Genomic DNA, 115343 nt, shown 5'->3' on the forward strand with positions numbered 1-115343 from the left:
TGGGTCTTGAAATTGTCGAAGGTCCTTCGGCCCTTGTCGCAGCCTCGTGCCTCGACAGCGGCTACAGGTCAGCGTTCGCGCAATGATGCTCCAATAAAATAAAACACCCCGCCACCCACAATAAACGCCGCCAGCATGTAGAACATGTAGTGGGCCGGCAGGCTGGCCAGTACCAGACCGCATAATACCGGCCCCAGGGCGGCACCGAGGTTGGACAGGTTTTGCGCCCCGTAATACATACCCCGCAGATGGTCCGGGGCAATCCGGTCGATAAACATATACTCGGCAGGAAACACGATAATTTCACCCACGGTGAAAATCGCCATCGCCAGCACCCACCACCACAGGTTGGTGGCCAGCGCGAACCCGATCACGCCCAGCATGAACATGCTCAAACCCAGGATCAGCCAGCGGCTCAGATGCCGATGGGAGATACGCCGGCCAATCACATACTGCAGGCCGATCACCAGCAACGCATTAGTGGTGAGCACCGCGCTGATGACGCGGTAGGTATATTGCGCTGTGCTGGTAGTCACCAGGTACTGGGACAGGTACGCCGTGAACTGGCCAAACACCACTGCACTGAGCACCCCCCCAACAGTGAAGCACACCAGCCGGTGATCCCGCAGCAGCACGCGGATGACGGCGAGGAACGACACTGGTTTTTGCGTGGCATCGACGGTGGTCAGGGCCTTGTCGCCCCAGCGCCAATACAGCAGGAAAAACCCCACCCCCAAGAATGCCGAGAATATAAACGGCAGGCTGATATCGAGCTTGGCCACCATTGCACCCAAAAACGGCCCCACCGCGTAGCCCATATTGGTCAGGGTGTACTTGATGGAAAACACTTCGCTGCGCGCTTCCTCGGGCAGCAGGCTGGCAAACCCGGCCTTGACCGCAATATCGATCACCGCATACGCCAGGTTGATCAGGATCAGGCAGGCGTAGAACGACCCGATCTGCCGAGCCAGGACCGTCCCGAGGAACCCCAGGGCGAACACCAGGCTCAAGCCGAGCAACAGCCGATAACTGCTGATCCGGTCCACCAGGAAGCCACCGTACACACTGAGCAGGGAACCGAAGATCAACGAACTGCCGATCACCAGGCCCACCTGGCTGATGCTCAAGGCAAATTGCTCGGTCAGGTAAATCACCAGGTACGGAAAGGTAATCGCCTTGGCCAAAGTGAGCAGCAGTGTGGCGCACAGCAACAAGTTCACGCTGCGGGGGTAGTTTTTTATGGTCTTCAGCATCCTGCTCTCATTCTTTCAAGGGCGCCGCTCAAGGAACCATTGCGGCCAGCGGGCTGGCCTACATTAACCCAAGGCGAACGACAAAAAAGGCTTATTTATGCATTTATGCAAAAATAAAATGCATGGCCTCGTGGTGATAATCCTTCATCACCAGGGCTCTCACAGGGACAGGATTACTTGGCGGGGGTAATGTCGAGGATGGTGCCGTTGGTGATTTTCACCTGCACATATTTGTCGTTGACGCGCACCCATTGGCTGTCGTCATCCGGGGTTTTCAGGCCACGCTTTTTCCAATCAACCAGGGCCGACTCCTTGCGTTGCAGGATATCCGGCGCACGGTCGCCAACCACCAGTTCACGGGTATTGATGCTTGAAGGCTGCACGGTTTTTTGCGGCGAGTCGGCGGCCTGAACACTGAGGCTTGCAGTGGACAAGCTGGTGGCAACCAGCAGGCAGGCAACTAGAGCTTTGGATTTCATGGGCACTCCTTCAATTGATGACGCGTACTCAGATTCGGACCGCAGAGGTGAGGAATCATTCACCGGCTGGCAATGAGCGTGCCCTGATGAACACCATCCGCCACTGCCCCCTCCGCCCTCCACACCGAACTGCGGTACCGCCCTTCCCTTGGGCATTGCACCAATGAAATTTATCCTGTAGTTTTTCATGAAATTTATTGATTAAAATTTCACGACTCGCCCCCATGGACAAACAAGAAGAACTGGCCGCCCTGGCAATCTTGATCCACGACCTGCGTAAGCACAAGAAACTCACCCTGACGCAACTGGCGCAAAAGATCGACCGGTCGGTGGGTTTCCTGTCCCAGGTCGAACGCGGCCTGTCCCGGCCGACGGTGGCCGACTTGACCGCCATCAGCCATGCCCTGGATGTGCCCACCACGTATTTCTACAGCCTGTCCAAACCCAGGGCAGTGGATTGGGTCACTCGGCCCAACGAACGGCGCACGGTGTACTACGCCAATGGCATCACCGACATTCTAGTCTCGCCAAGCATGCACGGCGCATTCTCGATCCTCGACAGTTTGCTGGCACCCGGTGCCAACAGTGGCGAACACACCATGAGCGACCGCGCCGAACAGGCCGGCTACGTACTGGAGGGCGAGTTGACGCTGTGGGTCGAAGGCACGGCCGAATCGGTCACCCTCGGCCCCGGCGACAGCTTTCACCTGGCCAGCTTTGCCCACTGTCGCTATGGCAACCTGACCGACCTGCCCGCCCGTGTACTGTGGGTTTACAACTGAGCGCCGATCCCGGCAAATAAAGGAGCGTCACCCGTGCAAAGCAAGCCTTCCACGCTGTTGGCCGAAGTCCGGGCCTTTCGCCAGAACTATCCTGAGGTACGCTACGTCGACCTGATTTCCCTGGATATTCCCGGGCACTTCTACGGCAAGCGCTACCCAGTGCAGATGCTGGAAAAAGTCGCCGCCGGCAGCCCGTTGAAGCTGCCACAAAATGCCGTGCTGCTGGGGACTCAGGGCGGCTTGTTCCAGATCGGCGATTATTGCTTCAACGATGGCGACCCGGACGCCAATCGCCGCCTGGTACCGGGAACCCTCAAGCCAGTGAGCTGGGAGGCGCAGCCCTTGGGGCAGATGTTGATCACCTCGGACGGCACCGAAGCGCCCATTGAGTTTGAACCTCGCGAAGTGCTGGCCAAGGTCCTGGAGCGCCTGCGACACAAGGGCATTCACCCGGTGGTGGCGTTCGAGTTGGAATTCTATCTGTTCGATAAAAAGCTCGCGGACGGTCTGCCGCAGTTTGCCCGCGACCCTTTGAGTGATGACTACGACGATCAGCCCAACTTGCACATCGAGCGCCTGTCGCGCTTTGCTCCCGTGCTCGATGACGTGGCGCAAACCGCCAAGGCACAGGGCATCGACGTAACCGTGATCACCGCCGAACTGGGCCCTGGCCAATTCGAAATCAACTTCGGTCATCAGGACGATGGCCTGCACGCCGCCGACTGGGCCGCTTTATTCTGCCGCTGTACCCGTGGCGTCGCCCTCAAGCATGGCTACCGCGCCAGCTTCATGGCCAAGCCGTACTTGCAGTATCCGGGCAGCGGTATGCACGTGCATGTCAGCCTGTACGACGCGGCGGGCAACAACCTGCTGGCGACCCATCAGCAACTGCCGATGCGCCACGCGGTAGCCGGTTGCCTGGAGTTGCTGCCCCATTGCATGCCGATTTTTTCGCCCAACCACAACGCCTTTCGCCGTCTTGGCGGCACGGTAAATGCCGCGACCCGCGCCAGTTGGGGTTTTGAAGACCGCGATGCCTGTGTGCGCATCCCCGAGTCCGACCCACGTAACCTGCGGATCGAACATCGGCTGGCCAGTGCCGATGCCAATCCGTATCTGGTCCTCGCCGCTATCCTGGTGGGGTTGGAGCATGGCCTGGACGCCGCTCGCGAACCCATTGCGCCACTGAACGAAGACCGCAACAGCGGCGCAGACTTCCCTTTGGAAATGTTGGAGGCCGTGCGCGCCATGCAGTATCAGCCGGCATTGCGCAAAGGGTTGGGCGCGGAGTTTGTCGATGTCTATTGCGAAAACAAACGCCAGGACCACCTGGCCTTCCAGCAGGAAATCAATGCGCGGGAATATCGCTGGTTTCTCTAAATCCGTACCCGCTGCCGAGGTACTTACAAGGACTTACCCATGAACGACCAAAGCGCCCCGGCCCTCAAGGAAATCTTCAACGTCGAGCGCCTGCAACACATCGCTGCCGAAATGACGGCGGTGTACCCGGCATTCGACGCCAAGGGCTTCCTCAAGCACGCCACAGCGGGGCTGGCCGAGTTGTCGGTGATGCAGCGCATGGCCCGGGTCAGCGAAAGTCTGCACGCGGTGATCCCGTTGGATTATCCGCAGACACTCAAACTGTTGTATGCCTTGGCGCCACGGCTGAACAGCGGTTTTGTCAGCCTGTTTCTGCCCCACTTCGTGGCGAGCTACGGTGCCGATGACTTCAAGCGCTCCATGGCAGCCCTCAAGTATTTCACCACCTTCGGCTCCGCCGAGTTTGCCGTGCGCCACTTTCTGCTGCGGGACTTCGAGCGCACCCTGGCGGTGATGCAACAGTGGGCGCTGGATGCCAATGAACATGTGCGACGCCTTTCCAGTGAAGGTTCCAGGCCACGCTTACCTTGGTCGTTTCGCCTGGCCCAGGTGCAGGCAGACCCAACGCTCTGCGCCCCGATACTCGACAACCTCAAGGCCGACAGCAGCCTCTACGTACGCAAGTCGGTGGCCAATCACCTCAACGACATCACCAAAGACCACCCTGATTGGGTGCTGAGCTTGATTGAAGGCTGGTCCCTGGACAACCCCCACACCGCCTGGATCGCCCGCCACGCCTTGCGCAGCCTGATCAAGCAAGGCAACACCCGGGCATTGACGATCATGGGTGCGGGGGCCAAGGCCGAAGTGAAGATCCAGCACCTGAAGGTGACGCCTGCTGTGGTCAGGCTGGGCGAGCGAATCAACCTGTCCTTCACTCTTGAGTCCATCGCCAACGCGCCTCAGAAACTGGTGGTGGATTACGCCATCGATTATGTGAAAAGTGCCGGCCATAGCGCCGCTAAAGTATTCAAGCTCAAGACATTCACCTTAGGTGTCGGTGAGCACCACGCCATTGCCCGAGCCCAACACATACGCGAACTGACCACGCGCAAGCACTATCCCGGCCAACACACAGTGCATGTGCTGGTTAATGGCGAAAAGCTGGCCAGCACCGAGTTCGAGCTGCAAGACTAAACTCGCCTTACGAAAGAAAAGGCTCTATTCCGGTACTTTCAGCGAATAAACCTGTCGAACAACACTGGCCCCGGCAGTTGCGACACATTATCATCTGGCGCCTTCCTGGTACCTCCACGGTACTCGTGTCATCGTTCCACCTGAGGCGCCCATGCATCGTTTTCCGTTGTTCCGCCCCCTGATTTGCGTAAGCCTGGGGCTTGTTACCCATTGCGCTTGCGCCGCATTGCAACCCTTGGCCGAAGCTCCACTGGCCAGTGACACCGAACTGCACTGCCACTTCAATCGCGACGCCAGCACCGACTGCACCACCACCTATCACTACACCATCCTCAAACCCAGCGGCCGGGAAATGCTCTCGCGGATCGACTTCAGCTACCAGCAAGCCGATGGGTTTGAACTGATCAACGCCGAGTCCACGGCGCCAGGCGACAAGCCACGCGCCCTGGACAAGACGCAGATCGATACTCGTACCGCCCCCAACCCTGACCAGGGGTTTTCCAGGGAAACACAAACCTCCCTGGCCTTCCCCAACCTGCGGGTCGGCACGCAAATCCGCTACACCGTGCGCGAGCATTACGCCGCCAAGCCGTTGATGACCGAGTTCCACTACGCCATGCAGTTCGGCCCCAGTGCTGCACGCCGTGACCGCTTCAAGGCACGCTTCACCGCAGAACGGCCGATCCACTGGCGCGGCGAGTTGATGGACGGCTTCACTGTCACGCCGTCGGCCAACCGCATGGCCCTGGATGTGGTGCAAAAGGCCCCTACCTACCTCAACTACATCAATGAATCAGCCAACGCCTACATCCGCCTGATCCCGCGTATCGAAGTAGGCAGCTCCCTGGACCGCCAGCAGTACTTCGGTCACTTCGCCCAACGCTACAACGACATTCTCGGCGCACACTTGCCGCCCCAGAGCGCCGCCGCAGTAGCCAGCGCCCGCCATTTGCCGCCCGCGCAAAAAGTGGCGGCGCTGATGCAGCACATCAATGACCACTACCGTTACCTGGGTGACTGGCGCGCGTCAGACCGCGGTTATGTGCCGTTCAGCCTGGCGCAGATCGAGCAACACGGCTACGGCGACTGCAAAGACCTGTCGACACTGCTGGCGGCGATGCTCAAGGCCAGCGCCATCAAGGCCGAGACTGCCTGGGTCAGCCGGGGCGATGCAGTCGAGTCACTGCTGATTCCCGGCACCAACGCGCCGAACCACGCCATCGTCCGCGCAGAAGTCAACGGCCAGGTCTGGTGGCTGGACCCGACCAACCCGGTCTTCGCCCCCGGCCACACCCTGCCCGACATCCAGGACCGCTGGGTGTTGGTGAGCGATGCCCAGGGCCTGGTGCGTGAAGAACACATCCCGCTGCAACCGGCCGACACCACGCTGATCCTCGACAAGCGGGAGCGCTTTGACGCCAACGGCAACGCCTCGGTCTCGGCCACCGTCGACTTTCGCGGCCTGCCGCTGATGCAGCTAAGCATCGCCGACCGCGAGCAAGGCGCCACCGCCACCGACCAGAATATCTGCGACAACTTTGGCAAGCAGATCACCGACTGCCAGGTCCATCGCCCCGCGACAGCATTCGTGGTACCGGGCACCTACAAGGCCAGCGTCAACCTCACCGACCTGCGGCCCATGGAGCCACTGGGGGACGACCACATATATACCGACGCTCTGTTGCAAGACAAATGGGACGAATTTCTCAACTACCGGCGCAATGGCCAGTTGGGGGATTTGTACCTGGGTAACCCCGAAACGCTGGACTACACCATCACCCTTTCAGGTGCCCGGATCGATAAGGATATCCAGGGCTGCCAGGTACGCTCGCCCTGGTACGACTTCGACCTGAAAGGTGAGCGAGTCGACGGTGACTGGCGCTACCACTACACGCTGACCCAGAAAAAACGCTGGCTGAGCCATGAAGAAATCGTCAGTACACCGTTTGAAACGATGATCAATGAAACCCGTGCCTGTGGGGAGCAGGTGCATCAGGTGGTGAAGCTCTGACTTGAAATGGCTGAAGGTCCTTCGGCCATTATCGCAGCCTCGTGCCTCGACAGCGGCTACAGGGGCCGGCGATCAACGGATTACCTGTAGCATTCATCCCTTAAGGCCGATTGAACTGCTGGCGACAGTGTTCAATCTGCTGCCGGCAGATGCAGCCTTCAAGATGGTCATTGACCATGCCCATTGCTTGCATCAAGGCATACATCGTTGTCGGCCCGACAAAGGTCCACCCCCGTTTTTTCAAGGCCCTGGACAAACGCACCGAAGCCTTTGAGGTTGGATTTTTCGTCCAGTAAGCCAGATCGACCACCGCCGGCCGTTCATCCGCACTTGGCTCGAACGACCACATCCACGCCGCCAGCGACCCGGTTTCCTCCACCAGTTCACACGCCCGCCGCGCATTATTGATGACCGACATGATCTTGGCCCGATTGCGCACGATGCCCGGATCGGCCATCAATCGCTCGATGTCCTGCTCGGTGTACTGCGCCACCTTCCGATAATCAAACCCCTCGAACGCCCGTCGAAAGTGCTCCCGCTTGCGCAAGATGGTGATCCACGCCATGCCCGCTTGAAAACCTTCCAGGCAGATCTTCTCGAACAACTGAATGTCGTCGGCGACCGGCAGGCCCCATTCGTGATCGTGGTAATGCCGGTATTCAGGCGCAGACGTGCGCCATGCGCAGTGGGTGATGCCTTCGTGGGTTATCAGTCCTGGGATTTGCATAGCTCACCTTTCTGGCCAAGCACTGGATGATAAGCGAAAAAAGTTTATGCGCCGCCAACGGCTCAAGCATCACGCTTAGCGAGCAACTGGTCAGACCGGAATCTGGAAGCATCGATTATTTACTTGTGGTTTGAAAAAAACCCGGCGTAGACTGGCCTTGCACTGGACTTACCGGTAAGACCACAACAATTAAGCCCTGGACCCACCAGGGCACCGAATAGAGATCCCTCCCATGCTCAGATGGTGCTCGCGTTCGATTTTCCTGCAAGTCGTGATAGGCCTGATCCTTGGGGTTATTTGCGGCATGGCCCTTCCCGAATTTTCCTCGCAACTCAAACCCTTGGGTGACGGCTTTATCAAGCTGATCAAAATGCTGATTGGCCTGATTGTATTCTGCGTGGTGGTCAGCGGTATTTCGGGCGCCGGCGACTTGAAAAAAGTCGGGCGCATCGGCCTCAAGTCGGTGATCTACTTTGAAGTGCTGACCACCATTGCCTTGGTGATCGGCCTGATCATGGCCTTCAGTACCGGGATTGGCACCGGCGCCAATATCCATCTGGAACAGCTGTCTTCGGCCGGCCTTAATGAACTGGCCGACCGCGGCCAGCATATCAAGGGCACCAGCCAATTCCTGATGGAGCTGATCCCCAACTCGGTGATAGGCGCGTTCGCCGACAATAACGTACTGCAAGTCCTGTTGTTCTCCGTACTGTTCGGCAGCGCCTTGAACCTGGTGGGCGAAGCGGCCAGCGGTATCTCGCGGCTGATCAATGAACTGAGCCACGTAATCTTCCGCATCATGGGCATGATCGTACGCCTGGCGCCGATTGGCGTGTTCGGTGCCATCGCCTTCACCACCAGCACCTACGGCCTGGACTCCCTGCAACACCTGGGCAGCCTGGTGGGTTTGTTCTACCTGACCTGCTTCGTTTTTGTCGGGGTAATCCTGGGACTGGTGATGCGCCTGTCGGGCCTGCGGATGCTGCCGCTGCTCAAGTACCTGCGTGAAGAGTTGTTGATCGTGCTGGGCACCGCATCCTCCGATGCGGTGCTGCCACAAATCATGCGTAAACTGGAGCACTTGGGTATTGGCAGTTCCACGGTGGGTTTGGTGATCCCTACAGGTTATTCGTTCAACCTCGATGGATTTTCGATCTACCTGACCCTGGCCATCGTATTTATCGCCAACGCTACCGGCACACCGCTGTCGATGACCGACTTGCTGACCATCTTGCTGGTATCGCTGATCACCTCCAAGGGTGCCCACGGAATTCCAGGCTCGGCGCTGGTGATTCTAGCGGCAACGCTGACCGCGATTCCGGCGATTCCGGTGGTGGGCCTGGTGCTGGTGTTGGCAGTGGACTGGTTCATGGGTATTGGCCGGGCGCTGACCAACCTGATCGGTAATTGCGTGGCCACGGTGGCCATTGCACGCTGGGAAAAGGACATTGATATCCAGCGGGCCAACAAGGTGCTGGATGGGCACCAAGGGTATACGTTCCAAGCGAAGAAGCCGGTGCTGCCAGCCCATCAGGAGTTCTAAAAACACTGCCTCCTGTAGGAGCGAGCTTGCTCGCGAAAAACTTCAAGACAGCGCGTGTGCCCTGGCTGCCCGCGTTATCGTTGACGATCTTCGCGAGCAAGCTAGCTCCTACAGGGGTTACTTATATTCAAGGAGCCTGACGTGATCACCTCGTCAACCGTCGTCAATTCAGTGGTAGAAAAGCTGCGCGCCGCCCTGGCTAAAGGGCAATGGCGGCGCGGTGAAATGCTGCCCGGGCAACGCGAGTTGGCCGAGCAATTGGGTATCAGCCGTCCGAGCCTGCGAGAAGCCGTCATCGTGCTCGAAACCCTGGGCCTCGTACGTTCCATGCCGGGCAAAGGCGTGGTCGTACTGGAAGCGACACTGAGCGAACCCCAGCCCCAAGACAGCGCCGTGGCCGCGGCCAGCCTCGAAGACATCCTGCAACTGCGCTACACCCTGGAGCCGTTTATCGTCGGCCTGGTAGCCCAATCCATCAACAGCAAGGAAGTCGGTCAATTACGCCTGACCCTGATGGACATGCGCGAGGCGCTGGAAGCCAACGACAGCGAAGCCGGGATGAACGCCTACATCGCCTTCCACGAAGAGCTCTTCGCCCTGACCTCCAACCCGATCTTCCAGAACGTGGTGCAACAGACCAGCAATGCCCTCAAGCAGAGCGCCCAGGTGCTGCGCAACTCTCCCGAGCACCTGGCGGAACGCCTGCAGGAAAACGAAGCCGTGGTGCGCGCCATCCGCAACAAGAACAGCGCCCTGGCCAGTGCCGAAATGCGCCGACATATCCTCCAGGAAGGCCTGCGCATGGGCATCGCCTTGAACATCCCGGACGATCACCTGGGCAGCTGACTTTTTTGGAGACCTGCCATGACCGCTTACGCTCTGCAACGCAATGCCGTCGTCACCACCCTGGCGCCGATGCGCCTGGTGGCCGGCAAAAAACTGTCAGCGAACGATATCTACCCACGACTGTTCGATGCCATTCTCGAACAACGCATCGCCCCGGCCAGCCGCTTTACCGAAGAGAGCCTGGGGCAGAGCTTTGGCGCCAGCCGCAGCGTGATTCGCCGGGTATTGGCGCGCTTGTCCCATCAACAGGTGATTATCTTGCGGCCCAACCATCGGGCCCAGGTGGCAGCACCGGATGCCCGGCAGGTACGCGATATCCTGGAAGCCCGGCGACTGACGGAAACCACCGTGGTGCAACTGGCTTGCGCTCAGGCAAAGCCTGCCCAGGTGTGCCAACTGCGGGAACTGATTGCCCGGGAACGGGAATGCATCGAGCGTGACCAGCGTGGCGCGGCGATTCGCCTTGCCGGTGAGTTTCACCTGCAACTGGCAGCCATCGCGGGTAATGCGCCGCTGGCGCAGTTTCTCAATAGCCTGGTGCCGCTGACGTCGTTGATCATTGCGCAGCAGTATGAGGTACAAGCCTGCACGTATTGCGCCTGGCAGGAGCATCTGGGGATTGTGGAGGCGGTGGAGCGTGGGGATGTGGACAGTGCGGTAGGCCTGATGACCCGGCACCTGGATCACCTGGAGGCCAAGTTGCTCAGTGCACCATGACGGGTGACGCAGAGCGTCACGGGATGCATGCCCATGCAGAGCATGGGAACGATCTTTTCGAGCCCAACAAAAAGCCCCGTATCTTGCGATACGGGGCTTTTGTTTTAACGCTCCAGCAGGCCGGTTACAGCACCGACTGACCGCTCAACGCCAGGTCCAGCAGTTCACGGTTGGCCACCGCGTACATGGCGTAGTCCGTGCCGAGCGCAGCACGAATTTCCACCATCATTGCGCGCCAGCGATCGGCCATGTCCTTGTGCTGTTCAATCCACAGGGCCACGCGGGCTTCCATGTCTTGTGGCGCGTCGGCCATTTGCAGTACGGAAATGGTGATCGCCCGTTGCTGCCAATCCACGTCGTCGCGGAAGGCTTCACGGGCCTGGGCCTGCCAGTTATTGGCCACAGGCAGATCGCTGATCTGCTGCAGGTACCACGGCAAGTCCAGGGCACTGCCAACGGCAAAGTAAGCCCTGGCCACTTCAGCCGCGTCATGCCCGGTGACATCAGCGGCTTCGATGATCGGCAGCAAGGTGTACAGGTGGGTAGTGCCTGCAACCATGCGCGCCAACAACTCCGGCACGCCCGCTTCGGTGTAGGCCTGATAACGTTTCTGCCAGCCGACCCGTGTCGGGCCTTCCAGCAGTTCGTCGAGCTTGAGGCCCAACGCTGCGAGATGCGGACCGAAGTGCGCAGTATCACGCCCGGCATCCTGCTCGTTACGACGGCTGCGCAGGAACCAGCGCGTGGCACGGCGACCCAGGCGCATCAGCTCATCCATCAGCTCCAGTTGCACCTGAGCGGAGACCTGGTGATCCAGGGCTTCGATCTGGCGGAACCAGTGCGGGAGGTGGAAAATATCCCGCACAATCACATAGGCACCGGCGACGTTCGCCGGGCTCATGCCCGTGGACTCTTTCAAGCGCTGAACAAAAGTGATGCCCATGTGGTTGACCAGATCGTTGGCGATCTGGGTGCTGACGATCTCGCGCTTGAGACGATGACGACGCATGGCCTCGGAGAACTTGGCCACCAGGCTCGGTGGGAACGCAGTCTCCATGTCACGGGTCAGGTAGTCGTCATCCGGTACCAAGGACTTGAGCAAGGCTTCCTTGAGGTCGATCTTGCTGTACGAGATCAATACCGACAGTTCCGGACGGGTCAGGCCCTTGCCAGTCGCGGCGCGCTCAGTGAGCTGCTCCTCGGTCGGCAGGTACTCGATGGCACGGTCCAGCTTGCCACGGCCTTCCAGGTCGCTCATCAGGCGCTTGTACTCGGCAGCACGCTCATAGGCACGGCGCGCAGCCAGGGACAGGGCCTGGGTCTGCTTGTAGTTGTTGCCCAACACCAGGCTGCCGACTTCGTCGGTCATGCTCGCCAACAACTGGTTGCGTTGCTTGTCGGTCATGTCACCGGCCTGCACCACTTCGTTGAGCAGGATCTTGATGTTCACTTCATGGTCGGAGCAGTCCACGCCACCGGCATTGTCGATGAAGTCGGTGTTGGAGCCGCCGCCATTGAGGCCGAACTCCACACGACCCAGCTGGGTCATGCCGAGGTTGCCGCCCTCGCCGACCACCTTGCAGCGCAGTTCGTTGCCGTTGACGCGCAGGGCGTCGTTGGCCTTGTCGCCGACATCGGCATGGCTTTCAGTGCTGGCCTTGACGTAGGTACCGATACCGCCGTTCCACAACAGGTCCACCGGTGCCTTGAGCAAGGCATTCAGCAGCTCGGTCGGGGTCAGCTTGTCAGCCTGGATGTCGAAGCATTCTTTCATCTGTGGCGAGATGGCGATGCTCTTCGCGCTGCGCGAGAAAATACCGCCGCCTTCGGACATGATGCTGGTGTCGTAGTCGGTCCAGGCCGAGCGCGGCAGATCGAACAGGCGCTGACGCTCGACGAAGCTGGTGGCCGGGTTCGGGTTCGGATCGATGAAGATATGCAGGTGGTTGAAGGCCGCGACCAGTTGCAACTGGTCGGACATCAACAAGCCATTGCCGAACACGTCACCGGCCATATCGCCGACGCCGACCACGGTGATGCTGTCTTCCTGGACGTTGATGCCGCGCTCACGGAAGTGACGCTGCACACCCACCCACGCGCCCTTGGCGGTAATACCCATTTTCTTGTGGTCGTAACCGGCGGAACCACCGGACGCAAACGCATCGCCCAGCCAAAAGCCGTAGTCGATAGCGATGCCGTTGGCGATGTCAGAGAAGGTTGCCGTGCCTTTGTCCGCCGCCACTACCAGGTACGGGTCATCATCGTCGTGGCGTACCACGTTCAATGGCGGTACCAGGGAGCCGTCCTTCAGGTTGTCGGTGATGTCCAGCAGGCCGGAAATGAAGATGCGGTAGCAGGCGATGCCCTCGGCCGCGATCTCGTCGCGGCTGCCGCCCAATGGCAGGCGACGGGGCAGGAAGCCGCCCTTGGCGCCCACGGGCACGATCACCGAGTTCTTCACTTGCTGGGCTTTTACCAGGCCCAGGACTTCGGTGCGGAAGTCTTCTTCACGGTCGGACCAGCGCAGGCCGCCACGGGCGACGGTGCCAAAGCGCAGGTGTACGCCTTCAACCCGTGGCGAATAGACGAAGATCTCAAACTTCGGTACTGGCTTTGGCAGCTCAGGGATCGCGTGCGGGTTGAACTTGAAGCTGAAGTACGACTTGTTCTGACCGTTGGCGTCAGCCTGATAGAAGTTGGTACGCAGGGTGGCCTTGATCAGGTCGAGGTAGCGACGCAGGATGCGGTCTTCGTTGAGCACCTGAACGTCGTCCAGGGCTGTCAGGATCGCCTGTTCCAGACGTTGCTGCTTGTCTTCCAGGTCGTCACTGGTGAGCTTGCGCGCCAGGTAGAAGCGGGTCTTGAACAACCGGGTCAACTCGCGAGCGATGTCGGTGTGGTTGTTCAGGGTGCTGGCGATGTACCCCAGGTCGAAGCCCAGGCGGATCTGCTTCAAGTAACGGGCGTAGGCACGCAGCAGTGCAACGTCGCGCCATGGCAGGCCGGCAGTCAGCACCAGGCGGTTAAATGCATCGTTCTCGGCGTCGCCGTTGACGATGTGCACGAACGCGTCTTGCAGCGTGTCGTTAAGCTGCTGGATGTCGAGGTTCAGGCCTTCGGCGGCGGTGAACGCGAAGTCATGGATCCAGAACTCGCGCCCATTGGCGTGACGCAGGCGGTACGGGAACTCACCCAGCACGCGCAGGCCAAGGTTCTCCAGGATCGGCAACACATCGGACAACGCCAGCGGCGTGTCAGCGTGATAGAGCTTGCAGTGCAACTCTTGCTGGCCAGTCACGTGACCCAGCGGCTGGTAGAAACTCATCACCAGCGGCTTGGCTTCGGTCAGGTTCAACAGGTGCTGCATATCGACCACGGCCGAATGCGCAGCGAAACGCTCGCGGTAGCCGGCCGGGAAACCTTTCGGGAAGTCCGCCAGCACGTTGGTGCCGTGGGCTTCGCCGAAGCTTTCGACAACCAGGTTGGCGTAGTCGTCCTGCCAGCTGCGGCAGGCCTGTACCACTTCTTTTTCCAGCAGCAGCGGGTCGATGTCCAGGCGGTTCTTCGGGTCGACCCGCAGAATCAGTTGCACACGGGCCAGCACGGATTCGGAGAAGAAGGTCCAGAACTCGCAGTCCGAGGCTTTCAGGCGATCCATCAGCACTTGCTGGATCTTCTGGCGTACTTCGGTGGAGTAGATGTCACGCGGCACGTAGGCCAGGCAGTAGCAGAAACGCCCGTAAGGGTCTTTGCGCAGGAACACACGGATCTTGTTGCGTTCCTGGATCTGCACGATGGACATCACGGTGCTGAAGAGCTCGTCCACCGGGGTCTGGAACAGGTCGTCGCGAGGCAGTACCTCAACGACTTGAGCAAGCTCCTTGCCCAGGTGCGCCTTGGCCTGGAAGCCCGAACGGCGTTCGACTTCCGCAACCTTGCGGCGGATGTAGGGGATCACTCGCACGCTCTCGCCGTACACCGAAGAGGTGTAGAGGCCCATGAAGCGGCATTCCTTGATGACCTTGCCGTCGGCATCGATCTGGCGGATCGACACGTAGTCCGGGTAGGCCGGACGGTGTACGCGGCTCGGGTGCGCAGCCTTGGCGAACGACAGCACGGTCGGTTCACGCAGGTAGGCCACGGCGTAGTCTTCGATGCGCAGGTCTTCGGCGGTGAGACCGGCCCGCAGCAATTTGGTCAGGCCGAGGAAGGAGCTGGCGTCATATTCGATATGACCGCCGTCCGGCTCGTCACGTACCACAAATTCTTCATAACCAAGGAAGGTGAAGTGATTGCCCACCAACCATTCCAGGAAGCTCTTGATCTCGGCCTGTTCTTCACCGTCGATGCTGAACTGGCTGGTGTCGATACCGGCCAGCAGGTCCTGGACCTTGGCTTTCATCGGCTCGAAATCGGCGACAGCTACGCGCACTTCGCCCAATACCTGCTCGAGTTCCTTGCTCAGGACATTCAGTTCGGCGGTGTTGGCACAGCGGTCGATTTCCAGGTACATCAGCGACTCTTGCTCAATACCCTCGCCAGGGGTGCCCTTGGGCAGAACTTCCAGCAACTCGCCCTTCTTGCCACGGCGTACGCTGAGCACGGTGGTTTGCAGGGTGTGGATGCTATAGCCACGGCGGTTCAGTTCGGTACGCACCGAGTCCACCAGGAATGGCAGATCGTGGTGCAGCACTTCGACCGCGGTATGGGTCGACTGCCAGCCATGACGTTCGTAATCGGGGTTGTAGACCCGCACCTGCGGCTGGGTGTGATCAAAGCGCTCAAGCAGGCGCCACGCAGACAGAGTGCAACCGGCCAGGTCGGACAGGCGACGCTGGGTCAGTTCATCCAGGGAAATGATGCCGAAGAATTGCTCAGCGAACAGCGCCACTTGTGGCAGTGCCTGTTCACTGATGTGCTGCGCCAGTGCTGCTTGCAGTTGATGCTGGAAGTCGGCTTTGCTGGCTGCGGTGAAGAACGCCATCTGTGGTACTCCGCTTGGGCTTGTTATTGATGGAAGCGTCGCGTGTTATCCCCTTGCGGGGAAGCCGTCAGCTCTGTTCGGGGTCTACCATAACGAATTCAGAGTGACAGGTGGGTGAAGCTGAACAAGGCAGTAAGGTCACATACAATTTCATAAGATGTGCACCATGCAGGGCGACGATACGACGGGCAGGTCAGGCTCCCGGCAGCGGCACATCCGTTGCGCAGCTTAACGAGTGTAGGAACGCCGCTGCTTGCGACGCTGCGACATATTCGGTCATCGGCACGCTGCAGGCCGGTTGCGACTTGGACAACCTGCCACTTACGAGTAGATTCACGCCCTCCAGGCACCGAAAATGACCAAGATGCCCACCCGAGTCATGCCCGACCTCTGACACAGACTGAAGCACAAAATTCGCCGTAATGGCACAATTGCCCCGCTGCGCCCTCCCCCACACAGGATTTGACATGCAACTGACCACCGCCCACCTGATCGTCAACCCATGCGATGACGAAGAAGACAACATGGCCATGCTCTGCTGCCACGGTGACAAAGGCGAGATGTTCATGCTGACCCGTTACCCCGATGAGGGCGAGGTGGAGCTCACCTGGGATTATGAACCCTCGACCTTGAACGGGCTGAAGGTCACCCTGAGTGCCACGCGCCTGCTGGTGGAGATTGCGGCAGCGGATGCGGATGCGTTGGGGGGCAGTGATCATTTGGCGATCACTCACGGCACCGCCGAGTCGGATTTGGCCGAGGTGGAAGAGACCTTGCAGAACATTCTCAAGGGCACCGGTACTTACATCAGCGAACTGTGATCTTGTAGATGAGGGCTGCAGGACCGCCGCCGGGGGCCGCTTCGCAGCCCATCGCAGCCTCGTGCCTCGACAGCGGCTACACTCCCATGCAGCCTTGTGCCTCGATAGCGGCTGTACCCCATCGCAGCCTCCTACCTTGGCAACGGCTACGGATAATTCCCACAAAATCCAAAAAATACCCCCAGCGCCGTTAGTCGCCAGCCCCCCCAATGCATTAAAGTAAGGCCCCCAGGCTGAGGTGTTTTTTGCATAGCACCCTGGCTCACCTTTCCAGGAACCGTCATCGATGGAACATCGTGAAGCGCTGCTTGCGCTGCGAACCTTTCTTTCAACGCAGATTCTCGGCCAGGAAAAACTCATCGAGCGCCTGCTCATTGCCCTGCTAGCCGACGGTCATATGTTGGTTGAGGGCGCTCCAGGCCTGGCCAAGACCAAGGCCATCAAGGAACTTGCCGAAGGAATCGAGGCACAGTTCCATCGTATTCAATTCACCCCCGACCTGCTGCCCGCTGACATCACCGGCACCGAGATCTATCGCCCGGAAACGGGCAGCTTCGTGTTCCAGCAAGGACCAATCTTCCATAACCTGGTGTTGGCGGACGAAATCAACCGGGCCCCGGCCAAGGTCCAGTCGGCGTTGCTCGAAGCCATGGCCGAGCGTCAGGTCAGCGTCGGGCGCAGCACCTATGAGCTGTCGCCGCTATTCCTGGTGATGGCCACGCAAAACCCTATCGAGCAGGAAGGCACCTATCCCCTGCCCGAAGCCCAACTCGACCGTTTCCTGATGCACGTCAAGATCGGCTTTCCCGACGCGGCCGTCGAACGCCGGATCCTGCAACAGGCCCGTGGCGAAGCCCTCAACGGTGAAACCAAGCCAGAGCGCCGGGTCAGCCAACAGGCGATCTTCGCCGCGCGCAAGGAAATCCTTGGCCTGTACATGGCCGATGCGGTGGAGGAATACCTGGTGCAACTGGTCATGGCCACCCGCACCCCGGCCAAGTTCGACCCGGAAATGGCCGAGTGGATTGCCTATGGCGCAAGCCCTCGGGGCTCGATTGCCCTCGACCGTTGCGCCCGGGCCCATGCCTGGCTGGCCGGTCGTGACTTTGTCAGCCCGGAAGATATCCAGGCAGTGCTGTTCGACGTGCTGCGCCATCGGATCATCCTATCGTTCGAGGCCGAAGCGGCCGGTATCGACCAGGACCGCGTGGTGCAACGCATTCTCGACGTCGTAGCCGTCGCTTGAGCCCCGTGAACGCCAGCGATGGAACACGCGTCACCTTGAGCGAATTGATCGAGATGCGCCATCGCGTGCGGGAAGTGCAACTGTTCTCCACTCCGAGCCAGCGCAGCCCGCTGATAGGCCTGCACCACTCGAAACTGCGAGGTCGCGGGGTCGACTTCGATCAGGTACGGGTCTATCAGTCCGGCGACGATGTACGCACCATCGACTGGCGCGTCACCGCACGCACCCAGGAACCCCACACCAAACTGTTCCACGAGGAGCGGGAACGACCGATCTTCATCATGGTGGAGCAAAGCTGCCGGCTGTTTTTCGGCTCGGGGCTGATGTTCAAGTCGGTGCTGGCGGCGCAGGCGGCAAGCCTGATCGGCTGGGCGGCGCTGGGGCATAACGACCGGGTCGGCGGGCTGGTATTCGGCGACAACGAACACTATGAAATCAAGCCGCGACGCAGCAAGCAAAGCCTGCTGCAACTGCTCAACCGGCTGGTGCGGGTCAACCAGGGCCTCAATACCGAACAACGGCCGCAAAGCGATGCCCTCGACATGGCCCTGCGCCGTGCCCGGGAAGTGCTGCGCCCGGGTAGCCTGGTGATTGTGATCTGCGATGAACGCGCATTGACCGAGGGTGCCGAGCAGCAGCTCAGCCTGTTGTCGCGCCATTGCGACCTACTGCTGTTGCCGGTATCCGATCCGTTGGACCATGCCCTGCCGGCCGCCGGCTTGCTGCGCTTCACCGAGCAGGGTGCACAGCTTGAACTGGACACTTTGAACTTCGACCTGCGCCAGGCCTACAAGGCCCAGGCCGAGGACCGAAGAGGGCGCTGGGAATTACTGGCGCAGAAGCTACGGGTCTTGTTGATGCCATTGAACACCCAGAGCGAAATGGTCGAGCAATTGCGTGAATACCTCAACCCGCAACGCCCGGCCAAAAAGCAATGAGCAGCCTTGAACAGCTACAACCGCTGATCGCCCCACCGGCCATCGGTTTCTGGCCACCTGCACCGGGTTGGTGGCTATTGCTGCTGGCCATTCCGCTGCTCGCCTGGGGGCTGTGGTCGCTGCGCCGCTTCCTGTTGGTCAAGCGCCCGCTGGCCCGTACTGAACAGCCCCTGGACCCGCTGCGAGTGACTGCCCTGGCGGAGTTGGCGCTGATGCCCAAGCCCTACGACGGCGCCCCGGCGGGGGCCTGGCTGCAGCAACTCAATGGCCTGCTCAAGCGCCTATGCCGCAACGACTATCCTTATAGCCAGAGCCATACCCTCAACGGTCGCAAATGGCTGGCCTTTCTCGACAACCGTTGCCCGGCGGCCGGGCTGACTCGTTGGATGGTATTGGTGGAAGGCGCCTACAAACCAGAATGCAAGCTCGACGACAAAGCCATCGCCGGTCTGACCCAGGCCGTTGACACCTGGATTCGCAAACATGTTTGAGTTCGCCTGGCCATGGATCTTTGCCCTGTTGCCCTTGCCTTGGGTGATGCGGGTCATCCTGCCTGCCGCCGACAGCGGCGAGCCGGCCCTCAAGGTCAGTTTCCTCGGCGACCTGGAAGGCCTGGCCCGCCGTCGCGCCCGGGCCAACCTGCCAGGCTGGCGCCAGCAGGCACCGTTCGTGGTGCTGTGGCTGTTATTGTTGACAGCCGCCGCCCGCCCGCAATGGCTGGGCGAACCCCTGCCAATTGCCGCCAGCGGCCGCGATTTGCTGGTAGCGGTAGATGTATCCGGCTCCATGGACTTCCCCGACATGCACTGGCAAGACGAAGACGTCAGCCGCCTGAGCCTGGTCAAGCTCCTGCTCGGGGATTTCCTCGAGGGCCGTGAAGGCGACCGGGTCGGCTTGATCCTGTTTGGCAGCCAAGCCTACTTGCAAGCGCCGTTGACCTTTGACCGACGCACCGTACGTACCTGGCTGGATGAAGCCCGCATTGGCATTGCCGGTAAAAATACCGCTATCGGCGATGCCATCGGCCTGGCCTTGAAGCGCCTGCGCCAACGTCCGGCGCAAAGCCGGGTGCTGATACTGGTGACCGACGGTGCCAACAACGGCGGTGAGATCGACCCGTTGACGGCCGCGCGCCTGGCCGCTGAAGAGGATGTGAAGATCTACCCGATCGGCATTGGTGCCGACCCCGAACAAGCCGGCAACCAGGGCATGCTCGGTCTCAACCCGAGCCTGGACCTCGATGAGCCGGCACTCAAGGCCATTGCCGAGGCTACGGGCGGACGCTACTTCCGTGCCCGCGACGGCGAGGAGCTACAGGAGGTCAAGCAAACTCTCGACCAGTTGGAACCGGTGGCCCAACAGCCGACCCAGGCCCGTCCCGCCCAGGCACTCTATAGCGGCCCACTGGGGCTGGCGCTGATCCTGAGCCTGTTGCTGGTGATCCAGGAGCGCTGGCCAGATAACGCACTGCAACGCCTGTTCAACAGAATCTCCAGCAAGAGCCACTTTTTGCAACAGCACCCCGAGTGGCGTCAACGCCTCAAGCGCCTGCGGAGGCGTCGATGATCGCCCTGTGGCCCCATTGGTTTCGCCCCTGGTGGCTGTTACTGCTGCCGCTGCTGGGCTGGCTGCTCTGGCAGCTGTGGCACCGGCAAAAACGCGCCGGCCGTTGGCAAATGATCCTGCCGCCGGCGTTCCACGCGGCGCTGCTCAGTGGCGGCAACGGTCGGGAAAGCAAGTCACCCTGGGTAATCCTCGGCATCGCCTGGCTGCTGGCGCTGCTGGCTCTGCTCGGCCCCAGTTGGCAAAGAGTTGAGCTGAACAGCCAGAAGCCCGCCGACCCGTTGGTAGTGCTGCTGGAACTGACCCCACAAATGCTCGCCACCGACAGCCCGCCCAACCGCTTGGAACAGGCACGGCGCAAACTGTACGACTTGCTCCAGGCTCGCAGCGATGCGCAGACCGCCATCGTCGTCTACGCTGGCAGCGCCCACACCCTGGTGCCCCTCTCGGATGACTTGGCCACCAGTCGCAACCTGCTGGAAGCCCTGCGCCCCTCGCTGATGCCCGAACCCGGCCATCGTGCGGACCTGGCGGTGGAAAAAGCCTTGGCCCTGCTCAAGCACGGCGGCCTCGGCCAGGGGCGCTTGCTGTTGATTGGCTCATCGTTATCCAGGCAAGAGCGCCAAGGCATCCGCCTGCTGCTGGAGAACCAGGCGCCCAGCCTGTCAATCCTTGGTATCGGCAGCCGCGAAGGCACACCGGTGACCCAGGAAAATGGCGAATTCCTCAAGGATGACCAGGGTGCAATCCTGGTGCCGCGCCTGGACAGCCCGACCCTCAAGGCCTTCGCCAGCGAGATGGGCGGCCGCTATCGCCAGGCACGCCTGGACGACAAGGACCTACGCAGCCTCGGCCTGCTGGATGGCCCGCAAAGCCTGCGCAACGACGGCCAACGGCTGCATCTGGACTCCTGGGCCGACCAGGGTTACTGGCTACTGTTGCCACTGCTGCTGCTCGCCGCCTGTGCCAGTCGTCGCGGCTGGCTGTTCTGCCTGCCGCTGCTGTTGTTGGGGACACCGCAATCGAGCTACGCCTTCGACTTCCAGGACCTGTGGCTGCGCCCGGATCAGCAAGGCCAATACCTGCTGAAGAAAAAGCGCCCTGCCGAAGCCGCCGAACACTTCGAAAATTCAAAATGGCAAGGCGTCGCGCTGTACGAAGCCGGTAACTATGCCGAAGCCGCCAAGCGCTTTGCCGAAGGTCACGACGCTTATTCCCACTACAATCGCGGGAATGCCCTGGCCAAGGCCGGTGAACTGGAAGCCGCGATAGATGCCTATGAGCAAGCCCTGGAAGCCCAGCCAGACCTGCAACCGGCGCTGAAGAACAAGGCTCTGGTGGAGCGCCTGTTGCAGGAAGCCCCCAAACCAGAACCAGAACCTGCCAAACCGCCCAAGAACGAGGATGACGAAACCGCCCAACCCGACCAGACTGCACAATCAGGCACCAGCGCCCAGAACGCACCGGGCGGCGAACAGGCACCCCAGGATCATGGTCAGGCAGGCACCGCCCAGACGCAAACCGACGCCGCCCCTCGCGCTGGCGACAACGAAGTACCCGGCAGCGAACTGGGGGATGAACAAACCACCACCCCGCCCCTGCACGGGGCGAATACCAGCCTTGACGGCGAACATCGCCAAGCCCTGGAGCAGTGGCTTCGGCAGATCCCGGACAACCCCGGCGAGCTGTTGCGACGTAAATTCTGGTACGAACAGCAACAACATCAGGACAAGACTCGATGAGCCGCTGCACCGCCGTTCTTCTCACCCTCGCACTGTGGGCCTGCCAGGCCCGGGCCGCGGACCTGGTTGCCAGTGTCGACCGCAGCCACCTCAACTCCGGGGAGACGGTGGAACTGACCGTGGAGTCCAATGACGTCACGCAGTTCGGCAAGCCGGACCTGGCCCCCCTCGAACCGCTGTTCGAAGTACGCGGCACCCGCCAGATCAACCAGCTCACCACCTTGGGCGGCGACAATCACGCCACCACCCGCTGGATTGTCACCCTGTTGCCCAAGGAAAACGGCAGCGTGGTGATTCCATCACTGCAACTGGGGGCACTCAAGACCCAGCCGATCACCCTGCAAGTCATCGAAACGGCCAGCCAGGACACCAACACCCAACTGGCCCCGGTGTTTATCGAAGCCAGTCTTGACCAGGACTCGGTCTACGTCCAGGCCCAGGCCCTGCTGACCGTGCGCGTCTACCACTCAGTGTCGCTGTACGACGACAGCAGCCTGACACCATTGCAAATTCCAGATGCCCGCATCGAACAACTGGGGGAATCGCGCAATTACGAGAAGGTCATCAATGGCATTCGCCATGGCGTGATCGAAATGCGCTATGGAATCTACCCGCAACATAGCGGCCAACTGGTGGTTGCGCCTCAGGTTTTCAGCGCGACCCTGGTAGAACCGCGTCCTGCCCAGGACGCTACACCTCAAGGCCCGAAGCCTGGCAAGTTGTTGCATGTCAGCTCCACGGAACTACTGCTGACGGTAAAACCCCAGCCGGCCCTGTATCCGGCGGACACCCCATGGTTGCCGGCTCGCAGCCTGAGCCTGAGTGAAAGCTGGAACCCGGAACCTGCTCACATCCAGGTCGGTGACTCCCTGACCCGCAGCCTCACCCTCAAGGCCGAAGGCCTGGCCAGCGCCCAATTGCCACCACTGCCGGGCACCGAGGTCGCTGGCTTGCGCCGCTACCCGGATCAACCGGTGCTGAGCAACCAGGACAATGATCGCGGCGTGATCGGCAGCCGCGAAGACCGCGAGGCCCTGGTGCCCAATCGCGCCGGCGCCGTCGAGTTGCCGGCGGTGGAAGTGGTGTGGTGGAACACCCACGAAGACCATCTGGAGCGCACCCACCTGCCACCTCGTACCCTTCAGGTGGCGAACAACCCCAGCTTGGTAATAGACACCCCGGCCACGCCGACGGTGATCACCGCGCCAGACTCAAGCAACCTGTGGGTCTGGCAACTCAGCAGCCTGATCCTGGCCTGCACTACTCTGCTGGGCTTCGGCCTGTGGTGGCGCGCCCGCTGGCAGCCAGCGATCCTTCGGGTGGCACAGGCCGGGCCGAGTCCACGTACGTTACTGGATGATCTCAAGCGTGCCAGCCAGGCTAACGACCCTCAGGCAACGCGGCAGGCTTTGGATGCCTGGGCCCGGCAACAGCCGGAAACCCTGGCGGATATGGCGGCGCGGTTTGTGCCGTTGTCTGACGCGCTGGATGGCTTGAACGGTGCGCTTTACAGCGAGACGGGCCAGTACTGGCAAGGTGAAGAACTGTGGCGCGCCGTGAAAGCGATCCCGATGGCGGAGCGAACGCAGGACCCTGTGACAGACAGCACGAGCCTGCCGCCGCTGTATCCGAAATAGCGGGAGCCCAAGCCCCCACTATTGCTCGCGGTACAGAAGCAATCAGCGTTGAACGGGCACTCGAATAGCGCCTGCGCGACACTGACTCTTGACACTGCGCGGGCACCCCACGAATGCCAGGTCCTTGCTCAAGCACACCCGCACTTCCGACAACACCTTACCCTTGCAGATAACTGCCAACCCATGGTTGCCCATGCCCGGATTACTCTGGCGGAACAGCGCCTCAATGTCCTTGGCACCCAGCGAGTCCGGAACATTGAATGGCTGCAACTGGTGCGCAATCTTGACCACGCCCAGGGCCGCATCTGTCTTCTCCAGATACTCAAGCGGCTCCAGCCCACTGCACGTACCATGCTTGGCCCACTCATGCTTGAGCAGTTTCTGCGAGGGGAAAAGTGTTGCGCCCTTGGCCAACGCTTGCGCCGACAACATCGATCGCGGCGCACACGACGCCGGCCATCCTCCCCGCGCGTACTGCGGCCACAAGCCATGCAGCACAAACCCATAGCCTTTGCCCGAACACTGCTGATCCTTGGGATGGGTCAGGCAGAATGTCGGCGACCAGGACAACGACAGCACATAAAAATCGAAGTCCCCCGCCCGCCCCTGCTCCCGAGGCGCTGCTGCAGCACCCGTGGTCATCCCCGCCAATATCAGCCACAGCGCAATCCAGGCTGCCTTGTAATGCATTCGTCTATTCCTTGAAAAATGTTCCGTCATTATTGATGAAGGTTTCGCTGCAGCACCTGGTCCATGATCCGATCCGTCTTCAACGCCTCGATTGCGACTGCCGGGTGCTGGCTTTCCCCGCGAATATGGGCATTCATCCCCAACACGTGATGCCACTGGATATGTGTATGGTTAGGCACCTCGAGGCTCAGGCTGACCTCCCCCGCAAGCTGCAATGGCTGCTCATCAAACACCGAAAACGTAATGCGCCCTTTACTGCCAATCAGCTCGACACGATCCTCGCGTCGATCCGCCGCAAAGTTCCAGCAGCCCATCCCCAGCGCACCCGAGGCAAAACGCCAACTGGCCGTCACGGCATCTTCCGCCGCATAACGTGCGGCCTGGCGAGCCGTAAAACCGGCGACTTCGACAATATCCCCCGCCAGGTACTGGAACAGATCAAAGCCATGACTGGCCAAATCGGCAAAATACCCACCCCCCGCCACCTCTGGATCCGTGCGCCAGTTTCCCGCCTGTACATCCATAGGTGACGGCGGTTTGCACAAGGTCCAGGTCAGATGTCGCAACTCGCCAATCTGTCCGGCCTGCAACCATTCACGTACCTGTTGGAAGCGTGGCAGGGAGCGCCGGTAATAAGACACAAATAAATGCAGCCCCGCCTGCTCGAACGTACGCTGCATCTGCTCACTTTGCCCGGCACTCAACGACATGGGTTTTTCAACGCAGCAATGCTTGCCCGCCGCAGCCACCATCAGGCTGAACGCCAGATGGCTGTCAGGCGGGGTGGCGATGTAGACCGCATCCACTTCGGGATCATCAATCAATGCCTGGGCATCGGTATAGAACCGGGCAATGCCGTGGCGCGCGGCATAATCACGAACAGCCTCCTCGCGACGCCCCATCACAGCGACCAAGGCAGAACCTGGCGCTTTATAGAAGGCGGGTCCGCTCTTCAGTTCAGTGACACTGCCACAGCCGATCATGCCCCAGCGTACGGTACTCATCGGTATCCCTCTCTCCACCTGTACTTTTCAGTCGAGTAGTATCGGCGCTTTCCCGTGCTCCCTCCAGCTTGCAAGAACAAGATCCATCATGACAACTGCATTACACTTTTATGACACACACTCGACTGCGGGGCACATTCGGTGAAAATACGCGCTACGGTCATTTGTGAACATCAGGGGCACATTCTATTCGTGCGCAAGGCCGGATCGAAATGGGCGCTGCCAGGGGGCAAGGTGGAGCGTGACGAACGACCGGTCGGTGCGGCAGCTCGTGAATTGGAAGAGGAAACCGGCTTGAATGTGGATGGTCTGTTGTATTTACAGGAGTTGAAGGCAGACAACACGATTCATCACGTGTTTGAGGCCTCGGTGGTGAATATCGACGAGGCCCGGCCGCGTAGCGAGATCAGCGAATGCCGATGGCTTGCCTACGCCACACTGGAAGAGCTCGATACCACCCAAGCCACCAAGCGTATCGTCAGGTCTTTTCTGCGTCGCCTGTAGGCGTACTCCCCCAGGCTACCCCGACCAAATCGCGGGCAAAAAAAATCCCAAGTAGCTGATGGAAACTTGGGATTTAAAAATGCATAAACCGTGGGAGGTGAACGCGGGGCCATAATACAGATGGAAAAAATTTGTAACAAGATAACTTTCAACCTTTCGTCGATTTAAGTCAGCGCTAACTCCTTCAATAACCACATGTTTTTATGGTGCGCAGGGACGTAATTATTTGCGCGTCAGTTTGTAGCGCACGCAGTCCTGATAAAAACCCTGGCGAATTACCGCGGGCTTAAGCCGCGAACGGCTGTCATAGGTCTGCTCGGTAATGCCCATAGCCATCATGCGCATCCAGGATTTGTTGAACTTATAAGATTGGATCTTCTGCCGCGCGGCATACCGCGAAACGCCGGATAATTTCAGTTCCTGAGCCCTGGCGGCGGTGCCCGCCCCCCAACTGCACATATACCGATCGTTCTCTCGCAGCTCTCTGGCCTGAACAGAAACAGCCCCACCCGCCAGAGAGCAGGCAATCAGCATGATTCCCATTTTGCGCATTTTCATACCGCCTAACCGACTGAAAATAAAAGCGATTTTGGCGAAAAATCTGTAACAAAAGGGCCAGCAAAATGCCTTATCGGTTAATTAATCGAAGTCTCTGAGGCTATCCCCAATAAAGCTAAAAGCAGTGAGCGGACTAGCCCTGCTCACTGCCGGCAAGCATTACCACTGGTAGGTTGCACTCGCCTGTACCGTGCGCTGTGAGCCATACCAGCACCAGGAGTAGGAATAGCAGGACGCCACATACTCTTTATTGGCCAGGTTGGTAGCGTTCAACGCCAGGCGCAGGTTGTCCCCCAGGCGATTGATATTGGCTATATCGTAGTGCACCGCCGCATCGAACAAGGTGTAGCCCGGCACCTTCAAGGTGTTGGCGGTATCGCCCCAGGAAGAGCCGACATAACGCGCGCCAGCGCCTACGCCGAAGCCTTTTAGGCGGCCGTCATGCAGGGTGTAATCGGCCCAGGCGGAAGCGCTATGGCGTGGTACGCCGTAGGTGGTGGTACCTTCGGCAGGTACTTGCGGGCCAACGCCGATGTCGCTGATCGGCGCGTAACGCACGGTGTTGTTGGACTTGCTGATGCGGTTATCGAGGTAGGCATAGGCTGCCGTGATATTCAGGTTGTCATTCAGGCTGGCCTTGCCCTCAAGCTCAAAACCACGGGATTGCACCTCGCCGTCCTGGATCTGGCAACGCGTGCCGTTGCACATATGTGAGGCATCTGGGTCCAGCGTCGGCACGTTGGTCTGGCGCAAGTCGAAGATGGCGGCCGTGATGAAACTCTCGCTGCCTGGCGGCTGGTACTTGATGCCGATTTCATACTGTATGCCTTCGGTGGGCTTGAACACCGAACCACCGTAGCCAGTCCCTGACTGTGGCTGGAAGGACTCCGAGTAGCTGACATAGGGTGCCAGGCCATTATCGAAGAGATAGACCAGGCCCAGACGACCGGTAAAGGCCTTGCTGTCTTGAGAAGAGGTGGTCTTGTTCTGGGTTTTCAGCGCCAGGGTACTGCTGTCGGTGCTGGCCCAGTCGTAGCGACCGCCCATCAACAACACCCATTTGTCCCACTTCATCTGTTCTTGCAGGTAGACGCCCGTCTGCTCGCTGCGCGAGGTGGCATCGGTGGTGAACGCAGGTGTGACCACCGGGGCACCGTAGACCGGATCGAAAATATCGAGCGGCGACCCGGCGGTGTACACACCGGAGCCCGCCTTTGTATCGGTGCTGGTGTTCTGGTAATCGGCCCCCATCAACAGGGTGTGTTGTACCGAGCCGGTGTCGAACCTGGCCTGTAGCTGGTTGTCGACGGTGTAGGCGTCGATGTTCACATCGCTGGCAGTGGTCGAGCGGCGGATGGTTTGGTAGTCACTCTCCAGGTAGTTGCTGTAGAGGCTGCGGTAGACACCTTCGCTACGCAGATAGCGGGCGTTCTGGCGCACGGTCCAGACATCGTTGAAGTGGTGTTCGAAGGCGTAGCCGATGGAGTAATGCTCACGATCACTTTTCTCGAAGCTCTTCTCGCCGTCGTAGAAGTCCACGTCGATCTTGCGCCCGGTGGGGCTGCGCAGCACCGAGCCCCAGGCCGGTACCGAGCCGTAGGACGCACCCTTGGGATCCTTCTGGAAATGCCCGAGCAAGGTCAGCGAGGTGGCGTCGTCCGGGCGCCAGGTGAAGGCTGTGGACAAGGACTGACGGCGGGTTTCGGTGTGTTCGATCTGGCCATCGGCATCGTCGAACAAGCCGGCAACGCGGTAGGAGTACACCCCTTGATCGTCCAGCGGGCCGCTCAAGTCAAAGGTGGTGCGTTTCTTGTTGAACGTGCCGTACTCGACGCCGACCTCATGCAAAGGCGTGTCCAGCGGGCGCTTGGTAACCATATTGATCACGCCGCTGGGTGTGCCCTGGCCATACAGCACCGAGGCCGGCCCACGCAGGACTTCCACGCGCTCCAGGTCGAAGGCATCTTTTTGTGGCAAGGCATCCCGGCTCGACGGCATGCGCAGGCCGTCGAGGTAGGTCGCCGGAGAGAAGCCGCGGATGGTCAACTGGTCGAGGCGCGAGGCGGTTGCACCTCGGGTTTCCGGGATGACCGCGGCGCTGTAGCGCAGGATCTGATTGAGGCTTTCAGCGTTTTGCGCACGCATCTGGTCTTTAGTGACCACGGAGATCGACTGCGGGGTTTCCACCAGTGCCGTGTCGGTCTTGGTGCCCGACAGGCTACGGGTTGCGACATAGCCGCTGACCGGGCCAACCGGGCTTTGCGTCTGGTACGCGCCGCTGATGGTGGTGGCCTGCAACTCCATGGCGCCATCGGTTGATGGGATGACTTGGAGACGATAGCGATCCGCGGAGATCTTCAACACCTGCAGGCCACTACCGGCCAACAGCTGCTCCAGCGCGGCGTCTGTGCCGTATTGCCCGCTCAAACCATTGCTGTGCTTGCCCCGCGTCAGGCTCGCATCAAAAGCCAGGACCAGGCCCGCTTGCTCGGCAAAGCTGTTGAGGGCCTGGCTTAAATCACCGGCAGGGATCGAGAAACTGCGTACCACGCTGCTGCTCTCATCGGCGAAGGATGCTTGAACGGTCAACAACGGCACTGCGGCAAAAGCCATCGCCACTGACAAGGCCAGTGGGTGCAACGGGCGAACAAGGCGTGGCATGAGAAGTCCTGGAAAATGAGGTTCTATTAACCATGACGGCCATGCTGGAAAATCGGGCAAGGATGAGAGCGATTTTTATTTGAGCGGTTTGATTACCACCACCAGGTCGGTGAAATACTCCACCTTGATCGGCAGGTTGTCCGCCAGCGAGGCCAGTGCGGCGCCGGTATCGTCCAGCTTGAATACACCGGAGACCCGTAGCCCTTGCAAGGCCTGGGGATCAAATCGCACCAAGCCATGGCGATAGCTCGCCAGGGTTTGCAACACCTCGCTCAAGGGGCGGTCATCGACCTTGAGCAAGCCGCGGGTCCAGGCGCCAGGGTCGTCGTTACCAGTCCGTTGCACAGGCTGGGCCTGCCCGTACTTGAGGATCGACTGCTGCCCCGCCGTCACTTTCACAGCATCGGTGGCGGCACCTTTGACCGCTACTGTGGATTCGATCACCGTCACCACAGTCGAGCCGTCCTCGGCGCGCCGCACCAGGAATCGCGTCCCCAAGGCCGTCGCCGTACCCTGGTCGGTACGCACCACAAACGGACGCCGGGCATCCTTGGCCACCTCGACCCACAGTTCGCCTTGCAACAGTTCGATCACCCGCTGGTGTCCGTCAAATTTCACATCCAGGGCCGAGTTGCTGTTGAGCTGCACCTGGCTGCCATCGGCGAGAAACACCTGGCGTCGCTCACCCACATGGGTGCGCTGGTCGGCGAGCCAGAGTGGCGCCTGCTCCAGGCCCGCCCAACCGCACAGCAGCACACCGAGCAATGCGACCGCTTGAGTACCACGGGCCGCAACCCCTCGTTTTTGCGGGGCAAAGGCGCGATTCAGCGCAACTCTCGCAGGCACTGGCGGCAACTCATCCAGGCTCCCCCACAGTGAACGCATGCGCTCAATGGCGACCAGGTGCCGTGGGTCGACCTGACACCAGGCCTCGAACGCTTTACGGTCGGCCTCGCTCACCTGATCGTCGTGCAACAACGTCAGCCACCTGGCCGCTTCGCTAATGATCTGCTCGTTACTCACGACAACGAGTCCGCCCCATGCAGCGTGTGATAGCAGTGGACCAGAGCGCTGGAAATATAGTTTTTGACGGTACTGGGAGAGACCTGCAACTGGCTGGCGATCTCGCTGTAGGTCAGGCCGTCGAGACGACTCAGTAAAAACGCTTCGCGGACCTTGGCCGGTAGGTCGCCGAGCATCTGGGCAATACGCTCCAGAGCCTGGAGCGCCACATGAATAGCTGCCGGATCCGGCATGCCCGCGTCTTCACTCTGGATCGCCAAGGCTTGCATATAAGCCTTCTCGATCCGCCGCCGCCGTGCCCCATCAATCAGCAAGCGGCCAGCAGTGGTGGCCAGAAACGCCCGAGGCTCCTTGATGTTTTGCGGCTCGGCCAGCAACAGGACGCGAATGAAGGCGTCATGGGCCAGGTCCGCTGCATGTTGTGAGCAGCCGAGTTTCTTGCGCAGCCATCCCTGCAACCAGGAATGGTGATCGCTATACAGGTCGATGAGAGTCTGCTGGCGGCGAGCCAGGTCACCCGGGGCGACGGGAAAGTCATGCATGCGCAAAAACTTCTCAAATAAGAAAGATTTACAGTTACGCAAACGATGACAGCAAAACGAGGGCGGATCAAGGGCAGTGATTAGCGGTAGCCAAATACAAGGATTGGCCTAGGTGCTTGATGAGCACTACCGGCGTAGTCGTGCGAGCCATGCACAAAGCTTGTTGTTGATGAAACTCTTGCCAATGCAATAAGCGGATGATAGAGAGAACGGACTACGTCATACGCCAACTCAGAACCTGGAATTTAAAGCACCTCAAGGCAATGGTTAGGACTGATGAAAGGAAACAAATGTTGAAACGTTCGAGACTGATCACAACCCTGGCATTTCTTGGAGTTCTCACTAGCGCCTCGGCGCAAGCGCAAGAACATCAGGAAAGCGTTGTGCTATCTGCCTCGCCCAAAATAGTACAGTGGGCCGAGGTTTATAAAGTCCTGCCGCAACGGCCAGACGATCCCTATTACCATGTGCGCGTCATCGAGCGGCATAAGGGCTCGCAGCCTTGGGCGTTCAAGGAACTGGTGTTTCATATGGCGGTCACGCCGAAAGCGTTGGAAGCCAGCCGGACCCATAAGAAAGCCAAAATCTACAGCTACAAAGACGTGGAAATTCGAAGTGCCTATCATCGCTGGCTGGATGATCCGGCGACACGCCCCGAGGTTCCCGTTTGCGATACGGACATTCTGAGCTGCATCAAACAATTGCCACGATGAAGATGCGTTTGAAAGGAAATAACGTACGCCCATCCAACTCAGGTGGATATTCCTGATGCACTCGCTTGAGGTAATGGCCCAGAAAGCGCGTTCTTTCTTGATCATTCAGTGTCAGCAGCACCGGACGCAGCGCCGACACCAATCAGTTCTGCACTTGGCCAGCGTTTGGCCAATAGCTGGGTCGCAATGCCGGTGCCGCATCCCAAGTCATGGATCAGTTGTGGATTCTCGATCGCTATATGGTCAAGCAATTCAATAACAGGGCGCTCACGTAGTTGGGCGAACTTGAGATAAGTCTACGGATCCCATTCGGTACTGGGCATCCTTGCCACGACAGGGTTAACAAGCATGGGGTTGACCTCTTGGTCATATTACAATTGTCGTCCAATGACATTCAGCGTCCGCAGTACCAAGCCGACACCGCGCCGGGTATCGGGTTCGCGCAGTAACACCAGTAACCCATACAGGCTGTCAGGCTTTTCCTGGGCCTGGGTTTGCGCCTTGGCCATGCGCAGGGCATTTCCCAGGTCCCAACTGAGTGAAGTGGCCTGTTCGAACAGGCCGGCCAGTTTCTCCACCAGTGCCACGTCGAGTAAATCAACCGCATGAGACGCAACCGAGATCAGGTCAATCATATTGTCCAGGCGACCACCGTCGAGCAGCGGCTGCAGTTTCTCCAGCAACGCTTGCAGTGCGATGTCGTGGTCGGTTGGAGGCGATGGGGTGCAGGCGTGTTGTGGGTCCGGTACGTCCATGTCAGCAAACTCCTCCTGTTATCAGGTCAAAGCATTCCGCGTGCAACGGCCCAATAAAGACCGCGATTGAAACCATGGCGCAATAGGCCGCCGAGCTTGGTGGGCGATGTGGGTAATACATCATGGGTGTAGTCATACCAGAGTGGCATGCCCGCGTTGAGGCCCATTTGTGCTACAGCCTGAACACGCCCGTCATACACGGCATCCACCGAGCCGTGGCGAATCTGGCCAGCAATGTTGTTGGCGATGACGGGTGCCTGGTTATGGCACGCCCCTCCGGCCTTGCTCACGGGCAGGTCTACGGTATCGCCGATGACGTAGACGTTCTCCAGGCCATACACCTGAAGCGTTTCATGGTTGGTTGGCAGCCAACCTTCGTTGTTTTCTGCCTGGGATACGCCAGACTCGAGAACAACATCGACCGCACGGATCGGTGGCGTGGCCATCAAGATATCGAAGGGTTGGGCGTCGCCCTCGGTGGAATAGGCAATACGTTGATCGGGATCAACTGATTTCAAGGTAAAGCCACGCTGAAACTGTATGCCGCGCTGTTCAAAAAGGCTGGGCAAAACCTCCCCTGTGGGCCGCTGCAAAAACAGACAATTACGCAACAGTTGCGCCGTGCTGGGGTAGGTGTAGATGATTTCTACCTTGTCGCGCACGCCCCGCCGACGTAAAAAGTCATCGAGCATCAGCGTGGTCTCTACCGGAGCAATACCACATTGATGAGGCACATTCGGGGTTTGCGGGAACGATACCGTAATGAAAATACGGCCCTGCTTGATGGTGCTCAGGCGTTGCGCCAATTGCCGTGCAGGTTCGTATTGATAGAAGTGATCACCCGCCTCCTTCAGCCCTTCGATTCGCTCCGGAGACGGTACGCAACCTGTGGCAATCACCAGAATGTCATAGGGGTATCGCTTCCCGCTTCGGGTACGCAGGGTTTGTCCGGCGAAGTCAAAGCCTGTGACCTCGTCAACCGTGAACTCGATTTCAGGCCGTAGCAGCGATCGTTCCGAACGTTTCAACTCCTCCTGGAAAAACAGGTTGAAAGCCACGTACATAAAGGCAGGTTTGTAGAAATGATCCGGGCTGTTGGATATCAGACTGACCTGTACTTCACCCCGAAGGATTTCTGGGTACAGCTTGGCAACCAACTGGTTCGCCAGCATCGTCCCGCCTACCCCGCCTCCGACCACAATGATGCGTGTTTTCACTTTTCCTGCCTCCGTGCAGATAAAAACGTCCTGCAAGGAACTTAGTCCAGAAGTCGAGAATAGTTAGACGCAAAGGCGATAAGAAGGCTGCTTCCTGGTTTTTTACCTGGTGCTAAAAAAACAACTTGTTACAACTAACCCGCCACCCCAGAGGCCACTACAGAACTTTGAGCCATAGGCCTTATCTTAAACCCTAGACGTGGTTCAACCCGTGAGCGTCTGATAACTATTTACCGAGGTTCACAAAATGCGAATGACATTGCCCACCCTTGCCCTGGGAATCCTGATTACTCAGGGAGCGATGGCCGCTGGAGATGGCACTGCTGCTCTAGGAGGCGGTGTAGGTGGCGCGCTCGGTAATATCGTCGGCCAGCAGATCGGCGGCAGTACCGGTGCCGCCGTTGGCGCTGGCGTTGGTGGCGCTGCTGGTAGCGCGATTGGAGCGCCAAGAGGTAACAGAACCGAAGCCGCCATTGGTGGTGGGATCGGATCAGCTGGCGGCTCGATCATCGGCAATCAGCTTGGAGGCACCACCGGCTCCACTATCGGCGCCGGTCTTGGCGGTGCCGCGGGCGGCGCGGTAGGTAATAATCTTGCCGACGACGACAAACACAGGTCGGGCGGCAAACACTACAAGGGCCAAAACAAGCACAAGCACAAGCATAAGAACAAACACCGCTGATGAGCTGACGCCCTAGTCAGAACCAGAGCCCGGCATACTGCCGGGCTTTTTATTTCTCCTCCGCCCAACAGCCAGGCAGGCGGACAACCGTACCTTCAGTAACGTGCGGGATGACACAGTAATGGGGGTGGACGCATCTCTCGAACCTGGGATAGGTTCTCCATCCGACTATGCTTTGGGCTTCCACAACCATGCAAGATCGTCAGATCATCGTTCCAGATAACATGCGACTACTTTCAGAACAGGCCGGTTATGCGCCAGCTGTGAAGGTGGGCCGAACACTCTATTGCGCAGGCCAAGTAGGCCGTACGCCTGGGCTGTCAGTTATTGAAGACCCAGAGCAGCAGTTTTTTGCGGCGTGGGAAAATCTCCGCCTCGTCCTGGCGGCTGGCGGCTGTGAATTTGAAGATGTTGTCGAAATGACGACTTATCACATCGAATTACAACGCTACATGCCACTGTTCAGAAACGTGAAGGATAAAGTCTTTCCAAGGAGCACCTGTGCATGGACATGCATTGGCGTCAGTGAGCTCGCCAAGCCGGGACTGTTAGTGGAGATCAAGTGCATCGCGGTGCATCGCGAATCGTTACTGCACCGGTAGGAAATTCATCAGCAACAAGCTTTGCGCGTAATTGAGACCAATGCGCCGATAGCGCTCATCAAGCATCTGGGTCAACAGGTCAAGGCGCGCGACTATCTTGCCGAACTCAACGGCAAAACTGAGGTTGCTGGCCTCCTCCGAGATCTCGTTGGAAAACAACAATAATACGCCGTTGGCATCCTGACGCTGGCTGAGCAGCCAAGTAGCCTTTTCGATATTACGCGCGGCATTACTAACGAACTGCGGATTGATCGAGTTCGTCATATAAAACTCGGTGCGCCCACCGTGTGCGGTAACGAGCATGCTCCCGATCGCGTAGATAAAGGCTCCAACCCGATCGCCGCGAAACTGCGGACTCAAGGAATAGCTCAGAGCCTCCAGGTCGCGACGCTCCCCAAGGGCGGGCAGTGGTTGACGTAGCTCGATGGCCTGACGGATTTCCCGAGCAGCGCTTACAGCATCTAGATATCCCGATTGACGCCACTGGTTGGGGTTACGCAGATAGAGCTTGTTCATTAGTAAATACAGGCTTTGCAGGTTGTCGTGCATGCCTAGGGTAGCCATACGATCGACGCTGGTCTGGAAGAACTCATCAGGCTTGCCGTCAGTGAACTGCTTGGCGATATCGCGTCCCTGTTGCTGGCTGCAACCGAGGATACAGAGCATGAAAACGGCAACCAGCGTCAGCGGCCGACGCATCCATCGAGTGACAAAAACAGGTAACGTGCAATTCATCGGCACCAGGTCTGGTTCTTCTGTCCACGCATGGAATTAGTGTGGCTGGGACAGACATAGATCTAGAAAATTACAAAAAGTGCGATAGGCAGGGTCAGATTAAAGATAGACCATGACCCAACGGGACAGGTCAGGGCCTGTTCCAACAGCTCTTGAGCGAACTTTTCACACGGAAAGCCTTGAACAAATAGTTAAGAAGTTCAAAGAGGCGACTATAGCGAAAACCTCCGTATTATTTGCCGATACGTTAATGATGCGGATCTCGATGGCTCTCAATAAGCGGCCCACTTCCCATTCCACCGCCGCCGTCACCGCCCGAGCCCCCGCCTTTACCTGCGCCCTTTGATTCCCCTTTGCTGCCACCCGAAGAGGACGGGCGAGCCGGCCCCTGTTTCGGAATCGAAAGCTGAGCGGGTATAGGCTCAAGATTGAGAACGACGCGGATGAAGTCACGCAGAGAAGTGACCAATTCGGCGGTATGAATGGGACGGCCTGCGACAAGTTCTGTGGCAGCGACCGCTGCCAGGCGAACCTGCTCTTCAGTACCCAGTAGGATAATGTCGGAAAGCGCCGCTTCGACGGCGTCGCGTACTCGCCTTGACCGGTCACCGTTGTTTGGTCCAGCAAAAGCCTGCGCAAACGTGGCCTCCTGGCCTGGATCCGGTTCGGTCGTATTCGTAACTGTTTCCTCGGCTCTACGTTTCAAATCCCGCAGATGGGTGGGATCAACCTCAAGGTTTCCGGTAAAGGAGCCTCCCAAAGTCTTGTAGCCAGCTATAAGTGTGCGCAAACGTTCGTTGATTTGGCGGTTTTCGCGTTCTCGCCGTTGCTGGATTGTCTGCATCACTAGCAGACGAATGCCAACCCCGACAACGGTTATCAGGACGAGCCCGAAGAGCGTTGAGAGGATGCCTTCCCAAGAGCTGAAATCCAAATTGCGCATGTTGACTCCAGTTTTTGAAAGCAGGCTGGGTGAGCCAGGCTTTTTCGGATTGGACCTTTAGCACCTAATTAAGGTGAGTGCTTGAGAGGTCTGAATCGCCCCGGGTTTTCTAGACACCTTGCAAGCCCCCAATGACCGGTATAGAAAATCTGGTCGCGCAGAAGCTTACTGCCAAAACCAATAACAGCCATTCGCAGGACCTGGCCAAGTGTCCAGTTGACTCTGCTTAATCATAGGCAAACTGGTCAATCAACCCGAGACGCGGAACATGTGTGTTTGGCCGCAGTAGCGCACCGGGAGCGATGACTGCGTTCGCCCCGATTTTGCAACCATCGCCGACCAAGGCACCGAATTTATTAACGCCTGTCTCAATCACATTATCTGCATGGCGGACTTTGATATCCGCACCCTCTAGCTCGTTGCGATAATTGGCTATGATTGCACCTGCTTCGATATTCACGCTCTCGCCAATCAATGAGTCGCCGACAAAGTTGAAGTGTGCCAGCTTGCTTGCGCCAAGTATGAAACTGCTTTTGACTTCGCAGCTTGGGCCTACAATGCAATTATTGCCGAGATAAACGCCTCCACGCAGATAGGCGCCCGCAGCCACGAAAGAACCTGCGCCGATGATAATCGCGCCCTTTAATACGGCTCCTTGCTCAACAACGGCAGTTTCGTGAATGGCACAGTTTCCATGGCGTCGATAACCTGCACCAAGCCGCTCCAGCAAAATCAGAACTTGGTTTTCGCAGTCTTGGGAGACCAGCCAAGCGGTAGGGGGAGCTAGGCCCAACAAGGGCCACCGAGCAATAAACGTACTGATCTCAGGTAGTTTCATCAAAAATTATCCAAGCAATAAGATACGAAAAGCCCCACGTTCCTGACGTTAAGGTCAATTGTGTTCTCTGAATATTCAAGTGCGCATCATGTCTTGGCTTGAGGGATAGGTAGATGACTTCGCCGGACGGCTACGCCCCAATGGCCTATATGGATGTTCCGGTCACACAACAGCGTGATGATGAAGTCACGAATCGAAAAGTCCCGCGCCTTCGTTGCCATGCTCCAGATCCCCAATTAAACGATGACAACTTGGGAGAATAGGATATCTCGGCGATTGGCGCCCATGGAGTAGCCAAGCTCTCCTCCTTTTCACATCCCTTTCACAGTCGAGCGCCTATGGTTACCCCAGCTCCTAGTGAACACCTTTTAAGCCCGCTCTCCCCATCGCGGGCTTTTCTTTGCCTGCGATTTGGCTCTCGATTAACAGCGCCCAGCTAAGCTAGAGAGACTCAACCTTTCGACATTGAGAGATCTCAGACAATGCAAGGCCGGCGGCGACTTGATTGAGCTGCCACAGCGTTGAATTGGTTTGCGGGTACTCTCTTGCCGCTGGGTGTGAGGCTCACGTAGGTCGAGTTTGAGCTTTTAACATCGACAACAGTCAACGTCCTGTCACCTGCAAGCATGCGTAGCAGCCTCGGAAATCGTCGATACTGATGATGCGAGTGCTGCTGGGACACAGCAAACAGGAGATCACCAAGAGGGTTTACAGGAGGATCGGCGCGACCGCGAAACCATCCAAATAGGCAAAGCTTCGGAACTCATACAAAAACCGGAGCAACCCTTCTCAAACCCCAGAAACGCAAAAGCCCCGCGTTAACGGGGCTTTTGTGTAAATTTGGCGGGAAACCAGGGATTCGAACCCTGGGAACGCTATTAACGTTCGCCGGTTTTCAAGACCGGTGCATTCAACCACTCTGCCAATTTCCCTTATGCAACACAGGATTAGAATAGCCCATCCTGTCTCAGCGGGCGCCATAATACCCGAATGAAACACACTGTCAAACTCTCGCCATCGCTTGTTACAGAGCGTCTGTTATGATCTTTGCGACTGAACGTTTCAAAACTGAAGGAGTGTCGCCATGCGCGAACAGAATTACGCAGTGAATGGCAACGCGCAGGCTGAGCAGCTAGAGGTTAGCCGCGTCCTGCGCAATACTTACGGCTTGCTCGCTCTTACTCTCGCATTCAGCGGCGTGATGGCCTACGTTGCCCAGCAGATGCGCGTCGGCTACCCAAATATTTTTGTTGTGCTGATCGGCTTTTATGGCCTGTTTTTCCTGACCAACAAGCTACGTGACTCGGCCTGGGGCCTGGTGTCGGCGTTTGCCTTGACTGGTTTCATGGGCTTCCTGCTGGGCCCGATCCTCAACCGTTACCTGGGTATGCAGGGCGGCGCGGAAGTGGTCAGCTCGGCGTTCGCCATGACGGCACTGGTGTTTGGTGGCCTGTCGGCTTACGTGCTGATCAGCCGCAAGGACATGAGCTTCCTGGGTGGTTTCATCACCGCCGGCTTCTTTGTGTTGCTGGCGGCGGTACTGGCCGGCCTGTTCTTCCAGATCAGCGGCCTGCAACTGGCGATCAGCGCAGGTTTTGTACTGTTTTCCTCGGCCTGCATCCTGTTCCAGACCAGCGCAATCATTCATGGTGGCGAGCGCAACTACATCATGGCGACCATCAGCCTGTATGTATCGATCTACAACCTGTTCATCAGCTTGTTGCAGATCTTCGGCATCATGAGCCGCGACGACTGATCGCAGTGCCATGCAAAAAGCCCGCTTCGGCGGGCTTTTTGTTGTCTACGGCTTTATCATTGGCCCAGGTTTGAAGACCATCTTGTCCATGAAGAGTGTTCCATGAAGTTCGCGATTGCGCTTTTCTCCGCTGCCCATGCGCCCTCCTCGCGCCGCGCCCTGCTGTTCGCCCAGGCGGCGCTGGCTGGCGGACATGAGATTGTGCGGTTGTTTTTTTATCAGGATGGCGTCTACAGCGCCTCCAACAACATTGTTGCGCCACAGGACGAACAGGATATCGCCAGCCAATGGCGTGCCTTTGTCAGCGAGCATCAGCTCGATGGCGTTGTGTGCATTGCGGCGGCCTTGCGTCGTGGGGTATTGAATGCCGAAGAGGCAACGCGCTACCAGCGCAGTGCAGTGAACCTGGAAGCGCCCTGGGCATTGTCCGGCCTTGGCCAACTGCATGATGCCGCCCAGGCCGCTGACCGCTTGATCTGCTTTGGAGGGCCGTGACATGGCGAAATCCTTGTTGGTGATCAGTCGCCAGGCCCCCTGGTCCGGGCCCGGCGCACGCGAAGCATTGGATATCGTGCTGGCCGGCGGTGCATTTGACTTGCCCATTGGCCTGCTATTTCTCGATGATGGGGTGTTTCAACTGGCCTCGAGCCAAGACGCCAAGGCTGTTCAGCAGAAAGATCTCAGCGCCAACCTCCAGGCACTGTCACTGTTTGGTGTCGACGAAGTGTTTGCCTGCAGCCACAGCCTTGATGAACGCGGGCTGACTTCCCCAGGCATTGCCCAGTCTCTGGACAGCGAGCAGATCCAAGAGATGATTGACCGTTACGACCAGGTGATAACCCTCTGATGTCGACTTTGCATGTGGTATCCCACTCCCCTTTTACCGATAACCGGCTGCAAAGCTGCCTGCGTCTCTGTGGGGCCGAGGATGCAATCCTGCTGTGCGGCGACGGCGCCTATGCCTTGCAACCCGCCAGCGCCCCCTGCCAAGCCCTTCAAGCCAAAGGTGTGAGAGTGTTTGTTCTGGCCGAAGACAGCCAGGCGCGGAACCTGCTTGTGCCCGCCTGGGCCGGCAGTATCGATTATCCGGCGTTCGTCCAATTGTCGATCGACTACGACAAGGTCAATACCTGGCTATGAACACCCTGACCGTAGGTGAGCGCACCCTCGAACTGGACAAGGATGGTTACCTCGCCAACCTGAGCGACTGGTCCGCCGATGTAGCTAATGCCCTGGCCGTTGCCGAAGCACTGGAGCTGACCCCTGAACACTGGGAAATCCTTGAGTTGCTGCGCGGCTTTTATGCTGAATTCCAGCTGTCACCCGCCACGCGCCCGCTGATCAAGTACACCACCTTGAAGCTGGGCCCGGAAAAGGGCAACAGCCTGCACCTCAACCGACTGTTCAAAGGCACTCCCGCCAAACTCGCCGCCAAACTGGCGGGCCTGCCCAGGCCGACGAATTGCTTATGACTGATTTTGCCCCGTTGATCACCCAAACCCCTGCCGAACATCCGTTTGCCCCGTTCGTGCGCATCCTGGGCAAAGGCAAGCGCGGCGCCCGCAGCCTGACCCGTGTCGAGGCCCGGGAAGCCATGGGCATGCTGCTCGACGAAAAAGTCGAAGACACCCAGCTAGGCGCCTTCCTGATGTTGCTGCGGCACAAGGAAGAAAGCCCGGAAGAACTCGCAGGCTTCACTGAAGCCGTACGCGAACGCTTGAAGGCACCGTCGCTCAACGTTGATATCGACTGGCCGACCTACGCCGGTAAAAAGCGCCATTTACCCTGGTACTTGCTGGCGGCCAAATGCCTGGCCCAGAACGGCATACGCATCCTGATGCACGGCGGCGGTGCCCATACCGCTGGCCGGCTCTATACCGAACAGTTGCTGGAAGGCTTGCAGATACCGTTGTGCCGCAACTGGCAGCAAGTCGAGTCGGCCCTTGAACAGGGCAACCTGGCATTTATTCCGCTAGGGGATTGGGCGCCGCAACTGCAACGCATGATTGACCTGCGTAACACCTTGGGCCTGCGCTCGCCGATCCACTCCCTGGCGCGTATTCTCAATCCACTGAATGCCCGTTGTGGCCTGCAAAGCATCTTCCACCCGGGCTACCAGGGCGTACACCGTGATGCCAGTGGCCTGCTGGGTGACAACGTCATTGTGATCAAGGGTGACGGCGGCGAGATAGAGATCAACCCCGACACCATCAGTCATTTATACGGCACCACGGGTGGCGAAAGCTGGGATGAAGAATGGCCCGCCCTCTCCGCTCAACGCCACGTCAAACCCGCGGCCCTCGACCCCGAGCACCTGAAGGCAGTGTGGCGCGGCGAGGTAGAGGACAGTTACCCGCAACTGGCACTGATTGCCACCGTGGCCTTAGCCTTGCGTGGCTTGGGCCACCCACGGGAGCACGCGTTCGAACTGGCCCAGCAATACTGGGATGCCCGGAACAAATCGATTTAACCGATCATTAACCCCCAGCCTTTGCGCTGTTTGTTCGATGCCAGACCTTTAGACTGGACTCCAACGCTTATCAGCCAAGGAGTCAGTCATGGGATTGCTGATCGAAGGACGCTGGCATGACCAGTGGTACGAAAGTAGTGCAGATGGCTCTTTCCAACGGGAACAGGCACAACGCCGTCATTGGATAACTGCCGATGGTCAACCTGGCCCCAGCGGTGAAGGTGGCTTCGTGGCCGAGGCCGGTCGTTACCACTTGTACGTGTCTCTCGCCTGCCCTTGGGCTCATCGCACCTTGATCCTGCGCAAACTCAAAGACCTGGAAGGTTTGATCGACGTGTCGGTGGTCAGTTGGTTGATGCTTGAAAACGGCTGGACCTTCGACAAGGCCCACGGCTCAACGGGCGACAAGCTTGACGGCTTCAGCTACATGCACCAGCGCTACACCGCTGACACAGCTACCTACACCGGACGCGTCACAGTGCCGGTGTTGTGGGACAAGAAGCTGAAGCGGGTTGTCAGCAATGAGTCGGCGGAGATCATCCGCATGTTCAATAGTGCGTTTAACGGGTTGACTGGCAATGAGCTGGATCTCTACCCCGAGGCACTGCGCCCGACCATAGATGCGCTGAACGAGCGCATCTACCCGGCGGTGAACAATGGCGTCTACCGTGCTGGCTTCGCTACTTCGCAAAAAGCTTATGAAGTCGCTTTCGATGATGTGTTTGCTGAACTCGAACACCTTGAACAACACCTGGGTAATCAGCGCTACCTGAGCGGTGAATACCTGACCGAGGCCGATATACGCCTGTTCACCACCATGATTCGTTTCGATGCGGTGTATTACAGCCACTTCAAATGCAATCTGCGACGGATTGCTGATTATCCGAACCTGTCGAATTGGCTGAAGGAGCTGTATCAGTGGCCAGGAATTGCCGAAACGGTGGACTTCTCGCACATCAAGGGGCACTACTACGCCAGCCATCGGACGATTAATCCGACGGGGATTGTGCCGAAGGGGCCATTGCAGGTGTTTGAGGCGAAGCATGATCGGGAGAGGTTGAGCGGGAAAGGGATTTGGAACGGATCCAAATAACGCGTTGAATCTATCCTTGCACCAGGCAAACCTGTAGCCACTGGCGCAGCCTGCGATCGGCTGCGCAGCAGTCGTATTATTGAAGGTCCTTCGGCCCTTATCGCAGCCTCGTGCCTCGACAGCGGCTACAGAGGATCACCGATCGCCTGTAGCCCGCGATGCTTTCCAGAATCAGACCTGAGCCTGATCACCTTCAAACCACTTCAACTTCTCACGCAACACCACCACTTCTCCCACAATCACCAATGTCGGCGCATGAACCTCATGCTCCGCCACCATTCGCGGCAGGTCGGCCAATGTGCCCGTAAATACCCGCTGGTTCGAGGTAGTGCCTTGCTGGATCAGCGCCGCCGGGGTATCCGGCGAACGCCCATGCTGGATCAACTGCTCACAGATAATCGGTAATCCGATCAAGCCCATGTAGAACACCAGGGTCTGCGACGGGCCCACCAAGTCACCCCAGGGCAGGTCCGACGTACCGTCCTTCAAGTGCCCGGTGATGAAACGTACTGATTGCGCATAGTCGCGATGGGTCAACGGAATACCGGCATAGGCTGCACAACCACTGGCTGCCGTAATGCCTGGCACAACCTGGAACGGGATGCCATGGGCCGCCAGTTCCTCGATCTCTTCGCCGCCACGACCAAAGATGAACGGATCGCCGCCCTTGAGGCGCAGCACCCGCTTGCCCTGCTGGGCCAAATCGACCAATTGCTGGTTGATCCGATCTTGAGGCACTGCGTGGTCGGCGCGGCGCTTGCCGACATATATCCGCTGTGCATCACGGCGGCACAATTCCAGAATTGCCGGCGCCACCAAGCGGTCATACAGCACCACATCGGCTTGCTGCATAAGACGCAAGGCCCGGAAGGTCAGCAGGTCCGGATCACCAGGCCCTGCGCCCACCAGATAGACCTCGCCCGGGGCATGAGGTGGCGCGCCACTGATCTTCTCGACCAGTAAACGCTCGGCCTCATCGCCCTGCCCAGCCAGTTGGCGGTCGGCAATCGGTCCTTGAAATACCTCTTCCCAGAACGCACGACGTTGCTGCACATCAGGGAACAAGCCTTTGACCTGGCTGCGAAAACGCGCCGCCAACCCGGCCAGTTGGCCATAAGTCGACGGGATCCAGGTCTCCAGCTTGGCGCGAATCAACCGTGCAAGCACCGGCGCATCGCCGCCACTGGAGACTGCAATCACCAACGGCGACCGGTCGACAATCGCCGGAAAGATCACACTGCACAACCCAGGCGCATCCACCACATTGACGGGTACACAACGACACCGAGCGTCGCTGGACACTTGCGCATTCAGCGGCTCGTCATCGGTGGCAGCAATAATCAGGGTGCAGCCATCAAGGTCAGCCTCCTGATAACCGCGCAAAACCAGTTCACCGCCACTGCCCAGCACCAGCTCACGTAACTGATCTTCAATCTGGGGAGCAACCACCCGCAACAAGGCGCCGGCGTCGGCCAGCAACCGGGATTTGCGCAAGGCAATCTCCCCGCCACCGACGACCAACACACGACTGCCGCGCAGGTTATGGAACAGCGGCAGAAATTCCATTTAGCCGATGACCTCGACGCCCGCCATATAAGGCTTGAGCACCTCAGGTACGCGGATCGAACCGTCAGCCTGCTGGTAGTTTTCCAGTACGGCAACCAGGGTACGTCCTACAGCCAGACCCGAACCGTTGAGGGTGTGGACCAGTTCCGGCTTGCCGGTTTCCGGGTTACGGTAACGCGCCTGCATACGACGGGCCTGGAAATCACCACAGTTGGAGCACGACGAAATCTCGCGGTACTTGTCCTGGCTTGGCACCCAGACTTCCAGATCGTAAGTCTTGACCGCACTGAACCCCATATCACCCGTGCACAGCGCCAGAACGCGATACGGCAGCTCCAACAGCTGCAGGACACGCTCGGCATTGGCGGTCAGGCCTTCGAGCGCTTCCATGGACGTCGATGGCTCGACAACCTGCACCATCTCCACCTTGTCGAACTGGTGCTGGCGAATCATGCCCCGGGTATCGCGACCGGATGCACCGGCTTCGCTACGGAAGCACGGCGTGTGGGCAACAAACTTCAACGGCAGTTGCTTGGCGTCGAGGATTTCCCCGGCGACAATGTTGGTCAGCGATACTTCGGCAGTCGGGATCAGGTACAGATCGGCTTCACCTTCGCGGCTGATCTTGAACAGGTCTTCCTCGAACTTCGGCAACTGGCTGGTGCCCATCAGCGCCGGCGCCTGGACCAGGTACGGGGTGTAGGCCTCCTCGTAACCGTGCTCACCGGTGTGCAGGTTGATCATGAACTGCGCCAGGGCGCGATGCAGGCGCGCAATCGGGCCGCGCAGCAAGGCAAAGCGGGCGCCGGACAACTTGGCGGCGGTTTCAAAATCCAGCCCACCGGTCAGTTCACCCAGGGCGACATGGTCCTTGACCTCGAAATCAAAGGTTTTTGGCGTGCCCCAGCGGCGCACTTCGACGTTGCCGTCTTCATCTTCACCGACCGGTACCGATTCGTGCGGCAGGTTGGGAATGCCCAGCAGGATTGAGTCCAGCTCGGTCTGGATCGCGTCCAACTCGACCTTGCCAGAAGCCAGTTCACCCGCCATGCGCTCGACGTCTGCCATCAATGGCACGATGTCTTCGCCGCGCTGCTTGGCCTGACCGATGGATTTGGAACGGGCATTACGCTCAGCCTGCAGCGCTTCGGTGCGGGTCTGGACGGTCTTGCGCTGCTCTTCCAGCGCTTCGATGCGCGCAACATCCAGGGCAAAGCCACGGGATGCCAGGCGGTCCGCTACGTCCTGAAGGTTGCTACGTAACAGTTTGGAATCGAGCATGTCGGTCTCTCGTTTATCAAAGTTTGGTCAGGGACAGGCCAGCCCAGGTGGCGAGCAGCCCGCCGAATACACTGATGGCCGCATAACCTATTGCCAGCGGCACTTGCCCGCTTTCCAGCAGGCGCACGGTATCCAGTGAAAAGGATGAAAAAGTGGTCAGGCCGCCAAGGAAGCCGACCATCAACCCGGCGCGCACCTCAATAGGCACCTCCGGGCGCAACAAGAACAGGCCATATAGCACGCCGATCAGCAGGCAGCCCACGATATTAACGGCCAGCGTTGCGGTATAGAAGTGTTTCGGCCAATTGGCGTTGATCCAATTGCCCGTGGCAAAGCGCAATAACGTTCCCGCAACCCCGCCCACAGAGACGGCAATCACTAAGGGAATCATGATTTTCTCCGCTGTTTCGGGCTCAAACGGTCAAGTGCGGCCAAATGATTGAGTTTTTCACCGATCTTCAACTCAAGGCCACGGGGCACCGGCTGATAGAACGGTTGGGGCGCTAGCGCGTCAGGGAAATAATCTTCACCCGCAGCGTAGGCGTCCGGTTCATCGTGGGCATAACGGTATTCGTCGCCATAGCCCAACTGCTTCATCAATTTGGTGGGTGCATTGCGCAGGTGCAACGGCACTTCCAGGGAGCCATGTTCGGCAGCCGAGCGCAGGGCGGACTTGAAGCCCATGTACACCGCATTGCTTTTCGGCGCGCAGGCCAGGTAGGTGATGGCCTGGGCCACCGCCAACTCGCCTTCCGGGCTACCCAGGCGCTCCTGCACCTCCCAGGCGGCCAGGCACAGGCTCAGGGCGCGGGGGTCGGCATTGCCGATGTCTTCGCTGGCCATGCGCACCACGCGTCGGGCCAGGTACAAAGGGTCGCAGCCGCCATCGATCATCCGGGCGAACCAGTACAACGCGCCATCCGGGTTGGAGCCACGCACGGATTTATGCAGCGCCGATATCTGGTCGTAAAAAGCCTCGCCGCCCTTGTCGAAACGTCGACGGGTATCGCCCAGCAGGCTTTGCAGCAAGTCGACGCCGATTTCGCTGCCGTCCTCGGCCAGGTCGGAAGCGTTCTCCAACAGGTTGAGGAAGCGCCGCCCGTCGCCATCAGCAGCGCTCAGGAGAATCTTGAAACCCTCTTCACTGACACTCAACTGCCGCTTGCCCAGGCCTTTGTCCTCGGTGAGCGCGCGCTGCAACAGCTTCTGCATTGCCGCTTCGTCGAGGCTCTTGAGCACATAGACCCGCGCCCGGGACAACAAGGCGTTGTTCAGCTCAAAGGATGGGTTTTCGGTGGTGGCACCAATGAAAATCAGCGTGCCATCTTCGACATAGGGTAAAAACGCATCTTGCTGAGACTTGTTGAAACGATGTACTTCGTCGACGAACAAGATGGTGCGCTTGCCATACTGCCCGGCCTGCTGCTTGGCCACGTCCACCGCCTGGCGGATTTCCTTGACCCCAGCCAGCACCGCCGAGACCGTTTCGAAGTGTGCGTCCGAGACTTTCGCCAGCAGCCGCGCCAGGGTGGTTTTACCCACTCCAGGCGGCCCCCAGAAAATCATCGAGTGCAGCGCACCCTGCTCCAGGGCTTCGCGCAAAGGCTTGCCACGAGCGAGCAGGTGTTCCTGCCCGACGTACTCATCCAGGTTGGTCGAGCGCAAGCGCGCCGCCAAAGGTTGAGCAATCGGGTCACTTCGAAACAAGTCCATGGGCAGCGCTTGAAACCTCTAGGCAGTTTATTCCTGGATCACGTCGGCACCCTTGGGGATGTCGAACTTGAACGTGGACGCCGCGACAGGCTGGTTGGCCTTGACCCCGGTGAACAGGATATTGGTACGCTGGCCGACACTGTCGATCAGTTGCATGTCGTTGATCACGCCGTTACGGAACGACAGGCGCAGGCTGTCGAACAGGGTGTCCCTGGATTTGGGCTTGAGGGTGAAGTCGATTACGCCACTGGCCTGCTTGGACGTAATCTCAAAACTCTCACTGATCTGCGACACATTGCCCGAGAGCAACAAGGCCGGCGTCTGGCTCAAGCGCGGATCAAGGGTCTTGATAGTCGCCTGCTCCAGGTCCGGATCCCACAGCGTGACTTTCTTGCCGTCGGAAACGATCGTCTGCTCAGCTGGAGCGTCGGTTTTCCAGTAGAAAAGCCCCGGACGCTGTACGGCCATTTCGCCCGTGGTTTCCTGCAACTGGGTACCGCCACCATCCAGGGTCAGTTGGGAAAAGCGTGCGCTCAGTGTCTTGGATTGTTCCAGCAAGTTGGTCAGGCTCGCCACGGAGGCAGGATCTGCCTGAGCCGAAAGGGCAGTCAGAGCCAGGGCTGGCAACAACAGCATGCGGATAAGACGCATGGGAGTCCTCATAGATTCGTGTAAAGGCGCGCCGCGTGTTACCACGCGGCAGGTATCAGTCGCGCATCGGCCCTGGCGCAATGACTTCGCGCGAGCCGTTGGTGTTCATGGACGTCACCACCCCGGCCATTTCCATGGCTTCGATCATGCGAGCAGCGCGGTTGTAGCCGATCTTCAGCTTGCGCTGCACTGCGGAAATCGAGGCGCGCCGGCTTTCCAGGACGAACTGCACGGCTTCGTCATACAAGGCATCGGTTTCAGCGTCATCATCACCGCCGCCACCGCCGCCGTCAAAACCACTACCCGCTTCTTCGACACCGTTGAGGATGTCATCGTTGTATTCCGGTGCACCGCGCAGTTTCCAGGCTTCCACCACCCGGTGTACTTCGTCGTCGGACACAAAGGCACCGTGAACGCGGATCGGCAGGCTGGTGCCTGGCGGCATGTAGAGCATGTCACCGTGGCCCAACAGTTGTTCGGCGCCGCCCTGGTCGATGATGGTCCGCGAGTCGATCTTGCTCGACACCTGGAACGCCATACGGGTCGGGATGTTGGCCTTGATCAGGCCGGTGATCACGTCCACCGACGGACGCTGGGTGGCGAGAATCAAGTGGATACCGGCCGCCCGCGCCTTTTGCGCAATACGGGCGATCAGTTCTTCAACCTTCTTGCCGACGATCATCATCATGTCGGCAAATTCGTCGACCACCACCACAATCGTCGGCAGCTTGGTCAGCAGCGGTGCTTCGTCGTGAATGCTTTCGCGTTTGTACAGCGGATCGGTCAGCGGCGTGCCGGCGTCCTGGGCTTCCTTGACCTTGGCGTTGAAGCCCGACAGGTTACGTACGCCCATCTTGGCCATCAGCTTGTAGCGTCGCTCCATCTCGGCAACGCTCCAGCGCAGGGCGTTGGCGGCGTCCTTCATGTCGGTCACCACCGGGCACAGCAGGTGCGGGATGCCTTCATAGATCGACAGCTCAAGCATTTTCGGGTCAATCATGATCAGCTTGGCGTCTTCCGGGCCAGACTTGAACAGGATCGACAGGATCATCGCGTTCACACCCACCGACTTACCGGAACCGGTGGTACCAGCTACCAGCAAGTGGGGCATTTTTGCCAGGTCGGTGATTACCGGCTTGCCGCCGATGTCGTGGCCCAGGGCCAGAGTGACCGGGGACTTGAAGTTGTCGTATTCCGGGGTCGACAGCACTTCGGAGAAGCGCACGATCTGCCGGTCTTCGTTGGGAATCTCGATACCGACAGTGGTCTTGCCGGGAATCACTTCCACCACTCGCACACTGGTCACGGCCAGCGAACGTGCCAAATCCTTGGCCAGGTTGGAAATGCGGCTGACCTTGACGCCAGCAGCGGGTTGGATCTCGTAACGGGTAATCACCGGGCCCGGGTGGATCGAGTCCACCGAGACTTCGACGCCGAACTCCTTGAGCTTGATTTCCAGCAAGTGGCCGACGGCTGCCAGGGACTCCGGGGAATAGTTGAGTTGCTTCTTTTCCGCCGGGTCAAGAATCGAGATCGGCGGCAAGGTACCTTCCACCGCGCTGTCGACAAACAATGGCGCCTGTTTCTCTTTCTGCACGCGCTTGCTCTGTTCCGGCGCCTTGGTCGGCACGGGGGCAATCACCGGCGGCACTTGCCTCTCGCGGTCGGACATGTGCCTGGTCAGGGCCTGCTCGCGTTCGATCAGGCGTTCCTTGACCTTGGCCTGCTCGCGGCGGTCCGGCGTACTCGGCGCCACCACTTCGTTGACTCGAATGTCGACGTCGCGCAATTGCGCCACCATCCGCTTGCGCTCGACCCGCGCCGCCCACCAGCGGTTGGCCGCGCCCTGGAACAACTCGAACAGGTCGAGTGTGATCTTGCCGGTCACATCCATGACCTTGAACCAGGACAGGTCGGTAAACACTGTCAGGCCGCACAGGAACAAGGCGATGAACATCAGGGTGCTGCCCTGGATATTCAGCGTCCTGCGGGCCAGGTCACCCAGGCTTTCACCCAAGGCACCGCCAGCGCCCGCCGGCAAACCGGTGGGGGCATGAAAATGGATATGCGCCAGCGCCGCACCCGACAACACCAGGAACACCAAGCCGATCAACCGCCAGGAAAACAACCAGCCGCTCCACTGCCATGGCTCATGACGCTGGCGGAATATCTGCCAGGTCTTGATGGCCAAGAGCAACGGGAAGATATACGCAAAGTACCCCAGGATCATGAACAGGATGTCGGCGCTGTAGGAACCTGCAGGACCACCGAAGTTCTGCACGTCTTCAATCTTGCTGTTATGGCTCCAGCCCGGATCGTCCTTGCCATAGGTCAGCAAGGCCATCATCAGGAAAAGGCACAAGGCACCGATAGCGATCAGTGCACCTTCCTTGAGCCGATAATGCAGGTGCTGACGCCAGGCCGGAACTACTGTTTTAGGTGTCGCGGTGGTTTTCTTCAAAACGGGTCTTTTCCTGCGCCTTTAGCGCGTCCATCTGTTGAATGACTACAAAATACTGCTCAATCCGAGCAGGTAAAAAATGAACGAGTGTCGATGAAACTACTTTTAACACCCTGTGACTGATTCATGAAATGGCGACAGTGCCTGAATCGCCGCATTGTACGGGTTTGTGGACCCACGATGCACGCCGCAGGTTTACGTAATGCCGTTTGGCAAAAGCCGTATCCTATGACATTCGATTTGAGCATGCATTGTCTTTACTGACAAAGGCTTATGAGCTGTTTTTAGCAATCCAGGCAAGCTTGACGACAACCGGGTGCGCCCTGAACCCGGTTACGACCACATCTCTACCTTAGAGTTGCAGAAATACCCGCTGACGCTGATCCCATATTCGGACTGGCTCCACGGCCCCTTGTCGACAATAATCATGCTTCTCGAGACCGGCTCTGCACCTGTCACTCCCCTCCCCTTCCGTAAGCCTGGATGCCATGCTGACCTGGTTGCAACGCAATACACTGACTTTTCCACCGCTGGCAAAAGCCATGCGCGAACCCAATGGCCTGCTCGCTGCCGGTGGCGACCTGTCCGCCGACCGCCTGATCAAAGCCTACCGCCACGGCTGCTTCCCCTGGTTTTCACAAGGCCAGCCAATCCTCTGGTGGTCACCAGACCCGCGCACGGTCCTGTTCCCTGACGAACTGCATGTTTCCCGCAGCCTGGGCAAGCTGCTGCGCCAACGGCGCTACGAGGTAACCTTTGATCAAGACTTCGCTGCCGTCATTCAGGCCTGCGCCGCCCCTCGCAGCTACGCCGACGGCACCTGGATCACCGAGGCCATGCAAAACGCCTACTTGCAACTGCATCAACGGGGCCACGCCCATTCGGTGGAAGTCTGGGATCAGGGCGAATTGGTCGGCGGGCTCTACGGCCTGGCCATGGGCCAGTTGTTTTTTGGCGAATCCATGTTCAGTCGCGCCGACAACGCGTCAAAATACGGCTTCGTTACGCTGGTCAGGCAATTGCAAGCCTGGGGCTTTGTGCTGATTGACTGCCAGATGCCCACCGATCATCTGCACAGCCTCGGCGCCCGCGCCATACCTCGCAGCGATTTTGCAAGTTTCTTGCACAATCATCTGGACCAGCCCAGCAGTGCACCGTGGGTTTCCTAGGCGTCTTCCCCGCACCTGGCTTACACTTATTTCAAAGCTTATCCGAGGGTTGATCATGACCGAGTTGGCGCGCTTGAAGTTTTATGCCACTCAACCCCACTCTTGCAGCTATCTGCCCGATGAGCAGGCCACCACACTGTTCCTCGATCCCAGCCAGCCAATGGACGTGCATGTGTATGCCGATTTGTCGGAAATGGGCTTTCGGCGCAGTGGCGACCATCTTTACCGGCCTCACTGCCAGAACTGCAACGCTTGTGTACCGGCGCGCATCCCGGTGGCGCAGTTCCTGCCAGACCGCAATCAGAAACGTATTCTCAAGCGCAACGCCGACCTTACGGTGGCCCCGGCGAAACCAGGCTTCAGCGAAGAGTATTTCGACCTTTACCAGCGCTACATCGTACAACGCCACGCCGATGGCGACATGTTTCCCCCCAGCCGCGACCAGTTTTCCACCTTCCTGGTACGCGACCTGCCGTTCTCGCGCTTCTACGAGTTTCGTCTTAAGGGGCGATTGCTGGCGGTAGCCGTCACAGACCTGCTGCCCAACGGTTTGTCGGCGGTCTACACCTTTTACGAGCCGACCGAAGAACGCCGCAGCCTGGGACGCTTTGCGATTCTTTGGCAAATCGGCGAAGCCATGCGATTGGAACTGGAAGCGGTGTACCTCGGTTACTGGATCAAGAACTGCAAAAAAATGAACTACAAGACTCAATATCGGCCCATTGAGCTGCTGATTAACCAAAGATGGGTCACTCTGAACTAGAACCCCTTGGCTTAAACACCCTTTTTCGGGCACAATGCACGCCGCTTTTGCCTGGCGCAGTTGCACCGGGCCATTCACTGGATACCGAGGGCTTTACTGCATGTCGAAAGAAGACAGCTTCGAAATGGAAGGCACTGTCGTCGACACCCTGCCCAACACCATGTTTCGCGTGGAGTTGGAAAATGGGCACGTCGTAACCGCGCATATCTCCGGCAAGATGCGCAAGAACTACATTCGTATTCTTACCGGTGACAAAGTGCGCGTCGAGCTGACGCCCTATGACTTGAGCAAAGGGCGCATCACTTACCGCGCTCGCTAAGCAAGTCAATACAAAGACGCCCGGTTATGCTGGGCGTTTTTGTGTGCACTGGATTTAAGAGGTCGCAAAATCATGTAGGCGCGAGCTTGCTCGCGAAGAACTCAAAGGCACCGCGTTTATCCAGAATGCACGCGCTATCGTTAACGTTTTTCGCGAGCAAGCTCGCTCCTACAAACAGCAAAAAGGCGCCTTTCGGCGCCTTTTTGTTTTATTGCTGTCAGTAATCAGGCCATTTCAGCCGTGGTTTCGAAGTCGAAGGTCAGTTCGCCGTCCTTCAGGTCGATATGCACCACGCCACCATGATCGGCAAGCTCACCAAACAGGATCTCCTCGGCCAATGGCCGCTTGATCTTGTCCTGGATCAGGCGCGCCATTGGGCGGGCACCCATTGCCGCGTCGTAACCGCCTTCTGCCAACCAACTGCGAGCCGCGTCTGTCACCTCCAACTGCACCCGCTTGTCTTCCAACTGCGCCTGCAGCTCGGTAAGGAACTTGTCCACCACGCTCTTGATAACCTCATGACTGAGGCGACCAAACTGGATAATGGTGTCCAGGCGGTTACGGAACTCCGGCGTGAAACTCTTCTTGACCACTTCCATGGCGTCGGAAGAGTGATCCTGATGAGTAAAGCCAATGGAGGCCCGCGCGGCCGTTTCGGCACCGGCGTTGGTGGTCATGATCACGATCACATTACGGAAGTCTGCCTTGCGCCCGTTGTTGTCGGTCAGGGTCCCGTGGTCCATGACCTGCAGCAACAAGTTGAAGACTTCCGGGTGGGCCTTCTCGATCTCATCAAGCAGTAATACGCAATGCGGCTGCTTGGTAATCGCCTCGGTCAACAGGCCGCCCTGGTCGAAACCGACATAGCCCGGAGGCGCACCGATCAGGCGCGACACGGTGTGGCGCTCCATGTATTCGGACATGTCGAAACGCACCAGCTCGATCCCCATGGCCTTGGCCAACTGCCGCGCCGCTTCGGTCTTGCCAACACCGGTAGGCCCGGCAAACAGGAACGAACCGACAGGCTTGTCCGGCGACTTGAGGCCGGCCCGGGACAACTTGATCGCTGTCGACAACGAATCAATGGCCGCATCTTGACCAAATACGGTCAGCTTGAGGTCGCGCTCCAGGTTGCGTAGCAGCTCCTTGTCGGAACTGGTGACGTGTTTCGGCGGAATCCGCGCGATTTTCGCCACGATATCCTCGACCTGAGGCACGTCGATGCGTTTCACACGCTTCTCTACCGGCTGCAGGCGCTGGTAGGCCCCCGCTTCGTCGATAACGTCGATGGCCTTGTCTGGCATATGCCGGTCATTGATATAGCGCGATGCCAGCTCGGCGGCCGCACGCAAGGCTTCATCGGTGTACTCGATGCCATGGTGCGCTTCAAAACGCCCCTTGAGCCCGCGCAGGATGCTGATGGTGTCTTCCACCGAAGGCTCGGAAACATCGACTTTCTGGAAGCGACGCGCCAGGGCACGGTCCTTCTCGAAGATCCCGCGAAACTCCTGGAATGTAGTCGAACCGATGCAACGTATATCGCCCGACGACAGCAATGGCTTGAGCAGGTTGGATGCATCCATCACCCCCCCGGACGCTGCACCAGCACCAATGATGGTATGGATCTCATCGATGAACAGGATGGCCTGAGGGCGTTTCTTCAACTCTCCGAGCAACGCCTTGAAGCGCTTCTCGAAATCGCCACGGTACTTGGTCCCGGCCAGCAAGGCACCGAGATCAAGGGAGTAGACGACGCTGTTGGCCAGCAGGTCTGGTACCTGATTATCGACAATGCGCTTGGCCAGGCCTTCGGCAATCGCGGTTTTACCCACGCCCGCCTCGCCCACCAGCAGCGGATTGTTCTTGCGACGACGCGCGAGGATTTGCGCTACACGCTCAACCTCAAGCTCACGCCCCACCAGCGGGTCGATCCGCCCCTGGCGCGCCAGTTCGTTAAGGTTGCTGGCATAGGTATCCAGCGGATTGCCGGAAGAAGAAGGCTCACCGCCCTCTTCGTCCTGCATATCCTGCTCACCTTCGGAGTGATCGCCGTGCCCCGGCACTTTCGAGATGCCATGGGCGATGTAGTTGACCACATCGATACGGGCAACGCTCTGCTGCTTGAGCAGAAACACTGCCTGGCTTTCCTGTTCGCTGAAGATCGCAACGAGCACGTTGGCGCCCGTGACTTCGCGCTTGCCGGAGCTCTGTACATGGAAGACAGCACGCTGCAGTACCCGTTGGAAGCCCAGGGTTGGCTGGGTTTCGCGATCCTCGTCATGGACGGGGATCAATGGCGTGGTGGAGTCGATAAACTCCTGCAGATCATGCTTGAGCTTGTCGAGGTTGGCGCCGCACGCACGCAAAACGGTGGCGGCAGCCTCGTTATCCAAAAGTGCCAGCAGCAGGTGCTCGACGGTCATGAATTCATGACGCTTCGAACGAGCCTCCTTGAAGGCAAGATTGAGGGTGACTTCGAGCTCGCGGTTTAACATAGCTTCACCTCATACCCAAGTGGTCGGAGTTAACCGTCCTTCTCGATTTCACAGAGTAGCGGATGCTGGCTTTCCCTGGCGTACTGGTTGACCTGCATGGCCTTCGTCTCGGCGATGTCGCGGGTAAACACTCCACATACTGCCCGTCCTTCTGTGTGAACAGCCAGCATTACCTTGGTCGCCAACTCGCGGTTCAGGTTGAAAAACACCTCGAGTATTTCGACCACGAAATCCATCGGCGTGTAGTCATCATTGAACAAAACCACCTTGTACATCGGCGGCGCCTGTAAAGCAGGCTTGGCCTCCTGAACAGCAGTACCTGCAGAACCGTCGTCGCCTTCGTGACCATCCGGGTGATCCTTATGGAGAGTCGGGCAATCCTGATTGAATATTAGTCGAATCTGGCTAGTTGCATGCATGGAAAGAAAGGTTCGTCAGTTGTTCAAATACAGTGGTGGGGGCAACCTGTCAGATTTTCAACTCTGACCAATGGGTCACCTTGACTATCGGTAAAACAGTGTTACAACCAATAGAGCCCACAGTGGGTAAAAAAGGTCCGCACAGTCAACCTTATTTATTCGGGTCATACGGACAAACTGGATGATACTCCAGTGATGGAGCCTGGTGCAGAGGGATATGAGCATGGCGAGCGGTAAGGTCAAGTGGTTCAACAATGCCAAGGGTTACGGCTTCGTCAATGAAGACAACATGAATGAAGACCTTTTTGCGCATTACTCGGTTATTCAAATGGGTGGCTACAAGACACTCAAAGCGGGCCAAGCAGTGTCCTTTGAGATAATCCAAGGGCCTAAAGGCTTGCACGCAGTGAATATCGGCGAACTCAAAGCACACGACGAGCAAACGAGCGAGGCTCAAAAAGCCGAAGACAAAAGCGCTGCCGAATCAAGAAAAACAACGGCCTGATCGCCCCAGAGCAGACGAATGCAATAAAAAACCGGCCACCCTAATCACTGGGAATGGCCGGTTTTTTACCTGCCCATCTACATATGTGAAATCAACGCATCCCCAAACGCCGATGACGACAGTAACGTGGCCCCATCCATCAGGCGATGGAAGTCATAGGTCACCGTCTTGGCCGAAATCGCACCATTGGTGCCCTTGATGATCAGGTCGGCCGCCTCGGTCCACCCCATGTGGCGCAACATCATCTCCGCCGACAGAATCAGCGAGCCCGGATTGACCTGGTCCTTGCCGGCATATTTCGGCGCGGTACCGTGGGTAGCTTCGAACATGGCCACGGTGTCGGACAGGTTGGCACCCGGTGCAATGCCGATACCGCCCACTTCCGCCGCCAGGGCGTCGGACAGGTAGTCACCGTTAAGGTTAAGGGTGGCGATCACATCGTATTCGGCCGGGCGCAACAAAATCTGCTGGAGCATGGCGTCGGCGATGGCGTCCTTGACCACGACGTTCTTACCGGTACGCGGGTTCTTGAACTGCATCCACGGGCCGCCGTCGAGCAGGGTCGCACCGAACTCCTCGGCCGCCACTTCGTAAGCCCATTCCTTGAAGGCACCTTCGGTGAACTTCATGATGTTGCCTTTGTGCACAATGGTCAGCGAGTCGCGATCGTTATCGACCACATACTGCAAGGCCTTGCGCGCCAGCCGCTTGGTACCTTCCAGAGACACCGGCTTGACGCCAATCCCACAATCCTGGTCGAAACGGATCTTGGTAACGCCCATTTCCTCTTTCAGGAACTTGATGACCTTGATCGCTTCCGGGGAACCGGCCTTCCACTCGATACCGGCGTAAATGTCCTCGGAGTTCTCCCGAAAGATGGTCATGTCGACATCGCCAGGCTTCTTCACCGGGCTTGGCACGCCTTCGAACCAGCGCACAGGACGCAGGCACACGTACAAGTCGAGTTGCTGGCGCAGGGCCACGTTCAACGAACGGATGCCGCCGCCAACAGGGGTGGTCAGCGGGCCCTTGATGGAAACCACGTAATCTTTGACTGCATCCAGGGTTTCCTGAGGCAGCCAGGTGTCCTGATCGTAAACTTGAGTCGCCTTCTCGCCGGCATAGACCTCCATCCAGGAGATTTTTCGCTTGCCGCCGTAAGCCTTGTTAACAGCTGCATCGACAACCTTGATCATCACCGGGCTGATGTCGACGCCAATACCGTCACCTTCGATGAAGGGGATGATCGGGTTGTCAGGAACATTGAGAGAATGGTCTGCATTGACGGTGATTTTATCGCCGACTGCCGGAACCTGAATCTTCTGGTATCCCATGCTGAACTCCGTTTGTGGATTGAACATCTGGCTGCATTCGAGCCTACTCCAGATAAATGAGGACTGAAACCTCAGCCCCTGCACATTTGCGCCGAAGACAGCACACTTGGCGACCTACAAGCTTGAAATGAATGGGAAAAGCGCCAAACTCGAGCACTTCCTGCAGCGTTCGACAAATGCCCTCCCTGCGACCTTTAGACCAATGGACGAGGCACCTTTTGTATGAAGGCTCGGCGTAAGCATAGCGACCTATGTATAATGCCGCCGCTGACCAAAGAGTCACGACGGCTGACCGCTCTAGAACGAAGCCCTCAGCTAGAAAGCCGGACTATTACAATAGTCCACCCGCTTGACGCTCGACTGATGCAACCCAACATCACCGCGAAGAAACCTCGACATTTCGCTCATGGATGACTTTGAACGAACGCGCTCTACCCGGCGCATCTCGAGTTTCTGCGCACGCTTTCAGCAAAGAAGAGAGTTAATCCGAATATGCCCACCCGCTCGAAGATCATCTATACCTTCACCGACGAAGCCCCTGCCCTCGCCACCTATTCACTGCTGCCTATCGTAGAGGCCTTCACCGCTTCCGCTGATATTGCCGTGGAAACCCGCGACATTTCCCTCGCCGGGCGCATCCTCGCAAGCTTCCCCGAGCAACTGGGCGCCAAGGCCGTGCCGGACCACCTCGCCGAACTGGGCGCCCTGGCCGTCACCCCTGAAGCCAACATCATCAAGCTGCCGAACATCAGCGCCTCGACACCGCAGCTGCAAGCCGCGATCAAGGAACTGCAGGCCCAGGGCTATGCCCTGCCGGATTACCCGGAAACCGTAACCACCGACGCGGAAAAAGAAACCCGTGCCCGTTACGACAAGGTCAAGGGCAGCGCCGTGAACCCGGTCCTGCGCGAAGGCAACTCCGATCGCCGCGCACCGCTGTCGGTCAAGAACTACGCTCGCAAGCACCCGCACAAAATGGGCGCCTGGGCTGCAGACTCCAAGTCGCACATCGCTCACATGAGTAACGGCGACTTCTACGGCAGCGAAAAAGCCGTACAGATCGAAGTTGCCGATACGGTCAAAATCGAGTTGATCGCCAAAGACGGCACTGCCACCGTCCTGAAAGAAAAAACCAGCGCACAAGCCGGTGAGATCCTCGACTGCTCGGTGATGAGCAAAAACGCCCTGCGCGCGTTCATCGCCGCTGAAATCGAAGACGCCAAGAAACAAGGCGTACTGCTGTCGGTTCACCTGAAAGCCACCATGATGAAGGTCTCCGACCCGATCATGTTCGGCCAGATCGTTGCCGAGTTCTATAAAGACGCCCTGGCCAAGCACGCTGACGTGCTGGCCCAGATCGGCTTCAACCTGAACAATGGCATCGGCGACCTCTACGCTCGCATCAAGGCCTTGCCGGCCGAGCAGCAAGCACAGATCGAAGCTGACATCCAGGCGGTGTACGCCGCACGCCCATCCCTGGCGATGGTCAACTCCGACAAGGGCATCACCAACCTGCACGTACCGAGCGACGTCATCGTCGACGCCTCGATGCCTGCCATGATCCGTGACTCCGGCAAGATGTGGGGCACCGACGGCCAGCTGCACGACACCAAGGCCGTGATCCCGGATCGCTGCTACGCCACCATCTACCAGGCGGTGATCGAAGACTGCAAGGTGAACGGCGCCTTTGACCCAACCACCATGGGCAGCGTGCCAAACGTTGGCCTGATGGCCAAAAAAGCCGAAGAGTACGGCTCCCACGACAAGACGTTCCAGATCAAGGCTGACGGTGTTGTTCGCGTCACCGACAGCAAGGGCAACCTGCTGATGGAACAGACCGTCGAAGCTGGCGACATCTTCCGCATGTGCCAGACCAAAGACGCGCCGATCCAGGACTGGGTCAAACTGGCCGTCAACCGCGCCCGCGCCAGCAACACTCCAGCGATTTTCTGGCTAGACCCGCTGCGCGCTCACGACGGCGTCGTGGTCGAGAAAGTCCAGGCCTACCTGAAAGACCACAACACCGAAGGCCTGGACATCCGCATCATGTCGCCGGTCGACGCGATGAAGTTCACCCTGGAGCGCACCCGCAAGGGTCTGGACACCATCTCGGTGACCGGTAACGTCCTGCGTGACTACCTGACCGACCTGTTCCCGATCATGGAACTGGGCACCAGCGCCAAGATGCTGTCGATCGTGCCGCTGATGAACGGTGGCGGCCTGTTCGAAACCGGCGCCGGCGGTTCGGCTCCCAAGCACGTGCAACAGTTGGTGGAAGAGAACTTCCTGCGTTGGGATTCTTTGGGCGAGTTCCTGGCCCTGGCCGCGTCCCTTGAGCATTTGGGTGTGAACAACAACAACCCGAAAGCCCTGGTACTGTCCAAGACCCTGGACCAGGCCACTGGCCAGTTCCTCGACAACAACAAGTCGCCATCGCGCAAAGTCGGCAACATCGACAACCGCGGCAGCCACTTCTACCTGGCGCTGTACTGGGCTCAAGCCCTGGCTGCCCAGACTGAAGACACTGCACTGCAAGCGCAGTTCGACACACTTGCCAAGACCCTGGCCGCGAACGAGGCAACCATCGTTGCCGAACTCAACGCCGTGCAAGGCAAGGCAGTGGACATCGGCGGCTACTACGCGCCGAACCCTGAGCTGACCAGCAAGGCCATGCGCCCGAGCAATACGCTCAACGCTGCGATTGCTGCGCTGGTGTAAGGCAGCAACGCGGTTGGCTTGAGGGTTATTGATCGACCCTGAAGCAGTCAGAAAATCCGGAGCCCGATAAGGACTCCGGATTTTTTTTGCCTCACGATCCAGATAACGAACCTTTTCGACCACTCAATTGGCATAGTACCTGCCAGACCTTGGCGCTCCTCCCATCAAAACAATAAGCACGGAAGACCTTATGCCGACAATCACTGGCCGCTCATCAAACGCTGAGTGGCGCCCCCGCCCCAATCTTCTTCAAGCGTTGGCATGCTCTTCAGTACTTACACTGCTCACCGCCTGCACCTCCCACTCAGGGACCCCACACACCTATCCCCACGCCCAGGAACCGATTGGCGACGTCCAGACCATGTACGACGGCAAACTCAGCGAAGAAACTGCCGTTACCACCTTTCGCAACATCAATCGCTTGTTTCCCGTTCGCACCATCAAGGCAGGCAACCATCCATTTCCATTACCGCGTAGAAATCAACCACTGGGGCAAGTCGCATTCGATTACGAAGGTAAACGCTACAGCCTCGACGATTACGTCAGTCTCAACCGAGTAACAGGCCTGCTGGTGCTCAAGGACGGCCAAGTCGTTACTGAGCGCTACGAAAAAGGCAACACACCCGCTACCCGCTGGATGTCGATGTCGGTAGCCAAGTCAATTACCTCCACCCTCGTTGGTGCTGCGCTACAGGACGGCGCAATCCACAGCCTTGATGACAAAGTGATCCGCTACCTGCCCTCGCTGGCCGGCAGTGGTTATGAACAGGCAACCGTACGCCAGGTCCTGGCCATGCGCTCAGGCGTCAAATGGAGCGAGAAATATGCCGATCCGACGTCAGACCGCAGAATGATGCTCAAGCTGCAAACCGAACAGATACCCGGCTCTGCCCTCAAGTTCATGGCCAGCCTGCCAAGCGCCGCACCTGCGGGCACCCGCACCAACTACAGCACGGGAGAAACACAAGTCCTGGGCCAACTGGTCAGCGCTGCCGTGGGCAAGCCGCTGGCGCAATACTTGAGCGAAAAAGTCTGGGCGCCGTACGGCATGCAATCCGACGCGAATTGGTGGCTCGACGGCCCCAATGGCAATGAAGTAGGTGGTAGCGGCATCAGTGCGACCCTCGAGGATTACGGGCGTTTTGGACAATTCGTGCTCAGCGGCGGCAAAGCCGGCGACAAGCAAGTGCTACCCAACAACTGGATGAGCTTCGCCAGTGCGACCACCGGCACCGACGCGGCGTACGGCGACTTTGCCTCTATGTGGTGGCCGGCCTGGACAGCCGCGTCAAAGGCAGATAAAGCCTTTACGGCTGCGGGTATTTTTGGTCAGTTCACCTACATTAACCCGACCCACAATGTGGTGATCGTGGTGTGGCAAGCTCAAACCAAGGCCACCGGTGGCGAGGTCATTGACGACATGGTCGTCTTCGACGCCATTACCAAGGCACTTCAGTAACTCGCAGGGGCGTCCAGCGGACGCCCTGTATGCTGTGGCACGCTCACGTAAAACGCTAACCCATCTCATCGCTCGAGACCTGCTAATGACCTGGCAACCCCACATCACCGTCGCCACCCTCGTCGAAGACAACGGCCGCTTCCTGATGGTCGAAGAACTCAAGGGCGGCCGTGCCGTGCTCAACCAGCCCGCCGGCCACCTCGACCCCAACGAAACCCTGACCGAAGCCGCCGTGCGTGAAACCCTCGAAGAAACCGGCTGGGATGTCGAAGCCACCGGTATTGTCGGGATCTACCTGTACACCGCCCCCAGCAACGGCGTGACCTACCAGCGGGTCTGCTTCACCGCCAAGGCGCTGAAACACCATCCTGACTATCAACTGGACGAAGGGATCCTGCGCGCCCGCTGGCTGACTCGTGACGAACTGATGGCCGTGCGCGACGACTGGCGCAGCGAGCTGATCATCCGCTGTATCGATGATTATCTGGCAGGCTTTCGCCACAGTCTCGAATTGATCCGCCCTTCTCTTTAGCCTTGCAGGCTCGGGCCTGCTAGAATCGCGTCCTTTTTCAAGACACCCGTTGAAACCCTATGCGTGATCCAGCCCCTTCTGACACACAAAAGAAGCGCGTCATCGTCGGCATGTCCGGCGGCGTGGACTCTTCCGTTTCCGCCGTTCTGCTCATGGAGCAGGGCTATGAGGTGGAAGGCCTGTTCATGAAGAACTGGGAGGAAGACGATGGAACGGAATATTGCACCGCCATGGACGATCTGGCGGACGCCCAGGCCGTGTGCGACAAAATTGGCATCAATCTGCACACCGCCAACTTTGCCGCCGAGTACTGGGACAACGTGTTCGAACACTTCCTGGCCGAATACAAGGCCGGCCGCACGCCGAACCCGGACATCCTGTGTAACCGCGAAATCAAGTTCAAGGCGTTCCTCGACTACGCCATGATGCTCGGCGCCGACCTGATCGCCACTGGCCACTATGTGCGCCGCCGCGATATCGACGACCGCACCGAGTTGCTCAAAGGCCTGGACCCAAACAAGGACCAGAGCTACTTCCTGCACGCCGTCGGCGGTGAACAGATCGCCAAGACCCTGTTCCCGGTGGGTGAACTGGAAAAGCCCGAAGTACGCAAGATCGCCGAGAAGCACGGCCTGGCCACCGCCAAGAAGAAGGATTCCACCGGGATCTGCTTTATTGGCGAACGCCGCTTCAGTGACTTCCTCAAGCAGTACCTGCCAGCGCAACCGGGCGAGATCAAGACCACCGAAGGCGAGGTCATTGGCCGCCATCATGGTCTGATGTACCACACCATCGGCCAACGTCAGGGCTTGGGTATTGGCGGCCTGAAAGACGCCGGTGAAGAGCCATGGTACGTACTGGTCAAGGACCTGGAGCACAACGAATTGATCGTTGGCCAGGGCAATGAGCATCCATGGCTGTTTTCCGGCGCCCTGCTGGCTTCGGATATTTATTGGGTCAACCCGATCGACCTGAGCGCCCCGCGCCGCCTGACTGCCAAAGTACGCTACCGCCAAAGCGACCAGCCTTGCACCCTGGAAAAAACCGCCAGCGGCTACCGTGCCACTTTCGATGACCCGCAACGCGCGGTCACGCCAGGCCAGTCGGTAGTGTTCTATGATGGAGAGATCTGCCTGGGAGGCGGCGTGATTGAAGTCGCCGAACCCTGGAGCAGCCAGGCATGAGCCCGACCCAGGAGCAGTTGACGGCATTGGGCGGCGTATTTCTCGCCGCCGTGCTGGTAGACAAGATCGCCAAGACCGGCCAGATCACCGAGGCAGGCCTGACCTGCATGCTCGGCAGCCTGCTGATCCGCGACCCCAAGGACACCCTGGAAGTCTACGGTGGCGACGACCTGGCCTTGCGCGAAGGCTATCGCGCGCTGATCGGAGCCCTTGAGCGCGACCCCAGCACTTTGCAGCGCGAACCCCTGCGTTACGCGCTATCGATGCTCGGCCTTGAGCGCCAACTGGCCAAGCGCGACGACCTGCTGGAGACCATCGGCAAGCGCCTGCCGCAAATCCAGTCCCAGGTCGAGCACTTCGGCCCGGCCCATGAAAACGTAGTCGCAGCCTGTGGCGCCCTGTACCAGGACACCCTGAGCACCTTGCGCCAGCGGATCCAGGTCCACGGTGACATGCGCAATCTGCAACAACCGAACAACGCCTCGAAAATACGTGCCCTGCTCCTGGCTGGCATTCGTTCGGCGCGGCTGTGGCGGCAGTTGGGTGGCCATCGCTGGCAGTTGGTCGTCAGTCGTCGCAAATTACTTAAAGAGCTTTACCCGTTGATGCGCAACGAATAAGTCGCAGCAGCAGGCCCTTTTTCACGTCGTTACGCGTAATACGCCGGTCAGTTGGCAACGGACCGGTGGATTTTTTCATGTATGATACGCGCCCCATTTCGTTGCCCGACTGTCCGAGAACACCCCATGCAGCTTTCTTCGCTCACTGCGGTTTCCCCTGTTGACGGCCGCTACGCCGGCAAAACCCAGGCCCTGCGCCCTATTTTCAGCGAATACGGCCTGATCCGTGCTCGTGTTCTGGTTGAAGTGCGCTGGCTCCAGCGCCTGGCCGCTCATCCCGCCATCAGCGAAGTGCCGGCGTTTTCCGCCGAGGCCCACGCCGTGCTCAACACCCTGGCGGAAAACTTCGCTCTGGAGCACGCCGAGCGTGTCAAAGAGATCGAGCGCACCACCAACCACGACGTAAAAGCCATTGAGTACCTGCTCAAGGAGCAGGCGGCCAAGCTGCCGGAACTGGCCCAGGTCAGCGAGTTCATCCACTTTGCCTGCACCAGCGAGGACATCAACAACCTGTCCCACGCCCTGATGCTACGTGAAGGCCGTGATGACGTGATGCTGCCGCTGATGCGCCAGACCGCCGAAGCCATCCGCGAACTGGCGATCCGTTTCGCCGACGTGCCAATGCTCTCGCGCACCCACGGTCAGCCGGCGTCGCCGACCACCCTGGGTAAAGAACTGGCCAACGTGGTGTACCGCCTGGAGCGCCAGATCGCGCAGGTGGCTGCCGTGCCATTGCTGGGCAAGATCAACGGTGCCGTAGGCAACTACAACGCCCACCTGTCGGCCTACCCTGAGATCGACTGGGAAGAAAACGCCCGCGCCTTCATCGAAGACGAGCTGGGCCTGGGCTTCAACCCGTACACCACGCAGATCGAACCGCACGACTACATCGCCGAGCTGTTCGACGCCATTGCGCGCTTCAACACCATCCTGATCGACTTCGATCGCGATATCTGGGGCTACATCTCCCTGGGCTACTTCAAGCAGCGCACCATTGCCGGTGAAATCGGTTCGTCGACCATGCCGCACAAGGTCAACCCGATCGACTTCGAGAACTCCGAAGGCAACCTCGGCATCGCCAACGCCCTGTTCCAGCACCTGGCCAGCAAGCTGCCAATCTCCCGCTGGCAGCGCGACCTGACCGACTCCACTGTACTGCGCAACCTCGGCGTGGGCTTTGCCCATAGTGTGATCGCGTACGAAGCGAGCCTCAAAGGCATCAGCAAACTGGAACTCAACGCGCAGAAAATCGCCGCTGACCTGGATGCCTGCTGGGAAGTATTGGCCGAGCCGATCCAGACCGTGATGCGCCGCTACAACATCGAAAACCCGTACGAGAAACTCAAAGAGCTGACCCGCGGCAAGGGCATCACCTCCGATGCACTGCAAACGTTCATCGACGGCCTGGACATGCCAGCCGCCGCCAAGGCCGAGCTGAAACTGCTCACCCCGGCCAACTACATCGGCAACGCTGTAGACCAAGCCAAACGCATCTGATTGCGGCTTGACCCTTTGAGACGCCCGGCAGCGCCGGGCGTTTTTATTCCCGTCTGAAAAGTGCTTTTTTTCAATAGGTTACACATGAATCCTGATATTCCTCTTCAACTTCTGGGCGGCATCACAGCACGGGAATTCCTGCGCGACTACTGGCAGAAAAAACCGCTGCTGATCCGCCAGGCCATTCCTGATTTCGAAAGCCCGATCGATGCCGACGAACTGGCCGGCCTGGCCTTGGAAGAAGAAGTCGAATCGCGCCTGGTGATCGAGCACGGCGAACGCCCATGGGAGCTGCGTCGCGGCCCGTTTGCCGAGGACGCTTTCAGCACCCTGCCCGAACGCGACTGGACTTTGCTGGTGCAAGCCGTCGACCAGTTCGTGCCGGAAGTCGCCGAACTGCTGGAAAACTTCCGCTTCCTGTCGAGCTGGCGCATCGACGATGTGATGATCAGTTTTGCCGCCCCTGGTGGCAGTGTCGGCCCGCATTTCGATAACTACGACGTGTTCCTGCTGCAAGGCGCTGGCAAGCGCAACTGGAAGATTGGCCAGATGTGCGACTCCGAGAGCCCGCTGCTGCCGAACGCCGACCTGCGCATCCTCGCCGAATTCGACGCCACCGAAGAATGGGTGCTGGAGCCGGGCGACATGCTCTACCTGCCACCGCGCCTGGCCCACTGCGGCGTGGCCGTGGACGACTGCCTGACCTATTCGGTGGGCTTTCGCGCCCCGAGCGCCGCTGAAGTGCTGACCCACTTCACCGACTTCCTCAGCCAGTACCTGCCTGACGAAGAGCGCTACACCGACGCCGACGCCCAGCCTGTGAGCGATCCACACCAGATCCAGCACGACGCCCTGGACCGCCTCAAAGGCCTGCTGGCCGAGCACATGAGCGACGAGCGCATGCTGCTGACCTGGTTCGGCCAGTTCATGACCGAACCACGCTACCCGGAACTGGTAGTCGGCCCGGAACTGGAAGAAAACGACCTGCTGGGCAGCCTGGAACAGGGCGCCGTGCTGATCCGCAACCCAAGCGCGCGCCTGGCCTGGTCCGAGGTGGATGACGACCTGCTGCTGTTTGCCAGCGGCCAGAGCCGTTACCTGCCAGGCAAACTGCGCGAACTGCTGAAGATGATTTGCGCAGCTGACGCCCTGCACGTCGACAACCTCGGCCCGTGGCTCTCGGATGAAGATGGCCGCGATCTGCTGTGCGAACTGGTCAAGCAAGGAAGCCTGGGGTTTGCCGATGAATAAGATTCACGTACGTGTCGCGGACTGGCTAAAAGACAACGCCGAGATTCGGCGCATTCGTGAAGCGGTGTTTATCGCTGAACAATCGGTCCCACCTGAATTGGAGTGGGATGCCGATGACGATGGCGCGGTGCATTTCCTTGCACTTGAAGGCGACTTTCCGATTGGTACCGCACGCCTGCTGCCCAGCGGCGAGATCGGGCGCGTGTCAGTTCTCAAAGACTGGCGCGGGCTGAAGGTCGGCGATGCACTGATGGATGCCGTGATTGACGAAGCCGAGAAATCTGGCCAGACCAAGCAAAGCCTCAGCGCACAGGTGCATGCCGCACCGTTCTATGAGCGTCTGGGTTTCAAGATCGTCAGCGATGAATTCCTCGAAGTCGGGATTCCGCATGTTGATATGGTACGTGAGGGCTAAGCACCTCCCCGTAGGAGCGAGCTTGCTCGCGAAAGCCTGAGGGGTCCCGCTGAGTGCCAGGCTTCCAGCGTTATCGTTAACGTCCATCGCGAGCAAGCTCGCTCCTACAAAAGGCCCTGCCATCCACCGATGCCAGGGCCTTTTGCCGTCTACGATTCAACTTGCGGCCTGCCAGGCCGACAAACTGGCAGAATCACTCTTTGAATCGCAGAGATAACGGACATGTCCCTACGCCCCCTGCTCACCACCTTGCTCCTGGCCGCCAGCTTCTCGGTGATGGCTGCCACCGAAGTCGTCCCCCTGGGCAACCGCACCAGCGCAGACCTGCTGCCCGTGGCACAGCATTTCATTGGCAAGGATGGCAGCGTCAGCGCCTACGGTAATCAACTGATCGTCAATGCCGAACCAGACAAGATCCAGGGGCTGCGCGCCCTGCTCTCACAACTGGACACACCGCCCAAGCGACTGCTGATCACCGTCGACACCAATGAAAACAACCAACAGGCCAACACTCAGGTCATTACCTACAGCACTGAGAGCCGTGACGGCGGTATCCAGCAGATCCAGGCCAGCGAAGGCGTACCCGCGCTGATCCAGGTGGGCCAGAGCGTGCCGCTGACCACCACCCAGCCAGACACCTATGGCCGCCCGCAAAACCAGACGCAATACCACAATGTCACCCAGGGTTTCTACGTCACTGCCAGCATCACCGGTGAAACCGTTCACCTGAGCATCAGTACCCATCGTGACCGCATGAGCCAGGAACGTTCCGATGTAGTGAACGTTCAAAGCACCGACACAACCGTCAGCGGACGCCTGGGCGAATGGATCACCCTCGCCGGCATCAATCGCCAGACCCAAGCTGAAAAAAATCCTACAACCCGCACCCACTCTACTCAAGGCCGGGAAGACCTGACCGTGCGGGTCAAAGTAGACACCTTGAACTGAAGCACCAAAAACTGACTAATCAGTCGTATTAGACTAAAGATGTAGTGCCTCAAAAAAAGCACTACAAAACATTTGACGATCCAAAAAAGCATGGGCATGATGGCCTCGCTCCCGCTAATCAGAGGCCCCGGCAAAGGCCTTCGGATCGTCGCTCCAAGCTACCCACCTGAGCCGATTCGTGTCTGTACCGCCCACAAGGCGTGTTTGACGAGGTTGCGACTGGAACGAAGTTGTCCCGAGGGACGGAAGCGTAACTAGGTAACCTGGCAACACACTGTTGGATCGTATGAAGGCCCACGACGCCCGAAGACTGTTCTCGGTTCGCCTCTACCTGCTCACTTCCCCCTTGAGCCCATCGTTCACCCGTCGCCTCCCCCGTCAAACCTGACTTGACCGCCTAAGCTTCTGGTCAGCGAGCGCCACGCCCATGCACTGAATGCACGGCGGCTAACGGAATTTTCCACCCAAGACGTGACGAGGTTTTTCCCCATGGCACTGACACGCGAACAGCAAATTGCAGCCCTTGAAAAAGACTGGGCTGAAAACCCACGCTGGAAAGGCGTGACACGCGCTTACTCCGCTGCTGACGTCGTCCGCCTGCGTGGCTCGGTTCAACCTGAGCACACCTTTGCAAAACTGGGCGCCGAGAAGCTGTGGAACCTGGTCACCCAGGGTGCCAAGCCGTCCTTCCGTCCCGATAAAGATTTCGTCAACTGCATGGGCGCCCTGACCGGTGGCCAGGCTGTGCAACAAGTCAAAGCCGGTATCCAGGCGATATACCTGTCGGGCTGGCAAGTGGCGGCAGACAACAACTCGGCCGAATCCATGTACCCGGACCAGTCGCTGTACCCGGTGGACTCCGTGCCGACCGTGGTCAAGCGCATCAACAACTCATTCCGTCGCGCCGACCAGATCCAGTGGAAAGCTGGCAAGAATCCAGGTGACGAAGGCTACATCGACTACTTCGCACCCATCGTGGCCGACGCTGAAGCCGGTTTCGGCGGCGTACTGAACGCCTACGAGTTGATGAAGAGCATGATCGAGGCAGGTGCTGCTGGCGTTCACTTCGAAGACCAGCTTGCGTCAGTGAAGAAATGCGGCCACATGGGCGGCAAGGTACTGGTTCCGACCCAGGAAGCCGTGCAGAAGCTGACCGCGGCCCGCCTGGCGGCTGACGTTGCCGGCACACCCACCATCATCCTGGCCCGTACCGACGCCAACGCGGCTGACTTGCTGACTTCGGACTGCGATCCGTACGACCAGCCGTTCGTGACTGGCGAGCGAACCCAGGAAGGTTTCTACAAAGTACGCGCCGGCCTCGACCAGGCTATCGCTCGCGGCCTGGCCTACGCGCCATACGCCGACCTGATCTGGTGCGAAACTGCCAAGCCGGACCTGGACGAAGCCCGTCGCTTCGCCGAAGCAATCAAAAAGGAATACCCGGACCAACTGCTGTCGTACAACTGCTCGCCTTCCTTCAACTGGAAGAAGAACCTGGACGATGCAACCATCGCCAAGTTCCAGCGCGAACTGTCCGCCATGGGCTACAAGCACCAGTTCATCACCCTGGCCGGCATTCACAACATGTGGCACAGCATGTTCAACCTGGCACACGACTACGCCCGCAACGACATGACTGCCTATGTGAAGCTGCAAGAGCAGGAATTCGCTGACGCCGCCAAGGGTTACACCTTCGTGGCGCACCAGCAAGAAGTGGGTACTGGGTACTTCGACGACATGACCACCGTGATCCAGGGTGGCTCTTCCTCGGTGACCGCGCTGACCGGCTCGACCGAAGAAGAACAGTTCCACTGAGTGACCTGAGCAAACGGCCATTGCGGATCCGTTAAAGAGCTAACCGCAGTGCCGCACGATCTGACGCCCCGACTGGTTCGGGGCGTTTTTTTGCCCGAGAGAACACCGCCAGCCAACTGTAGGAGCGAGCTTGCTCGCAAAGTAGGTTAACGAAGATTCGGGAAACCGGAAGAAACGCGGCGGCCTCGATTTTTTCGCGAGCAAGCTCGCGCCTACAGAGATTGCGTCCACCTTTGGATTTTGCGCAAAAGATTGACCTAGGGCGGTATTGGCTTCGGATAAATCGGTTAAAAGATCCGCTTTACCAACTGGTGCCAAACGGGCAAGTAACAACAACTTCCCACGCTATGTGCCCAACACCTGCTTAAAACCCACGCAAACAACATTCATTATCATTTAGAGCAACAAAATCTCGTTACACCTTAAACAAAACATATTTGATGAAAAGCCTGCTAATGCCCACGGCTCAAGGCCTACAGCCCCAAGAAGGTGCACTATGTCCTTATTCCGTCGAATAATTTCGCTATAGGAATTTTACTTGCCCGGTGTTTACCCATAAAATCACGCCGATTGATTGCGCTGCGACATATCGTCACTGCTTTATTTCTTTATCACGCTCAGAGACCCTTGCTCTCTGTTAAGGATTACCAGCATGCCCGAAGCGACAGGACTCATGGCCCACAACTGGGGCTTTGCCATTTTCCTTCTAGGCGTCATCGGCCTTTGTGCCTTCATGCTCGGCGTATCCAGCCTCCTGGGGTCAAAAGCCTGGGGTCGCAGCAAAAACGAACCGTTCGAGTCCGGCATGCTGCCTACAGGTGGCGCCCGCTTGCGGCTCTCAGCCAAATTCTATCTGGTCGCGATGCTCTTCGTGATCTTCGATATCGAAGCCCTCTTTCTCTTTGCCTGGTCTGTGTCCGTCCGCGAAAGCGGCTGGACCGGATTCGTCGAAGCTCTCGTTTTCATAGCAATTCTGTTGGCAGGCCTTGTCTACCTATTTCGAGTGGGCGCCCTTGACTGGGCGCCGGAAGCTCGTCGCAAGCGGCAAGCGAAGCTGAAACAATGAGGCTTTGGCGATGCAATACAATCTCACCAGGATCGACCCGGATGCTCCTAACGAGCAGTACCCCATCGGCGAACGGGAAACTGTTTCCGATCCGTTAGAAGACCAAGTCCACAAAAACATCTACATGGGCAAGCTGGAAGACGTGCTGAACGGCGCGGTCAATTGGGGACGTAAGAACTCCCTGTGGCCGTACAACTTCGGCCTGTCCTGCTGCTACGTGGAAATGACCACCGCCTTCACGGCGCCCCACGACATCGCGCGCTTTGGCGCCGAAGTTATCCGGGCATCGCCGCGCCAGGCGGACTTCATGGTTATCGCCGGTACCTGCTTTATCAAGATGGCGCCGATCATTCAGCGCCTCTACGAGCAAATGCTCGAGCCGAAGTGGGTTATCTCCATGGGTTCGTGCGCCAACTCCGGTGGCATGTACGACATCTACTCCGTGGTTCAGGGGGTGGACAAGTTCCTGCCCGTGGACGTCTACGTGCCTGGCTGCCCGCCCCGCCCTGAAGCATTCCTGCAAGGCTTGATGCTGCTGCAGGAATCGATTGGCAAGGAGCGTCGCCCACTTTCCTGGGTTGTCGGAGATCAAGGCGTATACCGCGCCGAGATGCCGTCACAAAAGGAGATGCGCCGCGAACAGCGTATTCAGGTCACCAACCTGCGCAGCCCCGACGAAGTCTGATCCAGTGCCGCTTCTTTTTATAGAACGAAAACCTGGCTTCATTCTTTACGTTGACCGAAAGCGATAAAAAACCATGACTACAGGCAGTGCTCGACGCATCCCGCCTTACAAGGCAGACGACCAGGATGTGGTCGTCGAACTCAATAACCGTTTTGGCCCTGACGCCTTCACCGCCCAGGCCACGCATACCGGTATGCCGGTGCTGTGGGTGGCGCGTGCCAAGCTTGTCGAGGTCCTGACCTTCCTGCGCAACCTGCCCAAGCCGTATGTCATGCTCTATGACCTGCATGGCGTGGATGAGCGTCTGCGTACCAAGCGCCAGGGCTTGCCGAGCGGTGTCGACTTCACAGTGTTCTATCACCTGCTGTCGATCGAACGTAACAGCGACGTGATGATCAAGGTCGCCCTGTCTGAAAGCGACCTGAGCGTACCGACCGTGACCGGTATCTGGCCAAACGCCAACTGGTACGAGCGTGAAGTCTGGGACATGTTCGGTATCGACTTCCCGGGCCACCCGCACCTGTCGCGCATCATGATGCCACCGACCTGGGAAGGTCACCCGCTGCGCAAGGACTTCCCGGCCCGTGCCACTGAATTTGATCCATACAGCCTGACCCTGGCCAAGCAACAGCTGGAAGAAGAAGCCGCGCGCTTCCGCCCAGAAGACTGGGGCATGAAGCGCTCCAGCACCAACGAGGACTACATGTTCCTCAACCTGGGCCCGAACCACCCTTCGGCCCACGGTGCCTTCCGCATCATCCTGCAATTGGACGGCGAAGAAATCGTCGACTGCGTGCCGGACGTTGGCTACCACCACCGTGGTGCCGAGAAAATGGCCGAGCGCCAGTCCTGGCACAGTTTCATCCCGTACACCGACCGTATCGACTACCTCGGCGGCGTGATGAACAACCTGCCTTACGTGCTCTCGGTCGAGAAGCTGGCGGGCATCAAGGTTCCGGACAAGGTCGACACCATCCGCATCATGATGGCCGAGTTCTTCCGGATCACCAGCCACTTGCTGTTCCTGGGTACCTATATCCAGGACGTCGGCGCCATGACCCCGGTGTTCTTCACCTTCACCGACCGTCAACGGGCCTACAAGGTCATCGAAGCCATCACCGGTTTCCGCCTGCACCCGGCCTGGTACCGCATCGGCGGTGTGGCCCACGACCTGCCGAACGGCTGGGAGCGCCTGGTCAAGGAATTCATCGACTGGATGCCCAAGCGTCTGGACGAGTACCAAAAAGCCGCGTTGGACAACAGTATTCTCAAGGGCCGGACCATCGGCGTCGCCGCCTACAACACCAAAGAGGCCCTGGAGTGGGGCGTCACCGGTGCTGGCCTGCGTTCGACCGGTTGCGATTTCGACCTGCGTAAAGCGCGCCCGTACTCCGGCTACGAGAACTTCGAATTCGAAGTCCCGCTGGCTGCCAATGGCGATGCCTACGACCGTTGCATCGTGCGCGTCGAAGAAATGCGCCAGAGCCTGAAAATCATCGAGCAGTGCATGCGCAACATGCCGGCCGGCCCTTACAAGGCGGATCACCCGCTGACCACGCCGCCGCCCAAAGAGCGCACGCTGCAGCACATCGAAACCCTGATCACGCACTTCCTGCAAGTTTCGTGGGGCCCGGTGATGCCGGCCAACGAATCCTTCCAGATGATTGAAGCGACCAAGGGTATCAACAGTTATTACCTGACGAGCGATGGCGGCACCATGAGCTACCGCACCCGGATTCGCACCCCAAGCTTCCCGCACTTGCAGCAGATCCCTTCGGTGATCAAAGGCGAGATGGTCGCGGACTTGATTGCGTACCTGGGTAGTATCGATTTCGTTATGGCCGACGTGGACCGCTAAGCATGAATAGCACGCTTATCCAGACAGACCGTTTCACCTTGAGTGAAACCGAGCGCTCGGCCATCGAGCACGAGCTGCATCACTACGAAGACCCGCGCGCGGCGTCGATCGAAGCCTTGAAGATCGTCCAGAAGGAACGTGGCTGGGTGCCGGACGGCGCCCTCTACGCCATCGGCGAGATGCTCGGCATCCCCGCCAGCGACGTTGAAGGTGTGGCGACGTTCTACAGCCAGATCTTCCGCCAGCCGGTTGGCCGCCACATCATTCGCGTGTGCGACAGCATGGTCTGCTACATCGGCGGCCACGAGTCCGTGGTCAGCGAGATCCAGAACAAGCTGGGCATCGGCCTCGGCCAGACCACCGCGGACGGGCGCTTCACCCTGCTGCCGGTGTGCTGCCTGGGCAACTGCGACAAGGCGCCGGCGTTGATGATCGACGACGACACATTCGGTGACGTGCAGCCTGCTGGCGTCACCCAATTGCTCGAGGGCTACCCATGACCCTGACTTCCTTCGGCCCGGCCAACCTTATAAAGCGTTCGGCCGAGACTCACCCGCTGACCTGGCGCCTGCGTGACGACGGCGAAGCCGTTTGGCTTGACGAGTACCAGGCCAAGAACGGTTATGCCGCCGCGCGCAAAGCCTTCGCCGACATGGCCCAGGACGATATTGTCCAGACCGTGAAAGACGCAGGCTTGAAAGGCCGCGGCGGTGCAGGCTTCCCCACTGGTGTGAAATGGGGCCTGATGCCCAAAGACGAATCCATCAACATCCGCTACTTGCTGTGCAACGCGGATGAAATGGAGCCGAACACCTGGAAAGACCGCATGCTGATGGAGCAACTGCCCCATCTGCTGATCGAGGGCATGCTGATCAGCGCCCGCGCGCTGAAAACCTACCGTGGCTACATCTTCCTGCGTGGCGAGTACACCACCGCCGCCAAGCACCTGAACCGTGCCGTGCAAGAAGCCAAGGCAGCAGGCCTGTTGGGCAAGAACATCTTAGGTTCCGGTTTCGACTTCGAATTGTTCGTGCACACCGGCGCCGGGCGTTATATCTGCGGTGAAGAAACCGCACTGATCAACTCCCTCGAAGGCCGCCGAGCCAACCCGCGTTCCAAGCCGCCCTTCCCTGCCGCCGTTGGCGTGTGGGGCAAGCCGACCTGCGTGAACAACGTTGAAACCCTGTGCAACGTACCGGCAATCATTGCCGACGGCGTCGACTGGTACAAATCGTTGGCCCGTGAAGGCAGTGAAGACATGGGCACCAAGCTCATGGGCTTCTCCGGCAAGGTCAAGAACCCGGGTTTGTGGGAACTGCCATTTGGTGTCACAGGCCGTGAGCTGTTCGAGGACTACGCCGGCGGCATGCGCGACGGCTATACCTTGAAAGCCTGGCAGCCTGGCGGCGCCGGCACCGGTTTCCTGTTGCCCGAGCACCTGGACGCACAAATGTATGCCGGCGGCATCGCCAAGGTTGGCACCCGTATGGGTACCGGCCTGGCCATGGCGGTGGACGACAGCGTCAACATGGTTTCCTTGCTGCGCAACATGGAGCAGTTCTTCTCCCGCGAATCCTGTGGTTTCTGCACCCCTTGCCGCGATGGTTTGCCATGGAGCGTCAAGCTCTTGATGGCCATCGAGAAAGGTGAAGGCCAACCCGGTGATATCGAGACCCTGCTGGGTCTGGTCGGTTTCCTCGGCCCAGGCAAGACCTTCTGTGCTCACGCACCGGGCGCCGTGGAGCCATTGGGCAGCGCCATCAAATACTTCCGCTCGGAGTTCGAAGCCGGCATCGCGCCCAAAAGCGCCGCCGTCCCGCCTCTGGCAAAGCCGATCGTAGTCGGCGCGTAACGTTTAAAAAAGCAAGGGTCCGTGCCCGCAGCTTTCTCATGTGATGACGCCTTAACGGCTGTGTTGATTCACATGAATAACAAGATTCCATTAGCCACGCCCGCTGACAACGGGCCAACGAAGAACTTTGAACCATGGCCACTATCCACGTAGACGGCAAAGAGCTCGAAGTCGATGGGGCAGACAACCTGTTACAGGCGTGTCTGTCGCTAGGCCTCGACATCCCATATTTCTGCTGGCACCCCGCCCTTGGCAGCGTTGGCGCTTGCCGCCAGTGCGCGGTCAAGCAGTACACCGACGAGAACGACACCCGTGGTCGCATCGTCATGTCCTGCATGACCCCCGCCACCGACGGCAGCTGGATCTCCATCGAAGACGAAGAAGCGAAAGTGTTTCGCGCCAGCGTCGTTGAATGGTTGATGACCAACCACCCCCACGACTGCCCGGTCTGTGAGGAAGGCGGTCACTGTCACCTGCAAGACATGACGGTGATGACCGGCCACAACGAGCGCCGCTATCGTTTTACCAAACGCACTCACCAGAATCAGGACCTGGGCCCGTTCATTTCCCATGAAATGAACCGCTGCATCGCCTGCTATCGCTGCGTGCGTTTCTATAAAGACTACGCGGGCGGCACCGACCTGGGCGTATTCGGCGCACACGACAACGTGTACTTCGGTCGCGTTGAAGACGGCGTGCTCGAAAGCGAGTTCTCCGGCAACCTCACCGAGGTCTGCCCGACCGGTGTGTTCACCGACAAAACTCACTCCGAGCGCTACAACCGTAAGTGGGACATGCAGTTCTCGCCAAGCATCTGCCATGGTTGCTCCAGCGGTTGCAACATCTCCCCGGGCGAGCGTTACGGCGAACTGCGCCGGATCGAAAACCGCTTCAACGGCTCGGTCAACCAGTACTTCCTGTGCGACCGTGGCCGTTTCGGCTATGGCTACGTCAACCGCGAAGACCGCCCGCGCCAGCCGCTGCTGGCAGATGGCGCCAAGCTGAGCCTGGACGACGCGCTGGATAAAGCCGCCGACCTGCTGCGCGGTCGCAACATCGTCGGTATCGGTTCGCCCCGCGCCAGCCTCGAAAGCAACTACGCGTTGCGCGAGCTGGTGGGCGCCGAGCACTTCTACTGCGGTATCGAAGCCGGTGAGCTGGAGCGCATCCGCCTGGTCCTGCAAGTGCTGAACGACAGCCCACTGCCCGTTCCGAACATGCGCGACATCGAAGACCACGACGCAATTTTCGTCCTCGGTGAAGACCTGACCCAAACCGCTGCTCGTGTGGCGCTGTCCCTGCGCCAGTCGGTAAAAGGCAAGGCCGAGGACATGGCCGACGCCATGCGCGTCCAGCCATGGCTCGACGCCGCGGTGAAAAATATCGGCCAGAACGCGTTGAACCCGCTATTTATCGCAAGCCTGGCTGACACCAAGCTCGACGACATCGCCGAAGAATGCGTACACGCAGCGCCCGACGACCTGGCCCGCATCGGTTTCGCCGTGGCCCACGCCCTCGACGCCAGCGCCCCTGCCGTCGAAGGCCTGGACGCCGAAGCCCTGGAACTGGCCAAGCGCATCGCCGACGCCCTGTTGGCAGCCAAACGTCCATTGATCATTGCCGGTACCTCCCTGGGTTCCAAGGCGCTGATCGAAGCCGCCGCCAACATCGCCAAGGCCCTGAAGCTGCGCGACAAGAACGGCTCCATCAGCCTGATCGTGCCGGAAGCCAACAGCCTCGGCCTGGCCATGCTGGGTGGTGAATCGGTAGACGCCGCGCTGCAAGCCGTGATCGACGGCAGTAGCGATGCCATCGTGGTGCTGGAAAACGATCTGTACACCCGCACTGATTCGGCCAAGGTCGACGCAGCGCTGAACGCGGCCAAAGTACTGATCGTTGCCGACCATCAGAAGACCACAACCAGCGACCGCGCCGACCTGGTTCTGCCAGCCGCCAGTTTTGCTGAAGGCGACGGTACCCTGGTCAGCCAGGAAGGCCGCGCCCAGCGTTTCTTCCAGGTCTTCGATCCTAAGTACATGGACGCCAGCATCCTGGTTCACGAAGGCTGGCGCTGGCTGCATGCCCTGCGCGCCACCCTGCTGAATCAACCGATCGACTGGCCCCAACTCGACCACGTCACCGCAGCCGTCGCCGCAAGCACGCCGCAACTGGCGCGTATCGTCGATGCCGCACCGTCCGCCGCGTTCCGCATCAAGGGCATGAAACTGGCCCGTGAACCGCTGCGTTACTCCGGTCGTACCGCCATGCGCGCCGACATCAGCGTGCACGAACCGCGTACCCCGCAAGACAACGACACCGCGTTTTCCTTCTCCATGGAAGGTTATTCGGGTTCGGTCGAACCGCGTCAGCAAGTACCTTTCGCCTGGTCTCCAGGCTGGAACTCGCCGCAAGCCTGGAACAAGTTCCAGGACGAAGTCGGTGGTCACATCCGCGCTGGCGACCCGGGCACCCGCCTGATCGAAAGTGCTGGTGACTCGCTGAACTGGTTCGCCGCTGCCCCACGTCCGTTCAACCCGGCCCAGGGTACCTGGCAGGTCGTGCCGTTCTTCCACCTGTTCGGCAGCGAAGAGAACTCTTCTAAAGCCGCGCCGGTACAAGGGCGCATTCCAGAAGCCTACGTATCCCTGGCCAAGTCCGAAGCCGATCGCCTGGGCGTCAACGACGGTGCCTTGCTCAGTTTGACCGTAGCAGGCAAGACCTTGCGTCTGCCGCTGCGCATCAACGAAGAGCTGGGCGCTGGCCTGGTTGCACTGCCAAAAGGCATCGCCGGCATTCCTCCGGCAATCTTTGGCCAAACCGTTGACGGTCTGCAGGAGGCAGCGCAATGACCTGGTTCACCCCTGAAGTGATCGACGTGATCATCGCGGTGGTCAAGGCCATCGTGATCCTGTTGGCCGTGGTCGTCGCGGGCGCTCTGCTCAGCTTCGTCGAACGTCGCCTGCTGGGCTGGTGGCAGGACCGTTACGGCCCGAACCGCGTTGGCCCGTTCGGCATGTTCCAGATCGCCGCCGACATGCTGAAAATGTTCTTCAAGGAAGACTGGACACCGCCGTTTGCCGACAAGGTGATCTTCACCCTGGCACCGGTGGTGGCCATGAGCGCCTTGCTGATTGCCTTCGCGGTCATCCCGATCACCCCGACCTGGGGCGTGGCGGACCTGAACATCGGCTTGCTGTTCTTCTTCGCCATGGCCGGCCTGTCGGTCTACGCGGTGCTGTTCGCCGGTTGGGCCAGCAACAACAAGTTCGCCCTCTTGGGTAGCTTGCGGGCCTCCGCACAAACCGTGTCCTACGAAGTGTTCATGGGCCTGGCGCTGATGGGCATCGTGGTACAGGTTGGCTCGTTCAACATGCGCGACATCGTCGAGTACCAGGCGCAGAACCTGTGGTTCATCATTCCGCAGTTCTTCGGTTTCTGTACCTTCTTCATCGCTGGCGTGGCCGTGACTCACCGTCACCCCTTCGACCAGCCGGAAGCGGAACAGGAACTGGCCGATGGTTACCACATTGAATACGCCGGCATGAAATGGGGCATGTTCTTCGTCGGTGAGTACATCGGCATCATCTTGATCTCGGCCCTGCTGGTCACGCTGTTCTTCGGCGGCTGGCACGGACCGTTCGGCATCCTGCCGCAACTGGCTTTCTTCTGGTTCTTCTTGAAGACCGCGTTCTTCATCATGCTGTTCATCCTGCTGCGCGCTTCCATCCCGCGCCCACGGTATGACCAGGTGATGGATTTCAGCTGGAGATTCTGCCTGCCGCTGACCCTGATCAATTTGCTGGTGACTGCTGCCGTTGTGTTGTGGAACACGCCAGCGGGCGCGGTTCAGTGAGGATTTGACCCATGTTCAAATATATTGGCGACATCGTTAAGGGTACCGGTACCCAGTTGCGAAGCCTGGTGATGGTGTTCGGTCACGGCTTTCGCAAACGCGACACCCTGCAATACCCGGAAGAAGCGGTGTACCTGCCGCCGCGCTATCGCGGCCGTATCGTGCTGACCCGCGACCCCGACGGCGAAGAGCGTTGCGTAGCCTGTAACCTGTGCGCCGTGGCGTGCCCGGTGGGCTGCATTTCGCTGCAGAAAGCAGAAACCGAAGACGGTCGTTGGTACCCGGACTTTTTCCGCATCAACTTCTCGCGCTGCATTTTTTGTGGCCTCTGCGAGGAAGCCTGCCCGACCACCGCGATCCAGCTGACACCGGATTTCGAGATGGCCGAGTTCAAACGTCAGGACCTGGTGTACGAGAAAGAAGATCTTTTGATTTCCGGTCCCGGTAAAAACCCTGATTACAACTTCTATCGTGTTGCAGGTATGGCCGTTGCCGGTAAGCCAAAAGGCGCCGCACAAAACGAAGCCGAACCGATCAACGTGAAGAGCTTGCTGCCTTAAGGAAGAAAGATGGAATTCGCTTTCTATTTCGCATCGGGTATTGCAGTAGTGTCCACGCTTCGCGTGATCACCAACACCAACCCCGTGCACGCCCTGCTCTACCTGATCATTTCGCTGATCGCCGTGGCCATGACCTTTTTCGCACTCGGCGCACCGTTCGCCGGCGTGCTGGAAGTGATCGCCTACGCTGGCGCCATCATGGTGCTGTTCGTGTTTGTGGTGATGATGCTCAACCTGGGGCCGGCTTCGGTCGCCCAGGAACGCGTCTGGCTCAAACCCGGCATCTGGCTCGGCCCGGTGATCCTGGCAGCCCTGCTGCTGGCTGAACTGCTGTATGTGCTGTTCGCTCACCAGAGCGGCCAGGCCATCGGCCACACCACCGTAGACGCCAAGGCCGTGGGCATCAGCCTGTTCGGTCCGTACCTGCTGGTGGTCGAACTGGCTTCGATGCTGCTGCTCGCGGCAGTCATCACGGCCTTCCACTTGGGCCGCAACGAAGCCAAGGAGCAATGACGATGCCTGCTATCCCTTTGGAGCATGGTCTGGCGGTCGCCGGCATCCTGTTCTGCCTTGGCCTGGTCGGCCTGATGGTTCGCCGTAACATTTTGTTCGTGTTGATGAGCCTGGAAATCATGATGAACGCCGCGGCACTGGCGTTCATCGTGGCAGGTGCGCGTTGGGGACAACCGGATGGACAAGTCATGTTCATCCTGGTGATCAGCCTGGCAGCCGCCGAAGCCAGCATTGGCCTGGCGATCCTGCTGCAACTGTATCGTCGCTTCCACACGCTTGATATCGACGCTGCCAGTGAGATGCGCGGATGAACATGATCTTTCTGACTTTCGTATTTCCCCTGCTCGGTTTCCTGCTGCTGTCGTTCTCCCGTGGACGCTGGTCGGAGAACCTCTCGGCGCTGATCGGTGTGGGCTCCATTGGCCTGTCGGCGATTGTCGCCGCCTACGTCATCTGGCAATTCAACGTCGCGCCTCCGGAAGGCGGTCATTACACCCTGGTGCTGTGGCAGTGGATGTCGGTGGAGGGCTTCAAGCCCGACTTCGCCCTCTATGTCGACGGCCTGTCGATCACCATGCTCGGCGTGGTGGTGGGTGTAGGCTTCCTGATTCACCTGTTCGCATCCTGGTACATGCGCGGTGAGGCCGGTTACTCGCGCTTCTTCGCGTACACCAACCTGTTTATCGCCAGCATGCTGTTCCTGGTGCTGGGCGATAACCTGTTGTTCCTGTACTTCGGCTGGGAAGGCGTGGGTCTGTGCTCGTACCTGTTGATCGGTTTCTACTACAGCAACCGCAACAACGGTAACGCGGCACTCAAGGCCTTCATCGTGACCCGGATCGGCGACGTGTTCATGGCCATCGGCCTGTTCATCCTGTTCCAACAGGTAGGCACGCTGAATATCCAGGAGCTGCTGGTGCTGGCACCGCAGAAATTCCAGGTCGGCGACTTCTGGATCACCCTGGCGACCCTGATGCTGCTGGGTGGTGCTGTCGGTAAGTCGGCGCAACTGCCACTGCAAACCTGGCTGGCGGACGCAATGGCCGGCCCTACCCCGGTGTCGGCACTGATCCACGCCGCAACGATGGTAACCGCCGGTGTCTACCTGATCGCCCGTACCCACGGCCTGTTCACCCTGGCGCCGGAAGTCCTGCATCTCGTTGGCCTGGTGGGTGGCGTGACCCTGGTACTGGCCGGTTTTGCCGCGCTGGTACAGACCGACATCAAGCGTATCCTCGCCTACTCGACCATGAGCCAGATCGGCTACATGTTCCTGGCCCTGGGCGTCGGCGCCTGGGACGGGGCGATCTTCCACCTGATGACCCACGCCTTCTTCAAGGCCTTGCTGTTCCTTGCTTCCGGTGCGGTGATCGTTGCCTGCCACCACGAGCAGAACATCTTCAAGATGGGCGGCCTGTGGAAGAAACTGCCGCTGGCCTACACCAGCTTCATCGTCGGCGGCGCAGCCTTGTCGGCCCTGCCACTGGTGACCGCAGGTTTCTATTCGAAAGACGAAATCCTCTGGGAAGCCTTTGCCAGCGGTAACCAGGGTCTGCTGTACGCCGGTCTGGTGGGTGCGTTCATGACCTCGCTGTACACCTTCCGCCTGATCTTCATCACCTTCCACGGTGAAGCCAAGACCGAAGCGCATGCAGGCCACGGCATCTCTCACTGGCTGCCACTGTCGGTGCTGATCATTCTGTCGACCTTCGTCGGCGCCATGATCACTCCGCCACTGGGCGGTGTACTGCCACAAAGCGTCGGCCATGCCGGCGGTGCCGACAAACACAGCCTGGAAATCGCCTCGGGGGCCATCGCCCTGGCAGGTATCCTGCTGGCGGCCCTACTGTTCCTTGGCAAGCGTCGCTTCGTCACTGCCGTTGCCAACAGTGGCATTGGCCGCTTCCTCTCGGCCTGGTGGTTCGCTGCCTGGGGCTTCGACTGGATCTACGACAAACTGTTCGTCAAGCCTTACCTTGCCATCAGCCATGTACTGCGCAAAGACCCGTTTGACCAGACCATCGGTTTGATCCCGCGCGCCGCCAAGGCCGGCCACACCGCCCTGAGCCGCAGCGAGACTGGACAATTACGTTGGTATGCAGCCTCCATGGCCGCCGGTGCCGTGTTGGTGATCGGCGCCATCGTTGTGGTAGCGGTCTGATATGAACTTTGCGAACTTGCGAAAGGAAACGAGCCCGTCATGATTCTGCCCTGGCTAATCCTGATCCCTTTTATCGGCGGCCTGCTCTGCTGGATGGGCGAGCGCTTCGGCGCTACCCTGCCCCGCTGGATTGCGTTGCTGACCATGTCCCTGGAACTCGCACTCGGCCTCTGGCTGTGGGCCCACGGCGACTATTCACTTGCTCCGGCGCCTGGCGCCGATCCGACCTGGGCCATCGAGTTCAAACACGTCTGGATCGAGCGCTTCGGCATCAACGTGCACCTGGCCCTCGATGGCCTGTCGCTGCTGATGATCCTGCTGACCGGTCTGCTGGGTATCCTCTCGGTACTCTGCTCCTGGAAAGAGATTCAGCGTCATGTGGGCTTCTTCCACCTGAACCTGATGTGGATCCTGGGCGGCGTGGTCGGCGTATTCCTCGCCCTCGACCTGTTCATGTTCTTCTTCTTCTGGGAAATGATGCTGGTGCCGATGTACTTCCTCATCGCGCTCTGGGGTCACAGTTCTTCGGATGGCAAGAAAACCCGGATCTACGCGGCGACCAAGTTCTTCATCTTCACCCAGGCTTCCGGCCTGATCATGCTGGTGGCGATCCTGGGTCTGGTACTGGTCAACTTCAACAACACCGGCGTGATTACCTTCAACTACGCCGACCTGTTGAAAACCCAGATGTCGCTCACCACCGAGTACATCCTGATGTTGGGCTTCTTCATCGCGTTTGCGGTGAAGCTGCCGGTGGTGCCGTTCCACTCCTGGTTGCCTGACGCTCATGCCCAGGCGCCGACCGCAGGTTCCGTGGACCTGGCGGGTATCCTGTTGAAGACCGCTGCTTACGGCCTGCTTCGTTTCGCCCTGCCGCTGTTCCCGAACGCCTCGGCCGAGTTTGCGCCGATCGCCATGACCCTGGGTCTTATCGGGATCTTCTACGGTGCGTTCCTGGCCTTCGCGCAAACCGACATCAAGCGTCTGATTGCCTTCTCGTCCGTTTCCCACATGGGCTTCGTACTGATCGGCATCTACTCCGGCAGCCAGTTGGCCTTGCAAGGTGCCGTGATCCAGATGCTGGCCCACGGTGTTTCGGCAGCCGCGCTGTTTATCCTCAGTGGTCAGTTGTACGAGCGCCTGCATACCCGTGACATGCGTGAAATGGGTGGTGTGTGGTCGCGTATCGCCTACCTGCCGGCCATCAGCCTGTTCTTCGCCGCTGCGTCCCTGGGCTTGCCGGGTACCGGTAACTTCATCGGCGAGTTCCTGATCCTGATGGGTGCGTTCGTGCAGACACCGTGGATCAGCGCCATTGCCACCTCCGGCCTGGTGTTCGGTTCGGTTTACTCGCTGATCATGATCCACCGTGCCTATTTCGGCCCGGCCAAGTCCGACACCGTCCTGCAAGGGATGGATGCTCGCGAACTGATCATGGTGCTCGGCCTTGCGGTATTGCTGATCTACATCGGCGTGTACCCGCAACCGTTCCTGGATACTTCTGCCGCGACGATGCATGGCGTGCAGCAGTGGTTCAGCACCGCCTTCTCTCAACTCGCTTCGGCCCGGTAAGAGCGCTATGGAATTCACGATCCAACACTTTATCGCGCTTGCGCCGCTGCTGATCACCAGCCTCACCATCGTGGTGGTGATGCTGGCGATCGCCTGGCGCCGCAATCACTCGCAAACGTTCCTGCTGTCCACCGCCGGCCTGAACCTGGCCTTGCTGTCGATCATCCCGGCACTCAAGGTTGCACCACTGGCGGTCACTCCGTTGATGATGGTCGATGACTTCGCGCTGCTGTACATCGCGTTGATCCTGGTTGCCACCCTGGCCTGCGTCACCCTCGCCCACGCCTACCTCGGCGAAGGCGGTACCGGCTACCCAGGCAACAAGGAAGAGCTGTACCTGCTGATCCTGCTGGCTGCAGCCGGCGGTATCGTGTTGGTCAGCGCGCAGCACCTGGCCGGCTTGTTCATCGGCTTGGAACTGCTGTCGGTCCCGACCTACGGCCTGGTGGCATACGCCTTCTTCAACAAGCGTTCCCTGGAGGCCGGCATCAAGTACATGGTGCTGTCGGCTGCCGGTTCCGCGTTCCTGTTGTTCGGCATGGCCCTGCTCTATGCCGAAGCCGGCAGCCTGAGCTTCAGCGGTATCGGTCACGCCCTGGCGTCCACCAGCATGCCTGCGCCAATCGCCCAACTGGGCCTGGGGATGATGCTGATCGGCCTGGCGTTCAAGCTGTCGCTGGTGCCGTTCCACTTGTGGACCCCAGACGTGTACGAAGGCGCCCCGGCGCCTGTCGCTGCGTTCCTGGCCACGGCCTCGAAAGTGGCGGTGTTTGCGGTAATGGTGCGCCTGTTCCAGATTTCCCCTGCGGCCAACACCGGCGTGCTGAGCAACGTACTGACCATCATCGCCATCGCGTCGATCCTGTTCGGTAACCTGCTGGCCCTGACCCAGAACAACCTCAAGCGTCTTCTGGGTTACTCGTCCATCGCCCACTTCGGTTACCTGCTGATCGCCCTGGTGGCGAGCAAAGGCCTGGCAGTGGAAGCGATTGGCGTGTACCTGGTCACCTACGTGATCACCAGCCTCGGCGCCTTCGGTGTGATCACGCTGATGTCCTCGCCTTATAAAGGCCGTGACGCTGACGCCTTGTACGAGTATCGCGGCCTGTTCTGGCGTCGCCCGTACCTGACCGCCGTACTGACCGTGATGATGCTGTCGCTGGCCGGTATCCCGCTGACCGCTGGCTTCATCGGCAAGTTCTACATCGTCGCTACCGGTGTTGAAGCCCACGAGTGGTGGTTGGTTGCCTCCCTGGTGCTGGGTAGCGCCATTGGCGTGTTCTACTACCTGCGCGTGATGGTCACCCTGTACCTGATCGAGCCAAACCTGCGTCGTGTAGACGCCGAGTTGCACTGGGAACAGAAAGCCGGCGGCGTGATGCTGCTGGCAATCGCCCTGCTGGCGTTCTTCCTGGGCGTGTACCCACAACCGTTGCTCACCCTGGTGCAGCATGCGGTGATGGCGGGTTGATCGCTTAGCGGCAAGCAGTAAACAGAACGGCACCTTCGGGTGCCGTTTTGCGCTTCTGGGGACTGCGCGATACCCAAACAGAAACGGCACCTTTCGGTGCCGTTGCTTTATCCAGGGTTACGTTTACTTACGCGCCGCCTCCCAAGACTTGAGCAGGTCGGCATAATTCACGGTTTCACCCTTGGGCTTCTCATTCGCCAGTTTCGGCTTCGGCGCGCCGGGCTGGTCGAACCAGTATTGCGCATCCCGCTCGGCATTCATCTTCGGCCCGCACACCGGTTGCACCTTGGCGCGCTCCAGCCGCGTCATGATCGCGTCCTGCTCCTTGGCCAGATTATCGAGGGCCTGTTGCGGGGTTTTCTCGCCGCTGGCGGCAGCCGCGATGTTGCTCCACCACAGTTGCGCCAGGCGTGGGTAATCCGGCACGTTGGTGCCGGTCGGCGTCCACTGCACCCGCGCTGGGCTACGGTAGAACTCCACCAGGCCACCGAGTTTCGGCGCCATATCAGTCATGGCCTGGGAGTTGATGTCAGACTCACGAATCGGCGTCAGACCAACGATGGTTTTTTTCAGCGACACGGTTTTCGAGGTCACAAACTGCGCGTAGAGCCAGGCCGCGAGTTTTTGTTTTTCTGGCGTGGACTTGAGGAAGGTCCAGGCGCCCACGTCCTGATAACCGAGCTTCATGCCCTCCTCCCAGTACGGTCCGCGTGGCGAGGGAGCCATGCGCCATTTTGGCGTGCCGTCGGCGTTCACCACCGGCAGGCCTGGCTTGGTCATGTCGGCGGTAAACGCGGTGTACCAGAATATCTGCTGGGCAATATTGCCCTGTGACGGCACCGGCCCGGACTCGGAGAAGGTCATGCCCGCCGCTTCCGGTGGTGCATAGGCTTTCATCCAATCCACGTATTTTTGCGTAGCAAACACTGCCGCCGGGCCGTTGGTGTCGCCGCCACGGGTGACGCTGGAACCCACTGGATGGCAATCCTCGACACGAATCCCCCACTCGTCCACCGGTAAGCCGTTGGGCAAGCCTTTGTCGCCACCACCGGCCATGGAGAACCAGGCATCGGTAAAGCGCCAGCCCAGGGAAGGATCTTTCTTGCCGTAGTCCATGTGTCCATAGACGCGTTTGCCGTCGATTTCCTTGACGTCTTCGCTGAAGAACTTGGCGATGTCTTCATAGGCCGACCAGTTCACCGGCACGCCTAATTCATAGCCGTACTTTTCCTTGAACTTGGCTTTCAGGTCCGGCCGCTCGAACCAGTCGGCACGGAACCAGTACAGGTTGGCGAACTGTTGGTCGGGCAACTGGTAGATCTTGCCGTCCGGCGCAGTGGTGAAAGAGATACCAATAAAGTCCTTGAGGTCCAGGGTCGGCGACGTGAAGTTTTTGCCTTCATTGGCCATCAGGTCGGTGATGGCTTCAGTCTTGCCATAGCGAAAGTGCGTGCCGATCAAGTCCGAGTCATTGACCCAGCCGTCATAGATATTCTTGTCGGACTGCATCTGGGTTTGCAGTTTCTCCACCACATCGCCTTCCTGCAGCAAGTCGTGGGTCAGCTTGATCCCGGTGATTTCACTGAAGGCCTTGGCCAGCACCTTGGATTCGTATTCGTGAGTGGTGAGGGTTTCCGACACCACATTGATATTCATCCCACGAAACGGCTCGGCGGCCTTGATAAACCACTTCAGCTCTTCCAACTGCTGGGCTTCGGTGAGGGTGGACGGTTTGAACTCACTGCCGATCCACTTTTTCGCGGCATCTTCGTATGCATCGGCCCAGGCCGCAGCACTCAGGCCGCTGAGCGCAAAGACGGCGGCCAATGAAATGCTATGTCGCAGCTTATTGTTTTTATCGAACATAGAGACCTCCTGGTTAGTTCAAAAAGGGGACTACAAACGCCACCCGCTCCTTGTAGGAGAAAGCTTGCTCGCGCCTACAAAGACCATGACTATCCCCAGCGCATCACAGACAACAGCCACACCACAGATAGCGCGGACGCCACCCAGATGCTCCAGCCGGTTACGCCGATTACCAGCAGATGCAGGTAAGCGCTTCCGAGAAGACCGATAAACAAGCGATCACCACGGGTGGTGCTGATCGGTAAAAAACCACGCCGCGGGATACTCGGCGAGCGCAACTCCCAGGTGGTCATGCCCGCCAATAGCAAGGCAATGGCCGCAAAGAACAGCGCAGTCGGGGTGGTCCAGGCCATCCATTCCATCATCGATTCCTCAGACCCGGCCCAGGGCAAAGCCCTTGGCCACATGGTTGCGAACAAACCAGATCACCAGCATGCCCGGCAGGATGGTCAGTACCCCGGCCGCTGCCAGTACTCCCCAGTCGATGCCCGACGCAGACACCGTACGCGTCATCACTGCAGCGATGGGCTTGGCATTCACCGAGGTCAGCGTTCGCGCCAGCAGCAGTTCAACCCAGGAAAACATGAAGCAGAAAAACGCCGTCACGCCGATGCCCGAGCCAATCAACGGGATAAAAATCTTCACAAAAAACTTGGGAAAACTATAGCCGTCGATGTAGGCAGTTTCGTCAATCTCCTTGGGCACCCCAGACATGAAGCCTTCAAGGATCCACACCGCCAAAGGCACGTTGAACAAACAGTGAGCCAGGGCCACGGCAATATGGGTATCGAACAAGCCAATGGACGAATACAGCTGGAAAAACGGCAGCAGAAACACCGCTGGCGGTGCCATGCGGTTGGTCAGCAGCCAGAAGAACAAATGCTTGTCGCCCAGGAAGCGGTAACGGGAAAACGCGTAGGCCGCCGGCAGCGCCACACTCAGGGAAATCACAGTATTCAGGCTGACGTAGTACAGCGAGTTGAGATAGCCGGTGTACCAACTGGGGTCGGTGAAAATCACCTTGTAGTTGGCAAAGGTGAAATCCTGGGGAAACAGCGTCAGCCCGCCAAGGATCTCGGTGTTGCTCTTGAAGGACATGTTCAGCAGCCAATAGATCGGTACCAGCAGGAACAAGATGTAGATCAGCAGGGGCACCACTTTGCGCTTGGTCATGGGAGCGGCCTCAGCGATTGGCGTCGGAATGGGTCATGGCGGTATAGAACAGCCAGGACACCAATAGGATGATCAAGAAGTACACCAGGGAAAACGCCGCAGCCGGGCCAAGGTCGAATTGCCCTACCGCCATTTGAGTCAAGGTCTGGCTCAAGAAGGTGGTGGCATTCCCCGGCCCACCCCCGGTCAGTACAAACGGTTCGGTGTAGATCATAAAACTGTCCATGAAGCGCAGCATCACCGCGATCAGCAGCACACTCTTCATCTTCGGCAACTGAATATGTCGGAATACCGCCCAGGCAGATGCCCGATCAATGCGCGCCGCCTGGTAGTACACATCCGGTATTGCCCGTAGTCCCGAGTAGCACAGGAGTGCCACCAGGGAGGTCCAGTGCCAGACGTCCATCACCAGCACCGTGACCCAGGCGTCCATGGTGTTGGCCGCGTAGTTGTAGTTGATGCCCATGGCATTGAGGGTTGAGCCCAACAGGCCTATATCCGCGCGGCCGAAGATCTGCCAGATGGTGCCGACCACGTTCCATGGAATCAGCAGCGGAATCGCCATCACAATCAACACCAGCGATGCCCAGCGGCCTTTGGTGGGCATGGTCAGGGCGATGGCGATGCCCAGCGGAATCTCGATCAACAGCACACAGGCGGAATAAATGAACTGGCGCAACAGCGAGTCATGCAGGCGCGGATCCAGCAGCACCTGCTTATACCAGTCGACACCGACGAAATAACGACTGGATTGGTCGAAAATGTCCTGCACCGAATAGTTGACCACGGTCATCATCGGGATCACCGCGCTGAAAGCCACCAGCAGGAACACCGGCAACACCAGCCACCAGGCCTTGTTGTTCTGCACCTTGTTCATGGCTGCACCTCCAGCAGGTAATCATCGGCATAGACCATCAACCATTGCGCGGGAAAACTGATGGACGCCCGGCCCTCCGGCACCGGCTTGTCTTCGGCCAGGCGCACCTTCAACGGCGCACCGTCGAGGTTCAGGGTCACGATCTTGTAGGTACCCAGGTCTTCTACATGGAGCACCTCGGCCTGCAACGCATCGGGATTGGGCTCGTCCCACGCATGGATAAACTCTGGTCGTATGCCAACCTGCAATTTCTTGTAGTCCGTTTGCGCAATCCGTTGCTGCAACACCTCGGATAACGCCAGATGAGTGCCCGCGAACCTCACGCCACCGGCCTCTGCCTGCACTTCAATCAGATTCATCCCTGGGCTGCCGATGAAATAGCCGACAAACGTATGACTCGGTCGCTCGAACAACTGCCGTGGCGTACCGAACTGCACGATTTGCCCGCCGTACATCACGGCGATTTTGTCGGCAAAGGTCGAGGCTTCCAATTGATCGTGAGTGACGTAGACCATGGTGATGTTGAACTGCTCGTGGATCTGCTTGAGCTTGCGCCGCAGTTTCCACTTCAGGTGCGGATCGATCACCGTCAGCGGCTCGTCGAAAAGGATCGCAGAGACGTCGTCGCGCACCAGCCCGCGCCCCATGGAAACTTTCTGTTTCTCATCGGCGGTGAGGTTACGGGCCTTTTTGCTCAACAGGGCCTGAAGGTCAAGCACCTCGGCAATTTCCTGCACCTTGCTGTGAATCTTCGCCTCGGCCATGCCTTGGTTGCGCAGCGGGAAGGCCAGGTTATCGAACACCGTCATGGTGTCGTACACCACTGGGAACTGAAACACCTGGGCGATGTTGCGCTTTTCCGGAGTCAGTTCGTTGACCACTTTGCCGTCGAACAACACCTGCCCTTGCGACGGGCTGAGCAGGCCGGAGATGATATTGAGCAAGGTGGACTTGCCGCAGCCCGAGGGACCGAGCAAGGCGTAGGCCCCTCCCTGCTCCCAGACGTGGTTCATTTCGCGAATGGCGTAGTCCTCAGACCCTGTTGGCGCAGGACTGTAGCTATGAGCCAGGTTTTGCAAATGGATCTCGGCCATCAGGCAACCCTCGCGACGCGTCGTCCAGGGGCCTGGACCAAACGCCCCTGGCCATCGAACACAAACAGCTTATGGGTAGGGATATAGATGCGAATCGGCGCATCCACGTCGTATTCGTGTACCCCTGGCAAGTGCAAAACCAGTAGGAAATGCTCACTACGCACATGCAGAAACGTTTCCGAGCCACTGATCTCCGCGACCTCTACCGTCACAGCCAGCTCCAGGTCATCGTCGTTGCTGGGCACCAGGCTGATATGGCTGGGGCGCACGCCAAAACGGAACTCGCCTTCACCGATAGGCCGCAGGTCAACATTCAGCGGGAAGTGAACATCATTGGCGAAACTCACTTCATTACCGCTGATCCGCCCCGGCATCAGGTTGATTGGCGGCTCGGAAAACAGCTCGGCCGCCAGCACGGTCTGCGGCTGGTGATAGACCTCGGGAGCTTTGCCGCTTTGGATCATCCGGCCTTCGTGGAGAATCGTGGTGGTGCCCCCCAAGGCCAGGGCCTCGTTGGGTTCGGTGGTGGCATAGATGGCAATGGTATGGCGTGCCTTGAACAACTCACGCATCTCCTGGCGCAGTTCTTCCCGCAGTTTGTAGTCCAGGTTCACCAGCGGCTCATCGAACAGGATCAACTCGGCATCCTTGACCAGCGCCCGAGCCATGGCCGTGCGCTGTTGCTGCCCACCGGACAACTCCAGGGGATGACGCTGCAGGAGCTTCTCTATGCGCAGCATCTTCGCGGTTTCAAGCACCTTGCTCTGGATCAGCTCGGTTGAGACTCCGGCCTGACGCAACGGCGAGGCGATGTTCTCGAATACGGTCATGGTCGGGTAGTTGATAAATTGCTGATAGACCATTGACACATTGCGCAGGCGCACGGGCTGCTGGCTCACGTCGACGCCGTTCATCAGGATGCGCCCGCTGTCGGGTTTGTCCAAACCGGCCATCAAACGCATCAGGCTGGTCTTGCCGGACAGGGTGCGGCCCAACAGGACGTTGAAGGAACCGGCTTCGAAACGCAGGTTGATATCATCGATCCAGGTCTGGCCTTCGATAACGCGGGTGACATGTTCCAGGGTCAATGACATGACACGACCTTTTTATTATTGGAATTGTTCTATCCAAAGATCAGAGCGAGTTTCGTGCCAAAAACCAAAAACCAAGGAGGGTCAATGGGTTGAGTAAAAAAGGTATTCGCCTCTGAACAAAAATGAACACACGCCTCTGAGCAATTGAACAACTGCCGGGTTGACAATGAACAGTTCTGAACAACACTGAATGAACTTTTTCGGATTCCACACCCTGTAGCCGCTGCCCAAAAACGAGGCTGCGATAAGTTTGGTGCGGTACTCCGACGAAGCGAGCCCCGAGGGCGGTCCTGCGGACAGGCATCGCAGCCTCGCTCCTCGGCAGCGGCTACAACACTCATAACAACAATAAAACAGAAGGTCACCGCCATGGCCGCACCTGCCCCACTGCTGGCTCACGACACCATTATCCAAGACTCCTGGCACCGCTGCCGGGCCTTCGGCCTGGATCACCAGAGCACGCCAAGCTTCGATCAACTGCCTGCCGAGGGCATCAGCCAACTGCTGGAAAGCCAGCACTCCCTGGTGCAAACCACCCACCAGGAAGTCCTGCCCTATTACGAGAACATTCTCAGCAACTCCAACTGCCTGATCATGCTCGCCGACAATCAGGGCCAGGTCCTGACCTCCTGGGGCACCCAGCGCTTTATTGAACCGAAACTGGCCCATGGTTTCAGTCCCGGTGCCAGTTGGCGGGAACGCTCCAACGGTACCAATGCTATTGGCACCGCCCTGGCCTGTGCCCAGGCCGTGCATATCGAGCACAACGAACATTTCCTCAAGGCCAACCGCTTCATGACCGGTTCCGCTGCGCCGATCTTCGATGCCCAGCGTGAAATCATCGCGGTGCTGGATGTGTCCAGCGACAGCTACCTACCGCCCTCCCACACCCTGGGCATGGTCAAGATGATGAGCCAGACGGTTGAGAACCGACTGATCCTCAACCTGTTTCGCGGTGAACATTTCCAACTGACTTTCAACACTGGCCTGAGCAACCTCGATAGCCAGTGGGCCGGCCTGCTGATCTTCGATGAAAGCGGCCAGGTGTTGTCGGCCAACCGCCGCGCCGACAATTTGCTGGGTATCAGCTTGTCGCAAGTGATGATCGACAACCTGTTCAAGGTCTCACTGCTGGAACTGCTCAATCAACCCGAAGGCCTGCCGTTTTCCTTGCAGGCCGCTGGGCGCAGCCGTTTCCAATGCCTGTTGAAGCGGCCCAGGCAGGCGCCGGTCCAGGCTCGGGTGTTTATCGAACCGAAGAAGGCCGAGCCGATACCCTCGACTATCAGCCTCAAGACCCTGCATTTTGGCGACAGCCGTGTAGAGAAAGCCGTGCGCCAGGCCGAGCGTCTGCTGGAGAAAGACATCCCACTGCTGATCCACGGCGAAACCGGTGTCGGCAAAGAAGTCTTCGTCAAAGCGTTGCACCAGGCCAGTTCCCGCAGTCAACAGGCGTTTATCGCCGTCAACTGTGCGGCGATTCCTGCCGAGCTGGTGGAATCAGAACTGTTTGGCTACGAAAAAGGCGCGTTCACCGGGGCCAACCAAAAGGGCAGCATTGGTTTGATCCGCAAGGCCGACAAAGGCACGTTGTTTCTCGACGAGATTGGCGACATGCCGCTGCCCACCCAGGCCCGTTTGCTGCGGGTGCTACAGGAGCGTTGTGTGCAACCGGTGGGCAGTAGCGAGGTATTCCCGGTGGACTTGCGCATCATCTCGGCCACCAACCGCTCGCTGCGCGAACAGGTGCAGATCGGCCGCTTTCGCGAAGACCTGTATTACCGCATCGGCGGCCTGACCCTGGAGTTGCCGCCGCTGCGCGAACGCAGCGATAAACAGGCTCTGTTCAAGCAACTGTGGGCGCAACACCGTGAGCCAAGCCAATGGGCCGGGCTCAGCCAAGAGGTATTGACGCTGTTCGAGCAGCACCCGTGGCCGGGGAATTTGCGTCAGGTGAGCAGTGTGATGCAAGTGGCATTGGCCATGGCCGAGGACCAGCCCGTGCGGGTGAAGCACTTGCCGGATGATTTTTTTGTCGACCTCAACCTGTCCGCCCCAACGCCATCCAACAACCTGCTGGACGATAGCCTGGACCTCAACCACCGACTGAACGCGGTGGGCGGTAATATTTCCCACCTCGCCCGGGAACTGGGTGTCAGCCGCAACACCCTGTACAAACGCCTGCGCCAGAAAGATGCTTAACCCCCCGGTGCCTGCCGAAAACCGGGATCACCTGATCACCTGATCGCCTGTAGCCGCTGTCGAGGCACGAGGCTGCGATAAGGGCCGCAGGACCTTCAAGCAATCTCAAGGCCCAGGCGACTGCTGCGCAGCCGATCGCAGGCTGCGCCAGCGGCTACAGGTTTTCGACAAGCTCAAGGGGGGTGTAGATCCCTATGTACTTTTGAGACAGGCCTTAAATTTTCCGAGTGAATAAATGTGCAGAAATGGACTCGTGATCCGGGGGGATCATAGTTTTTTATTCATTTGTTCAATTTTAATTGGCGTTAATATTTTATGGACTCAAAGAAAAAGAATGCAGATGTGACTGATGCATCAAAAAGCACCACTGATGCAGTTTTTTTGAACCAGGCAACCACCTCGAGCCCAAGTACCCATGCTTTTCAAGACCCTGACGGTGACATGCAGGACGCATCTACCAGCACCCCGATTTTTGCAAGCACTACCGACGAAGGCCATCTAACACTTACCGGTACCACCACTGCCGACGCGGTGGTGGAGATCTACGACAGCCTCACCAGTTTCGTGGGGTCAACACAATCAGATACCAACGGCAACTGGTCGTTTACGACAGCACAGGCCGTTAGCCAAGATGGCCATACTCTAAGCGTCGTCGTGAACGGCCAAGCCAGCCAAGACATTTCGGTCAACATAAGCAATCTTTCTTCTGTCGCCACTGCATCAGCCAACCCTGACCTCGGCAATGATGTTTCCGCAGCGGACGTCACCTCCGACGAGTCCGACCTACCATTACAAGTCGCACTCAACACCCCGGCTGGGGGTGACAGTACTGCATCACTGGCAGGCGCCACTTCAACGGCTGTACTGGCAACCCATACCATCGATCGCGTCTATGATGACGCCGGAGGTGAGACTGGCTTTGTCGGCAATGGTGGTACCACTGACGACTTGCGCCCTTCAATCAGAGGCCAGAGCAGTGAGATCGGCACTTTTATCAAGCTCTACGACAATGGCAACTTTTTGGGCTCCGCTTATGTGGACTTGCATGGCGACTGGCAGTTACAGGTGCCCACTGAACGAGCGTTCGAGCTAGGCGAGCATGTGTTAACCGTGGTTGACGCGGCAGGTAACACATCCGCACCGTTCATATTGACCATCGACATTCCTGAAGCGTCGCGACCAGTGATTGATGTGGTGTTCGACGACGTCGGGCAGACCGGTGAAATTGCCAACGGCGGCACAACGGATGATCGCACCCCAACATTGCGTGGCCACGGTGAGGCGGGCGCCCAGATTTTTCTGTATAACGGCAGCGCGCTCGTAGGGAGCACGTTTGTACAGCCAGATGGCAGCTATACGCTGAGTACCACCCTCCCTCTTGCCCCAGGCGAACACACACTCACCGTGGTCGTGAATCGCATTGCATCACAACCCTTCACGCTGACCGTGACAGACACCGAACCGGCTATCAAACCGGTGATCGATTCAGCGTTTGACAACTTTGGCAGCACTGGCGAAATCGCCAATGGCGGCACCACCGATGACGCCACTCCGCTCTTGCAGGGCAAGGGAGAAGGTGGCGCCCAAGTGGTGATCTATAACGGCGACGTCCGTATCGGCTCTACTTATAGCAGCCCGGACGGTTACTGGTCGTTCAACGTGACCACGCTGAACCAAGGCGAGCATGTGTTCACCGTGATCAGTACCACGGCCGCCGGCACCCCGATCTCGTCCGATCCGTTCACGCTGACCGTCAGCGCACCGAATTCGGTCAAGCCGGTGATTGATTCAGTGTTTGACAACTTTGGCAGCACTGGCGAAATCGCCAATGGCGGCACTACCGATGACGCCACGCCGCTCTTGCAGGGCAAGGGAGAAGGTGGCGTCCAAGTGGTGATCTATAACGGCGATATGCGTATTGGCTCTACTTATAGCAGCCCGGACGGTTACTGGTCGTTCAACGTGCCGATGCTGAACCAAGGCGAGCACGTGTTCACCGTGGTCAACGCCGGCGTCTCCTCCGATCCGTTCACGCTGACCATCAGCGCACCGGACTCGGCCAAGCCGGTGATCGATAGTGTATTCGACAATATTGGTACGGTGGGCGAGCTTGTGAGCGGCAGCACTACCGACGATGCCCGACCGACGTTTCAGGGCCGAGGTGAGCCCTCCACCTACCTCAATGTCTATGACAATGGGGTGCCGATTGCCAAAATACCAGTGGCACTGGACGGTAGCTGGAGCTATACAAATCATGCCAATAGGCTGAGCCCGGGTGAGCACATATTCACGTTTGTCGGCGCAGGTGTGACCTCAGAACCGTTTGTGCTCTATATGGAAAATGTACCTGAGACGCCGAAACCGACGATCGACAGTGCTTTCGATAACGTAGGGGCTGAAACCGGGAGCGTAATCAGTGGCGCGCTCATCGATGATCCTCGCCCGGTATTCAGCGGTCACGGAGAGCCGGATGCAACGATCTTTATATACGACAACTATGGTTATGCTGGCGCGGCCCTTGTCGATGATCAGGGTAACTGGACGTTCCAACCCAGCAAGTACGATGCTCTGAATCCTGGGGAGCATGTATTCACCGCAGTAGCCGATGGAGTGCGCTCAGAACCATTTGTGCTGCAGGTGGAAGCTGCCACACAAGCGATTCAGATGGCCACAAACGAGGGGGAATCTGACCTGCCGTCGCTGTTTGACCTACTACAAACAGGCTCCGATCTGTTTGCAGAGGAAACTGACATCACGCCGCTCGGCGACGCTGTTCTAGATCTTTCCAGCGCGGTATTCGATGAGGACCTGTATGCGGGCTCACCGCAGTTCGAAACCACTGAAGATATTCCTGGTGTTTTCTCGACAGTGGCATCGACGGACTTTTGGCAGCAACCCACTGAATATCCAGTAGGGTAAGACAGTCAGCCGGCCGTCCCGCAATGGGACGGTCGGCTCTGATACCCCAGGCCTCACCCCCACGCTCCCACCAGCAACCCCGCCCCCAACACCAAACAGAGCGGCGAGTAAAATAACGTATCCAGGCGCGCAAACCGCGACCCTCCCACTTTCTTGAAAAACCCCACCAGCTCCGAATCCCCGATCGCACGGGCAAACATGATTAGAGCAATCGCACTGATCCCCCATTGCAACGCACTATGGGACACCGGCTCGAAGTACAACCCCGCCCGCATACACACCAGCAACGCAATCAGCACCAGCCCCAATGCCACCAGAAACGTCCCCAAGGCCGACGTCTTGAACGCTGGCCGCGGCCCACTGGCGAACTCGCCAGGCAATTGGGGAATCGCCGCCATACTCCCCCATTTACCCCCGATGGCCCAATACACATGTACCACGCTGATAAAGGCAAACACCCCGACAATCCACCGCGCAACGACAAAGCTCATGGCTGGATATCCCTGAAAAAGTGGGAAAGAGGATAGCCCTCCTGAGATTTTTTGCAGCCAATTTACAGACGGCTAATGGTAAAGTGCCGCCTATGAAACTCGCCCGGACCGACCGCACGCTCATTGCCTGGATGCTCTACTGCTGCGTCCTGTTCAATGTGTTCGCCTGCAGTATCGGTCACGGGCAGATGGTCGGGATGCAGCTCAATGGCATCGGTGGCCAGTTCTGTACGGTGGACCCGCGCACCCAGGCACCGGCACCGATCAATTCTACCGATGAGTCCCTGCCGACGCTGTCCAAGGCCTTCGGTTGCCCGCTGTGTTCCAGCGGTGGCATGGGCCCGGCGCTCAACTCCAACGTTAGCGTAGCGGTGCTACCGCAACCCCATGCGCCGCCTCCAACCATCGTTGCCAGCGCTGACATTCCTGCCCGTTTCACCTGGCCTGCGGCCAATCCGCGTGCGCCTCCCGCCCACGTCTGATACCTGCGCTTTTTGATCTGCACAAACCACCGTTTCCTTAGGGAACACGAGCGGCTGTGCGTTGCTTTCAAGCCCCGTTTATCAGGATGCACCCATGAAACATTTACCTCTGTTGGCAAGCCTGTTCGGCTGCCTGCCTGTCGGCTCCTGGGCGATTGAGCTGGCGCCCACCACCATTGATGGCGAACAAGCTCCCGAGCCGGGCCTGACCCTGGATCAATCCAGCGGCATGGCTTCGCGGCTGGGGCTGAGCGTGCGGGAAACCCCGGCGTCCATCAGCATCGCCAACCGCAACGACATCGAGCGCCACGGCGCCAAGACTTTCCGGGACGCCGCCAACACCCTGCCGGGGGTCAACGCCAGTGCTCCGCCAGGGTTTGGTGGGTTTGTCTCCTATCGTGGGTTTACCAGCAGCCAGATCACCCAGATGTTCAACGGTATCAATGTCTCCAGCGGGCTAGCGCGGCCGGTGGATGCCTGGATCTATGACCGAGTGGAATTAGTCGGCGGCCCCTCCTCCCTGATCAACGGCGCCGGTTCCGTCGGCGGCTCACTGAACTACGTGACCAAGCTGGCCACCCGTGAAGAGCGGGCCGCCGAAGGCCAGCTCACCTACGGCAGCTATGACACCACCAGTATTGCCTTCGGCCTCAATCATGCCCTGACCGAACCCGGGGCCGAGGTTCAGCATTACGCGCGCCTGGATGTGAGCCGTAACACCCATCACACCTGGATCGACCGCCAGCAGCGCGAGGCCTGGAGCCTGGCCTTTTCCCTGCTCAGCGACCTCACGCCCAACCTGACCCACACCCTGGCCCTGGAGTATCAGGATGAACACGAGGACAGCCCCTACTGGGGCACGCCGGTGCGGAACCCCAAGGCCGGCGAACTGAAGATCGACAAGCACAACCGATTCAACAACTACAACGTTGCCGACGGTCGCTACGAGCAGCGCACAATCTGGGCACGGTCGATCATCGACTACCGGATCAATGACAGCACCAGCCTGCGTAACACCCTCTACCACCTGGAGAGCCAGCGCGACTATCGCAACCTGGAGACCTACCAGTACAACGCCGACAACAGCGCGGTGAATCGCTCCACCGCGTATCAGGTACGCCATCAGGGCCAACAGAACGGTAGCCAGTTCGAACTGCGCCACGAGGACACCCTCTTCGGCCTGGCCACCACCTGGTCCGGTGGTTTCGAGTACAAGGTCAATAGCACCACCAATCACCCGTTGAACGTGACTGGCAAAAGCACCGTGGACCCAAACCACTATGATCCGGGGCACTTCTATGACATTCCCGGCACCCAACCCGGCTTCACCAAGGACAAAACCAATGAAGTCACCACCAAGGCGCTGTTCGTGGAAAACCGTCTGGGGCTGACCGACACGTTGTCGTTGCTCACTGGCCTGCGTTATGACGCCATTGACCTGGACGTGACCAACCACCGCACAGTGACCGCCAGCAATCCGCGACACTTCAAAAGCCGCTGGGAACCAGTCACCGGTCGGGTTGGCCTGACGTATCAGTTCATCCCCTCAGCGAATGCCTATGTGCAATACAGCACCGCCGCCGAGCAGCCCTCGAGCACCACCCAGGTATTCGATGTGTCCACTGGCAAGCAATGGGAAGTGGGCAGCAAGTTCGATTACCTGGATGGTCGGGGCTCAGCCACTGTCGCGGCCTACAAGATCGAGCGCAGGGATTTCGCCGTGACCGACCCTCTGGATCCCACCCGCAGCATTCCGGTAGGCGCACAAACGTCCAGGGGTATTGAGCTGGCCAGTTCCTTGCGGATCACGCCCAAGCTGCTGGCCGAAGGTAATTTCGCCTGGGTCGATGCCAAGTACGAAGACTTCAATGAGAAAATCGCCAGTGGCGCGGTGGTATCGCGCAAGGGCAACACACCCACCAATGTGCCAAAACGGGTGGGCAACCTATGGCTGACTTACGACTTTTCGCCGCACTGGCAAGGCGGCATGGATGCGCGGTATGTGGCGTCGGTGTATGCCGATAATGCCAATACGCTGACGGTACCGGCGTATACCTTGCTGGGGGCGTTTCTGGCGTACAACGTAGATCAGCATACCCGCGTGACCGGTCGCGTGCGCAACTTGACCAATGAGGTATATGCCGAGTTCGCCCATGTGTCACCCGCGTATTACCTCGGGTCGCCGAGGACGTTTGAGGTGGCGGTGCAGACCCGATTCTGAGCCCACACACGCCTTACTGTAGGAGCGAGCTTGCTCCTACAGACTCGCCTCGACCTTCTGCGCCACATCCTCGGTCAGCCAAGCTTTCCATACCTGCGGATGAGCCTTGAGAAACGCTTGTGCCACTTCACGCGGCGGCGTGTGTTTTTCACTCATCTCGGCCAAGGCCTGATTCAACGGTTCGATCGGGAAATCAACCTTGGCGAAAAACGCGGTGATCTGCGGATGTTCTTTCTGGAACGGCGCCGACACCCCGATACTCAGCCTGGATGCCAGGGACCGGGTCGGTTTTGGGTTGGGGTTATCGGGGTCGGTCAGGGTTTTCCAGGCTTGGGCATCGAACGGTGGTTCTTCCAGCTGGATCAGCTTGTAGCGGCCCATCAGCGGCGTGGGCGACCAGTAGTAAAACAGGATCGGCTTGCCACGGCGGATCGAGGAAGCAATCTCGGCATCCAGTGCGGCGCCCGAGCCACTGCGAAAATTCACATAACTGTCGTCCAGTCCATAGGCCTTGAGCTTCTGCTTATTGACGATTTCCGAGGTCCAGCCAATCGGGCTGTTGAGGAAACGGCCCTTGCCGGGGGCTTCCGGATCCGTGAACACATCCTTGTAACGCGCCAGGTCCTTCACGTTTTTCAGTTCGGGGGCCAATGGCTTGATACCTTTGGCCGGGTCACCCTTGACCACATATTCCGGAACCCACCAGCCTTCAGTGGCGCCCTTGACGATATCCCCCAGGCCCACCACCTTGCCCTCGGCCTCGGCCTTGATCCACACCGGACTGCGCCCCGCCCACTCTTCACCAATCACCTGAATATCGTTTTTAGCCAGGGCGGTTTCCAGGGTGATAGTGGTTCCGGGCAAGGTATCGGTGGGCAAGTCATAGCCCTTTTCGACGATCAGCCGCAGGACCTCGGTAATCAGGCTGCCGCTTTCCCAGTTCAAGTCAGCGAAATGAATGGGCGCCTCGGCGGCCGATACCGGCAATGGAGCTGCTGACAACCCCAGCGCCGTCAGGGACGCCGCCAACAACGTTCGAAATCCTCTCATGCCTTCGCACCTCGTGTTTACACAGCAATAGCGGGCGGCTTTGCTGTAACACCGCGAAGCCTTTGAAATACTTAAGTCAACTCAACTGTAGTAGAGGTTCCGGTGAACATGGGTATCAGGGGTTTACGGCGGATTGTGCAAGCGCTGCAATTCCCGGCGCACCATGCTGGCGTACTCGGCGGGTCGAAGCCCATACAATTGGCTGGCAACCCAGTTTAACCAGGCGCCCTGCAACCCGGATTTACGGGCAAACAGCTCGGCGGCCGTGGCCTGGGCCTGCGCGAGGTGCTGTTGATGGAACTGGGCCCGGTCCAGGCTCATTACTCACTGGCCTTGAAGGTCACGAGTTCGCCCTTGCGCCACTTGGCAGCCTTGCCGGTAACGGCTTTCAAGGTTTTGGTCAGGCCTTCCTGGAGTTGTTCGTTGGCGGCGAATACCAGCATGACGCTATGGCCTTCCTTGAACACGACCCCCTGGCCTTCGGCTGAGGAAACAAAGGCATAGTCACCCAAGCCATATACCGTCAACTTGATATCGCGAAACTTCAGTTCGAACTTTCCGCCTTCCCGGCTGGGCAGTACTGCAGCGCGAAAATGATCGCCCACCTTGAGTTCCAGGCGTGGTTTATCGTCTACCACCAGTGCCGCTTCGGTATCGATCTCGGCGATGTAGATACCTTCAGGCGTCTGCTCGGTGATGTAGACAAAACGAGATTGAAACTGCTTGACCAACTTTGCACGCAAATCACCCAACACAAACAACGCGTGCATATCCAGGTTACTAACTGCCAAGGAAACGCCCCCACATCAAGAAAGGTGCTGCCCGCCCGGGCGGGCAGCACAAGAAAGCGGCCGATACGGCACGTTCACACAACAAGAAACCGAAAACTGAAGAAGACCTCTACTGCTGCACCGCAAGGCTCGTACAGGCATGTCCAGCGCACCTTGAGGTCGTCAGGCGTCGCAGGAGATCACAGGTTCAACCCCCAGAGAATACTGGTGGCCCAGCTTCAGAGAATAACCCATTTAAAAAAGAAGAATTCCGACAGCCAACACAAAAGGAAACCCGCTGGGTGGAACCAGACGTCAGCTGCTGACGACAATACTAAAACAGCAACACCAGTCAAAACCACTCGAAATACTGCAGGCGGGTCAACAAGACCGATCGACGGGAGCTGACGATGCCATTACTTCAACTTCAACACGACGCTGCGCTGTCGCCTACCACTCCATCCGTTGCGGACTCGAGGCCATTCTACAACCTGTATACCGGTGATGGGTGCCTGTATTCGGCGCTCTATCGGGTTGTACCCGCCGGCAGGAATTTTTTTCATATCCTGGAAGTCCCCAGTGGCCGAATCAAAGGCTTTCGCAGTGATCATAACCAGGCCTGCGCCCTGGCCAAGGAATTGGAAACTACCCTTTACGCACTGAACGCCAATAGGGTCGTTTCGTCACATCGATGACTTTACTGCGCCGCCAGCTCACAACAACTGCCATACTTCTCCGTCCATGCAGTTTGCCCCTTGGGAGGCAGGCTTCATCAGCGCAATTACCTCCAAGGGAAGGCTTTACGTGACGGAATTTGATATAGGCGAATTTTTCATCCATGGCGAAGCCAGGGAAGTAGAGGGTGAATTCCAGGCTGTAATTGTGATGCGAGCCAAAGCACCATTGACCACTGTCACAACTCACCAGGTGGAAAAGGATCGCTGGTTCAAAACCGTAGACGCGGCCGCAGTCGCTGCAAAAGACGCCGCAAAAGCGCTTAAGGACGCCGTCGACTCGGGAGCGTTGACCTCCTGACAATCAGATCGGGCTCAACGTGCGCCTGCAGGAATCCCCTCGCTCCGGAGTCAATGCAGGCTGTCTGATTGCTCTAGGCACAACAACGCTTCCCAGGCCGCCCTGCACTCTTCGGCTTCATCACGGCTGGCGAAGGCTGTGCCCCGCTGCTCACCGTTGAGCAGCACCACCCAGCAGGCCTTCTGACCCAGCGCGCGCAGGGTAGCGGGTACACCACTGCCAATCATCACGGCGACATCGACTTTGTTTTGCATGGAGATTTCCCAGGAGATTAGTTAGCTTGCTAACAATATTGCTCATCCTACTGGTTTCATCCAATTGGAAAAAGCTAACCTGGGAATAGCTTCATTGCATTATTTGTAACAATTCAATCGACGCCGGCTGTTTTTGGCCGCTGTGGCGAGAGGGGCTTGTGCCTTCGCCACAACGCTTCCCTATCAGGCCTGTCGCTGGTGCTTGTCGATTTGCTCGTGGCGCTCTTGGGCTTCGATGCAGTACTTGGTGGTCGGGCTGATCAGCAGGCGCTTGAGACCGATAGGCTCACCGCTGTCATCGCACCAGCCGAAGGAGTCTTCCTTGATGCGGCCCAGGGCTTGCTCAAGTTGCGGCAACATACGCTGGTCACGGTCGATGGCATTCACCAACCAAGTGCGTTCTTCTTCAACGGAAGCAGCATCAGCCGGGTCAGCCGGAGTATCCAGGCTTTCAATGGCGATACGGTTCTGTTCAATGCGCTCGTGGTGTTCCACTTTCATGTCTTGCAGCAACTTATCGAAAAAAGCGTGCTGTTCGGCATTCATGTAGTCATCCGCCGGCATGGCCAGCAACTTTTCCTTTGTCATTGATTTCTCTATAAAAAATACGTGCATTAAGGCGAATAAGGGAGCATTCCGGCCGACCCTTGCAGGTCTCGGATAGGCGCCGTCCATTCCAAGCGCCACCCGGCACTCAATTTACGAGGGGCGGCAGTCTAAGGCCGACTTGAAGGCGCAGCAACTGAAAAGACAGGCAATTTTTCCAAGATAACCCCCAAAAACACCAGGACGGGCTCGGCGAATGGTCATCGGAGTGTGTTTATAGCAAGAAATTCAATCAAGCAGCTATACGCGACAAGCTGCAAAGCGACAAGCTGTAGGCCACCTATCACTTGCGGCTTACAGCTTGAGGCTTGCAGCTGTTGGATTAGCGCTTGAGCTTGCGCTTATTGCGATACTGATCGATCACCACCGCCACCACGATAATCAATCCCTTGATGATGTCCTGGATATACGCATCCACCCCGACAAAGGTAAACCCGCTGGCCATCACCCCGAGAATCAACGCGCCGATCACAGTGCCGGTAATGCGCCCTACCCCGCCTGCCAGACTGGTACCGCCGATCACCGCCGCGGCAATCGCATCCAGTTCATAAGACATACCCATCCCGGCCTGTCCCGTGGCTGCCCGTGCCGACGCCACCACCCCGGCCAGGCCCGCCAGCAGACCGGCGATGCTGTAGACGATGATCAGGTGCCGCTTGACGTTGATCCCCGAGGTCCGCGCTGCCTGCATATTGCCGCCGATGGCGTAGGTGTACTTGCCGTACTTGGTGTAGCGCAGGGCGATATGGAAAATCACCGCCACCACCAGGAAGATGATCACTGGCATCGCACCATGACCGATAGCGGTATAGGAATCCGACAACATGCTCACCGGCTGGCCTTCGGTGTAATACCGCGCCAGGCCACGGGCCGAGACCATCATGCCGAGGGTGGCAATAAATGGCGGGATACCGGTAATCGCGATGATGCTACCGTTGACCGCCCCCGCCAACAGCCCCACGCCCAGCCCTACCACCACCGGTATCCATACCGGCAAATCGGTCAGGGACGGGAACACGGCCCGGGAAAAGTCGGAAGTCTGCGCCAGGCTGGCGGCGATCATTGCCGACAGCGCCAATACCGAGCCCGAAGAGAGATCGATGCCGGTGGTAATGATCACCTGCGTCACGCCGATCGCCAGCAGGCCGATAATCGACACTTGCAGGATCATCAGCACCAGCCGCTGGGAGTTCATCAAGAAACTTTGATCGCGAACGATCCAACCGAACACCTCGAACACCAGGCCGATGCCAATCAGCACCAGAAAAATACTCAGCTCGGTCGGGAAGCGTCTACGGCTCTTGACCGGCGCCGTGGCGGGCTTCTTTTCCTCGGGTTTGCTTTCCAGTATCGCGTTCATAACCACTCACCTTTTTTATCACGTTGCACACGCCAATCGCAGGCCAGTGCTTTCTATTCGTTAGTGGACCGCCGTCATACCGGAAGCCAGTTGCATGACTTTTTCCTGGGTCGCATCAGCCTGGTCCAAGGTGCCCATCAGATCGCCTTCGTGCATGACCATCACCCGATCGCTCATGCCCAGGACTTCCGGCAGCTCCGAAGAAATCATGATCACCGCCATGCCTTCGCTGGCCAGGTAGGAAATCAACCGATAGATCTCGGCCTTGGCACCGACATCGATGCCACGGGTCGGCTCATCGAGGATCAGCAATCGCGGGTTGGTCATCAGCCAACGGGCCAGCAAGGCCTTCTGTTGATTACCGCCAGACAAGGTATCGATGCACTGCTCAAGGGACGGGGTTTTCACCCGTAGTTTCTGGCACATGTCTTCGCACAAGGCCCGCAGGGCCTTTTGCTGGATAAAGCCATTGCCCGAATAATGCGGCAGCACGGCCATCTCCATGTTTTCCAGCACCGACAGGCAGGGGAACAGGCCGCTGAGCTTGCGGTCCTCGGTCAACAGCGCGAACCCTTTCTCAATGGCCATGTGCGGGTCGCTGATACGCACCACCTGGCCGTCGAGCTTGATCTCTCCACCGCTGCTGGGGGTGATGCCAAAGATGGTTTCTGCGACATTGGTGCGGCCCGAGCCCATGAGCCCGGCAATGCCGAGGATCTCCCCGGCGTGCAGGTCAAAGGAGACGCCCTGGAACACCCCGTCGAGACGCAGGTCGCGTACCGACAACAGCAAATCGCCGATAGGTTTTTCCCGCACAGGGAACAACTGGTTCAGCTCACGCCCCACCATCATCGAAATCAGGCTGTCGCTGTCCATGCTATCGGCCCGTTGCAGGCCGATATAGGCGCCGTCACGGAACACCGCGACTTCATCGGCAATGGCAAACACTTCATTCATCTTATGGGTGATGTAGATGATGCCTTTGCCCTGGGATTTCAGGTCGGCAATGATCGAAAACAGGTGGGCCACTTCCTTGTCGGTAATGGCCGAGGTGGGTTCGTCCATGATCAGGATGTCGGAGTCGTAAGACACCGCCTTGGCAATTTCCACCATCTGCCGCTCGGCGATGCTCAGGTTGCCGACCTGCTCCTCTGGATCAAGGTTGATGCGCAAACGCTCCAGTAACTGCGCGGTACAACGATGCATTTCCCGGTGATTGACCATGTGCAGGCTGTTGAGCTGTTCACGACCGATCCAGATGTTCTCGGCGATGCTCATATGGGGCATCAGGTTGAGTTCCTGGTGGATCATCGCGATACCGGCCTGCAGCGCCGCCAGGGGCGTATCAAAAGTGATCGGTTTGCCCCGAAGGCGGATTTCACCAGCGTCCGGCTGGTAGATGCCAGCGATGATTTTCATCAGCGTCGACTTGCCCGCACCATTTTCGCCCATCAGCGCCAGGACTGACCCCGGACGCACCCGCAGTTGCACATCGTCCAAGGCTACGACGCCGGGAAAACCTTTGCTGATGTTGGCGATTTCCAGCAAGTAGGGTTCTTCACGCTCCGCGGGCTGGGTACCGGTCAACGGGGCCTGGGAAGCAGTCGCTTGAGCGAACATATCGGGTACTCCATCAGCAGGACACAGTGGCTGCCCTGCTGGCTTATTGTTGTTATTAAGGGCTACTTGAAGTCTTTGACGTTTTCAGGGGTGATCAGTTGAAACGGCACAACCACGTTCTGCTCGACCGCTTCCTTCTTGGCCATTTTCACCGCCGCGTCCACCGAGCCGATAGCCTGGCCGTTGGCATCCTGGAACACCGAGACAGCCATATCGCCCTTGGTGATCGCATTCAAACCGTCGGGCGTGCCATCCACTCCGCCGATCAGCACACTGCCTTTTTCGACACCGGCGGTTTTCAGGGCCATGGCGGCACCGATGGCCATTTCATCGTTATTGGCAATGACCGCATTAAATTCACGGCCCTGGGTCAACCAGTCGTTGACCAGGGTCATGCCCTTGTCCCGCAACCAGATTCCCGTCTGTTCCTGTTCAATCTTGATATCCGGGTACTTGGCCAGGACTTCTTTTACACCGTTGGTGCGGTTGGTCGTCGAGTTGTTAGCAAGGTCCCCCAGCAGAATTACGATCTTGCCTTTGCCGCCCATCTTCTCAGCGAGGTACTGCATTTGCAGCTTCCCGGCCTCGACATCATTGGAGGTCACGGTGACGACTCCCTTGGGCAGGTCGGTCTGATCCGGGCGGCGATTGACATAGATCAGTGGAATACCGGCGGCAACTGCTGCCTTGGTGATCCTGTCCGTGGAGGCCGTGTCCACCGGGTTGACCACAATGGCATCGACTTTCTGGCTGATGAAGTTTTCGACCTGACTGAGCTGCTTGACCACATCAGCGCGAGCGTCTTCGAATTGCAACTGCACACCATCCGCCTTGGGATAGGACTTGGCTTGCTTATCCATATCCTCGCGCAGGTAAGTCAGCCAGGTGTCGTCAAACTGCGACATGCTTACGCCGATCTTGATATCGGCCAGGGCGGTACCGCTGGCGAGCATCAGGGACAAGGCAAGCGAAGCGAAACGGATCTTGGTCTTCATGAACGGTCTGTCTCCAATTTCTTGTTGGTTTTTTGGACGTAGCGTTTATCAGATCGATGATTGCGACGAAGGCAGGCGAACGATCGGCGCCCCCGGGATGCAGCACACCAGGGAACCCTTGCTTTCGACACACAGGACATTAAGGAAGGAGAAATACAGCGGTCGTGCCCGGGGCACATTGCGGGAAAGAGAGGCAGAACGTAAAACTCGTAGTACAGCGTTGAAGATTTTCATCTGACGGTACCTGGTTGTTTTTGATCTTGTTTTTGTTGAGTCGCCCGCAACATCTGGAAGACGGATCGGACGGCACTTTCGGCAACCTGGAAATGACTTTATTGGAAAATAATTTCCATATCAACCTATTTTAGAATTTTATTCTATTTTGCTTTCATAGGTCTCAATCGCGGTCATTTCCACCACTTGCTGACGCTTGGAACTCAGCCGTGCGGCGTCCAGTACTCGGGTGGTCGCCAAAGCATCACGCGCCTCCACCGGCAGTGGGCCATGGCCCTGAACGGCACTTTGCAACTGCTGGTAGAACTGGTTCCAGCGGCCTTTTTCCGACGGCACCCGCTCACGTTCCGAGCCTTGCTCGAACCAGCCCCAGCGCCGGTGTTCTTCCGCGCCCCAGTGTTCACCCTCGGTTTTCGGGGTAAAGCCAGACATCAGTGCTTCTTCCTGGCCATCCAGGCCTTCGACGGTGTAGCAGCCCTGGCTGCCATTGACCCGCAAGCGTGGCGCCTGGCTGTTTTGCAGAGCACTGCCCCACAGATGGGAGATCACACCGTTGCCGTGGGTCAAGGAGACAAAGAAGCCATGGTCGACGTCCGGGTGTTCGACGGTGTACTGCAACTGCGCGAAGACCCGACTCACCGGGCCGAACAACTGCATCGCCTGATCCACCAGATGGCTGCCCAGGTCCCGCAGAAACCCGCCGCCGCTGGCATTGCCCACAGATGTTGGGCTGTAGCGCTCCACTCGGGACTCAAAGCGGGTGATGGTGCCCAGGGCACCGCTGTCGATCAGTTTGCGCAGGGTGAGAAAGTCCGAATCCCAACGCCGGTTCTGGTAGACGCTGAGCAACACACCCTGGCGCTCGGCTGCGGCAATCAATTCAAAAGCCTCGGCAGCGTCGCTGGCGAAGGGTTTGTCGCTGACCACTGCCACACCGTGCCCGATGGCTTCCAGCACCAGGGCCGGGCGCCCCTCCAGGGTGGTGGAAATTACCAGGGCATCGATGCCGGCCTCGACGATCTGGCCGATGTTATCGAACGCCTTTACCCCAGGGTGCTCGGCCGCCAGCAGCTCGCGGCGTTCCGGCGAGCGAGTGACCACCCCGACAAAGGTCGCCCCTGGCAGGCAGGCAATCAGCGGCGCATGAAAAAAACGGCCACCGTGGCCGTATCCAACCAGTCCGATTCGCATACAGGTACTCCATGATTGATCGTTTCCACGCGCTGCGTGAGAACGATCACTTAGCCGTAGAAGCGTGGGCGATCCGGCAGGCCGATCGTCACAATCGCCCCGCTGTTCTGCGCTTCAATACACGCGTCCGCCGCCACCGCCGCGGCAAAGCCATCCCATGCCGACGGCCCGCCCACCTGCCCGGCGCGTACGCCGTCAATGAACGCCTGCAATTCGACGTCATAGGCCGCGATAAAACGATCCTTCCAGTCCATCAGGATCGCATTCGACAGCTTGGCGCCGCTGCGCATCTGCACCTGGGACGGCTCCGGCAACTTAGCGATGCCGGTCTCCCCTACCACTTCGCACTGGATGTCATAGCCGTATTGGCAATTCACAAACACTTCCACATCGATGCGCGTGCCCTTGGCGGTTTCCAGCAGCACAACCTGCGGGTCCCGCAGGTGGCTCAGGGCCTTGCTCGACTTGCGTGGGAACACCACTTGCACTGAGACATAGTCATCGGCCAGTAACCAGCGCAACACATCCAGCTCGTGGATCAGGGTGTCGGTGATTGCCATGTCGGTCTTGTAGTTCTCGCCCACGGTCGGGTTACGGTGAGCACAGTGCAGCATCAACGGCTCGCCGATCTGGCCGCTGTCGATCACCGCTTTCAAGGCGCGATAACCCTGGTCATAGGGGCGCATGAAACCCACCTGCACCAAGCGCTTGCCGTGGGCCACTTCGGCCTCGACGATCTTGCGACAGCCTTCGGCAGTCACCGCCAGGGGCTTTTCACAGAACACCGGTTTGCCGGCGGCAATAGCGGCCAGCACGAACTCTTCGTGGCTTGGGCCCCAGGAGGTGACCAGGATAGCCTCCACTTGCGACGAGTTGATCAGCCCATGGCCGTCAGGATAGACCTCGGCGCTGATGTTCAAATCGGCGACAACCTTGGCGGCCTGCCCAAGGTTGATGTCAGTGACCGCGACGACCTGGCTATTAAGCAAAGTCTGGCTGCAACGACGGATATGGTCCTGGCCGATAGCGCCAGTACCGATAACTCCAAGCTTCAAAGACATGTAAACACCCCTCTTGTTATTAGTACTGCCGAGCCTTGGCCAGGCGCTCATTGAGTTGTTTGGCCGCCGCATTCGTCCGCTCGCTGGTGGACACCTGAGCCACACCGACCCGCCACCACGACAGGTAGCCGTGAATCATGGTCTTGGGCAACACCTTGATATCGATCAGCGTCGACACCGTTTGCTTGCGGGCATCGGCCAAGGCGGCTTGCAGTTGTTCCACCGTGGTGACCTTGTAGGTCTTGCAGCCATAGGCCGCCGCGCTCATGGCGAAATCAACCGGCACCAAGCCACCGTCGAGCTTGCCACTCTGCGGGTTGCGAAAGCGAAATTCGGTGCCGAAACTGTCCATCCCATTGCCCATCTGCAGGTTGTTGATACAACCGAAGGCCATGTTGTCCAGCAACACCACATTGATCTTGCGGCGCTCCTGAATCGAGGTTGCCAACTCCGAGTGCAGCATCATGTAGGAGCCGTCGCCCACCAAGGCGTAAACCTCTCGCGCAGGCTCAGCCAGCTTTACCCCCAGTGCAGCGTTGACCTCATACCCCATGCACGAATAACCGTACTCGACGTGGTAGGTGTTGACGCCCTTGCTGCGCCAACTGCGCTGCAAATCGCCCGGCAGGCTGCCCGCGGCGGCGACAATGATCGCATCGTCGGCCAGGGTTGCATTGAGCACGCCCAACACGCGGCTTTGAGTCAGGCAGGAACCGGTCAACTCGATGAATTCGCGCAGGGTGGCCGGGTCCATGTGGTCGTTGATTTCCGGGACGAAGCTCTCACCCTGGTATTCCACCTGATAGATACGATCAACCTCAGCGTCCAACTGCGCCTTGGCGTCCCGTGGCTGATCACCCCAACTGGAGCGGTAGTCTCCAAGCGCATCGGCCAAGGCTTCCAATCCCACCTTGGCATCCGCCAGCAACTGCACGCCATCGAGTTTCAGCGCATCGCACGGGCTGATATTGAGGTTGAGAAACTGCACGTCGGGATGTTTGAACAATGACTTCGATGAAGTGGTGAAGTCGGTGTAGCGCGTACCGATGCCAATGATCAGGTCTGCCTGCGGGGCCAGCAGGTTTGCCGCCAGGCAACCGGTTTCGCCGATACCGCCCAGGTTCAGCGTGTGGCTGGAAACCACCGCGCTCTTGCCGGCCTGGGTTTCGGCGAACGGAATATCAAAACGCTCGGCAAAAGCTTGCAGCGCCGCATTGGCACCGGAATACTTGACCCCACCGCCGCAGATAATCAGTGGTCTGCGCTTGCCCTTGAACGCCGCTACCGCGTCACTGAGCATCGCTTCGGTGGCCGGACGCCGGTCGATACGGTGCACTCGTTTTTGCAGGAAATAGTCAGGATAGTCCCAGGCCTCACCTTGTACATCCTGCGGCAAGGCCAGGGTCACGGCGCCGGTTTCGGCGGGGTCGGTGAGCACGCGCATGGCATGGATCGCGGCGCTCATCAACTGCTCGGGGCGATTGATACGGTCCCAGTATTTGCTGACCGCACGGAAAGCGTCGTTGGTGCTGATGCTCAGGTCGTGGAACTGCTCAATCTGTTGCAGCACCGGGTCAGGCTGGCGGCTGGCGTAGACATCGCCAGGCAACAACAACAGCGGAATGCGGTTGGCGGTCGCAGTGGCGGCAGCCGTCAGCATATTGGCCGCGCCTGGCCCCACCGACGCGGTGCAGGCGTAGATCTTGCGGCGCAAATGCTGCTTTGCAAAACCGATGGCGGCATGAGCCATGCCCTGCTCGTTACGGCCCTGATGCACCACCAGGTCACCGCTGTCTTGCTCCAGGGCCTGGCCCAGGCCCAGCACATTGCCGTGGCCGAAAATCGTGAAGACCCCGGCGACAAACTTGCTCTGCACACCATCGACTTCGATGTACTGATTATCGAGGAACTTCACCAGGGCCTGGGCCATGGTCAATCGGGTTGTGGTCATGTGTCGCCCCCTTATCTTTTTTGCAAATGGGCCATGCTCGCCCCCAGCGCCTGCTGGATATCCGCCAGGCCATGCACGCTTTCAGCAAATGGCTCAAACGACAGGTAGCCGCCGTAGCCAGTGCTGAGCAAGGTATCGATCTGCGCGGCATTGCCGAGGATATCGCCCTCGCCCACCAGCACCCGATGGCCGTCACGAATGGTTGCCAGCGGTGCGTCGGCGTCTTCCACGCCAGAGATATGCACCAGGCCGGTCAGCTCAGGGAAGAACTCGTGTTCACCCGCCAAGTGATGGTGGAAGGTGTCATGCACCAGGCGGAACACATCCAGGCCGCCAATGGCTTTGATCGCGTCCACCGCCACGCGCTTGCGACGCAGGGAGCACTCTTCGAAGCCCAGGGGTTCGATGAAACCGAGAATCCCGTGATCCCGCAGAATCGGCGCCAGCTCGCTCAACGCCGTGCGCAACCCGGCAGCGCGCCGGGCTTCATTGCGTGAATCGGCTCGATCGTTCAACGGGCACATCACCAGTCCCCGGGCGCCGCATTCACGGGCATAAGTTGCCAGCGTCACAGCCTGGGCGCGGCGCTCGTCATTCCACACATCAAAGGGATACAGGGCATTGATCGACAACACGTTGATAGCGTGTGCCGTGCACAATTCGCGCACGCGACTGGCCGGTGTACCGTCTTCGATCTCGATGCCCTTGAGGTCGTTGCGGATCTCGATGGCGTCACATTTGAGGGTCACCGCCAACGCGATAAAGTCCGGCAGGGAAAGACCAGGGGCGACCATGCGATTCAGGGCAAAACGTAGAGGCGACTTCATTATTGTTGTGCTCCACACGCGTAAAAGTTACTTGGCCGTCGGCATGCTGAATTCAGGACCCTTGGCAATACTGTCGGGCCAACGCTGCATGATGCTTTTGTAGCGGCTGTAGAAACGGATACCTTCTTCGCCATAGGCATGGTGGTCGCCAAACAACGAGCGCTTCCAGCCACCAAACGAATGCCAGGCCATCGGTACCGGAATCGGCACGTTGATGCCGACCATGCCGACCTTGATGGTGCGGGCAAAAGCGCGTGCGATACCGCCGTCGCTGGTGAAGCACGACACGCCGTTGCCAAACTCATGGGCGTTGATCAGGGCCACGGCGCTGGCGAAATCCGCCACCCGCACGATGCCCAGCACCGGACCGAAAATTTCTTGCTGGTAGATACTCATCTCGGTCGTGACGTTATCGAACAACGTGGCACCGACGAAGAACCCACCCTCGGCTCCCGGTACCGTGAAGCCGCGCCCGTCGACAATCAGTTTCGCGCCCTGGGCCACGCCTTGGTCGATAAAGCCTTCGACCTTAGCCTTGTGTTCTGCCGTCACCAGCGGACCCATTTCGCTATCTTTGTGCATGCCATTACCGACCTTGAGTTGGTCGATGCGCGGCAGCAATTTGTCGATCAGCCTGTCGCCGACATCGCCCACCACAACGGCAATCGAGATCGCCATGCAACGTTCACCAGCCGAACCGTACGCCGCACCGATCAAGGCGTCAGCCGCCTGATCCAGATCGGCATCGGGCATCACGATCATATGGTTCTTGGCCCCGCCCAACGCCTGCACGCGCTTGCCACGCTGGGTCGCCTGCTGGTGAATGTATTCGGCAATCGGCGTGGAGCCGACAAAGGAAATTGCCTCGACATCCGGGTGCTGCAACAGGCCGTCCACGGCGCTCTTGTCGCCCTGGACCACGTTGAACACGCCATCGGGCAGCCCAGCCTGGGTCAACAGGCGGGCCATCAGCAAACTGGCGGACGGGTCACGCTCGGACGGCTTGAGGATGAAGCAGTTACCGGTGGCCAGGGCCAAGGGGATCATCCACAGCGGCACCATCACTGGGAAGTTGAAGGGGGTGATCCCGGCGCACACGCCCAGGGGTTGGCGCAGGTTCCAGTTGTCGATACCGCCTCCGATGCTGTCGCTGAAATCGGTTTTCAGCAGGTTAGGTGCGCCACAGGCATATTCGACAATCTCGATGCCGCGGGTGACTTCGCCCTTGGCATCGGAGAAGACCTTGCCGTGTTCGCGGCTGATGATTTCAGCCAACTCGTCGTGGTGCTGGTCCAGCAATTCCTTGAACTTGAACAGCACCCGGGAGCGCCGCAGGGACGATTGCTCGGACCACGCAGGAAACGCCTTCACGGCACACGCCACGGCTTCATCGACAGTCTTCTGGCTGGCCAGGCCAACCCGCGCCTGCACCTCACCGGTGGCCGGGTTGAACACATTACTGAAACGTTCGCTACCGCTGTCCTGCACTTGGCCGTTGATGTAGTGGCCGATCACCTGGGCGTTGCTCATGGGGCGTGTTCTCCGTGGAAGTCGTTAAAGGTCCAGCAGCCAGCTGTGCTGCGGGTCGTTATGGAAGTGCCAGGCGCGCGTGGGGCCGGCCATCACGTTCAGGTAGTACGACTCGTAGCCGTAGGGCACGCTGACCGGGTGATAGCCCTTGGGCACCACGACGAGGTCGCTGTTTTCCACAGCCATGGCCTGGTCGATGCTGCGATCGTCGGTGTACACCCGCTGGAACACAAAGCCCTGGGGCGGGTTGACCTGGTGGTAATAGGTTTCCTCAAGAAAGCTCTGGTGCGGTAGGTCGTCGGTGTCGTGCTTGTGGGGTGGGTAGCTGGACGAATGACCGGACGGCGTGCGCACCTCAACCACCAACAGCGAATGGGCGGGTTCGCTGTCGGGCAGAATGTCGCATACGTAGCGGGTATTGGCGCCCTTGCCGCGCACGCTGCGTTTGCACTGTTCAGGGCGGATCAGCCGTGGCGCAAGGCCTGCGGCGGTAGAGCCGGGAGCTGCGCAGACGGCAATTTGCACGTCGCTCAAGGCGGTGACCTGAGCGTCGGTGCCCGGCGGCAGGTAGGCGGCAAAGGGCGATTTGTCTTCGAAGACCGACTGGCGATCACCAAGGTTCTGCCAGTTGAAGCCTTCGCCTTCGATATTCACTCGACCACTGAGCAGTACCAGGCACAGTTCCTGGTCACCGGCGGTGACGGGCAGTGTTTCGCCCAGGCTCAAGCGGTAGGCGGCGAAGCCCACGTACTCCAGGCGCCCTTCTTCCAAGGCCACCATGGTTTGCCCGCGTTTGTTGCTCTTTACCAACAAGCTCATTGTCCCGTCCTCTCGTCAAGAAGAGCACGCAAGGTGTCGTAGCCCTTCTTCGCATAGATATAACTGGGTGCTACCGCCGGATCCTGCTCGGCTTCCACCACCAGCCAGCCGTGGTAATCAGCGGCCAACAGCACATCCAGCAACGCGGCGAAATCAATATCTCCATCACCGGGCACGGTAAAGGTGCCGTTGATGATGCAGTCGGGGAAGCTCCACATAGTGTTACGGGCCAATTGCACCACCGACTTGCGCACGTCCTTGAAGTGCACGTGACAGATGCGGTCGATGTGCTTTCGCAGCACCTCGATGGGTTCGCCGCCACC

The 115343-nt window shown here is 58.8% G+C and carries 103 protein-coding genes, 1 tRNA gene and 2 pseudogenes (1 of these 106 running past the window's edge); 58 read left to right on the top strand and 48 right to left on the bottom strand.

Going from position 1 to position 115343, the window contains the following annotated elements:
• Positions 1 to 68: 68 nt before the first annotated feature.
• Both GIR22_RS15295 and GIR22_RS15300 read right to left on the bottom strand, forming a co-directional pair.
• A complete protein-coding gene (locus GIR22_RS15295) occupies positions 69 to 1253 on the bottom strand; it encodes an MFS transporter (RefSeq protein ID WP_154744149.1) in 1185 nt (394 codons plus the stop codon).
• Positions 1254 to 1426: 173 nt separating this feature from the next.
• Positions 1427 to 1732 carry an RcnB family protein gene (locus GIR22_RS15300; RefSeq protein ID WP_154744150.1) on the bottom strand — a complete coding sequence of 102 codons (306 nt, stop codon included), beginning with the start codon at positions 1730 to 1732 and terminating at the stop codon, positions 1427 to 1429.
• 224 nt (positions 1733 to 1956) lie between these two features.
• Between GIR22_RS15300 and GIR22_RS15305 the strand changes: the two genes are divergently transcribed.
• The 4 genes from GIR22_RS15305 to GIR22_RS15320 all read left to right on the top strand — a co-directional run bounded on the left by GIR22_RS15305 (position 1957) and on the right by GIR22_RS15320 (position 7042).
• Positions 1957 to 2514 carry a helix-turn-helix domain-containing protein gene (locus tag GIR22_RS15305; protein ID WP_154744151.1) on the top strand — a complete coding sequence of 186 codons (558 nt, stop codon included), beginning with the start codon at positions 1957 to 1959 and terminating at the stop codon, positions 2512 to 2514.
• 33 nt (positions 2515 to 2547) lie between these two features.
• Positions 2548 to 3894 (top strand): type I glutamate--ammonia ligase, encoded by a 1347-nt coding sequence (locus GIR22_RS15310; protein WP_178122278.1) that lies wholly within the window; start codon positions 2548 to 2550, stop codon positions 3892 to 3894.
• A 39-nt stretch (positions 3895 to 3933) separates the two neighbouring features.
• The gene (locus GIR22_RS15315; protein ID WP_154744152.1) at positions 3934 to 5031 is read left to right on the top strand and encodes a DNA alkylation repair protein; all 1098 of its coding nucleotides are present in this window, start codon (positions 3934 to 3936) and stop codon (positions 5029 to 5031) included.
• Positions 5032 to 5182: 151 nt separating this feature from the next.
• Positions 5183 to 7042: a DUF3857 domain-containing protein gene (locus GIR22_RS15320; RefSeq protein WP_154744153.1), complete on the top strand. Its 1860-nt coding sequence runs from the start codon at positions 5183 to 5185 to the stop codon at positions 7040 to 7042.
• A gap of 100 nt (positions 7043 to 7142) precedes the next feature.
• On the opposite strand, the gene GIR22_RS15325 is transcribed toward GIR22_RS15320, so the two are convergent.
• Complete coding sequence (locus GIR22_RS15325) at positions 7143 to 7769, bottom strand: DNA-3-methyladenine glycosylase I (protein ID WP_154744154.1); 627 nt, start codon at positions 7767 to 7769, stop codon at positions 7143 to 7145.
• A 217-nt stretch (positions 7770 to 7986) separates the two neighbouring features.
• Here GIR22_RS15325 and GIR22_RS15330 point away from each other — a divergent pair, with 217 nt between their 5' ends.
• From GIR22_RS15330 to GIR22_RS15340, 3 genes are all read left to right on the top strand, one after another.
• Positions 7987 to 9312, top strand: a complete 1326-nt coding sequence (locus GIR22_RS15330) for a C4-dicarboxylate transporter DctA (RefSeq protein WP_178122286.1) — start codon at positions 7987 to 7989, stop codon at positions 9310 to 9312.
• Positions 9313 to 9453: 141 nt separating this feature from the next.
• Positions 9454 to 10158, top strand: coding sequence for an FCD domain-containing protein (locus GIR22_RS15335; protein WP_178122279.1), 705 nt, complete (start codon positions 9454 to 9456; stop codon positions 10156 to 10158).
• Positions 10159 to 10176: 18 nt separating this feature from the next.
• The gene (locus GIR22_RS15340; RefSeq protein WP_154744156.1) at positions 10177 to 10875 is read left to right on the top strand and encodes a GntR family transcriptional regulator; all 699 of its coding nucleotides are present in this window, start codon (positions 10177 to 10179) and stop codon (positions 10873 to 10875) included.
• Between the two features lie 124 nt (positions 10876 to 10999).
• On the opposite strand, the gene GIR22_RS15345 is transcribed toward GIR22_RS15340, so the two are convergent.
• On the bottom strand, positions 11000 to 15859 hold the full coding sequence (locus GIR22_RS15345; RefSeq protein WP_154744157.1) for an NAD-glutamate dehydrogenase: 4860 nt from the start codon (positions 15857 to 15859) through the stop codon (positions 11000 to 11002).
• A 467-nt stretch (positions 15860 to 16326) separates the two neighbouring features.
• Between GIR22_RS15345 and GIR22_RS15350 the strand changes: the two genes are divergently transcribed.
• From GIR22_RS15350 to GIR22_RS15380, 7 genes are all read left to right on the top strand, one after another.
• Complete coding sequence (locus tag GIR22_RS15350; RefSeq protein WP_154744158.1) at positions 16327 to 16680, top strand: hypothetical protein; 354 nt, start codon at positions 16327 to 16329, stop codon at positions 16678 to 16680.
• Between the two features lie 286 nt (positions 16681 to 16966).
• Complete coding sequence (locus GIR22_RS15355; RefSeq protein WP_003218556.1) at positions 16967 to 17926, top strand: AAA family ATPase; 960 nt, start codon at positions 16967 to 16969, stop codon at positions 17924 to 17926.
• 5 nt (positions 17927 to 17931) lie between these two features.
• Positions 17932 to 18864 (top strand): DUF58 domain-containing protein, encoded by a 933-nt coding sequence (locus GIR22_RS15360; protein ID WP_178122280.1) that lies wholly within the window; start codon positions 17932 to 17934, stop codon positions 18862 to 18864.
• The gene (locus GIR22_RS15365; RefSeq protein ID WP_154744159.1) at positions 18861 to 19355 is read left to right on the top strand and encodes a DUF4381 domain-containing protein; all 495 of its coding nucleotides are present in this window, start codon (positions 18861 to 18863) and stop codon (positions 19353 to 19355) included. Before GIR22_RS15360 ends, GIR22_RS15365 begins: the two co-directional genes overlap by 4 nt.
• Positions 19348 to 20430: a vWA domain-containing protein gene (locus GIR22_RS15370; protein ID WP_154744160.1), complete on the top strand. Its 1083-nt coding sequence runs from the start codon at positions 19348 to 19350 to the stop codon at positions 20428 to 20430. The genes GIR22_RS15365 and GIR22_RS15370 overlap by 8 nt, the downstream gene beginning before the upstream one ends.
• On the top strand, positions 20427 to 22169 hold the full coding sequence (locus GIR22_RS15375) for a VWA domain-containing protein (protein WP_154744161.1): 1743 nt from the start codon (positions 20427 to 20429) through the stop codon (positions 22167 to 22169). The genes GIR22_RS15370 and GIR22_RS15375 overlap by 4 nt, the downstream gene beginning before the upstream one ends.
• Complete coding sequence (locus GIR22_RS15380; RefSeq protein ID WP_154744162.1) at positions 22166 to 23806, top strand: BatD family protein; 1641 nt, start codon at positions 22166 to 22168, stop codon at positions 23804 to 23806. The genes GIR22_RS15375 and GIR22_RS15380 overlap by 4 nt, the downstream gene beginning before the upstream one ends.
• A gap of 42 nt (positions 23807 to 23848) precedes the next feature.
• On the opposite strand, the gene GIR22_RS15385 is transcribed toward GIR22_RS15380, so the two are convergent.
• Both GIR22_RS15385 and GIR22_RS15390 read right to left on the bottom strand, forming a co-directional pair.
• Complete coding sequence (locus tag GIR22_RS15385; protein ID WP_154744163.1) at positions 23849 to 24496, bottom strand: ribonuclease T2 family protein; 648 nt, start codon at positions 24494 to 24496, stop codon at positions 23849 to 23851.
• Between the two features lie 29 nt (positions 24497 to 24525).
• The gene (locus tag GIR22_RS15390; RefSeq protein WP_154744164.1) at positions 24526 to 25500 is read right to left on the bottom strand and encodes a Gfo/Idh/MocA family protein; all 975 of its coding nucleotides are present in this window, start codon (positions 25498 to 25500) and stop codon (positions 24526 to 24528) included.
• Positions 25501 to 25641: 141 nt separating this feature from the next.
• On the opposite strand from GIR22_RS15390, the gene GIR22_RS15395 reads away from it, so the two are divergent.
• A complete protein-coding gene (locus GIR22_RS15395) occupies positions 25642 to 26004 on the top strand; it encodes an NUDIX domain-containing protein (RefSeq protein WP_178122281.1) in 363 nt (120 codons plus the stop codon).
• 222 nt (positions 26005 to 26226) lie between these two features.
• Here the strand turns inward: GIR22_RS15395 and GIR22_RS15400 are convergent, their stop codons facing one another.
• The 4 genes from GIR22_RS15400 to GIR22_RS15415 form a co-directional block, all read right to left on the bottom strand.
• A complete protein-coding gene (locus GIR22_RS15400) occupies positions 26227 to 26556 on the bottom strand; it encodes a hypothetical protein (RefSeq protein ID WP_154744248.1) in 330 nt (109 codons plus the stop codon).
• Positions 26557 to 26721: 165 nt separating this feature from the next.
• Positions 26722 to 29223 (bottom strand): TonB-dependent siderophore receptor, encoded by a 2502-nt coding sequence (locus tag GIR22_RS15405; protein WP_154744165.1) that lies wholly within the window; start codon positions 29221 to 29223, stop codon positions 26722 to 26724.
• 75 nt (positions 29224 to 29298) lie between these two features.
• Positions 29299 to 30246 carry a FecR domain-containing protein gene (locus GIR22_RS15410; protein WP_178122282.1) on the bottom strand — a complete coding sequence of 316 codons (948 nt, stop codon included), beginning with the start codon at positions 30244 to 30246 and terminating at the stop codon, positions 29299 to 29301.
• Positions 30243 to 30788: a sigma-70 family RNA polymerase sigma factor gene (locus tag GIR22_RS15415; protein WP_154744167.1), complete on the bottom strand. Its 546-nt coding sequence runs from the start codon at positions 30786 to 30788 to the stop codon at positions 30243 to 30245. The genes GIR22_RS15410 and GIR22_RS15415 overlap by 4 nt, the downstream gene beginning before the upstream one ends.
• A gap of 290 nt (positions 30789 to 31078) precedes the next feature.
• Here GIR22_RS15415 and GIR22_RS15420 point away from each other — a divergent pair, with 290 nt between their 5' ends.
• Entirely contained in the window at positions 31079 to 31501 is a 423-nt protein-coding gene (locus tag GIR22_RS15420) for a DUF5086 family protein (protein ID WP_154744168.1), read from the top strand.
• Between the two features lie 125 nt (positions 31502 to 31626).
• Here the strand turns inward: GIR22_RS15420 and GIR22_RS26765 are convergent.
• From GIR22_RS26765 to GIR22_RS15435, 3 genes and pseudogenes are all read right to left on the bottom strand, one after another.
• Positions 31627 to 31851, bottom strand: a pseudogene (locus tag GIR22_RS26765) (trans-aconitate methyltransferase); the annotation flags it as partial.
• 21 nt (positions 31852 to 31872) lie between these two features.
• Positions 31873 to 32256 carry a DUF1641 domain-containing protein gene (locus tag GIR22_RS15430; protein ID WP_154744169.1) on the bottom strand — a complete coding sequence of 128 codons (384 nt, stop codon included), beginning with the start codon at positions 32254 to 32256 and terminating at the stop codon, positions 31873 to 31875.
• Between the two features lie 26 nt (positions 32257 to 32282).
• Positions 32283 to 33473, bottom strand: a complete 1191-nt coding sequence (locus GIR22_RS15435) for an FAD-dependent oxidoreductase (RefSeq protein WP_178122283.1) — start codon at positions 33471 to 33473, stop codon at positions 32283 to 32285.
• Positions 33474 to 33720: 247 nt separating this feature from the next.
• Between GIR22_RS15435 and GIR22_RS15440 the strand changes: the two genes are divergently transcribed.
• Both GIR22_RS15440 and GIR22_RS15445 read left to right on the top strand, forming a co-directional pair.
• Positions 33721 to 34155 carry a glycine zipper domain-containing protein gene (locus tag GIR22_RS15440; RefSeq protein WP_154744170.1) on the top strand — a complete coding sequence of 145 codons (435 nt, stop codon included), beginning with the start codon at positions 33721 to 33723 and terminating at the stop codon, positions 34153 to 34155.
• A 191-nt stretch (positions 34156 to 34346) separates the two neighbouring features.
• Complete coding sequence (locus GIR22_RS15445) at positions 34347 to 34757, top strand: RidA family protein (protein WP_154744171.1); 411 nt, start codon at positions 34347 to 34349, stop codon at positions 34755 to 34757.
• On the opposite strand, the gene GIR22_RS15450 is transcribed toward GIR22_RS15445, so the two are convergent.
• From GIR22_RS15450 to GIR22_RS15460, 3 genes are all read right to left on the bottom strand, one after another.
• Positions 34743 to 35456, bottom strand: a complete 714-nt coding sequence (locus GIR22_RS15450) for a hypothetical protein (protein ID WP_377665063.1) — start codon at positions 35454 to 35456, stop codon at positions 34743 to 34745. The genes GIR22_RS15445 and GIR22_RS15450 overlap by 15 nt on opposite strands.
• 283 nt (positions 35457 to 35739) lie before the next feature.
• Complete coding sequence (locus tag GIR22_RS15455; RefSeq protein WP_154744173.1) at positions 35740 to 36435, bottom strand: hypothetical protein; 696 nt, start codon at positions 36433 to 36435, stop codon at positions 35740 to 35742.
• 226 nt (positions 36436 to 36661) lie between these two features.
• On the bottom strand, positions 36662 to 37273 hold the full coding sequence (locus tag GIR22_RS15460) for an LbetaH domain-containing protein (protein WP_154744174.1): 612 nt from the start codon (positions 37271 to 37273) through the stop codon (positions 36662 to 36664).
• 633 nt (positions 37274 to 37906) lie between these two features.
• Here GIR22_RS15460 and GIR22_RS26430 point away from each other — a divergent pair.
• Positions 37907 to 38021: pseudogene (locus tag GIR22_RS26430) on the top strand (integrase); the annotation flags it as partial.
• Between the two features lie 93 nt (positions 38022 to 38114).
• On the opposite strand, the gene GIR22_RS15465 reads toward GIR22_RS26430, so the two are convergent.
• Positions 38115 to 38205 (bottom strand) — tRNA-Ser (locus GIR22_RS15465).
• A 152-nt stretch (positions 38206 to 38357) separates the two neighbouring features.
• On the opposite strand from GIR22_RS15465, the gene GIR22_RS15470 reads away from it, so the two are divergent.
• From GIR22_RS15470 to GIR22_RS15500, 7 genes are all read left to right on the top strand, one after another.
• Positions 38358 to 39029 (top strand): Bax inhibitor-1/YccA family protein, encoded by a 672-nt coding sequence (locus tag GIR22_RS15470; RefSeq protein ID WP_154744175.1) that lies wholly within the window; start codon positions 38358 to 38360, stop codon positions 39027 to 39029.
• A 102-nt stretch (positions 39030 to 39131) separates the two neighbouring features.
• The gene (gene tusD / locus GIR22_RS15475) at positions 39132 to 39524 is read left to right on the top strand and encodes a sulfurtransferase complex subunit TusD (protein WP_154744176.1); all 393 of its coding nucleotides are present in this window, start codon (positions 39132 to 39134) and stop codon (positions 39522 to 39524) included.
• A 1-nt stretch (position 39525) separates the two neighbouring features.
• Positions 39526 to 39876 (top strand): sulfurtransferase complex subunit TusC, encoded by a 351-nt coding sequence (gene tusC, locus GIR22_RS15480; protein ID WP_154744177.1) that lies wholly within the window; start codon positions 39526 to 39528, stop codon positions 39874 to 39876.
• Complete coding sequence (gene tusB / locus GIR22_RS15485; RefSeq protein ID WP_154744178.1) at positions 39876 to 40169, top strand: sulfurtransferase complex subunit TusB; 294 nt, start codon at positions 39876 to 39878, stop codon at positions 40167 to 40169. Before tusC ends, tusB begins: the two co-directional genes overlap by 1 nt.
• Positions 40166 to 40501 (top strand): TusE/DsrC/DsvC family sulfur relay protein, encoded by a 336-nt coding sequence (locus GIR22_RS15490; RefSeq protein ID WP_154744179.1) that lies wholly within the window; start codon positions 40166 to 40168, stop codon positions 40499 to 40501. Before tusB ends, GIR22_RS15490 begins: the two co-directional genes overlap by 4 nt.
• A 14-nt stretch (positions 40502 to 40515) precedes the next feature.
• A complete protein-coding gene (locus GIR22_RS15495; RefSeq protein WP_178122287.1) occupies positions 40516 to 41499 on the top strand; it encodes a glycosyl transferase family protein in 984 nt (327 codons plus the stop codon).
• 88 nt (positions 41500 to 41587) lie between these two features.
• Complete coding sequence (locus tag GIR22_RS15500) at positions 41588 to 42592, top strand: glutathione S-transferase family protein (protein ID WP_154744181.1); 1005 nt, start codon at positions 41588 to 41590, stop codon at positions 42590 to 42592.
• A 171-nt stretch (positions 42593 to 42763) separates the two neighbouring features.
• Here the strand turns inward: GIR22_RS15500 and cysG are convergent, their stop codons facing one another.
• From cysG to GIR22_RS15530, 6 genes are read right to left on the bottom strand one after another with little or no spacing between them, the layout of a single operon-like run.
• Positions 42764 to 44158, bottom strand: a complete 1395-nt coding sequence (gene cysG, locus GIR22_RS15505; protein WP_154744182.1) for a siroheme synthase CysG — start codon at positions 44156 to 44158, stop codon at positions 42764 to 42766.
• Positions 44159 to 45439: a serine--tRNA ligase gene (gene serS, locus GIR22_RS15510; protein WP_154744183.1), complete on the bottom strand. Its 1281-nt coding sequence runs from the start codon at positions 45437 to 45439 to the stop codon at positions 44159 to 44161.
• A gap of 16 nt (positions 45440 to 45455) precedes the next feature.
• Complete coding sequence (crcB, locus tag GIR22_RS15515) at positions 45456 to 45830, bottom strand: fluoride efflux transporter CrcB (protein WP_154744184.1); 375 nt, start codon at positions 45828 to 45830, stop codon at positions 45456 to 45458.
• Complete coding sequence (locus GIR22_RS15520; protein WP_154744185.1) at positions 45827 to 47152, bottom strand: replication-associated recombination protein A; 1326 nt, start codon at positions 47150 to 47152, stop codon at positions 45827 to 45829. The genes crcB and GIR22_RS15520 overlap by 4 nt, the downstream gene beginning before the upstream one ends.
• 27 nt (positions 47153 to 47179) lie before the next feature.
• Positions 47180 to 47803, bottom strand: a complete 624-nt coding sequence (lolA, locus tag GIR22_RS15525) for an outer membrane lipoprotein periplasmic chaperone LolA (protein ID WP_154744186.1) — start codon at positions 47801 to 47803, stop codon at positions 47180 to 47182.
• A gap of 55 nt (positions 47804 to 47858) precedes the next feature.
• Positions 47859 to 50264, bottom strand: coding sequence for a DNA translocase FtsK (locus GIR22_RS15530; protein ID WP_154744187.1), 2406 nt, complete (start codon positions 50262 to 50264; stop codon positions 47859 to 47861).
• A gap of 488 nt (positions 50265 to 50752) precedes the next feature.
• Between GIR22_RS15530 and aat the strand changes: the two genes are divergently transcribed.
• From aat to infA, 3 genes are all read left to right on the top strand, one after another.
• Positions 50753 to 51433 carry a leucyl/phenylalanyl-tRNA--protein transferase gene (gene aat / locus GIR22_RS15535; RefSeq protein WP_154744188.1) on the top strand — a complete coding sequence of 227 codons (681 nt, stop codon included), beginning with the start codon at positions 50753 to 50755 and terminating at the stop codon, positions 51431 to 51433.
• Between the two features lie 55 nt (positions 51434 to 51488).
• Positions 51489 to 52196 (top strand): arginyltransferase, encoded by a 708-nt coding sequence (locus tag GIR22_RS15540; protein ID WP_154744189.1) that lies wholly within the window; start codon positions 51489 to 51491, stop codon positions 52194 to 52196.
• 100 nt (positions 52197 to 52296) lie between these two features.
• A complete protein-coding gene (infA, locus tag GIR22_RS15545) occupies positions 52297 to 52515 on the top strand; it encodes a translation initiation factor IF-1 (RefSeq protein ID WP_002553999.1) in 219 nt (72 codons plus the stop codon).
• A 224-nt stretch (positions 52516 to 52739) separates the two neighbouring features.
• Here infA and clpA read toward each other — a convergent pair whose 3' ends face one another.
• Positions 52740 to 55010 carry an ATP-dependent Clp protease ATP-binding subunit ClpA gene (gene clpA / locus GIR22_RS15550; protein ID WP_154744190.1) on the bottom strand — a complete coding sequence of 757 codons (2271 nt, stop codon included), beginning with the start codon at positions 55008 to 55010 and terminating at the stop codon, positions 52740 to 52742.
• Between the two features lie 29 nt (positions 55011 to 55039).
• A complete protein-coding gene (clpS, locus tag GIR22_RS15555) occupies positions 55040 to 55429 on the bottom strand; it encodes an ATP-dependent Clp protease adapter ClpS (RefSeq protein ID WP_154744191.1) in 390 nt (129 codons plus the stop codon).
• 217 nt (positions 55430 to 55646) lie between these two features.
• Between clpS and cspD the strand changes: the two genes are divergently transcribed.
• The gene (gene cspD, locus GIR22_RS15560; RefSeq protein ID WP_154744192.1) at positions 55647 to 55934 is read left to right on the top strand and encodes a cold shock domain-containing protein CspD; all 288 of its coding nucleotides are present in this window, start codon (positions 55647 to 55649) and stop codon (positions 55932 to 55934) included.
• Positions 55935 to 56011: 77 nt separating this feature from the next.
• On the opposite strand, the gene icd is transcribed toward cspD, so the two are convergent.
• Positions 56012 to 57268 carry an NADP-dependent isocitrate dehydrogenase gene (gene icd / locus GIR22_RS15565; RefSeq protein WP_154744193.1) on the bottom strand — a complete coding sequence of 419 codons (1257 nt, stop codon included), beginning with the start codon at positions 57266 to 57268 and terminating at the stop codon, positions 56012 to 56014.
• 492 nt (positions 57269 to 57760) lie between these two features.
• Here icd and GIR22_RS15570 point away from each other — a divergent pair, with 492 nt between their 5' ends.
• The 23 genes from GIR22_RS15570 (at position 57761) to nuoN (ending at position 85298) form a co-directional block, all read left to right on the top strand.
• Positions 57761 to 59986 (top strand): NADP-dependent isocitrate dehydrogenase, encoded by a 2226-nt coding sequence (locus GIR22_RS15570; protein WP_154744194.1) that lies wholly within the window; start codon positions 57761 to 57763, stop codon positions 59984 to 59986.
• A 361-nt stretch (positions 59987 to 60347) separates the two neighbouring features.
• A complete protein-coding gene (locus tag GIR22_RS15575; RefSeq protein ID WP_154744250.1) occupies positions 60348 to 61445 on the top strand; it encodes a serine hydrolase domain-containing protein in 1098 nt (365 codons plus the stop codon).
• Positions 61446 to 61530: 85 nt separating this feature from the next.
• Positions 61531 to 61977, top strand: a complete 447-nt coding sequence (locus GIR22_RS15580) for an NUDIX hydrolase (protein WP_154744195.1) — start codon at positions 61531 to 61533, stop codon at positions 61975 to 61977.
• A 59-nt stretch (positions 61978 to 62036) separates the two neighbouring features.
• Entirely contained in the window at positions 62037 to 63161 is a 1125-nt protein-coding gene (gene mnmA, locus GIR22_RS15585) for a tRNA 2-thiouridine(34) synthase MnmA (RefSeq protein ID WP_154744196.1), read from the top strand.
• Positions 63158 to 63781: a high frequency lysogenization protein HflD gene (hflD, locus tag GIR22_RS15590; RefSeq protein ID WP_154744197.1), complete on the top strand. Its 624-nt coding sequence runs from the start codon at positions 63158 to 63160 to the stop codon at positions 63779 to 63781. Before mnmA ends, hflD begins: the two co-directional genes overlap by 4 nt.
• Positions 63782 to 63907: 126 nt before the next feature.
• Entirely contained in the window at positions 63908 to 65278 is a 1371-nt protein-coding gene (gene purB / locus GIR22_RS15595) for an adenylosuccinate lyase (RefSeq protein WP_154744198.1), read from the top strand.
• Positions 65279 to 65362: 84 nt separating this feature from the next.
• Positions 65363 to 66529: a ribosomal protein uL16 3-hydroxylase gene (locus tag GIR22_RS15600; protein WP_154744199.1), complete on the top strand. Its 1167-nt coding sequence runs from the start codon at positions 65363 to 65365 to the stop codon at positions 66527 to 66529.
• Entirely contained in the window at positions 66522 to 66944 is a 423-nt protein-coding gene (locus tag GIR22_RS15605; RefSeq protein ID WP_154744200.1) for a GNAT family N-acetyltransferase, read from the top strand. The genes GIR22_RS15600 and GIR22_RS15605 overlap by 8 nt, the downstream gene beginning before the upstream one ends.
• A 222-nt stretch (positions 66945 to 67166) precedes the next feature.
• Positions 67167 to 67892, top strand: a complete 726-nt coding sequence (locus GIR22_RS15610; RefSeq protein WP_154744201.1) for a secretin N-terminal domain-containing protein — start codon at positions 67167 to 67169, stop codon at positions 67890 to 67892.
• A gap of 489 nt (positions 67893 to 68381) precedes the next feature.
• Positions 68382 to 69707, top strand: a complete 1326-nt coding sequence (gene aceA, locus GIR22_RS15615; protein WP_154744202.1) for an isocitrate lyase — start codon at positions 68382 to 68384, stop codon at positions 69705 to 69707.
• 652 nt (positions 69708 to 70359) lie between these two features.
• Positions 70360 to 70773, top strand: a complete 414-nt coding sequence (locus GIR22_RS15620) for an NADH-quinone oxidoreductase subunit A (protein ID WP_077045930.1) — start codon at positions 70360 to 70362, stop codon at positions 70771 to 70773.
• A 10-nt stretch (positions 70774 to 70783) separates the two neighbouring features.
• Positions 70784 to 71458: a NuoB/complex I 20 kDa subunit family protein gene (locus GIR22_RS15625; protein ID WP_154744203.1), complete on the top strand. Its 675-nt coding sequence runs from the start codon at positions 70784 to 70786 to the stop codon at positions 71456 to 71458.
• Between the two features lie 73 nt (positions 71459 to 71531).
• On the top strand, positions 71532 to 73316 hold the full coding sequence (gene nuoC, locus GIR22_RS15630; RefSeq protein ID WP_154744204.1) for an NADH-quinone oxidoreductase subunit C/D: 1785 nt from the start codon (positions 71532 to 71534) through the stop codon (positions 73314 to 73316).
• A 2-nt stretch (positions 73317 to 73318) separates the two neighbouring features.
• The gene (nuoE, locus tag GIR22_RS15635) at positions 73319 to 73816 is read left to right on the top strand and encodes an NADH-quinone oxidoreductase subunit NuoE (protein WP_154744205.1); all 498 of its coding nucleotides are present in this window, start codon (positions 73319 to 73321) and stop codon (positions 73814 to 73816) included.
• Positions 73813 to 75168 (top strand): NADH-quinone oxidoreductase subunit NuoF, encoded by a 1356-nt coding sequence (gene nuoF, locus GIR22_RS15640; RefSeq protein ID WP_154744206.1) that lies wholly within the window; start codon positions 73813 to 73815, stop codon positions 75166 to 75168. The genes nuoE and nuoF overlap by 4 nt, the downstream gene beginning before the upstream one ends.
• Before the next feature lie 134 nt (positions 75169 to 75302).
• Complete coding sequence (gene nuoG, locus GIR22_RS15645; RefSeq protein WP_154744207.1) at positions 75303 to 78017, top strand: NADH-quinone oxidoreductase subunit NuoG; 2715 nt, start codon at positions 75303 to 75305, stop codon at positions 78015 to 78017.
• Positions 78014 to 79021, top strand: coding sequence for an NADH-quinone oxidoreductase subunit NuoH (gene nuoH / locus GIR22_RS15650; protein ID WP_154744208.1), 1008 nt, complete (start codon positions 78014 to 78016; stop codon positions 79019 to 79021). The genes nuoG and nuoH overlap by 4 nt, the downstream gene beginning before the upstream one ends.
• 11 nt (positions 79022 to 79032) lie before the next feature.
• Positions 79033 to 79581, top strand: coding sequence for an NADH-quinone oxidoreductase subunit NuoI (gene nuoI / locus GIR22_RS15655; RefSeq protein WP_003174725.1), 549 nt, complete (start codon positions 79033 to 79035; stop codon positions 79579 to 79581).
• Between the two features lie 9 nt (positions 79582 to 79590).
• Positions 79591 to 80094, top strand: coding sequence for an NADH-quinone oxidoreductase subunit J (nuoJ, locus tag GIR22_RS15660; RefSeq protein ID WP_154744209.1), 504 nt, complete (start codon positions 79591 to 79593; stop codon positions 80092 to 80094).
• 2 nt (positions 80095 to 80096) lie between these two features.
• Positions 80097 to 80405: an NADH-quinone oxidoreductase subunit NuoK gene (nuoK, locus tag GIR22_RS15665; protein ID WP_003174727.1), complete on the top strand. Its 309-nt coding sequence runs from the start codon at positions 80097 to 80099 to the stop codon at positions 80403 to 80405.
• Positions 80402 to 82255 (top strand): NADH-quinone oxidoreductase subunit L, encoded by a 1854-nt coding sequence (gene nuoL, locus GIR22_RS15670; protein ID WP_154744210.1) that lies wholly within the window; start codon positions 80402 to 80404, stop codon positions 82253 to 82255. The genes nuoK and nuoL overlap by 4 nt, the downstream gene beginning before the upstream one ends.
• Positions 82256 to 82294: 39 nt before the next feature.
• A complete protein-coding gene (gene nuoM / locus GIR22_RS15675; protein ID WP_154744211.1) occupies positions 82295 to 83827 on the top strand; it encodes an NADH-quinone oxidoreductase subunit M in 1533 nt (510 codons plus the stop codon).
• A 7-nt stretch (positions 83828 to 83834) separates the two neighbouring features.
• Positions 83835 to 85298 carry an NADH-quinone oxidoreductase subunit NuoN gene (gene nuoN, locus GIR22_RS15680; RefSeq protein ID WP_154744212.1) on the top strand — a complete coding sequence of 488 codons (1464 nt, stop codon included), beginning with the start codon at positions 83835 to 83837 and terminating at the stop codon, positions 85296 to 85298.
• Between the two features lie 123 nt (positions 85299 to 85421).
• Here nuoN and GIR22_RS15685 read toward each other — a convergent pair whose 3' ends face one another.
• The 6 genes from GIR22_RS15685 to GIR22_RS15710 all read right to left on the bottom strand — a co-directional run bounded on the left by GIR22_RS15685 (position 85422) and on the right by GIR22_RS15710 (position 91402).
• Positions 85422 to 87164, bottom strand: a complete 1743-nt coding sequence (locus tag GIR22_RS15685; RefSeq protein ID WP_154744213.1) for an ABC transporter substrate-binding protein — start codon at positions 87162 to 87164, stop codon at positions 85422 to 85424.
• A gap of 89 nt (positions 87165 to 87253) precedes the next feature.
• Positions 87254 to 87526, bottom strand: a complete 273-nt coding sequence (locus GIR22_RS15690; RefSeq protein WP_154744214.1) for a DUF2160 domain-containing protein — start codon at positions 87524 to 87526, stop codon at positions 87254 to 87256.
• 10 nt (positions 87527 to 87536) lie between these two features.
• Positions 87537 to 88337, bottom strand: coding sequence for a carbohydrate ABC transporter permease (locus GIR22_RS15695; protein WP_154744215.1), 801 nt, complete (start codon positions 88335 to 88337; stop codon positions 87537 to 87539).
• A gap of 10 nt (positions 88338 to 88347) precedes the next feature.
• On the bottom strand, positions 88348 to 89214 hold the full coding sequence (locus GIR22_RS15700) for a carbohydrate ABC transporter permease (protein ID WP_154744216.1): 867 nt from the start codon (positions 89212 to 89214) through the stop codon (positions 88348 to 88350).
• A complete protein-coding gene (locus tag GIR22_RS15705) occupies positions 89211 to 90308 on the bottom strand; it encodes an ABC transporter ATP-binding protein (RefSeq protein ID WP_154744217.1) in 1098 nt (365 codons plus the stop codon). The genes GIR22_RS15700 and GIR22_RS15705 overlap by 4 nt, the downstream gene beginning before the upstream one ends.
• Complete coding sequence (locus GIR22_RS15710; protein WP_154744218.1) at positions 90308 to 91402, bottom strand: ABC transporter ATP-binding protein; 1095 nt, start codon at positions 91400 to 91402, stop codon at positions 90308 to 90310. Before GIR22_RS15710 ends, GIR22_RS15705 begins: the two co-directional genes overlap by 1 nt.
• Before the next feature lie 369 nt (positions 91403 to 91771).
• Here GIR22_RS15710 and GIR22_RS15715 point away from each other — a divergent pair, with 369 nt between their 5' ends.
• Positions 91772 to 93604, top strand: a complete 1833-nt coding sequence (locus GIR22_RS15715; RefSeq protein WP_154744219.1) for a sigma-54-dependent Fis family transcriptional regulator — start codon at positions 91772 to 91774, stop codon at positions 93602 to 93604.
• 315 nt (positions 93605 to 93919) lie between these two features.
• On the top strand, positions 93920 to 96523 hold the full coding sequence (locus tag GIR22_RS15720; RefSeq protein WP_154744220.1) for an Ig-like domain-containing protein: 2604 nt from the start codon (positions 93920 to 93922) through the stop codon (positions 96521 to 96523).
• A 53-nt stretch (positions 96524 to 96576) separates the two neighbouring features.
• Here the strand turns inward: GIR22_RS15720 and GIR22_RS15725 are convergent, their stop codons facing one another.
• Entirely contained in the window at positions 96577 to 97014 is a 438-nt protein-coding gene (locus GIR22_RS15725; RefSeq protein ID WP_154744221.1) for a DUF3995 domain-containing protein, read from the bottom strand.
• Positions 97015 to 97106: 92 nt separating this feature from the next.
• Between GIR22_RS15725 and GIR22_RS15730 the strand changes: the two genes are divergently transcribed.
• Both GIR22_RS15730 and GIR22_RS15735 read left to right on the top strand, forming a co-directional pair.
• Entirely contained in the window at positions 97107 to 97496 is a 390-nt protein-coding gene (locus tag GIR22_RS15730; protein ID WP_154744222.1) for a DUF2946 domain-containing protein, read from the top strand.
• 94 nt (positions 97497 to 97590) lie between these two features.
• A complete protein-coding gene (locus GIR22_RS15735) occupies positions 97591 to 99717 on the top strand; it encodes a TonB-dependent receptor (protein ID WP_154744223.1) in 2127 nt (708 codons plus the stop codon).
• Positions 99718 to 99753: 36 nt separating this feature from the next.
• On the opposite strand, the gene GIR22_RS15740 is transcribed toward GIR22_RS15735, so the two are convergent.
• From GIR22_RS15740 to GIR22_RS15750, 3 genes are all read right to left on the bottom strand, one after another.
• Entirely contained in the window at positions 99754 to 100767 is a 1014-nt protein-coding gene (locus GIR22_RS15740; RefSeq protein ID WP_154744224.1) for an ABC transporter substrate-binding protein, read from the bottom strand.
• Positions 100768 to 100890: 123 nt separating this feature from the next.
• A complete protein-coding gene (locus tag GIR22_RS15745) occupies positions 100891 to 101088 on the bottom strand; it encodes a hypothetical protein (protein ID WP_154744225.1) in 198 nt (65 codons plus the stop codon).
• Positions 101088 to 101537 (bottom strand): hypothetical protein, encoded by a 450-nt coding sequence (locus GIR22_RS15750; RefSeq protein WP_178122288.1) that lies wholly within the window; start codon positions 101535 to 101537, stop codon positions 101088 to 101090. The genes GIR22_RS15745 and GIR22_RS15750 overlap by 1 nt, the downstream gene beginning before the upstream one ends.
• Before the next feature lie 804 nt (positions 101538 to 102341).
• Between GIR22_RS15750 and GIR22_RS15755 the strand changes: the two genes are divergently transcribed.
• Entirely contained in the window at positions 102342 to 102572 is a 231-nt protein-coding gene (locus GIR22_RS15755) for a hypothetical protein (protein WP_178122285.1), read from the top strand.
• 50 nt (positions 102573 to 102622) lie between these two features.
• Here the strand turns inward: GIR22_RS15755 and GIR22_RS15760 are convergent, their stop codons facing one another.
• The 12 genes from GIR22_RS15760 to iolE form a co-directional block, all read right to left on the bottom strand.
• Positions 102623 to 102826: a hypothetical protein gene (locus GIR22_RS15760; RefSeq protein ID WP_154744228.1), complete on the bottom strand. Its 204-nt coding sequence runs from the start codon at positions 102824 to 102826 to the stop codon at positions 102623 to 102625.
• A gap of 183 nt (positions 102827 to 103009) precedes the next feature.
• Complete coding sequence (locus GIR22_RS15765) at positions 103010 to 103414, bottom strand: TraR/DksA family transcriptional regulator (RefSeq protein ID WP_154744229.1); 405 nt, start codon at positions 103412 to 103414, stop codon at positions 103010 to 103012.
• Positions 103415 to 103754: 340 nt separating this feature from the next.
• Positions 103755 to 104792, bottom strand: coding sequence for an ABC transporter permease (locus tag GIR22_RS15770; RefSeq protein WP_154744230.1), 1038 nt, complete (start codon positions 104790 to 104792; stop codon positions 103755 to 103757).
• 60 nt (positions 104793 to 104852) lie between these two features.
• Positions 104853 to 106412, bottom strand: coding sequence for a sugar ABC transporter ATP-binding protein (locus GIR22_RS15775; RefSeq protein WP_154744231.1), 1560 nt, complete (start codon positions 106410 to 106412; stop codon positions 104853 to 104855).
• A gap of 62 nt (positions 106413 to 106474) precedes the next feature.
• Complete coding sequence (locus tag GIR22_RS15780; RefSeq protein ID WP_154744232.1) at positions 106475 to 107407, bottom strand: sugar ABC transporter substrate-binding protein; 933 nt, start codon at positions 107405 to 107407, stop codon at positions 106475 to 106477.
• 372 nt (positions 107408 to 107779) lie between these two features.
• The gene (locus GIR22_RS15785) at positions 107780 to 108832 is read right to left on the bottom strand and encodes a Gfo/Idh/MocA family protein (protein ID WP_154744233.1); all 1053 of its coding nucleotides are present in this window, start codon (positions 108830 to 108832) and stop codon (positions 107780 to 107782) included.
• A gap of 50 nt (positions 108833 to 108882) precedes the next feature.
• Complete coding sequence (gene iolG / locus GIR22_RS15790; protein WP_154744234.1) at positions 108883 to 109893, bottom strand: bifunctional inositol 2-dehydrogenase/D-chiro-inositol 1-dehydrogenase; 1011 nt, start codon at positions 109891 to 109893, stop codon at positions 108883 to 108885.
• Between the two features lie 19 nt (positions 109894 to 109912).
• Positions 109913 to 111844, bottom strand: coding sequence for a 3D-(3,5/4)-trihydroxycyclohexane-1,2-dione acylhydrolase (decyclizing) (gene iolD, locus GIR22_RS15795; protein WP_154744235.1), 1932 nt, complete (start codon positions 111842 to 111844; stop codon positions 109913 to 109915).
• A gap of 11 nt (positions 111845 to 111855) precedes the next feature.
• Entirely contained in the window at positions 111856 to 112671 is an 816-nt protein-coding gene (locus GIR22_RS15800; RefSeq protein ID WP_154744236.1) for a TIM barrel protein, read from the bottom strand.
• Between the two features lie 27 nt (positions 112672 to 112698).
• Positions 112699 to 114201 carry a CoA-acylating methylmalonate-semialdehyde dehydrogenase gene (locus GIR22_RS15805; protein ID WP_154744237.1) on the bottom strand — a complete coding sequence of 501 codons (1503 nt, stop codon included), beginning with the start codon at positions 114199 to 114201 and terminating at the stop codon, positions 112699 to 112701.
• A 24-nt stretch (positions 114202 to 114225) separates the two neighbouring features.
• The gene (gene iolB / locus GIR22_RS15810; protein WP_154744238.1) at positions 114226 to 115020 is read right to left on the bottom strand and encodes a 5-deoxy-glucuronate isomerase; all 795 of its coding nucleotides are present in this window, start codon (positions 115018 to 115020) and stop codon (positions 114226 to 114228) included.
• On the bottom strand, positions 115017 to 115343 hold the 3' end of the coding sequence (iolE, locus tag GIR22_RS15815) for a myo-inosose-2 dehydratase (protein WP_154744239.1). 567 nt of this gene lie beyond the right edge of the window; the window shows 327 of its 894 coding nt (coding positions 568-894); its start codon lies beyond the right edge, outside the window — the gene reads right to left on this strand; its stop codon occupies positions 115017 to 115019. The genes iolB and iolE overlap by 4 nt, the downstream gene beginning before the upstream one ends.

This window comes from Pseudomonas karstica (genome assembly GCF_009707515.1).
Lineage (GTDB): Bacteria > Pseudomonadota > Gammaproteobacteria > Pseudomonadales > Pseudomonadaceae > Aquipseudomonas > Aquipseudomonas karstica.

Coding starts and splice junctions, on each gene's coding strand:
- GIR22_RS15315 (WP_154744152.1), top strand. CDS start 3,934: ATGAACGACCAAAGCGCCCCGGCCCTCAAGGAAATCTTCAACGTCGAG.
- GIR22_RS15710 (WP_154744218.1), bottom strand. CDS start 91,402: ATGTCATTGACCCTGGAACATGTCACCCGCGTTATCGAAGGCCAGACC.
- GIR22_RS15765 (WP_154744229.1), bottom strand. CDS start 103,414: ATGACAAAGGAAAAGTTGCTGGCCATGCCGGCGGATGACTACATGAAT.
- GIR22_RS15600 (WP_154744199.1), top strand. CDS start 65,363: ATGAATCCTGATATTCCTCTTCAACTTCTGGGCGGCATCACAGCACGG.
- GIR22_RS15685 (WP_154744213.1), bottom strand. CDS start 87,164: ATGTTCGATAAAAACAATAAGCTGCGACATAGCATTTCATTGGCCGCC.
- GIR22_RS15695 (WP_154744215.1), bottom strand. CDS start 88,337: ATGACCAAGCGCAAAGTGGTGCCCCTGCTGATCTACATCTTGTTCCTG.
- GIR22_RS15620 (WP_077045930.1), top strand. CDS start 70,360: ATGCCCGAAGCGACAGGACTCATGGCCCACAACTGGGGCTTTGCCATT.
- tusB (WP_154744178.1), top strand. CDS start 39,876: ATGTCGACTTTGCATGTGGTATCCCACTCCCCTTTTACCGATAACCGG.
- GIR22_RS15370 (WP_154744160.1), top strand. CDS start 19,348: ATGTTTGAGTTCGCCTGGCCATGGATCTTTGCCCTGTTGCCCTTGCCT.
- GIR22_RS15345 (WP_154744157.1), bottom strand. CDS start 15,859: ATGGCGTTCTTCACCGCAGCCAGCAAAGCCGACTTCCAGCATCAACTG.
- infA (WP_002553999.1), top strand. CDS start 52,297: ATGTCGAAAGAAGACAGCTTCGAAATGGAAGGCACTGTCGTCGACACC.
- GIR22_RS15365 (WP_154744159.1), top strand. CDS start 18,861: ATGAGCAGCCTTGAACAGCTACAACCGCTGATCGCCCCACCGGCCATC.
- serS (WP_154744183.1), bottom strand. CDS start 45,439: ATGCTCGATTCCAAACTGTTACGTAGCAACCTTCAGGACGTAGCGGAC.
- GIR22_RS15775 (WP_154744231.1), bottom strand. CDS start 106,412: ATGTTCGCTCAAGCGACTGCTTCCCAGGCCCCGTTGACCGGTACCCAG.
- GIR22_RS15745 (WP_154744225.1), bottom strand. CDS start 101,088: ATGAGCCTGGACCGGGCCCAGTTCCATCAACAGCACCTCGCGCAGGCC.
- GIR22_RS15690 (WP_154744214.1), bottom strand. CDS start 87,526: ATGGAATGGATGGCCTGGACCACCCCGACTGCGCTGTTCTTTGCGGCC.
- nuoC (WP_154744204.1), top strand. CDS start 71,532: ATGACTACAGGCAGTGCTCGACGCATCCCGCCTTACAAGGCAGACGAC.
- tusC (WP_154744177.1), top strand. CDS start 39,526: ATGGCGAAATCCTTGTTGGTGATCAGTCGCCAGGCCCCCTGGTCCGGG.
- GIR22_RS15490 (WP_154744179.1), top strand. CDS start 40,166: ATGAACACCCTGACCGTAGGTGAGCGCACCCTCGAACTGGACAAGGAT.
- GIR22_RS15730 (WP_154744222.1), top strand. CDS start 97,107: ATGAAACTCGCCCGGACCGACCGCACGCTCATTGCCTGGATGCTCTAC.
- mnmA (WP_154744196.1), top strand. CDS start 62,037: ATGCGTGATCCAGCCCCTTCTGACACACAAAAGAAGCGCGTCATCGTC.
- purB (WP_154744198.1), top strand. CDS start 63,908: ATGCAGCTTTCTTCGCTCACTGCGGTTTCCCCTGTTGACGGCCGCTAC.
- nuoG (WP_154744207.1), top strand. CDS start 75,303: ATGGCCACTATCCACGTAGACGGCAAAGAGCTCGAAGTCGATGGGGCA.
- GIR22_RS15500 (WP_154744181.1), top strand. CDS start 41,588: ATGGGATTGCTGATCGAAGGACGCTGGCATGACCAGTGGTACGAAAGT.
- nuoJ (WP_154744209.1), top strand. CDS start 79,591: ATGGAATTCGCTTTCTATTTCGCATCGGGTATTGCAGTAGTGTCCACG.
- GIR22_RS15725 (WP_154744221.1), bottom strand. CDS start 97,014: ATGAGCTTTGTCGTTGCGCGGTGGATTGTCGGGGTGTTTGCCTTTATC.
- GIR22_RS15340 (WP_154744156.1), top strand. CDS start 10,177: ATGACCGCTTACGCTCTGCAACGCAATGCCGTCGTCACCACCCTGGCG.
- GIR22_RS15715 (WP_154744219.1), top strand. CDS start 91,772: ATGGCCGCACCTGCCCCACTGCTGGCTCACGACACCATTATCCAAGAC.
- GIR22_RS15320 (WP_154744153.1), top strand. CDS start 5,183: ATGCATCGTTTTCCGTTGTTCCGCCCCCTGATTTGCGTAAGCCTGGGG.
- GIR22_RS15350 (WP_154744158.1), top strand. CDS start 16,327: ATGCAACTGACCACCGCCCACCTGATCGTCAACCCATGCGATGACGAA.
- GIR22_RS15445 (WP_154744171.1), top strand. CDS start 34,347: ATGCAAGATCGTCAGATCATCGTTCCAGATAACATGCGACTACTTTCA.
- GIR22_RS15610 (WP_154744201.1), top strand. CDS start 67,167: ATGTCCCTACGCCCCCTGCTCACCACCTTGCTCCTGGCCGCCAGCTTC.
- lolA (WP_154744186.1), bottom strand. CDS start 47,803: ATGCGTCTTATCCGCATGCTGTTGTTGCCAGCCCTGGCTCTGACTGCC.
- GIR22_RS15405 (WP_154744165.1), bottom strand. CDS start 29,223: ATGCCACGCCTTGTTCGCCCGTTGCACCCACTGGCCTTGTCAGTGGCG.
- clpA (WP_154744190.1), bottom strand. CDS start 55,010: ATGTTAAACCGCGAGCTCGAAGTCACCCTCAATCTTGCCTTCAAGGAG.
- iolB (WP_154744238.1), bottom strand. CDS start 115,020: ATGAGCTTGTTGGTAAAGAGCAACAAACGCGGGCAAACCATGGTGGCC.
- icd (WP_154744193.1), bottom strand. CDS start 57,268: ATGGGATACCAGAAGATTCAGGTTCCGGCAGTCGGCGATAAAATCACC.
- nuoN (WP_154744212.1), top strand. CDS start 83,835: ATGGAATTCACGATCCAACACTTTATCGCGCTTGCGCCGCTGCTGATC.
- cysG (WP_154744182.1), bottom strand. CDS start 44,158: ATGGAATTTCTGCCGCTGTTCCATAACCTGCGCGGCAGTCGTGTGTTG.
- GIR22_RS15420 (WP_154744168.1), top strand. CDS start 31,079: ATGTTGAAACGTTCGAGACTGATCACAACCCTGGCATTTCTTGGAGTT.
- GIR22_RS15400 (WP_154744248.1), bottom strand. CDS start 26,556: ATGCGCAAAATGGGAATCATGCTGATTGCCTGCTCTCTGGCGGGTGGG.
- GIR22_RS15735 (WP_154744223.1), top strand. CDS start 97,591: ATGAAACATTTACCTCTGTTGGCAAGCCTGTTCGGCTGCCTGCCTGTC.
- GIR22_RS15385 (WP_154744163.1), bottom strand. CDS start 24,496: ATGCATTACAAGGCAGCCTGGATTGCGCTGTGGCTGATATTGGCGGGG.
- GIR22_RS15625 (WP_154744203.1), top strand. CDS start 70,784: ATGCAATACAATCTCACCAGGATCGACCCGGATGCTCCTAACGAGCAG.
- GIR22_RS15750 (WP_178122288.1), bottom strand. CDS start 101,537: ATGCACGCGTTGTTTGTGTTGGGTGATTTGCGTGCAAAGTTGGTCAAG.
- GIR22_RS15305 (WP_154744151.1), top strand. CDS start 1,957: ATGGACAAACAAGAAGAACTGGCCGCCCTGGCAATCTTGATCCACGAC.
- GIR22_RS15300 (WP_154744150.1), bottom strand. CDS start 1,732: ATGAAATCCAAAGCTCTAGTTGCCTGCCTGCTGGTTGCCACCAGCTTG.
- nuoH (WP_154744208.1), top strand. CDS start 78,014: ATGACCTGGTTCACCCCTGAAGTGATCGACGTGATCATCGCGGTGGTC.
- nuoE (WP_154744205.1), top strand. CDS start 73,319: ATGAATAGCACGCTTATCCAGACAGACCGTTTCACCTTGAGTGAAACC.
- GIR22_RS15450 (WP_377665063.1), bottom strand. CDS start 35,456: ATGCGTCGGCCGCTGACGCTGGTTGCCGTTTTCATGCTCTGTATCCTC.
- GIR22_RS15380 (WP_154744162.1), top strand. CDS start 22,166: ATGAGCCGCTGCACCGCCGTTCTTCTCACCCTCGCACTGTGGGCCTGC.
- GIR22_RS15325 (WP_154744154.1), bottom strand. CDS start 7,769: ATGCAAATCCCAGGACTGATAACCCACGAAGGCATCACCCACTGCGCA.
- GIR22_RS15440 (WP_154744170.1), top strand. CDS start 33,721: ATGCGAATGACATTGCCCACCCTTGCCCTGGGAATCCTGATTACTCAG.
- GIR22_RS15785 (WP_154744233.1), bottom strand. CDS start 108,832: ATGCGAATCGGACTGGTTGGATACGGCCACGGTGGCCGTTTTTTTCAT.
- crcB (WP_154744184.1), bottom strand. CDS start 45,830: ATGATTCCCTTAGTGATTGCCGTCTCTGTGGGCGGGGTTGCGGGAACG.
- GIR22_RS15570 (WP_154744194.1), top strand. CDS start 57,761: ATGCCCACCCGCTCGAAGATCATCTATACCTTCACCGACGAAGCCCCT.
- iolD (WP_154744235.1), bottom strand. CDS start 111,844: ATGACCACAACCCGATTGACCATGGCCCAGGCCCTGGTGAAGTTCCTC.
- GIR22_RS15355 (WP_003218556.1), top strand. CDS start 16,967: ATGGAACATCGTGAAGCGCTGCTTGCGCTGCGAACCTTTCTTTCAACG.
- nuoF (WP_154744206.1), top strand. CDS start 73,813: ATGACCCTGACTTCCTTCGGCCCGGCCAACCTTATAAAGCGTTCGGCC.
- cspD (WP_154744192.1), top strand. CDS start 55,647: ATGAGCATGGCGAGCGGTAAGGTCAAGTGGTTCAACAATGCCAAGGGT.
- GIR22_RS15460 (WP_154744174.1), bottom strand. CDS start 37,273: ATGAAACTACCTGAGATCAGTACGTTTATTGCTCGGTGGCCCTTGTTG.
- aceA (WP_154744202.1), top strand. CDS start 68,382: ATGGCACTGACACGCGAACAGCAAATTGCAGCCCTTGAAAAAGACTGG.
- GIR22_RS15705 (WP_154744217.1), bottom strand. CDS start 90,308: ATGGCCGAGATCCATTTGCAAAACCTGGCTCATAGCTACAGTCCTGCG.
- iolG (WP_154744234.1), bottom strand. CDS start 109,893: ATGTCTTTGAAGCTTGGAGTTATCGGTACTGGCGCTATCGGCCAGGAC.
- GIR22_RS15520 (WP_154744185.1), bottom strand. CDS start 47,152: ATGGACTTGTTTCGAAGTGACCCGATTGCTCAACCTTTGGCGGCGCGC.
- GIR22_RS15770 (WP_154744230.1), bottom strand. CDS start 104,792: ATGAACGCGATACTGGAAAGCAAACCCGAGGAAAAGAAGCCCGCCACG.
- GIR22_RS15605 (WP_154744200.1), top strand. CDS start 66,522: ATGAATAAGATTCACGTACGTGTCGCGGACTGGCTAAAAGACAACGCC.
- GIR22_RS15740 (WP_154744224.1), bottom strand. CDS start 100,767: ATGAGAGGATTTCGAACGTTGTTGGCGGCGTCCCTGACGGCGCTGGGG.
- GIR22_RS15390 (WP_154744164.1), bottom strand. CDS start 25,500: ATGAGTACCGTACGCTGGGGCATGATCGGCTGTGGCAGTGTCACTGAA.
- GIR22_RS15580 (WP_154744195.1), top strand. CDS start 61,531: ATGACCTGGCAACCCCACATCACCGTCGCCACCCTCGTCGAAGACAAC.
- GIR22_RS15540 (WP_154744189.1), top strand. CDS start 51,489: ATGACCGAGTTGGCGCGCTTGAAGTTTTATGCCACTCAACCCCACTCT.
- aat (WP_154744188.1), top strand. CDS start 50,753: ATGCTGACCTGGTTGCAACGCAATACACTGACTTTTCCACCGCTGGCA.
- GIR22_RS15575 (WP_154744250.1), top strand. CDS start 60,348: ATGTACGACGGCAAACTCAGCGAAGAAACTGCCGTTACCACCTTTCGC.
- GIR22_RS15780 (WP_154744232.1), bottom strand. CDS start 107,407: ATGAAGACCAAGATCCGTTTCGCTTCGCTTGCCTTGTCCCTGATGCTC.
- nuoM (WP_154744211.1), top strand. CDS start 82,295: ATGATTCTGCCCTGGCTAATCCTGATCCCTTTTATCGGCGGCCTGCTC.
- nuoL (WP_154744210.1), top strand. CDS start 80,402: ATGAACATGATCTTTCTGACTTTCGTATTTCCCCTGCTCGGTTTCCTG.
- GIR22_RS15295 (WP_154744149.1), bottom strand. CDS start 1,253: ATGCTGAAGACCATAAAAAACTACCCCCGCAGCGTGAACTTGTTGCTG.
- tusD (WP_154744176.1), top strand. CDS start 39,132: ATGAAGTTCGCGATTGCGCTTTTCTCCGCTGCCCATGCGCCCTCCTCG.
- nuoI (WP_003174725.1), top strand. CDS start 79,033: ATGTTCAAATATATTGGCGACATCGTTAAGGGTACCGGTACCCAGTTG.
- clpS (WP_154744191.1), bottom strand. CDS start 55,429: ATGCATGCAACTAGCCAGATTCGACTAATATTCAATCAGGATTGCCCG.
- nuoK (WP_003174727.1), top strand. CDS start 80,097: ATGCCTGCTATCCCTTTGGAGCATGGTCTGGCGGTCGCCGGCATCCTG.
- GIR22_RS15700 (WP_154744216.1), bottom strand. CDS start 89,214: ATGAACAAGGTGCAGAACAACAAGGCCTGGTGGCTGGTGTTGCCGGTG.
- GIR22_RS15455 (WP_154744173.1), bottom strand. CDS start 36,435: ATGCGCAATTTGGATTTCAGCTCTTGGGAAGGCATCCTCTCAACGCTC.
- hflD (WP_154744197.1), top strand. CDS start 63,158: ATGAGCCCGACCCAGGAGCAGTTGACGGCATTGGGCGGCGTATTTCTC.
- GIR22_RS15415 (WP_154744167.1), bottom strand. CDS start 30,788: ATGCATGACTTTCCCGTCGCCCCGGGTGACCTGGCTCGCCGCCAGCAG.
- GIR22_RS15760 (WP_154744228.1), bottom strand. CDS start 102,826: ATGCAAAACAAAGTCGATGTCGCCGTGATGATTGGCAGTGGTGTACCC.
- GIR22_RS15430 (WP_154744169.1), bottom strand. CDS start 32,256: ATGGACGTACCGGACCCACAACACGCCTGCACCCCATCGCCTCCAACC.
- GIR22_RS15470 (WP_154744175.1), top strand. CDS start 38,358: ATGCGCGAACAGAATTACGCAGTGAATGGCAACGCGCAGGCTGAGCAG.
- GIR22_RS15805 (WP_154744237.1), bottom strand. CDS start 114,201: ATGAGCAACGCCCAGGTGATCGGCCACTACATCAACGGCCAAGTGCAG.
- GIR22_RS15375 (WP_154744161.1), top strand. CDS start 20,427: ATGATCGCCCTGTGGCCCCATTGGTTTCGCCCCTGGTGGCTGTTACTG.
- GIR22_RS15800 (WP_154744236.1), bottom strand. CDS start 112,671: ATGAAGTCGCCTCTACGTTTTGCCCTGAATCGCATGGTCGCCCCTGGT.
- GIR22_RS15720 (WP_154744220.1), top strand. CDS start 93,920: ATGGACTCAAAGAAAAAGAATGCAGATGTGACTGATGCATCAAAAAGC.